104 protein-coding genes and 2 pseudogenes (1 of these 106 cut by a window edge) are annotated in these 113,959 nt (G+C 66.4%); 40 read left to right on the top strand and 66 right to left on the bottom strand.

Annotated features, from left to right (window positions below):
* The 9 genes and pseudogenes from urtD to ureG all read left to right on the top strand — a co-directional run.
* On the top strand, positions 1-26 hold the 3' end of the coding sequence (urtD, locus tag WS46_RS12915) for an urea ABC transporter ATP-binding protein UrtD (RefSeq protein WP_059530295.1). 832 nt of this gene lie to the left of the window's left edge; 26 of the gene's 858 nt are visible here — the last part of the coding sequence; the start codon falls outside the window, past its left edge; it ends in the stop codon at positions 24-26.
* Between the two features lie 4 nt (positions 27-30).
* Positions 31-723: an urea ABC transporter ATP-binding subunit UrtE gene (gene urtE / locus WS46_RS12910; RefSeq protein ID WP_059690763.1), complete on the top strand. Its 693-nt coding sequence runs from the start codon at positions 31-33 to the stop codon at positions 721-723.
* Positions 724-907: 184 nt separating this feature from the next.
* Positions 908-1,782, top strand: a pseudogene (locus WS46_RS12905) (urease accessory protein UreD).
* Between the two features lie 236 nt (positions 1,783-2,018).
* A complete protein-coding gene (gene ureA / locus WS46_RS12900; protein ID WP_006048588.1) occupies positions 2,019-2,321 on the top strand; it encodes an urease subunit gamma in 303 nt (100 codons plus the stop codon).
* A 14-nt stretch (positions 2,322-2,335) separates the two neighbouring features.
* Positions 2,336-2,641, top strand: a complete 306-nt coding sequence (locus WS46_RS12895; RefSeq protein WP_059690762.1) for an urease subunit beta — start codon at positions 2,336-2,338, stop codon at positions 2,639-2,641.
* A gap of 28 nt (positions 2,642-2,669) precedes the next feature.
* Positions 2,670-4,376 (top strand): urease subunit alpha, encoded by a 1,707-nt coding sequence (gene ureC, locus WS46_RS12890; protein WP_059690761.1) that lies wholly within the window; start codon positions 2,670-2,672, stop codon positions 4,374-4,376.
* 18 nt (positions 4,377-4,394) lie between these two features.
* Entirely contained in the window at positions 4,395-5,015 is a 621-nt protein-coding gene (gene ureE, locus WS46_RS12885; protein ID WP_059690760.1) for an urease accessory protein UreE, read from the top strand.
* A complete protein-coding gene (locus WS46_RS12880; RefSeq protein WP_059690759.1) occupies positions 5,002-5,682 on the top strand; it encodes an urease accessory protein UreF in 681 nt (226 codons plus the stop codon). Before ureE ends, WS46_RS12880 begins: the two co-directional genes overlap by 14 nt.
* A 14-nt stretch (positions 5,683-5,696) precedes the next feature.
* Positions 5,697-6,344 (top strand): urease accessory protein UreG, encoded by a 648-nt coding sequence (gene ureG, locus WS46_RS12875; protein ID WP_059690758.1) that lies wholly within the window; start codon positions 5,697-5,699, stop codon positions 6,342-6,344.
* A 60-nt stretch (positions 6,345-6,404) separates the two neighbouring features.
* Here the strand turns inward: ureG and waaA are convergent, their stop codons facing one another.
* From waaA to WS46_RS12855, 4 genes are all read right to left on the bottom strand, one after another.
* Positions 6,405-7,772 carry a lipid IV(A) 3-deoxy-D-manno-octulosonic acid transferase gene (gene waaA / locus WS46_RS12870; RefSeq protein WP_059690757.1) on the bottom strand — a complete coding sequence of 456 codons (1,368 nt, stop codon included), beginning with the start codon at positions 7,770-7,772 and terminating at the stop codon, positions 6,405-6,407.
* A gap of 37 nt (positions 7,773-7,809) precedes the next feature.
* Positions 7,810-8,694 carry a Kdo hydroxylase family protein gene (locus WS46_RS12865; protein ID WP_059530314.1) on the bottom strand — a complete coding sequence of 295 codons (885 nt, stop codon included), beginning with the start codon at positions 8,692-8,694 and terminating at the stop codon, positions 7,810-7,812.
* A 43-nt stretch (positions 8,695-8,737) separates the two neighbouring features.
* On the bottom strand, positions 8,738-9,733 hold the full coding sequence (gene waaC / locus WS46_RS12860; protein WP_059530317.1) for a lipopolysaccharide heptosyltransferase I: 996 nt from the start codon (positions 9,731-9,733) through the stop codon (positions 8,738-8,740).
* A gap of 177 nt (positions 9,734-9,910) precedes the next feature.
* Positions 9,911-11,305: a phosphomannomutase/phosphoglucomutase gene (locus WS46_RS12855; protein ID WP_059690756.1), complete on the bottom strand. Its 1,395-nt coding sequence runs from the start codon at positions 11,303-11,305 to the stop codon at positions 9,911-9,913.
* Positions 11,306-11,547: 242 nt separating this feature from the next.
* Here WS46_RS12855 and WS46_RS12850 point away from each other — a divergent pair, with 242 nt between their 5' ends.
* The 5 genes from WS46_RS12850 to WS46_RS12830 are packed head-to-tail and all read left to right on the top strand — an operon-like array spanning position 11,548 to position 16,976.
* Positions 11,548-12,804 carry a lipopolysaccharide biosynthesis protein gene (locus tag WS46_RS12850; protein WP_059690755.1) on the top strand — a complete coding sequence of 419 codons (1,257 nt, stop codon included), beginning with the start codon at positions 11,548-11,550 and terminating at the stop codon, positions 12,802-12,804.
* Positions 12,801-13,625 (top strand): glycosyltransferase, encoded by an 825-nt coding sequence (locus WS46_RS12845; protein ID WP_059690754.1) that lies wholly within the window; start codon positions 12,801-12,803, stop codon positions 13,623-13,625. Before WS46_RS12850 ends, WS46_RS12845 begins: the two co-directional genes overlap by 4 nt.
* 43 nt (positions 13,626-13,668) lie before the next feature.
* A complete protein-coding gene (locus WS46_RS12840) occupies positions 13,669-14,805 on the top strand; it encodes a glycosyltransferase family 4 protein (RefSeq protein ID WP_059690753.1) in 1,137 nt (378 codons plus the stop codon).
* Between the two features lie 14 nt (positions 14,806-14,819).
* Positions 14,820-15,842, top strand: a complete 1,023-nt coding sequence (gene galE, locus WS46_RS12835) for a UDP-glucose 4-epimerase GalE (protein ID WP_059530331.1) — start codon at positions 14,820-14,822, stop codon at positions 15,840-15,842.
* Between the two features lie 27 nt (positions 15,843-15,869).
* Positions 15,870-16,976 carry a glycosyltransferase gene (locus WS46_RS12830; protein ID WP_059530334.1) on the top strand — a complete coding sequence of 369 codons (1,107 nt, stop codon included), beginning with the start codon at positions 15,870-15,872 and terminating at the stop codon, positions 16,974-16,976.
* A 93-nt stretch (positions 16,977-17,069) separates the two neighbouring features.
* On the opposite strand, the gene WS46_RS12825 is transcribed toward WS46_RS12830, so the two are convergent.
* The 18 genes from WS46_RS12825 to rfbB all read right to left on the bottom strand — a co-directional run bounded on the left by WS46_RS12825 (position 17,070) and on the right by rfbB (position 41,749).
* The gene (locus tag WS46_RS12825) at positions 17,070-19,418 is read right to left on the bottom strand and encodes a protease pro-enzyme activation domain-containing protein (RefSeq protein ID WP_257129984.1); all 2,349 of its coding nucleotides are present in this window, start codon (positions 19,416-19,418) and stop codon (positions 17,070-17,072) included.
* Positions 19,419-19,737: 319 nt separating this feature from the next.
* Positions 19,738-21,621 carry a nucleoside-diphosphate sugar epimerase/dehydratase gene (locus WS46_RS12820; protein WP_059690752.1) on the bottom strand — a complete coding sequence of 628 codons (1,884 nt, stop codon included), beginning with the start codon at positions 21,619-21,621 and terminating at the stop codon, positions 19,738-19,740.
* Between the two features lie 12 nt (positions 21,622-21,633).
* A complete protein-coding gene (locus tag WS46_RS12815; RefSeq protein ID WP_059690751.1) occupies positions 21,634-22,650 on the bottom strand; it encodes a glycosyltransferase family 4 protein in 1,017 nt (338 codons plus the stop codon).
* Positions 22,651-22,655: 5 nt separating this feature from the next.
* On the bottom strand, positions 22,656-23,624 hold the full coding sequence (locus WS46_RS33805; protein WP_082725324.1) for an SDR family oxidoreductase: 969 nt from the start codon (positions 23,622-23,624) through the stop codon (positions 22,656-22,658).
* A 137-nt stretch (positions 23,625-23,761) separates the two neighbouring features.
* A complete protein-coding gene (locus WS46_RS12805) occupies positions 23,762-24,904 on the bottom strand; it encodes an acyltransferase (protein ID WP_059690749.1) in 1,143 nt (380 codons plus the stop codon).
* Between the two features lie 252 nt (positions 24,905-25,156).
* A complete protein-coding gene (locus tag WS46_RS12800) occupies positions 25,157-26,368 on the bottom strand; it encodes a glycosyltransferase (RefSeq protein ID WP_059690748.1) in 1,212 nt (403 codons plus the stop codon).
* Positions 26,365-27,441: a glycosyltransferase family 1 protein gene (locus WS46_RS12795; protein WP_059690747.1), complete on the bottom strand. Its 1,077-nt coding sequence runs from the start codon at positions 27,439-27,441 to the stop codon at positions 26,365-26,367. The genes WS46_RS12800 and WS46_RS12795 overlap by 4 nt, the downstream gene beginning before the upstream one ends.
* 43 nt (positions 27,442-27,484) lie before the next feature.
* Positions 27,485-28,402 (bottom strand): NAD-dependent epimerase/dehydratase family protein, encoded by a 918-nt coding sequence (locus WS46_RS12790; RefSeq protein ID WP_059690746.1) that lies wholly within the window; start codon positions 28,400-28,402, stop codon positions 27,485-27,487.
* Positions 28,380-29,420: a GDP-mannose 4,6-dehydratase gene (gene gmd, locus WS46_RS12785; protein WP_059690745.1), complete on the bottom strand. Its 1,041-nt coding sequence runs from the start codon at positions 29,418-29,420 to the stop codon at positions 28,380-28,382. Before gmd ends, WS46_RS12790 begins: the two co-directional genes overlap by 23 nt.
* A gap of 12 nt (positions 29,421-29,432) precedes the next feature.
* Positions 29,433-33,158, bottom strand: a complete 3,726-nt coding sequence (locus WS46_RS12780) for a glycosyltransferase (RefSeq protein ID WP_059690744.1) — start codon at positions 33,156-33,158, stop codon at positions 29,433-29,435.
* A complete protein-coding gene (locus WS46_RS12775) occupies positions 33,158-34,582 on the bottom strand; it encodes a methyltransferase domain-containing protein (protein ID WP_257129981.1) in 1,425 nt (474 codons plus the stop codon). Before WS46_RS12775 ends, WS46_RS12780 begins: the two co-directional genes overlap by 1 nt.
* A complete protein-coding gene (locus tag WS46_RS12770; protein ID WP_059690743.1) occupies positions 34,549-35,769 on the bottom strand; it encodes an ABC transporter ATP-binding protein in 1,221 nt (406 codons plus the stop codon). Before WS46_RS12770 ends, WS46_RS12775 begins: the two co-directional genes overlap by 34 nt.
* Positions 35,769-36,563, bottom strand: coding sequence for an ABC transporter permease (locus WS46_RS12765; protein ID WP_059690742.1), 795 nt, complete (start codon positions 36,561-36,563; stop codon positions 35,769-35,771). The genes WS46_RS12770 and WS46_RS12765 overlap by 1 nt, the downstream gene beginning before the upstream one ends.
* Positions 36,563-38,011 (bottom strand): mannose-1-phosphate guanylyltransferase/mannose-6-phosphate isomerase, encoded by a 1,449-nt coding sequence (locus tag WS46_RS12760; RefSeq protein ID WP_059690741.1) that lies wholly within the window; start codon positions 38,009-38,011, stop codon positions 36,563-36,565. The genes WS46_RS12765 and WS46_RS12760 overlap by 1 nt, the downstream gene beginning before the upstream one ends.
* A gap of 343 nt (positions 38,012-38,354) precedes the next feature.
* Positions 38,355-39,254, bottom strand: a complete 900-nt coding sequence (gene rfbD / locus WS46_RS12755) for a dTDP-4-dehydrorhamnose reductase (RefSeq protein WP_059690740.1) — start codon at positions 39,252-39,254, stop codon at positions 38,355-38,357.
* A complete protein-coding gene (gene rfbC, locus WS46_RS12750) occupies positions 39,247-39,798 on the bottom strand; it encodes a dTDP-4-dehydrorhamnose 3,5-epimerase (RefSeq protein WP_059690739.1) in 552 nt (183 codons plus the stop codon). The genes rfbD and rfbC overlap by 8 nt, the downstream gene beginning before the upstream one ends.
* Positions 39,783-40,676: a glucose-1-phosphate thymidylyltransferase RfbA gene (gene rfbA / locus WS46_RS12745; RefSeq protein ID WP_059690738.1), complete on the bottom strand. Its 894-nt coding sequence runs from the start codon at positions 40,674-40,676 to the stop codon at positions 39,783-39,785. Before rfbA ends, rfbC begins: the two co-directional genes overlap by 16 nt.
* 11 nt (positions 40,677-40,687) lie before the next feature.
* Positions 40,688-41,749, bottom strand: a complete 1,062-nt coding sequence (gene rfbB / locus WS46_RS12740) for a dTDP-glucose 4,6-dehydratase (protein WP_059690737.1) — start codon at positions 41,747-41,749, stop codon at positions 40,688-40,690.
* Between the two features lie 344 nt (positions 41,750-42,093).
* Between rfbB and WS46_RS12735 the strand changes: the two genes are divergently transcribed.
* The gene (locus tag WS46_RS12735) at positions 42,094-42,933 is read left to right on the top strand and encodes a symmetrical bis(5'-nucleosyl)-tetraphosphatase (protein WP_059690736.1); all 840 of its coding nucleotides are present in this window, start codon (positions 42,094-42,096) and stop codon (positions 42,931-42,933) included.
* Positions 42,934-42,966: 33 nt separating this feature from the next.
* On the opposite strand, the gene WS46_RS12730 is transcribed toward WS46_RS12735, so the two are convergent.
* The 8 genes from WS46_RS12730 to WS46_RS12695 all read right to left on the bottom strand — a co-directional run bounded on the left by WS46_RS12730 (position 42,967) and on the right by WS46_RS12695 (position 49,564).
* The gene (locus WS46_RS12730; RefSeq protein WP_059690735.1) at positions 42,967-43,824 is read right to left on the bottom strand and encodes a 1-acyl-sn-glycerol-3-phosphate acyltransferase; all 858 of its coding nucleotides are present in this window, start codon (positions 43,822-43,824) and stop codon (positions 42,967-42,969) included.
* A gap of 19 nt (positions 43,825-43,843) precedes the next feature.
* Positions 43,844-45,121 (bottom strand): dihydroorotase, encoded by a 1,278-nt coding sequence (locus tag WS46_RS12725; RefSeq protein WP_059690734.1) that lies wholly within the window; start codon positions 45,119-45,121, stop codon positions 43,844-43,846.
* A gap of 52 nt (positions 45,122-45,173) precedes the next feature.
* Positions 45,174-46,205 (bottom strand): aspartate carbamoyltransferase catalytic subunit, encoded by a 1,032-nt coding sequence (locus tag WS46_RS12720; RefSeq protein WP_044846292.1) that lies wholly within the window; start codon positions 46,203-46,205, stop codon positions 45,174-45,176.
* Positions 46,206-46,279: 74 nt separating this feature from the next.
* On the bottom strand, positions 46,280-46,795 hold the full coding sequence (gene pyrR / locus WS46_RS12715; protein ID WP_059690733.1) for a bifunctional pyr operon transcriptional regulator/uracil phosphoribosyltransferase PyrR: 516 nt from the start codon (positions 46,793-46,795) through the stop codon (positions 46,280-46,282).
* Positions 46,782-47,231: a Holliday junction resolvase RuvX gene (gene ruvX, locus WS46_RS12710; RefSeq protein WP_059690732.1), complete on the bottom strand. Its 450-nt coding sequence runs from the start codon at positions 47,229-47,231 to the stop codon at positions 46,782-46,784. Before ruvX ends, pyrR begins: the two co-directional genes overlap by 14 nt.
* Complete coding sequence (locus WS46_RS12705) at positions 47,228-47,806, bottom strand: YqgE/AlgH family protein (protein WP_006751106.1); 579 nt, start codon at positions 47,804-47,806, stop codon at positions 47,228-47,230. The genes ruvX and WS46_RS12705 overlap by 4 nt, the downstream gene beginning before the upstream one ends.
* A 182-nt stretch (positions 47,807-47,988) precedes the next feature.
* Entirely contained in the window at positions 47,989-49,290 is a 1,302-nt protein-coding gene (locus WS46_RS12700) for a hypothetical protein (protein ID WP_059530404.1), read from the bottom strand.
* 103 nt (positions 49,291-49,393) lie between these two features.
* Complete coding sequence (locus WS46_RS12695; protein WP_004186709.1) at positions 49,394-49,564, bottom strand: rubredoxin; 171 nt, start codon at positions 49,562-49,564, stop codon at positions 49,394-49,396.
* A gap of 255 nt (positions 49,565-49,819) precedes the next feature.
* Between WS46_RS12695 and WS46_RS12690 the strand changes: the two genes are divergently transcribed.
* The 5 genes from WS46_RS12690 (at position 49,820) to WS46_RS12670 (ending at position 55,357) form a co-directional block, all read left to right on the top strand.
* The gene (locus tag WS46_RS12690; RefSeq protein WP_059690731.1) at positions 49,820-50,686 is read left to right on the top strand and encodes a hydroxymethylpyrimidine/phosphomethylpyrimidine kinase; all 867 of its coding nucleotides are present in this window, start codon (positions 49,820-49,822) and stop codon (positions 50,684-50,686) included.
* A gap of 292 nt (positions 50,687-50,978) precedes the next feature.
* Complete coding sequence (locus tag WS46_RS12685; protein ID WP_059690730.1) at positions 50,979-51,974, top strand: glycosyltransferase family 2 protein; 996 nt, start codon at positions 50,979-50,981, stop codon at positions 51,972-51,974.
* The gene (locus WS46_RS12680) at positions 51,971-52,618 is read left to right on the top strand and encodes a bifunctional 2-polyprenyl-6-hydroxyphenol methylase/3-demethylubiquinol 3-O-methyltransferase UbiG (RefSeq protein ID WP_059690729.1); all 648 of its coding nucleotides are present in this window, start codon (positions 51,971-51,973) and stop codon (positions 52,616-52,618) included. The genes WS46_RS12685 and WS46_RS12680 overlap by 4 nt, the downstream gene beginning before the upstream one ends.
* Positions 52,552-53,493, top strand: coding sequence for a hypothetical protein (locus WS46_RS12675; protein WP_179949150.1), 942 nt, complete (start codon positions 52,552-52,554; stop codon positions 53,491-53,493). Before WS46_RS12680 ends, WS46_RS12675 begins: the two co-directional genes overlap by 67 nt.
* 7 nt (positions 53,494-53,500) lie before the next feature.
* On the top strand, positions 53,501-55,357 hold the full coding sequence (locus WS46_RS12670) for a hypothetical protein (protein ID WP_156443129.1): 1,857 nt from the start codon (positions 53,501-53,503) through the stop codon (positions 55,355-55,357).
* Between the two features lie 155 nt (positions 55,358-55,512).
* On the opposite strand, the gene groL is transcribed toward WS46_RS12670, so the two are convergent.
* The 11 genes from groL to WS46_RS12615 all read right to left on the bottom strand — a co-directional run bounded on the left by groL (position 55,513) and on the right by WS46_RS12615 (position 66,470).
* A complete protein-coding gene (groL, locus tag WS46_RS12665; protein WP_059530405.1) occupies positions 55,513-57,153 on the bottom strand; it encodes a chaperonin GroEL in 1,641 nt (546 codons plus the stop codon).
* A gap of 46 nt (positions 57,154-57,199) precedes the next feature.
* Positions 57,200-57,493, bottom strand: a complete 294-nt coding sequence (gene groES, locus WS46_RS12660) for a co-chaperone GroES (RefSeq protein ID WP_004186661.1) — start codon at positions 57,491-57,493, stop codon at positions 57,200-57,202.
* Positions 57,494-57,867: 374 nt separating this feature from the next.
* Positions 57,868-58,377, bottom strand: a complete 510-nt coding sequence (locus tag WS46_RS12655; RefSeq protein ID WP_059530407.1) for an SRPBCC family protein — start codon at positions 58,375-58,377, stop codon at positions 57,868-57,870.
* 41 nt (positions 58,378-58,418) lie between these two features.
* The gene (locus WS46_RS12650) at positions 58,419-59,051 is read right to left on the bottom strand and encodes a hypothetical protein (protein WP_059690726.1); all 633 of its coding nucleotides are present in this window, start codon (positions 59,049-59,051) and stop codon (positions 58,419-58,421) included.
* Entirely contained in the window at positions 59,048-59,464 is a 417-nt protein-coding gene (locus WS46_RS12645; protein WP_059690725.1) for a hypothetical protein, read from the bottom strand. The genes WS46_RS12650 and WS46_RS12645 overlap by 4 nt, the downstream gene beginning before the upstream one ends.
* Before the next feature lie 28 nt (positions 59,465-59,492).
* Positions 59,493-60,281, bottom strand: a complete 789-nt coding sequence (locus tag WS46_RS12640; protein WP_059690724.1) for an anti-sigma factor — start codon at positions 60,279-60,281, stop codon at positions 59,493-59,495.
* The gene (locus WS46_RS12635) at positions 60,281-60,796 is read right to left on the bottom strand and encodes a sigma-70 family RNA polymerase sigma factor (protein WP_059507036.1); all 516 of its coding nucleotides are present in this window, start codon (positions 60,794-60,796) and stop codon (positions 60,281-60,283) included. The genes WS46_RS12640 and WS46_RS12635 overlap by 1 nt, the downstream gene beginning before the upstream one ends.
* A 50-nt stretch (positions 60,797-60,846) precedes the next feature.
* On the bottom strand, positions 60,847-61,206 hold the full coding sequence (locus WS46_RS12630; RefSeq protein ID WP_059530421.1) for a hypothetical protein: 360 nt from the start codon (positions 61,204-61,206) through the stop codon (positions 60,847-60,849).
* A gap of 277 nt (positions 61,207-61,483) precedes the next feature.
* Positions 61,484-63,892, bottom strand: coding sequence for a hypothetical protein (locus WS46_RS12625; protein WP_059690723.1), 2,409 nt, complete (start codon positions 63,890-63,892; stop codon positions 61,484-61,486).
* Between the two features lie 486 nt (positions 63,893-64,378).
* A complete protein-coding gene (locus WS46_RS12620) occupies positions 64,379-65,623 on the bottom strand; it encodes an FAD-binding oxidoreductase (protein ID WP_059690722.1) in 1,245 nt (414 codons plus the stop codon).
* 67 nt (positions 65,624-65,690) lie between these two features.
* Positions 65,691-66,470: an ABC transporter substrate-binding protein gene (locus WS46_RS12615; protein WP_059530430.1), complete on the bottom strand. Its 780-nt coding sequence runs from the start codon at positions 66,468-66,470 to the stop codon at positions 65,691-65,693.
* Positions 66,471-66,802: 332 nt separating this feature from the next.
* Here WS46_RS12615 and WS46_RS12610 point away from each other — a divergent pair, with 332 nt between their 5' ends.
* From WS46_RS12610 to WS46_RS12590, 5 genes are all read left to right on the top strand, one after another.
* Positions 66,803-67,777 carry an ornithine cyclodeaminase family protein gene (locus WS46_RS12610; RefSeq protein ID WP_059690721.1) on the top strand — a complete coding sequence of 325 codons (975 nt, stop codon included), beginning with the start codon at positions 66,803-66,805 and terminating at the stop codon, positions 67,775-67,777.
* On the top strand, positions 67,774-68,568 hold the full coding sequence (locus WS46_RS12605; protein WP_059530436.1) for a transcriptional regulator: 795 nt from the start codon (positions 67,774-67,776) through the stop codon (positions 68,566-68,568). Before WS46_RS12610 ends, WS46_RS12605 begins: the two co-directional genes overlap by 4 nt.
* A 183-nt stretch (positions 68,569-68,751) precedes the next feature.
* Positions 68,752-69,486, top strand: coding sequence for a DsbA family oxidoreductase (locus WS46_RS12600; protein WP_059690720.1), 735 nt, complete (start codon positions 68,752-68,754; stop codon positions 69,484-69,486).
* 127 nt (positions 69,487-69,613) lie between these two features.
* Positions 69,614-71,053 carry a DHA2 family efflux MFS transporter permease subunit gene (locus tag WS46_RS12595; protein ID WP_059690719.1) on the top strand — a complete coding sequence of 480 codons (1,440 nt, stop codon included), beginning with the start codon at positions 69,614-69,616 and terminating at the stop codon, positions 71,051-71,053.
* A 281-nt stretch (positions 71,054-71,334) separates the two neighbouring features.
* Positions 71,335-72,123, top strand: a complete 789-nt coding sequence (locus WS46_RS12590; RefSeq protein WP_059690836.1) for a sulfite exporter TauE/SafE family protein — start codon at positions 71,335-71,337, stop codon at positions 72,121-72,123.
* 156 nt (positions 72,124-72,279) lie between these two features.
* Here the strand turns inward: WS46_RS12590 and WS46_RS12585 are convergent, their stop codons facing one another.
* The 3 genes from WS46_RS12585 to WS46_RS12575 all read right to left on the bottom strand — a co-directional run bounded on the left by WS46_RS12585 (position 72,280) and on the right by WS46_RS12575 (position 77,423).
* Positions 72,280-74,115, bottom strand: a complete 1,836-nt coding sequence (locus tag WS46_RS12585; protein WP_059690718.1) for a S10 family peptidase — start codon at positions 74,113-74,115, stop codon at positions 72,280-72,282.
* Between the two features lie 613 nt (positions 74,116-74,728).
* The gene (locus WS46_RS12580; protein WP_059690717.1) at positions 74,729-76,819 is read right to left on the bottom strand and encodes a D-(-)-3-hydroxybutyrate oligomer hydrolase; all 2,091 of its coding nucleotides are present in this window, start codon (positions 76,817-76,819) and stop codon (positions 74,729-74,731) included.
* A gap of 238 nt (positions 76,820-77,057) precedes the next feature.
* Positions 77,058-77,423 carry a BON domain-containing protein gene (locus tag WS46_RS12575; protein ID WP_059530451.1) on the bottom strand — a complete coding sequence of 122 codons (366 nt, stop codon included), beginning with the start codon at positions 77,421-77,423 and terminating at the stop codon, positions 77,058-77,060.
* 452 nt (positions 77,424-77,875) lie between these two features.
* On the opposite strand from WS46_RS12575, the gene WS46_RS12570 reads away from it, so the two are divergent.
* The 3 genes from WS46_RS12570 to WS46_RS12560 all read left to right on the top strand — a co-directional run bounded on the left by WS46_RS12570 (position 77,876) and on the right by WS46_RS12560 (position 81,084).
* Positions 77,876-79,321: a TAXI family TRAP transporter solute-binding subunit gene (locus WS46_RS12570; RefSeq protein WP_059690716.1), complete on the top strand. Its 1,446-nt coding sequence runs from the start codon at positions 77,876-77,878 to the stop codon at positions 79,319-79,321.
* A 107-nt stretch (positions 79,322-79,428) separates the two neighbouring features.
* Positions 79,429-80,067: a 2-hydroxychromene-2-carboxylate isomerase gene (locus WS46_RS12565; protein WP_059690715.1), complete on the top strand. Its 639-nt coding sequence runs from the start codon at positions 79,429-79,431 to the stop codon at positions 80,065-80,067.
* Positions 80,068-80,136: 69 nt separating this feature from the next.
* Positions 80,137-81,084 (top strand): LysR family transcriptional regulator, encoded by a 948-nt coding sequence (locus tag WS46_RS12560; RefSeq protein WP_059530460.1) that lies wholly within the window; start codon positions 80,137-80,139, stop codon positions 81,082-81,084.
* A gap of 43 nt (positions 81,085-81,127) precedes the next feature.
* Here WS46_RS12560 and WS46_RS12555 read toward each other — a convergent pair whose 3' ends face one another.
* The 4 genes from WS46_RS12555 to xdhA all read right to left on the bottom strand — a co-directional run bounded on the left by WS46_RS12555 (position 81,128) and on the right by xdhA (position 86,257).
* The gene (locus tag WS46_RS12555) at positions 81,128-81,529 is read right to left on the bottom strand and encodes a hypothetical protein (protein WP_059690714.1); all 402 of its coding nucleotides are present in this window, start codon (positions 81,527-81,529) and stop codon (positions 81,128-81,130) included.
* A 107-nt stretch (positions 81,530-81,636) separates the two neighbouring features.
* A complete protein-coding gene (gene xdhC / locus WS46_RS12550; RefSeq protein ID WP_059690835.1) occupies positions 81,637-82,314 on the bottom strand; it encodes a xanthine dehydrogenase accessory protein XdhC in 678 nt (225 codons plus the stop codon).
* Between the two features lies 1 nt (position 82,315).
* A complete protein-coding gene (xdhB, locus tag WS46_RS12545; protein WP_059690713.1) occupies positions 82,316-84,679 on the bottom strand; it encodes a xanthine dehydrogenase molybdopterin binding subunit in 2,364 nt (787 codons plus the stop codon).
* Between the two features lie 18 nt (positions 84,680-84,697).
* Entirely contained in the window at positions 84,698-86,257 is a 1,560-nt protein-coding gene (xdhA, locus tag WS46_RS12540; protein ID WP_059690712.1) for a xanthine dehydrogenase small subunit, read from the bottom strand.
* 349 nt (positions 86,258-86,606) lie between these two features.
* On the opposite strand from xdhA, the gene WS46_RS12535 reads away from it, so the two are divergent.
* Complete coding sequence (locus WS46_RS12535) at positions 86,607-87,821, top strand: MFS transporter (protein ID WP_059690711.1); 1,215 nt, start codon at positions 86,607-86,609, stop codon at positions 87,819-87,821.
* Between the two features lie 111 nt (positions 87,822-87,932).
* Here the strand turns inward: WS46_RS12535 and WS46_RS12530 are convergent, their stop codons facing one another.
* Positions 87,933-88,823 carry a DMT family transporter gene (locus WS46_RS12530; RefSeq protein WP_059690710.1) on the bottom strand — a complete coding sequence of 297 codons (891 nt, stop codon included), beginning with the start codon at positions 88,821-88,823 and terminating at the stop codon, positions 87,933-87,935.
* Positions 88,824-88,956: 133 nt separating this feature from the next.
* Here WS46_RS12530 and WS46_RS12525 point away from each other — a divergent pair, with 133 nt between their 5' ends.
* Positions 88,957-89,892 carry an AraC family transcriptional regulator gene (locus WS46_RS12525; RefSeq protein WP_059530479.1) on the top strand — a complete coding sequence of 312 codons (936 nt, stop codon included), beginning with the start codon at positions 88,957-88,959 and terminating at the stop codon, positions 89,890-89,892.
* Between the two features lie 72 nt (positions 89,893-89,964).
* Here the strand turns inward: WS46_RS12525 and WS46_RS12520 are convergent, their stop codons facing one another.
* Together WS46_RS12520 and WS46_RS35280 are read right to left on the bottom strand one after the other, a co-directional pair.
* Complete coding sequence (locus WS46_RS12520) at positions 89,965-91,176, bottom strand: alanine--glyoxylate aminotransferase family protein (protein ID WP_059530482.1); 1,212 nt, start codon at positions 91,174-91,176, stop codon at positions 89,965-89,967.
* A gap of 385 nt (positions 91,177-91,561) precedes the next feature.
* The gene (locus WS46_RS35280; protein ID WP_156443128.1) at positions 91,562-91,933 is read right to left on the bottom strand and encodes a hypothetical protein; all 372 of its coding nucleotides are present in this window, start codon (positions 91,931-91,933) and stop codon (positions 91,562-91,564) included.
* On the opposite strand from WS46_RS35280, the gene WS46_RS12515 reads away from it, so the two are divergent.
* The 5 genes from WS46_RS12515 (at position 91,932) to WS46_RS12495 (ending at position 97,568) form a co-directional block, all read left to right on the top strand.
* Positions 91,932-92,918, top strand: coding sequence for a LysR family transcriptional regulator (locus WS46_RS12515; protein WP_059690709.1), 987 nt, complete (start codon positions 91,932-91,934; stop codon positions 92,916-92,918). The two genes, WS46_RS35280 and WS46_RS12515, sit on opposite strands and share 2 nt — an antisense overlap.
* A gap of 30 nt (positions 92,919-92,948) precedes the next feature.
* Positions 92,949-93,947, top strand: a complete 999-nt coding sequence (locus WS46_RS12510) for a 2-hydroxyacid dehydrogenase (RefSeq protein WP_059690708.1) — start codon at positions 92,949-92,951, stop codon at positions 93,945-93,947.
* A gap of 119 nt (positions 93,948-94,066) precedes the next feature.
* Positions 94,067-94,828, top strand: a complete 762-nt coding sequence (bluB, locus tag WS46_RS12505) for a 5,6-dimethylbenzimidazole synthase (RefSeq protein WP_059690707.1) — start codon at positions 94,067-94,069, stop codon at positions 94,826-94,828.
* A 263-nt stretch (positions 94,829-95,091) separates the two neighbouring features.
* The gene (locus WS46_RS12500; protein WP_059530493.1) at positions 95,092-96,261 is read left to right on the top strand and encodes an MFS transporter; all 1,170 of its coding nucleotides are present in this window, start codon (positions 95,092-95,094) and stop codon (positions 96,259-96,261) included.
* A 146-nt stretch (positions 96,262-96,407) separates the two neighbouring features.
* Positions 96,408-97,568, top strand: a complete 1,161-nt coding sequence (locus tag WS46_RS12495; RefSeq protein ID WP_059690706.1) for an MFS transporter — start codon at positions 96,408-96,410, stop codon at positions 97,566-97,568.
* Positions 97,569-97,725: 157 nt separating this feature from the next.
* Here WS46_RS12495 and fahA read toward each other — a convergent pair whose 3' ends face one another.
* From fahA to WS46_RS12470, 5 genes are read right to left on the bottom strand one after another with little or no spacing between them, the layout of a single operon-like run.
* Positions 97,726-99,030: a fumarylacetoacetase gene (fahA, locus tag WS46_RS12490; protein ID WP_059690705.1), complete on the bottom strand. Its 1,305-nt coding sequence runs from the start codon at positions 99,028-99,030 to the stop codon at positions 97,726-97,728.
* A complete protein-coding gene (gene hmgA / locus WS46_RS12485) occupies positions 99,027-100,361 on the bottom strand; it encodes a homogentisate 1,2-dioxygenase (protein WP_059690704.1) in 1,335 nt (444 codons plus the stop codon). Before hmgA ends, fahA begins: the two co-directional genes overlap by 4 nt.
* A 15-nt stretch (positions 100,362-100,376) precedes the next feature.
* A complete protein-coding gene (locus tag WS46_RS12480; RefSeq protein WP_059690703.1) occupies positions 100,377-101,738 on the bottom strand; it encodes an MFS transporter in 1,362 nt (453 codons plus the stop codon).
* Complete coding sequence (locus tag WS46_RS12475; RefSeq protein ID WP_044844106.1) at positions 101,735-101,965, bottom strand: DUF2783 domain-containing protein; 231 nt, start codon at positions 101,963-101,965, stop codon at positions 101,735-101,737. The genes WS46_RS12480 and WS46_RS12475 overlap by 4 nt, the downstream gene beginning before the upstream one ends.
* Before the next feature lie 29 nt (positions 101,966-101,994).
* Positions 101,995-103,683: an FAD-dependent oxidoreductase gene (locus WS46_RS12470; protein ID WP_059690702.1), complete on the bottom strand. Its 1,689-nt coding sequence runs from the start codon at positions 103,681-103,683 to the stop codon at positions 101,995-101,997.
* Between the two features lie 379 nt (positions 103,684-104,062).
* Between WS46_RS12470 and WS46_RS12465 the strand changes: the two genes are divergently transcribed.
* Positions 104,063-104,866 (top strand): EAL domain-containing protein, encoded by an 804-nt coding sequence (locus tag WS46_RS12465; RefSeq protein ID WP_059530510.1) that lies wholly within the window; start codon positions 104,063-104,065, stop codon positions 104,864-104,866.
* 176 nt (positions 104,867-105,042) lie between these two features.
* Here WS46_RS12465 and WS46_RS12460 read toward each other — a convergent pair whose 3' ends face one another.
* On the bottom strand, positions 105,043-105,453 hold the full coding sequence (locus WS46_RS12460) for a GFA family protein (RefSeq protein WP_059690834.1): 411 nt from the start codon (positions 105,451-105,453) through the stop codon (positions 105,043-105,045).
* A gap of 94 nt (positions 105,454-105,547) precedes the next feature.
* On the bottom strand, positions 105,548-106,339 hold the full coding sequence (locus WS46_RS12455; RefSeq protein ID WP_044844103.1) for an IclR family transcriptional regulator: 792 nt from the start codon (positions 106,337-106,339) through the stop codon (positions 105,548-105,550).
* A gap of 172 nt (positions 106,340-106,511) precedes the next feature.
* Here WS46_RS12455 and WS46_RS12450 point away from each other — a divergent pair, with 172 nt between their 5' ends.
* Positions 106,512-107,699, top strand: coding sequence for an acyl-CoA dehydrogenase (locus WS46_RS12450; RefSeq protein WP_059690701.1), 1,188 nt, complete (start codon positions 106,512-106,514; stop codon positions 107,697-107,699).
* A gap of 140 nt (positions 107,700-107,839) precedes the next feature.
* Here WS46_RS12450 and WS46_RS12445 read toward each other — a convergent pair whose 3' ends face one another.
* A complete protein-coding gene (locus WS46_RS12445) occupies positions 107,840-108,478 on the bottom strand; it encodes a peroxiredoxin (protein ID WP_034182833.1) in 639 nt (212 codons plus the stop codon).
* A gap of 318 nt (positions 108,479-108,796) precedes the next feature.
* Here WS46_RS12445 and WS46_RS12440 point away from each other — a divergent pair, with 318 nt between their 5' ends.
* The 3 genes from WS46_RS12440 to WS46_RS12430 all read left to right on the top strand — a co-directional run bounded on the left by WS46_RS12440 (position 108,797) and on the right by WS46_RS12430 (position 110,100).
* Positions 108,797-109,099 (top strand): YqjD family protein, encoded by a 303-nt coding sequence (locus WS46_RS12440; RefSeq protein WP_006754606.1) that lies wholly within the window; start codon positions 108,797-108,799, stop codon positions 109,097-109,099.
* Positions 109,100-109,223: 124 nt separating this feature from the next.
* Positions 109,224-109,613 (top strand): phage holin family protein, encoded by a 390-nt coding sequence (locus WS46_RS12435; protein WP_059690700.1) that lies wholly within the window; start codon positions 109,224-109,226, stop codon positions 109,611-109,613.
* A 43-nt stretch (positions 109,614-109,656) separates the two neighbouring features.
* On the top strand, positions 109,657-110,100 hold the full coding sequence (locus tag WS46_RS12430) for a DUF3318 domain-containing protein (protein ID WP_059530521.1): 444 nt from the start codon (positions 109,657-109,659) through the stop codon (positions 110,098-110,100).
* Positions 110,101-110,163: 63 nt separating this feature from the next.
* On the opposite strand, the gene WS46_RS12425 is transcribed toward WS46_RS12430, so the two are convergent.
* The 7 genes and pseudogenes from WS46_RS12425 to glyA all read right to left on the bottom strand — a co-directional run.
* Entirely contained in the window at positions 110,164-110,616 is a 453-nt protein-coding gene (locus tag WS46_RS12425) for a type IV pilin protein (RefSeq protein ID WP_059690699.1), read from the bottom strand.
* The gene (locus WS46_RS12420) at positions 110,613-111,161 is read right to left on the bottom strand and encodes a pilus assembly protein (protein WP_082725323.1); all 549 of its coding nucleotides are present in this window, start codon (positions 111,159-111,161) and stop codon (positions 110,613-110,615) included. The genes WS46_RS12425 and WS46_RS12420 overlap by 4 nt, the downstream gene beginning before the upstream one ends.
* A gap of 113 nt (positions 111,162-111,274) precedes the next feature.
* Positions 111,275-112,114: a PilW family protein gene (locus WS46_RS12415; RefSeq protein ID WP_082725318.1), complete on the bottom strand. Its 840-nt coding sequence runs from the start codon at positions 112,112-112,114 to the stop codon at positions 111,275-111,277.
* Positions 112,098-112,520: a type II secretion system protein J gene (locus WS46_RS12410; RefSeq protein WP_059530577.1), complete on the bottom strand. Its 423-nt coding sequence runs from the start codon at positions 112,518-112,520 to the stop codon at positions 112,098-112,100. The genes WS46_RS12415 and WS46_RS12410 overlap by 17 nt, the downstream gene beginning before the upstream one ends.
* The gene (locus WS46_RS12405; protein WP_059690832.1) at positions 112,517-113,074 is read right to left on the bottom strand and encodes a GspH/FimT family pseudopilin; all 558 of its coding nucleotides are present in this window, start codon (positions 113,072-113,074) and stop codon (positions 112,517-112,519) included. The genes WS46_RS12410 and WS46_RS12405 overlap by 4 nt, the downstream gene beginning before the upstream one ends.
* Before the next feature lie 153 nt (positions 113,075-113,227).
* Complete coding sequence (gene nrdR, locus WS46_RS12400) at positions 113,228-113,707, bottom strand: transcriptional regulator NrdR (RefSeq protein ID WP_006760615.1); 480 nt, start codon at positions 113,705-113,707, stop codon at positions 113,228-113,230.
* 6 nt (positions 113,708-113,713) lie between these two features.
* A pseudogene (gene glyA, locus WS46_RS12395) lies at positions 113,714-113,959 on the bottom strand (serine hydroxymethyltransferase); the annotation flags it as partial.

The raw sequence follows: 113,959 nt of genomic DNA, 5'->3' as shown, positions 1-113,959 counted from the left end.
TGATCGAGTCCTACCTCGGACGGTAATCCAATGCTGAAGATCGATGCACTGAACCAGTATTACGGCGGCAGCCATATCCTGCGCAACGTCACGCTGGCCGCCGACGACGGCAAGCTCACCGTGCTGCTCGGCCGCAACGGCGTCGGCAAGAGCACGCTGCTGCGCTGCCTGATGGGCGTCGTCGCCGCGAAGAGCGGCAGCGTGTCGTGGCGCGGCACGGCGCTCGGCGCACTGCCGCCGTATGCGCGCGTCGCGGCCGGCCTCGCGTACGTGCCGCAGGGCCGCGACATCTTTCCGCGCCTCACCGTCGAGGAGAACCTGCTCGTCGGCGCGGCGAGCCGCAAGGCGCCGTCGAAAGTGCCCGACCGCATCTACGACCTGTTCCCGGTGCTGAAGGACATGCGCGCACGGCGCGGCGGCGACCTGTCGGGCGGCCAGCAGCAGCAGCTCGCGATCGGCCGCGCGCTGATGAGCGAGCCGCAACTGCTGATCCTCGACGAGCCGACCGAGGGCATCCAGCCGTCGATCATCCAGGACATCGGCCGCACGCTGCGCCAGCTCGTCGACGAATCGCGGATGACCGTGCTGCTCGTCGAGCAGTATTACGACTTCGCGCGCTCGATCGCGGACCATTACTGGGTGATGAGCCGCGGCGAGGTCATCGCGGGCGGCGAGGCGCGCGACATGGAAACCCACGGCGTGCGCGAGCTGATCGCGGTGTAGCGAGGAATACGGCACGCGATGACGTTGCCGCGAGGCGCCGGCGATCGACGCATGCCGGACGAACGTCGGCATCGCCGCCGCGCCGCCGCCCCTCCCCGTCGCCTCGTTCGGCATCCCGAACACCCAGGCGTATAGTGTTGCGGTAGCATCTCCGATCACCGCGCCCGTCTCCAGCTTCCCGCCGATGTCCGCCCTCGATTCCCACGCCCCGCTGTCCCGTCCCGCCGTTGCCAAGTCGTGGCGCGGCCGTCTCGAACTCGGCTTCGAGCGGCACGGCGCGCGCACGACGCTCGTCCACCGGCTGCACGACGGCCCGCTGCGCGTCCAGCGGCCGCTGTATCCGGAAGGCGACGCGATCTGCCACGCGGTCATCGTTCACCCGCGGGCGGCGTCGCGGGCGGCGACCGGCTCGACATCGACATCACGCTCGGCGATGGCACGCACGCGGTGCTGACGACACCCGGCGCGACCAAGTGGTACAAGTCGAACGGCCTCGACGCGACGCAGCGCATCGGCATCACGGTCGGCGAGCACGCGAAGCTCGACTGGCTGCCGCAGAACAACCTGTTCTTCGACGCGGCCCACGCCGCGCTCGACTTCACCGTGACGCTCGGCGCCGGCGCGAGCGCGATCGGCTGGGACGCGACGCAGCTCGGCCGTCAGGCGGCCGGCGAAACGTGGTCGGCCGGCCGCATCGCGTCGGGTTCGGCACTCGTCGACGCCGACGGACGGCCGCTCTGGACCGAGCGCGCGCTGCTCGACGCGCACGATCCGCTGCGCGGCGCGCTGCAGGGCCTTGGCGGCTTTCCCGTGTACGGCACGCTGTGGGCGGCCGGCGCCGCGTGCGATGTCGCGCTCGCCGAAGCGCTCGCCGCGCGGATGCCGTTCGACGACGCACTGCGCGCGGGCGCGACCTGCGTGACGCCGGGCGTCGTGCTGGTGCGCGCGGTATCGACGTCGATGGAAGCGCTGCAGCGTCACTTCGCCGACTGCTGGCTTTACCTGCGGCCGCTCGTGCACGGTGTCGACGCACGGCCGCTGCGCCTCTGGCAGACCTGAGCGCGCGGCCCGCCACGCACCGTTTCGGCGCAGTCGCGCCGCCCACCCTGCCCACGATTCATGCATCGCGCACCACGATCGCGCATCGAGGCGCGTTCCATCGACATGGCACGCGCCTTGCTGCTTACATAACGGCTACACGACGCACGAAAAACGGCGCGGTGCTACGATGACCCGCGCCCCGGCCGGAACCCCGCGCACCGATAAAAATTACGTTTTCCTGAACGACTGCCTTCATGAAACTGACTCCCCGAGAAAAGGACAAGCTGCTGATCTTCACGGCGGCGCTGCTGGCCGAGCGCCGCCGCGCGCGCGGGCTGAAGCTCAACTATCCGGAAGCGGTCGCGTTCATCACCGCCGCGCTGATGGAAGCCGCGCGCGACGGCAAGACCGTCGCCGAGGTGATGCACTACGGCACGACGCTGCTCACGCGCGACGACGTGATGGAAGGCGTGCCGGAGATGATTCCCGACATCCAGGTCGAGGCAACCTTCCCCGACGGCACCAAGCTCGTCACCGTCCACCACCCGATTCCGTGACCGAGGTAGCACGCATGATCCCCGGCGAAATCCTCACCGACGACGGCGAGCACGAACTGAACGCGGGCCGCGCGACGGTCTCGCTCGTCGTCGCGAACACCGGCGACCGCCCGGTGCAGGTCGGCTCGCATTACCACTTCTTCGAAGTCAACGACGCGCTGTCGTTCGACCGCGCCGCCGCGCGCGGCTTCCGGCTCAACATCGCGGCCGGCACGGCCGTGCGCTTCGAGCCGGGCCAGGCGCGCACCGTCGAGCTCGTCGAGCTGGCCGGCGAACGCGCCGTCTACGGTTTTCAGGGCAAGGTGATGGGGCCGCTGTAAGCCGCGCCCCGCTCTTCAGGAACAGCACATGACACTACGCTTGAGCCGCCGCGCATACGCGGAAATGTTCGGGCCGACGACGGGCGACCGCGTGCGGCTCGCCGATACCGAACTGCTGATCGAGATCGAACGCGACTTCACCACCTACGGCGAGGAAGTGAAATTCGGCGGCGGGAAGGTGATCCGCGACGGGATGGGCCAGTCGCAGAGGGTGGCTGCCGACGTGCCCGACACGATCATCACGAATGCCGTGATCCTCGATCACTGGGGCATCGTGAAGGCCGACATCGCGATCAAGCACGGCCGCATCGCCGCGATCGGCAAGGCGGGCAACCCGGACATCCAGCCGGGCGTGACGATCGCGATCGGCGCGGCGACCGAAGTGATCGCCGGCGAAGGGCTGATCGTGACGGCCGGCGGCATCGACACGCACATCCACTTCATCAGCCCGCAGCAGATCGACGAGGCGCTCGCATCGGGTGTCACGACGATGCTCGGCGGCGGCACGGGGCCGGCCACCGGCACCAACGCGACGACCTGCACGCCGGGCCCGTGGCACATGGAGCGGATGCTGCAGGCCGCCGACGGCTGGCCGATCAACCTCGGCTTCCTCGGCAAGGGCAACGCGAGCCTGCCGCAGCCGCTCGTCGAGCAGATCGCGGCCGGCGCGATCGGCCTGAAGCTGCACGAAGACTGGGGCACGACGCCCGCCGCGATCGACAACTGCCTGTCGGTCGCCGACGACACCGACACCCAGGTCGCGATCCACACCGACACGCTGAACGAAGGCGGCTTCGTCGAATCGACGGTCGCCGCGTTCAAGGGCCGCACGATCCACACGTACCACACCGAAGGCGCGGGCGGCGGCCACGCGCCCGACATCCTGAAGGTGTGCGGCGAGGCAAACGTGCTGCCGTCGTCGACCAACCCGACGCGCCCGTACACGATCAACACGCTCGACGAACATCTCGACATGCTGATGGTGTGCCACCACCTCGACCCGTCGATCGCCGAGGACCTCGCGTTCGCCGAATCGCGGATCCGCCGCGAGACGATCGCGGCCGAGGACATCCTGCACGATCTTGGCGCGCTGTCGATGCTGTCGTCCGACTCGCAGGCGATGGGCCGCGTCGGCGAAGTGATCATCCGCACCTGGCAGACCGCGCACAAGATGAAGGTGCAGCGCGGCACGCTGCCCGAGGACGGCGCACGCAACGACAACTTCCGCGCGAAACGCTACGTCGCGAAGTACACGATCAACCCGGCGCTCACGCACGGCATCGCGCACGAAGTCGGTTCGATCGAACCCGGCAAGTGGGCCGACCTCGTGCTGTGGGAGCCCGCGTTCTTCGGGATCAAGCCGTCGATGATCCTGAAAGGCGGGATGATCGCCATGGCGCAGATGGGCGATCCGAACGCGTCGATTCCGACGCCGCAGCCCGTTCACTACCGCGAGATGTTCGCCACGCGCGGCGGTGCGCTCGCGCGCACGTCGCTGACCTTCGTGTCGCAGATGGCCGCCGATGCGGGCATCGCCGAACGCTACGGGCTCGCGAAGCGCGTCGTGCCCGTGCGCAACTGCCGCAACGTGACGAAGGCCGACATGATCCACAACGCATGGCGCCCGTCGATCAGCGTCGATCCCGAAACCTACGACGTGATCGCCGACGGCCAGCTGCTCACCTGCGAGCCGGCGACGGTGCTGCCGATGGCCCAGCGCTATTTCCTGTTCTGATTTCCGGTTTTTCGTTCCATGCGCACCCTCGACAAACGCATTGCCCCGAACGTGAAGCTCGCCGCGTCGCTCGTCGCGCGCGCGCCGACGCTCACGCTCGCCTATGACGCCCGCTGCAAGAGCCGCCTCGCGGCGACGCTCGACACCGGCGAGGACGTTGCGGTCCTGCTGCCGCGCGGCACCGTGCTGCGCGACGGCGACGTGCTCGTCGCCGACGACGGCGCGCTCGTGCGCGTCGCCGCGGCGCCCGAGACCGTGCTGCTCGTGCGCGCGACCGATCCGCTCACGCTGATGCGCGCCGCGTATCACCTCGGCAACCGTCACACGCCGGTCGAGATCGGCGACGGCTACCTCAAGCTCGAAGCCGATCCCGTGCTCGCGGACATGCTGCGCCGGCTCGGCACGCAGGTCGAAGAAACCAGCGCACCGTTCCAGCCGGAAGCCGGCGCATACGGCGGCGGCCACAAGCATGGACACGACGCGACGTTCGCCGAGGACTACGCACTCGCGCAGCAGGTATTCGGCGAGCATCACGGCCACTCGCACGATCACGATCACGATCACGATCACGATCACGATCACGATCATCGGCATGGTCCGGGCTGCGCGCACGGCCACCACGGTCATGACCACCACTGAGCTCGTCGCGCTGCTGCATCTCGCGTCGCCCGCGCTGCCGATCGGCGCGTTCAGCTATTCGCAGGGACTCGAAGCCGCGCTCGACGCGAACCTGATCCGCGACGCCGACACCGCGCGCGACTGGATCGCGAGCGGGCTGACCGACGTGCTCGCGCACGGCGAGCTGCCGTTCCTCGCGCACCAGCTCGCGCGCTGGCACGCGCACGACGCAGATGCGCTCGCACGCGAGAACGCGTGGTTCGTCGCGAGCCGCGAATCGTCGGAGCTGCGCCGCGAAACCGAGCAGATGGGCTGGTCGCTCGCGCAACTCAGCGCGTCGCTCGAATGGGGCGATGCCGCGCGCCGCGCGACGCTCGCGTCGATCTCGCCGATCGCGCTGCCGACGGCGTTCGCCTACGCGGCCGCCGCGCACGATGCCGGCGCCGACGCGACGCTCGCCGCCTACGCATTCGGCTGGGTCGAGAACCAGACGTCGGCCGCGCTGAAAGCCGTGCCGCTCGGCCAGCTCGCCGGCCAGCGCATCATCGTCGCGCTGCGCGGCGCGATCGACGCGGCCGTGCGCCGCGCGCTCGCGACGCCGCCCGACGCCATCAACACGTTCGCGCCGCAGTTGGGCATCCTGTCCGCGCGGCACGAAACCCAGTATTCGCGGTTGTTCCGCTCCTGAATCCCACCCACGCCATGAACGCACCCGCTCCCTCCTCCGCCCGCCGCACCAAGAAACTGCCGCCGCTGCGCGTCGGCATCGGCGGCCCGGTCGGCTCCGGCAAGACCACGCTGCTCGAAATGCTGTGCAAGGCGATGCGCGAGCGCTACGACCTCGTCGCGATCACGAACGACATCTACACGAAAGAAGACCAGCGCCTGCTGACGGTCGCGGGCGCGCTGCCCGAGGAACGCATCATGGGCGTCGAGACGGGCGGCTGCCCGCATACGGCGATCCGCGAGGATGCATCGATCAACCTCGAGGCCGTCGACCGGATGCTGTCGCGCTTTCCCGACGCCGACATCGTGTTCATCGAATCGGGTGGCGACAATCTCGCGGCGACGTTCAGCCCCGAGCTGTCGGACCTGACGATCTACGTGATCGACGTCGCGGGCGGCGAGAAGATTCCGCGCAAGGGCGGCCCCGGCATCACGAAGTCCGACCTGCTCGTGATCAACAAGACGGACCTCGCGCCGCTCGTCGGCGCGAACCTCGACGTGATGGCGTCGGACACGAAGAAGATGCGCGGCGAGCGGCCTTACGTGATGACGAACCTGAAGGCGCTCGACGGCGTCGCGGACGTGATTGCGTTCATCGAGAAGAAGGGGTTGTTGACAGTGTGAGCGACGCGGCGGCAGCATGCCGCCACGTCTACCCGGGGGAAACGGCCTTGCGCCGCCCGCTTAGTCGTCGGACGCGTCGGCTGCGTCGGCTGCGCCGTGCATCGCACGCCCGCCGCGCTCGACCGGCGGCAGCAGCGCCGCGAGCACGTCGACCGAGCGCGCGGTCGCGCCGCGATGGCGCGACGCGAACGCGGCGCCCGCCGCGCCCATCGCGATGCGCCGTGCCTTGTCGGCGAACAGCGCGTCGAGCACGTGCGCGAGATCGAGCGGATCCGCGACCTGCATCGCCGCGCCGGCCGCGACCGCATCGGCGGTCGCCTGCGTGAAGTTGAACACGTGCGGCCCGATCAGCACCGGCACGCCGACCGCGCAGGCCTCGATCAGGTTCTGCCCGCCGAGCGGCAGCAGGCTGCCGCCAATGAACGCGACGTCGGCGGCCGCGTAGTACGCGCCGAGCTCACCCATCGAATCGCCTAGCAGCACCGTCACGTCGGCCGGCAACGGTTCGGACGCGGCGGGCCGACCCGCGGCAAGCGCCGCCGCGTCCGCACCCCACACCGAACGCCGCACACACTTGAACCCGTTGCGCTCGACGAGCGCCTCGACTTCGGCGAAGCGCTGCGGATGACGCGGCACAAGAATGAGGAGCGCGCCGGGCGTGTTCATCGCGGCGAACGCCTGCAGCACCAGTGCCTCCTCGTTCTCGCGCGTGCTGGCGGCGACCCACACCGGCCGCGTGCCGATCGCGTCGCGCCATGCATGGCCGCGCGCCGCCAGCTCAGGCGGCGTCGTCATGTCGAACTTCAGGTTGCCGAGCACGGTCACGTTGCGTGCGCCGAGCGACGTCAGCCGCTCGGCGTCGGCCGGGCTCTGCGCGAGCACGCGCGAGAAGCCGCCGAACACGTCGCGCGTCGCCGCGCCGAACTTCGCCGCACGTCGATGCGAGCGCGCGGACATCCGCGCGTTGGTCAGCACGAGCGGCACGTCCGCGCGGCGGCACTCGTCGATCAGCGTCGGCCACACCTCGGTTTCCATCACGAGACCCAGCGTCGGCCGCCATGCGCGCAGGAAGCGCCGCACCGCGCCCGGCATGTCGTACGGCAGATAGCAGCGCAGCACGCGATCGCCGAAGATCTGCTCGCCGGTCGCGCGACCGCTCGGCGTCATGTGCGTGAGCAGAATGCGCGCGTCGGGACGCGCATGCATCAGCGCGTCGATCAGCGGCTGCGCGGCACGCGTCTCGCCGACCGACACCGCATGCACCCAGATCAGCGGCGTGCGATCGTCCGGCGACCGGCCCGCGACGTGACCGAAGCGCTCGCCGATGTGCTCGCGATAGCCGCGCTCCTTGCGCGAACGCACATAGAGCCGGATGACCGCGATCGGCGCGACGAGCCACCACAGCGCGCGATAGATCGCCCTCAGCATGCGCGGGCTCCGAAACCGTGAAGGATGCGGTGCGCGCTCAAACCAGCGCCCTGCCCTGCAGGCGCTCGAGAATCCCGAGCGGTGCACATTCGCGACGCACCATCGCGTCGACCGGCAGGAAGAAGGTCTGCTCGAGCATGAACTGGCCGGACATCACAGCGTGCGAAGTCTGGTCCGAGAAACATATCCACACGCTGCCCGGCGGAAACGGCATCGTCTGCTGCGGGCAGGTCTTCTGGTAGTCGAGATCGGCCTTCATGCTGTCGTGCAGGTTCAGCATCAGGTGGTCGTATGCGCTGCGCGGCGACTTCGTCACGTGCAGCAGGTTCAGCAGCCACGCCGAACCCGGGAACTGCGGCCGGATCTTCGGCAGGAAACGCTTCGCGACGTCCTCGAACGGCTCGCCGACGCGCCACACGCGCGGCTGGCCGGCCGGGTTCACGTTCGTGAACACGCGCAGGATCCGCTCGCCGTAGTTCGGCCGCGACGGGAACGCGTCGACGTGCAGCCGGCTGTCGTCCTTGCGCCAGGACGTCTGGCGCGTCTCGACCTGCATCAGCCGCAGGCTCGTCGGCGCGACGCGCAGCTTGCCGCGGTATTCGGGAAAGAGGCCGTCGACGAGCGTGCCGGCCTGCTGCTGGAAGCGCGCGACCAGCGCGCGCACGGCCGACTGCGTGACGCTGTCGCCGAGCACGCCGGCGAGCGCACCGCCGTTCGGCGCGAGGCTGATGTTCTTGCGTTTCGGATCGGCGAGCGCCGGATCGAGCAGCGCTTCCTCGCCGCCTTCGATCGCGAAGCGCAGGTGCGGGAAATACAGCACCTTGCCTTCCTCGACCGCGGCGAGCAGCTGCTCGCGCGGCACCGACAGGTTGTGTCCGCTCCAGTCGGCGGACGGGACTTCGATGATCTGGGATTCGCTCATGATCGGTTCGCGTGCGTGACGGGCAGGGCAGGCATGACGGGCATCACAGCAGACCGAAGCCCGCGAGCACCGCCTTCACCTGCGAGATCGACGGCGGCTGCCCCGCCGTGCCGAGGTTGACGACGTTCGGCGACCAGTAACCGCCGGTGCGCCAGGCCGTCGCGAAATTGTACAGTTCGACCGTCGGACGCTTCAGCGCGGCCGCGATGTGAACCAGACCTGTATCAACCCCGACCGTCGCGGCCGCGCCGTCGATCAGGCCGACGACCGCCGGCAGCGACAGTTTCGGCGGCACGATCGCCGCCGCGCCGAACTCCTTCGCGAGCCGCTCGCTGGTCGCGCGCTCCGCGTCGTTGCCCCACGGCAGCACGAGCGACGCGCCGCGCCGCACGAGCGCCTGGCCGAGCTCGATCCAGGCGGCGTCCGGCCACTGCTTGTCGGCGCGCGACGTCGCATGCACGAACACCACGTACGGCACCGGCAGGTTCAGGCCGAGCGCCGCGACCGCGAGCGCCGCCGCACGCGTATCGAGGCCGAAGTCGACCGGATCGGCCGGCGTCGGCGCCGGGTCGCCCAGCGCGGCCGCGACCAGCTGGCGCGAACGCTCGACCACGTGCGTGCGCGGCGCGATCGGCACGCGCTTGCGATAGAAGAAACGCACCGGCCATTCGTAGCCCGCGCCATCGGTGCGGTTGCCGAGGCCCGCGAGCGGGCCGCGCGCCCAGCTCGCGACCCACGCCGTCTTGATGAGCCCCTGGCAGTCGATCACGAGGTCGTACTGCTCGGCCGCGAGGCGCTTGCGGAACGCGCGGATCTCGCGCCACGTCGCACCCGAGAACGGCTTCTTGCGCCAGCGGCGCAGCGAGAACGGCAGCACGTCGCGCACGCCGTCGACGAGCCGCACGAGGTCGACGAAGCTCTCCTCGACGAGCCAGTCGATCTGCGCGTCGGGGTGGCGACGCCGGATATCGGCGATCACCGGCATGTTGTGCACGACGTCGCCCAGCGACGACACGCGCACGATCAGGATCTTTTGCACGCTGAAAAAACGCCGGCGGACGGCCGGCGACAGGCATAAAGACGCGATTTTATCGCGCCCGGGGGACCACACAGGCAAAAAGCGGCCGCACGCCGTCGGCGTGCGCCGCTTTTCGGGGATGGCGCGACGATCGTTCGACCATCGTCGCGCCGGCGGCGGCCCGCAGGCCGCCAGGGTTCAGAACGGCAGCTTGACGTCCGGCTTCGCGGCCGTCAGCACGCGGCGGAAGTCGTCCTGGATGCGCTTGAGCCCTTCCTCGGTCTCGGATTCGAACCGCATCACGACGACCGGCGTCGTGTTCGACGAACGCGCGAGGCCGAAGCCGTCCGGATATTCGACGCGCAGGCCGTCGATCGTCACGACCTCGTCCGCGCCGTCGAATTTCGCCTCTTTCTGCAGCTTCTCGATCAGGCGGAAGTTCTCGCCTTCGTCGAGCCAGAGCTGCAGTTCGGGCGTGCTCATCGCGTCCGGCAGCGCGTTCAGCAGCGCGCTCGGATCGGCCGCCTTCGCGAGAATCTCGAGCAGGCGCGCGCCCGTGTAGAGACCGTCGTCGAAACCGTACCAGCGATCCTTGAAGAACACGTGGCCGCTCATCTCGCCCGCGAGCGGTGCGCCCGTCTCGCGCAGCTTCGCCTTCACGAGCGAATGGCCCGTCTTCCACATCAGCGGCTCGCCGCCCTTCGCCTTCACCCACTGCGCGAGATGGCGCGTGCACTTCACGTCGTAGATGATCTGCGCGCCCGGGTTGCGCGACAGCACTTCCTCCGCGAACAGCATCAGCTGGCGGTCCGGGAAGATGATCTGGCCGTCCTTCGTGACGACGCCCAGGCGGTCGCCGTCGCCGTCGAACGCGAAGCCGAGCTCGGCATCGGTGTCCTTCAGCGCCTGGATCACGTCCTGCAGGTTTTCCGGGTGCGCGGGATCGGGGTGGTGGTTCGGGAACGTGCCGTCGATGTCGGTGAAGCGCTCGACGAGTTCGCAGCCGAGCGCCTTGAACAGGCGCGTCGCGAGCGGGCCCGCGACGCCGTTGCCGGCGTCGACGACGAGCTTCAGCGGGCGCGCGAGCTTCACGTCGCCGACGATGCGCTCGATGTACTGGTCGGCGACGTCGAATGCCTCGTACGAGCCGCTGCCCGTCTCGTAGCGCTCGTCGACGATGCGGCGGTACAGCGCCTGGATCTGCTCGCCGTAGATCGCCGCGCCGCGCAGCACCATCTTGAAGCCGTTGTAGTCGGGCGGGTTGTGGCTGCCCGTGACGACGATGCACGAATCGACGCGACGCTCGCCGCCCTTCAGCGCAAGCGGCACGCTCGCCGCGAAATAGCCGACCGGCGTGGGCACCATGCCGACGTCGACGACGTCGACGCCCGCCGCACGCAGGCCATCGGCGAGTGCGCCGACGAGCTCGGGCCCCGACAGGCGGCCGTCGCGCGCGACGACGACCGCGTCGCCGCCCTGTGCGCGCACTTCGCTGCCGAATGCCCGGCCGATCCCGCGCGCCGTGTCGGCGTCGAGCGTCTTGCCGACCACACCGCGAATGTCATATGCCTTGAAGATGGATTGGGAGATCATCGATTCTCTCTCGGTTGCGTGCATGGAAAATAATCTGGCCGCCTTTCGCGCATGCCCGGCATCATACATGCGGGCCCGGCGCTGCAAGGAACGGGACGGCTGGAGCGGCCCCGATCCAACTTATAATCGCGGGTTTTGATGACGCGGATTCCGTCCATTTTAATGCCTAGCCGTTCCGCCGCCGCCACCCTGCCGCCTCCGGGCGCCCTGCCGGCCGCCTCGCGCGCGCGCGGCTGCCCCGCATGCTGAAGCGATTCGGCAACCCGGACGTCGCGAAGGCCGTCGCGAACCTCGTCTGGCTGGGGCTCGAACGGCTCACGCAGATCGGCGTCGCGATCGCGATCAGCGGTCTTCTGGCCCGTTATTTCGGGCCGGACGTGTTCGGCAAATGGCAGTATGCGAATACGCTTCTCCTCGTACTGGCACCGCTCACCTGGGTGTGCGGCGCCGAAATCCTGGTTCCGACCATCGTCCAGCGCCCGCCCGCGCAACTCGGCGCGGTGCTCGGCAGCGCCTTCGCGCTGCGCATCGGCGTGTCGGCCGCCGCGCTCGTCGCGACCTGGGTCGCGATCGGCGCCGGCGCGTTCGACCCGCTCGTCGGCGCGATGCTCGCGGGCCTCGCGGTCACGATGGTGTTCCGCGAGCCGTTCGTCGGCGTGATCAACGCGTGGCTGCAGAGCATGACCTACAGCAAGCCGCAGCTCGTGACCAGCATGGTCACCGCGCTGGCGAAGGCGCTGTGCGTCTGGCTGCTGGTCCGCGCGGCCGCCGGCCCCGCCCGCTTCGCATGGCTGTGGGCGCTGGAGGCCGCCGCGATCGGCTTCGCGCTGCTGCTCTACTACCGCCATCGTAACGGCGGCACGCTCGGCTGGACGTTCGACAAACCGCTGTTCGGGCACTTCGCCACCGCCGGCACCGTGTTCTGGCTCGGCCTGATCTGCATGTATCTGTTCCTGAAGCTCGACCGCCTGATGCTCGAGCGTCACGTGTCGTTCGCCGACCTCGGCCGCTATTCGGCGGCCCAGCAGCTCAACGAGAACTGGATCACGCTCGCACTGATGCTCGCGCAGACCATCGCGCCCGCGTTCGTGTACCGCGTGCAGGACGTCGCGCGGCTGCGCCGCAACATCGTCCGGCTGATCGCGATGACCGCCGGCCTGATGACGGTCGGCGCGCTGGTGCTGGATGCGGCCGCGCCGCTCATCGTCGGCAAGGTGTTCGGCCGCGGCTACGAGGCGTCGGTCGACATCTTCCGCTGGGCCGTCTGGCTGTCCGTGCCGGCCGGCATCGAGGCGATAGGCAATCTTATCGTTCTCAAATATCAAGCAAAATTCGTGTTGCTGGCGAAATGGGTGCTCGCGCTCGCGATCGCCGCGCTCGTCAACGTGTTCGCCATCCCCCGGCTCGGCCTGTACGGCGCGCTCGTCGGGCTGGCGGCCGGCTATGTTGCCGCCGCCGCCGTTAATTTTTATTACATTCGTATCAAGCTGCGCCCATGACGTCTCCCGATTGCCCGCCCCCGCTCGACGACGTGGCCGTGCTGATGCCGGCCTACAACGGCCACGACGACGTCGTGCGCACCCTCGCGTCGTTTCGTGAGGACGCGCCGGTGCACGTGCTGATCGTCGACGACGGCAGCACGCCGCCGATCGCGGCGCCCGACCTGCCCGGCCTCGCGGTCGAGGTGCTGCGCATGCCGCAAAACGGCGGCATCGAGCGCGCGCTCGAGGCCGGCATCGACGCGCTCGCGGCGCGCGGCTTCCGCTATGCGGCCCGCATCGACGCCGGCGACCTCGCCGCGCCGCAGCGCCTCGCGAAAGAGCGCGCGTATCTCGACACCCACCCGCGCGTGGCCTGCGTCGGCATGTGGACCCAGGTCGTGTCGCGCGCCGGCGAGCCGCGCTTCATGCTGACGCCGCCCGCCGATCCGCGCACGCTGCGCCGCACGCGCTTCCTGCGCTCGCCGCTCGTGCATCCATCGGTCATGTTGCGCATCGACGCGGTGCGCGAAGTCGGCAACTATCGGGCGAAGTACCGCGCGGCCGAGGATCTCGATCTTTTTTTACGGTTAATGCAACGCTACGATTGCGCGAACCTGCCCGAGCTCGGCCTCTACTACGAGCTCAACGAGGGCGGGATCAGCGCGACCAAGCGCCGCCGCCAGCTGATATCGACGCTATCGCTGCTGCTGCGACACTTCAACGTTCTGAACCCGTACGACTGGGCCGGCCTCGCCAAGAACCTGCTGCATTTCGTGACGCCGTACCGCACGTTGCAGCGGATCAAGCGGACGCTGTTCGCGGCGCGCCCGTCCGCGTAGCCCGCATCCGGCATTTTCGACGCTTTATTTTTTCTTTTTTTTCATGTCCGCTACCTCCTCGCTGCGCATCGCGCTCGTCTGCAACACGGCCTGGGCGATCTACACGTACCGCCACGGGCTGATCCGTGCGCTCGTCGCGCGCGGCGCCGAGGTCATCGTGATCGCGCCGCACGACCGCACGGTGCCCCTGCTCGAGCAAATGGGCTGCCGCTACGTCGCGCTCGCCGTCGCGTCGAAAGGCACGAGCCCGCGCGAGGATCTCGGCACGCTTGCCGCGCTCGTGCGCCATTACCGCGCGCTCAAGCCCGATCTCGTGTTCCATTACACGATCAAGCCGAACATCTACGGGTCGATCGCGGCGTGGCTCGCGCGCGTGCCGTCGATCGCGGTCACCACCGGCCTCGGCTACGTGTTCATCCAGAAAAGCCGCGCGGCCAGCGTCGCGAAGCGCCTGTACCGGTTCGCGTTCCGCTTTCCGCGTGAAGTCTGGTTCCTGAACCGCGACGATCTCGCGACCTTCACCGACGAGCGGTTGCTCGCGCATCCCGACCGAGCGCGGCTGCTGCACGGCGAAGGCGTCGATCTCGAACAGTTCGCGCCGGTGCCGCTGCCCGCCGGGCGCGGCCCGGTGTTCATCCTGATCGGCCGGCTGCTGTGGGACAAGGGCGTGCGCGAATACGTCGAGGCCGCGCGCGTCGTGCGGGCCCGCTACCCGGACGCGCGCTTCCAGCTGCTCGGGCCGCTCGGCGTCGACAATCCGAGCGCGATCGGCCGCGCGGACGTCGACGCGTGGGTCGGCGAAGGCGTCGTCGAGTATCTCGGCGAGGCGCACGACGTGCGCCCGCACATCGCGGCGGCCGACTGCGTCGTGCTGCCGTCGTACCGCGAGGGCGTGCCGCGCACGCTGATGGAAGCGTCCGCGATGGGCCGCCCGATCGTGGCGACCGACGTGCCGGGCTGCCGCGACGTCGTGGCCGACGGCGAAACCGGCTTCCTGTGCCGCGTGCGCGACAGCGCGAGCCTCGCCGAGCAGTTGATCCGCATGATCGAACTCGGGACCGCCGGGCGCGATGCGATGGGCGCGCGCGGCCGCCGCAAGGTCGCCGCTGAATTCGACGAGCAGCAGGTCGTCGAACGCTACCGGCAGACCATTCATACATTGACCGGCATCACACTCTGAAGGAGCGCATCAGCATGACCGCTAAAGGCACCATCCTCGTTACCGGCGGTGCGGGCTACATCGGCTCGCACACGGCCGTCGAGCTGCTCGACAACGGCTACGATGTCGTGATCGTCGACAACCTCGTCAACAGCAAGGCCGAGTCCGTCCGGCGCATCGAACGGATCACGGGCAGGACGCCCGCGTTCCACCAGGTCGACGTGTGCGACGAAGCCGCGCTCGCGAAAGTGTTCGACGCACATCCGATCACGGGCACGATCCATTTCGCGGCGCTCAAGGCGGTCGGCGAATCGGTCGCGAAGCCGCTCGAGTATTACCAGAACAACCTCGGCGGACTGCTCTCCGTGCTCAAGATCATGCGCGAGCGCAACGTCAAGCAATTCGTGTTCAGTTCGTCCGCCACCGTGTACGGCGTGCCGGAGCGCTCGCCGATCGACGAATCGTTCCCGCTGTCCGCGACCAACCCGTACGGCCAGTCGAAGCTGATCGCCGAGCAGATTCTGCGCGATCTCGAGGTATCGGACCCGTCGTGGCGCATCGCGACGCTGCGCTACTTCAACCCGGTCGGCGCGCATGCGAGCGGGCTGATCGGCGAGGATCCGGCCGGCATCCCGAACAACCTGATGCCGTACGTCGCGCAGGTCGCGGTCGGCAAGCTCGAGAAGCTGCGCGTATTCGGCTCCGACTACCCGACGCCGGACGGCACCGGCGTGCGCGACTACATCCACGTCGTCGATCTCGCGAAGGGGCACATCGCCGCGCTCGACGCGCTCGCGAAGCGCGATGCGAGCTTCGTCGTGAACCTCGGCACGGGCCAGGGTTACAGCGTGCTGGAAGTCGTGCGCGCGTTCGAGAAGGCGTCGGGCCGCCCGGTGCCGTACGAACTCGTCGCGCGCCGCCCGGGCGACATCGCCGAGTGCTACGCGAATCCGCAGGCCGCCGCCGACCTCATCGGCTGGCGCGCGACGCTCGGGATCGAGGAGATGTGCGCCGACCACTGGAAATGGCAGGAGGGGAACCCCCGCGGTTTTGTATAATCCGCTGTCCATTTTTCGAGCGATCCCATGCTCAGCTTCGCGTCCGGCTTCATCGTCTCCCTGCTCGTCACGCTGTTCATCGTGCGCTATGCGCATCTGCACGAGAAATTCTCGATCGACAGCGATCTGGCCGGCGTGCAGAAATTCCACGTGCGGCCCGTGCCGCGCGTCGGGGGCATCGGGATCCTCGCCGGCGTCGTCATTGCCGCGCTGCTCCTGACCCGGCGCTATCCGACGATCGCCGGCAGCATTCTCGGCATCGTGGCCTGCGGGATGCCGGCGTTCCTCTCCGGGCTCGTCGAGGACCTGACCAAGCGCGTGTCGCCGCGCGCGCGGCTGCTGTGCACGATGGGCGCGGCCGCGCTGGCGTTCTGGCTGCTGAACATCGCGGTCACGCGCATCAGCGTGCCGCCGCTCGACTTCCTGCTCCACTACGTGGCCATTTCGGCGTTCATCACGGTGCTCGCGGTCGCCGCGCTGGCCAACGCGATCAACATCATCGACGGCTTCAACGGTCTCGCGTCGATGGTCAGCTTCATGATGTTCGCGTCGCTCGCCTACGTCGCATTCCACGTCAACGACCCGGTCGTGATGTCCGCGTCGATCATCATGATGGGCGCCGTGCTCGGCTTCTTCCTGTGGAATTTCCCGGCCGGCCTGATCTTCCTCGGCGACGGCGGCGCGTACTTCATCGGCTTCATGCTCGCCGAGCTCGCGATCATGCTGGTGATGCGCAATCGCGAAGTGTCGGCGTGGTATCCGGTGCTGCTGTTCATGTATCCGATCTTCGAGACCTGCTTCTCGATCTACCGGAAGAAGTTCATTCGCGGGATGTCGCCGGGGATTCCGGATGGCGTGCACCTGCACATGCTCGTGTACAAGCGGCTGATGCGATGGGCCGTCGGGACGAAACATGCGCATGACCTCACGCGGCGGAATTCGCTGACCTCACCTTATCTTTGGCTGCTGTGCCTCGTTGCCGTGATTCCGGCGACGCTGTTCTGGCGACACACGGTGCACCTGTTCGTTTTTGTGGTGCTGTTCGCGCTGACCTATGTGTGGCTGTACATCAGCATCGTCAGGTTCAGGGCGCCGCGGTGGATGGTGGTGAGGAAGGAGAAGCGCGGGCATTGAGGGGGGGCGGGTAACCTGCGTGCCGCCGCGTCGCACGGCCCGCCGTTGCTGACGGGACCGTGACGGTGCAAGCGCGAATCGATGGGTCACACGCTAGACCCCTCCGGTATTCGTGCTCCAGCGCGGCAGTTGCGTATAGATCACGACGTTACCGTCGTCCTGCAGGTAAGTTGCGGAACCTGAATAGCCGCCGGTACCGGAATTCCAGAGCGGCACACCTGTCGGATTGTAGACGACCAGATTGCCGTCCGTTTGCATCACCGCAAAGGCGCCCGGATGATTGTAGGTACCCGAACTCCACTGCGGAACGCCTTGACGAAGCAACACCAAATTTCCGTCTCCCTGCATGACCAGCACGTTCGCGCCATTGCCTGAAGTAAAACTTTGACCGCTGCTGAGAGTGACACCCCCCTTCCAGACGGCAGGGCCGCTTGTGGAGCTCGTATAGACGCTGGTACCAGTCGCTGTGGCAAACACGGGGACGTACGATCGGTAGATCACCATATTGCCGTCGTCCTGCGCGACAAGATACTGCCCGTAGGACGTGCCGCCGGTTGCCGAATACCACAGCACATTGCCGCTCGCACCGTAGACCACGAAGTTCCCATCGTTCTGGAAGACGGCATACGCTCCGGCGTTTCCGTACGTGCGGGAATTCCACACGGCGGCACCATTGGTCGTGTTGTATAGCACGAGGTTGCCATCATCCTGCATGACGAGCTCATGGCTTTTGGAAGCCGAATATACGATTTGCCCAGGCTTGAGCATCGTGCCTTCGTTGATCACGCCGCCATAGATCGGTGTCGTCGGTGCGCATATCGACGATTGCAGCGTGGTGACGATCGGCGAGCCCCAGCCGGTCACGAAGTCCCAGCCCGAACCGGCACTGTATGCGCCGTTACTGCCGTAGGTGATGTCGCGGAAGATCGATGGCGTCGTGGCTTGTGCACTGTATATCGTCGGTGCCGCGAAGCCGGGGTTCGTCGCGCAGCTGCCGGACAGGAGACGCGCCCAGGTCGCAGCAAACAACGGCGCGGACAGGCTCGTACCGCCCAGCGTCTCGAGTTGTCCGCCCACGATGATCTGCGCGCCGCTGTTGGGATCGGCGTCGAACGCGAGATCCGGCAGGCCCCGGAACGCCCGTCCCTTGAGCTGCGGCACGTTCGACTGCCAGGTCGGAATCGGCTCGAAGCCGCTGCTGCCGCCTCCGCCGGAGTCCCAGGCCATCTCGCCGCCATAGCTGCCGTTCCCGTTCGTATAGAGGCTGGTGCCGCCGACGGCCACGACGTAGGGCGAGCTGGCCGGATATTGCACCGACGTGCCGCTGCAGCCGTACGCAACGCTACCCGAATCGCCCGTGCTGACCGAAAAGGTCTGCCCCTGTGCGACGGCCATTTCGAACAGCACGTCCATCGAGGCGGTCGGCGCCCAGTTCTCGCATCCGCCGATCGACATGTTGACGACCCGCGCGGTGTTGTCCGACACGGCGCGATTGATCGCGAGCGCCATGTCGCTCCATGCGAAGGACGGCGCAACATAGAAGTTGATTTGCTTGACGCCGCCGGACATCCCGACGATGGTCTGGCTGTCGAGCGACCATTCGACGTTCGCGCTCGTGTCGGCGCTCGGCGTGCCGGCGTTGATCACCGAAACGGGTACGGCGGGCAACCGGTTGTTGGTTTCGAACGTCGTCAGGTCGATGACGGGTTGCGTCAGGTTCCCTTCCGCGATGATGCCCACCGTGGTGTTGCCGGCCGTCGGCGCGCTGCCGACGGAATAGATGCCCGGAAACTGCGTCGGGTTGTGGCCCACCATGATTGCGTTGGTCGTCGGCGACGTGTTTGCGGTTGGCGCACGGGCGGCCACGGACGCGCGCACGAAGTGCGGATGCAGGCGCGTCGCGGTATCGAGCCCCAGAACCGCTTGAACGACGCCGCCGAGTGCGTCCGGCACCGTCTCGGGGGCGGTGTTGATATGCGCGCGGCTGCCGTCGGCCATCGCGACGGGCACCAGCGTCGTCTTGAACACGCCGGATATCACGCCGGCCGGCGCATCGGCTTCGACGATCATGTTGTTGCCGGCAACGTTGATGTTCGTGAAGCCCTTACTTCCCAAATAGGCCTTCACCGTGGCGACCTGGTCGGCGGTGGGCGCGTAGCGCGCGACGATCTGCGCGGAGGTCAGCACGGCGCCGAAGCTGGCGCTGCCGGGCGTTCGCGCGTCCTGCACGAAGCGATGCAGTGCGGCTTGGTCGTTCGGCTTGAGTATGAGCACAACATGGACCGGCGCCGTCGCACTCATCGGCGCTGCACTCACCACGTTACCGGTGGCGCGCAGCGCCGACAATTTGCCGACCTGCGCAGTGGCGGTGACGGTCGACGCCGTCGGACTCTCGTCGCCGCCACACCCCGCGAGCGCGAACACCATGAGTGCCGCGCTCATTCCCCTTGCAATATGTTCCGCTTTCATCGGATTGGTATGGACCGTTGATCTCGTATTTGGCTTTTCACCTTTGTTCTTTACGGCAATCGGACGGCTACCTTGAGGAAAACATAGGAAGGAATCGGCCGGTAGTCAAATGAATGCACCGGTGGCCGCAGGTAGACCAGGATGGGCTGGTCCGCACCCGGATGGGAACGCTGACGCCGCGCAAATGCATCGGTCGATCCCGCCCCACGGCCAGATCAGCGGAACACAAAAAAAGCGCCCCAAGGGCGCTCTTTTTCTCGGCGTGTCCGACACACGCACGCGGCACTGATGCTCACTCGTTCGACACCGCCCGCGCGTCCGGCACACTCTGCAGCACAGGCGCAGCCGTCGACTGGTATTCCGGCACCCAACGTCGCAGATCGCGCCGGACTTCATCGTCGCTCAGCACGCGATTCTGCATCAGCCACGGCAGTAATTCGTCGAGCAAGTGATCCGGAACTTCGCGCGCACGTGCGATCCGCAGCTTGGGGTGCGGCGTGCGGGTCGTCGTCTCATCGTCCGCGAGCAGTTCCTCGTACAGCTTTTCGCCAGGCCGCAACCCCGTGAACTCGATCCGGATCTGCCCCTCCGAGAAGCCGTAGAGACGAATCAGGTCGCGAGCGAGATCGACGATCTTGACCGGCTCGCCCATGTCGAGAATGAATATCTCGCCGCCGTGGCCCATGCTCGACGCCTGCAGCACGAGTTGCGACGCCTCCGGAATCGTCATGAAGAAGCGCGTGATCTCCGGGTGCGTGACCGTCACCGGCCCGCCCTTCGCGATCTGCTGCTGGAACTTCGGAATCACGCTGCCTGCACTGCCGAGAACGTTGCCGAACCGCACGGTCTCGAACTGCGTACCGCCGCTTGTCTGCTGCAGAGCCTGGCACGCCATCTCGGCAAGACGCTTGCTCGCCCCCATGACGTTGGTCGGATTGACGGCCTTGTCGGTCGAAATCAGCACGAAATGACGGACGCCGTGGCGAATCGCCGCGCGCGCGACACGATACGTGCCGAGCACGTTGTTGCGCAGCGCCTGCCACGCATTGTGTTCTTCCATCAGCGGCACGTGCTTGTATGCGGCCGCATGGAACACGATGTGCGGCGCATAACGCGACATCACCTGGTCGAGCAGCAGCGAATCCTTCGCGTCGCCGATGATCGGCAGGACGGGCTGGTCGGGGAAACGCTCCCGCAACTCCTCGGCGAGCCGGTACATCGCGTATTCGGACAAATCGAATGCGACGAGCTGTGCCGGCGCAAAACGGAGGATTTGCCGGCACAGCTCGGAGCCGATCGAACCGCCCGCGCCCGTCACCATCACGACGCGGCCACGCAGCAGCGCTTCGACGTGCGGCGTGTCGATCGTCACGGCATCTCGGCCAAGCAAGTCCTCGAGGTCGATATTGCGCACCTGGGACAGGAACCCCTGCCCCGGCATCAACGCGGTCAGCGACGGCAGCACCATCGCCTTCACGCCTGCGCGCACGCATAGCGTCGCGACGCGGCGCTGCGTTTCGACGGACGCAGACGGAATCGCGATGATCGCGTATTCGACCTTCATCGCGTCGGTCCAGTGCTTCAGGTCGTTGAACGAGCCGAGCACCTTGTAGCCGTAGATCTCGCGCCCATGCTTCGTGACGTCGTCGTCGAGCAGGCCAACGAGGCGCCATTCGCCCGAGCGCGACAATTCGCGCGCGAGGCTCGCGCCGGCCGTGCCGGCACCGAGAACCAGCACCGGCTTGCCCTGTCCGACCAGACCACCGTACAGGTAGAACTCCTTCGTCGCCCGGTAGAGCGCACGAGCGCCGCCCATCAACAGGAACAACATTAGGGGCGACACAAGCAGCACCGAACGCGGGATGATCGGCGACGGCTGGAACATCACGGCCCCGATCATTACGATCACGCCACCACCGACCACCGCCTTCGAGATCCGCATCAGGTCGGGAAGACTTGCGAACACCCACAGGCCGCGGTACAGGCCGAATACGTGGAACATCAGCGCGTAGACGGGCAGCGTCCAGACGAGCGCGGTCATCGCGCCGCTCAGAAAATCGGACGGAACGCTGCCGTTGAATCGAACGAGATAGGCGAACAACCACGACGCGACAACCGCCGTCAGGTCGAACAGGAAAGCACTCAGCGACAGCCACGATGCTTTGGATCGCAACATCGGCAGGAAACCTCAAGAGTTGTTTTCGGTGGTCGACTGAAACCGGCGCCAGCGCACGTCGATCACCCATCCGATACATGCGAGAACGCCATACCATGCGAAAAACACCAGCCATTGCTGCTGTTCAGGGCGGCCCTTTGCCCACACGGCGACGATTATGCCGCCGAGCATGATGAGGTACCAATAAAGCGCGGTCCGTCGGTGACCCACCCCCGAGCGGACCATTCTCTGATAATAATGCTCCCGGTGCGCTTGCCAGAACTTTTCGCCGCGTAACAAACGTCGCAAAAGTGTTACAGAAGCGTCAGCGATAAAGGGCGCGAACACCAGCGCGGGAAACCAGATCGGCCAGGCCTCCGCGCGCCATCCCCAGTAGCCGACCGCACCCGCCAGGAATCCGAGCGGAATCGAGCCTGCGTCGCCGAGAAACAGGCGGGCGGGATGGAAGTTGAGCAACAGGAAGCCAAACGCCGCACCGGCCACGGCCGCGCCGGCCAAGACGAGATCGGGCAACGGATTCGCAGCGGTCAGCGCCGCGATCGCGTAAGCACCGAAGCCGAATAGCGCCATGCCGCCCGCGAGGCCGTCGGCCCCGTCCATGAAGTTGTACAGGTTCGTCAGCCAGACCATCACGAAGCCGACACCGACGAGCAGCCACCATGGCGCATCGGCCGGATAGACGACGATCAGTGCAACCACTGCCGCGAGGTGAGCGGAAAACCGCACACGGGCCGGCAGCCCGCGCCGGTCATCAATTTGCGACATCGCGGCCAGCCCCGCCGCCGCGGCGGCAATCAGCCATAGCGCCGGCGCGAGCGCCAGAAGCGCAACAACGCAGACCGGGACGATACCCCATCCGCCGACGCGTGGCGTCGGCAGCGTATGCAGCGAACGATCGTTCGGAATATCGGTAGCGAGCCGCCAGGCAAGGCCGGTCGCCAGCAGCATGCGCAGGATGGCCGTCGATGCGGCAGCAGTGCCCAAAGCCACCATAACGGCGGCAGTCCATACGGGTATCGGGACTAACATGTTGATTATTGTTTTGTATTCCGCGAACGATACCATGCCACCGTCGCTTCGAGACCTTGTCGCGTTGTATAAGGTGGCTGCCAGCCAAGCAACTGCTTGATCCGGCTCGTATCGAGTTGAAGGCTTCCAGTCAAGCGATCTACGGCCGCGCTACGACCGGTCAACCGACCAGCAAGCCGGAGCGCGGCAAGCGGTACTGGGAAAAGTCGCGCTGGTCGACCGAGTATCTCGCCCACCATCCGCAGCAGCCCGGCAATCGAAGGCGGGTCGTCGTCGGCAACATGAAAGCACTCATTCGCCGCGCGCGCATCGGTAATGCAGTGCAACAATGCATCCGCGAGATTGTTAACGCAGACGACACTCCGATGTGCGGTGATTGCACCTAGCGGCAACGGAATACCACGCGATACGGCGTCCATCATCCGCAGGAAATTTGCACGCACATCCGGGCCGTATACGAGTGGCGGGCGAACAAGCACTATCTCAAGACCGGTCTCTTCGCCAAATTGCCGAAGTCGTACTTCTGCGTCATGCTTCGAACGACCGTAAGCATCTTGAGGGCGGGCCGGCGTGTCTTCGTTCAGCGGTCGACCATCATCGGCCTCAGCGATCGCCTTGATACTGCTGACATACACGATTCGACGCACACCGTGCCTGCGGGCAGCTTCGGCGACACGTAACGTACCGTCAACATTCATCGCTTGAAAGGCGGCATCCGGATCTGCAGCCGAGTCATTCATCACATGTACACGTGCAGCAAGATGCACAACGCAATCAACGACATCAGGCGCGGCCGGCCAGTGCGTGCCGAAATCCTTAAATTCCGGGCCGGAATGCACCCATTCTTCCACGCCCGTCGGTGCCGTGCCGACGCGGCGAACGATGCCTGTAACCCGATGACCGCTTTCGACCAAGGTACGGCATAGGACGCGGCCCACGAAGCCGCTCGCCCCCGTTACCATGACATGCATCAGCGATGTTTCCCGGCAAAGTGATTGAGGAAGAAGCGCAAACATACCCGCCCGGACCGGTTGTGGTGCATGTTCGATGCTTCAATACCAAGCGCCAACAAGTATACCGGCTAGCTCCGGCCCTCGTGTGTCGGACACCATCATGTGGGCTCCGCGGACGTCTGCGCGTCAGGTGTCGGCTGACGTTGCTTCCATATATTAGCAGTCGGCATCTCGACGATTCGGTGCAGGATGTAGGCTATCGATATCGAAAACAGAATCGCGAGTGTCGCTGCTTGGTAATATCTGAAGCCATGGCTCATCAAAAATCGAATAATTGCGTATCCACTTACGGCGTGTACGAGATACAGTGGATAGCTAATGTCCGCAAAGAAATCGATAATTCTTACCCGCCTGAACCGTGCTCGCAGACTGAAACAAAGCGAGAAAACGACGAGTGCATAAAAGTAGTTAAGCGGGACTGCAATAAACTGACCAGCCAGCGGCGTCTTTGGCCAAGTAGCCAGAAAAATAACGAAGATGGCAGCGACCGAGCCAATGAGCGTCGCCGGGGAAATTCTGTTGTTCAGTCGAAAATTGAACAATGTGCCGATGAACAGAAAGCTAACCATCATGATCTGGTACTTGAAGTTAGTCAGCACCAACGCTAACGATCCAAAATGAATTGGTTCATCCCATGATGCGGGCCACCAAGTGACCAGTGCCATCACAGCAAGTGCAAAATTCACCAATGCCAGAGCCGATGCCCGTTTGATAAATGGCAACATCAACAACGCAGCAAAATAGAACAACACTTCGATACACAATGTCCAGTTGACCATATCGATGCTCGCGATATTCAACTCCTGATGCATCAGGAGAAGATTCCACATCACCTGATCGGGCGTAACGTAGTATTCGCCCCCCCAGTATCGCGTCGAGAGATAGATTGCACCCAATGTAACCAACGTCGCGGCCCAGTACGTTGGAAAAATCCTGAATAGTCGGGCTACAATGAATTTCATACCGCCCAGCTTCTCGACTGAGAACGGGATGACGAAACCGCTGATCAGAAAAAAGACCGCAACACCGAAAGGTCCATAGTTGAACGTTGGAGCAAAGAAAACATACGGGAAGATGCGTGGCGCCCCCCCTTCAACTATCGGGGCACCAATAGTGTGGGCGACTACGTCGCGACCGAACCAATAAACCCCTAGATAGTGGGCGATAATGACGGACAAGACAGCCAAACCACGCAACTGGTTTGCAAATACAATTTTGCCCTTTCCCTTCATTTGAGTCATGTCGTTATGATTTGAATATGTAACTGAATGAGGCCGCCGATCTACCACTTAAGACAATTTCGCCGATGCTTGGGAACGTCGGGGGCTTTCATGGTCGGGCTAAAGTCTTCCTTCGCGCACCAAGAAGAACCCTCCTACAATTTCTCAACATAGATCTCAGATTTTGGCGTCAAATCCATCGGACCGGAATCGAGCCGCTGCTACGCAGTTATATCAACAGAAACAGGTCCAGATTCCATTTTCCGCAAACCGTCATGTCACCCCGGACTTATCGCTCGACAACAATTCGGTAATGCGCTCCACCAATACTCGCGTCATATCGTCCCAGCTATGCTCACGTTCGACGAATTGCCGAGCATGTTCGGTCATTTCCACTGCGGCCGATGGGTGTTCAACCAACCACTCGATGCGCTCGACGAATGCCTCTGGCGTATCCGCGATCAGCAGATCCCGCCCACCGATAGCACCTAGGCCCTCGTGCCCCAACGAGGTGGTGACAACAGGTAGCCCGAGCGCCATGTATTCGAGAATTTTGTTCTGCACACCTGCACCGATACGCATCGGACACACGCCGATCACTCCGCCGTACGATGCCTGTGCGATCGAGGCGACACGGCCGGTTACCTCGACACCGTCGTATGCGCGGAAATGCTCAGCCAGCGTCGGTGCGATCGAACCGACGATCCGGAAGCGGTAGTCGGCTCGCTTGCGCAGCAACGGTAGCACGGTCTCCGCGAAATAGTGGCACATGTCCTGATTTTGGACCGTACGCATGTCGCCGACGAAAATCAAGACCCGACTCGCCATGCTGGGCGGCGTGTACGGGAGGTCCGACAGGTCCACACCGTTTGAGGATACTATTACCTTCTCGCCCGACTCGCCGGGAAACAGGTAGTCGCGGTCGGTCCGCGAAACCAGCACCGACAGGTCAAAATCGTCGACAATCGCGCGCTCGTAGTCGAGCAGGCGCTTCGCCTCGATACCGAACACGCGCGACTTCAGTCCGCGCGCGTTCTTCAGCTGCTTCACCCGGCTGTAGTTGAGCGAAATCGCATCGGTCATTTCCAGGATGCGCGGCTTGTCCGACTTGCGCACATACTCGGCACAACGCACGAGATGAACGAAGGCACCGTCGTGTGACGGCAGCAATCGCGCCACCGCCGCAGCAAATGCGCGGCTCCGGTAGTACGCGACCTGCAGCGGCGTGCGCGTGGGCAACGCAAGCAGGGTGTTCAGATATGATCGCCTGCGCGACAGAAAGACCCGCTCGACCCGGTCGAATATGCCGTCGACTGGCAACTCGGCGTGCATCTCCTCTTCGGAATCGCACATGCTCAGCAGCGTCAGCGAGAATCGGCGGGACAACGCTCGGCAGAGATGGTAGATCCGCAATTTGTCGCCGCCGATCACCGGATACGGAAACCTCGGTGTCAGCACCAGCAGCTTCTTCTTGCCCCGGTTCATGATAGATGCGCCCAGAAATCCTGGATCATCGGACGCACGGCGGACTCCGAAAAGGCACGCGCGCGTTCCATACCGGCGCCGTTCGCCACGTCGAATCGCGTGCTGTCACCCCATATCCGGCGGATTTGTTCCGACATCTCCTCCACCGAATAAGGATCGAACTGCAGGCCGCAATCGCCGACGATCTCGGGCATCGACGTCGTGTTGCTGCAGGCGACGGGCGTACCGGACGCCATCGCTTCCAGCAATGGGATCCCGAACCCTTCAAACAACGACGCAAAGATGAATGCGCGGGCCTGACGGTACTGCTCGCGCAATTCCTCTCGCGACACAAAACCGAGCAGTTCGACGACGCCCGTCAATCCAAGACCGGCCGCCCTGCCGAGAAAATGCGCGTGGTGGGCGGACTTGATCCCGGCGATCCGCAGCCGCGCGTCGTCACCAAGAGCCGGCCGCGCCGCGGCAAAGGCCTGCAACAGGCGATCGACGTTCTTGCTCGGCACCTCGCCCGCCACCGTGAACAGATACGGCCGGCGCGCGTGCTGATTCACCGGGGGGGCGAACCAGTCGTCCGAAATCATGCATGGAATGACGGGAACGTCGGCTTCGCGCAAGCCGAACCGATCCATCAGTTCACGCTGCGTGAATCGTGAGACAGTGAGCACCGTGTCCGCCCGGCGCACGAGCCGCGGGACCACCTGGCGGCGGTACATGCGTCCGACGGTCTGATACAGCGATCGCGCAGGTGGCAGTACATGCCATGGCTTCAGGTAGATCAGGTCATGAACGACCGCAACCACCCGCGTGTTGCCGGTCGAGCGCAGCGGACCCGTATTGTACGGGCACAGCAGATAGTCGAGCTTCTGCTCGCGGCACAGACGCGGCAACTCAACCTGCTCCCACCACGGAAAGAAACTGCCTCCTGCGCTGACGCACGGCCATGCGTCGGCACGCACGCCGCTCGGCCCCAAGCCCACCACGGACGCGCCGACCGGCTCCACCAATTGTCGGGCGTAGTGCCCCATGCCGCGGTAATTGCCCACCATCCAGGTGACATCCACCCCCAGCTTCACGCAGTGCTCCTCGACATTTACCTGCCCATGAAGAAAGTAGCCGTCATCCGCGCACTCCGTCGAACATCCAGCGCAGCGTACTCTCCAGCGGTATATCCTCGAGCGGCCCGACCGCGGCTTGCAACCGCGCGCCGTCGCCCTGCAATCGGCGCACTTCGTTCGCGCGCACGAACGCCTGATTGACACGGATCTCGATCGAATAGCCGGCAATCTGCTCCATCGTCGCGATCACCGACTTCAGCGACACCGCCCGTCCGGAGCAGACGTTGAACACGCCACCGGCGGGCGCGAGTCGCAGCAGACGCTGATACGCATCCACCACGCGGCGCACATCCGAAAAATCGCGCTCGACATCGATATTGCCGAGCTCGATCACGCGCTCGCCGCGCTGGAAATGACCGACAATCTTTGGCAGCAGGAACTGTGGTGATTGACCAACGCCCGTGTAGTTGAAGGGACGCGCGATAATAATCGGCAACTTGTCGTGCCACAAACGCGCCATGTATTCCATTGCCAGCTTGCTTACCGCGTAATCATTCGCTGGATTCGGTTCGACCGATTCGTCGATGATCTCCACCGCTGCGTTGCCATAGATGTTCGCACTGCTGGCCAACAAAACCGCATTCGGCTGTCTCCGCTGAGCCGCAAGGGCCTCCAGCAGATTACGCGTGCCGACGACGTTCGTGCGATAGATCGCGTCGACGTCACCATGTGCAACGAACGCGATCGCGGCGAGATGCGCGACCACGTCCGGCTGCACGTCTGCAACGACTCTCGCCAATTCCGCGCGGTCGCACAAATCCACCCGATACAAGTCAGCGCCGTTCGCCTCAGCACCGTGTGCCGTGCCAAACACGCGATAGCCGGCAGCCCTCAACGAGCGCGCCAGATAGTCACCAGTAAATCCGCCGAGCCCCGTGACGAGCGCGCGCGGCGCGTCAGAACGAAAAGCCGCGTTCATTGCGTCGCAAATCCGCTTCAACCATCATCGCGCACAGCTGTTCGAGCGTCGTCTTCGGCTCCCAGCCCAGCTTCTGCTTCGCCTTCTCCGGATTACCGATCAACAGGTCGACCTCGGCCGGACGATGGAATTTCGGATTAACGCGGACCACCGTCTTTCCGGTTGCGACATCAACGGCAATCTCATTCGCGTCGCTGCCCTTGAACTCGAGATCGACACCGGTCGCCTTGAATGCCATGCGCACGAAGTCACGCACGGTTTCTGTACGATTCGTAGCCAGTACAAAGGTATCCGGCTCGTCAGCCTGCAGCATGCGCCACATGCCTTCGACATATTCTTTCGCAAAGCCCCAGTCGCGCTTCGCGTCCATGTTGCCAAGCTCGAGCACGTCAAGCTGACCGAGTTTGATCTTGGCAACGGAGTCGGTGATCTTGCGCGTGACGAATTCCCGACCGCGCAGCGGCGATTCGTGATTGAACAGAATCCCGCTACAGCCAAAGATATCGTAGCTCTCGCGGTAGTTCACCGTGATCCAATGCGCATACAGTTTCGCTACGCCATACGGGCTGCGCGGATAAAACGGCGTCGACTCGATCTGCGGAATCGCCTGCACCTTGCCAAACATCTCTGATGTACTTGCCTGGTAGAAGCGAATCTTCGGATTGACGATGCGGATCGCCTCGAGCAGATTCAGCGGACCTATGCCGGTGATCTCTGCTGTCGTGACCGGCTGATCGAAGGACACTCCGACGAAGCTCTGCGCCGCCAGGTTGTAGACTTCCGTCGCGTCGGTCGTCTGCAGCAGACGGATGCTGGCTGACAAATCAGTCAGGTCGTACTCGACCAAATGCAGATTCGGATGCTTGGCGATGCCCAACTCTTCGATACGCCAGAAATTCACCGAGCTGGTGCGACGATAGGTACCGTAGACCGTGTAACCCTTGTCGAGCAGAAGCTCAGCAAGATAGGCACCGTCTTGGCCGGTGATACCGGTAATGATCGAAATTTTCTTAGACATAGTAGACCTGCTTTAAGAATACGCTTCGTTACGCGTGAGAATTTTTGCCAAATGATGGGCACTCTGCGCCCAGGTCAGGAAAGGCATGCCACTGGACAAAGGCGCCTGCTGCGCTGCTCGGAGTTCCAACCATGCCTTGATCTCCGCTGCAAGACCGCCCCCTTCCAGTGTCGAAAAATAAAATGCATGCTCACCGGCTACTTCACGAAACACAGGCAGATCACGAGCAATGATTGCCAGTCCGTGCTGCGCGGCTTCAATCAGCGGCAAACCAAAGCCTTCACCATAGGATGCCGCGATCAGGCACGAACTCGCACCGTAGATTTTCTCAAGATAGCCGTCCGAGACGCTTTCCAGCCAGAACAGGTGGCGCCCCTGCTCCGTGTGCGCCCGCAACCTCGCGACCAAATCCTCGACCATCCACCCCTGCCGCCCCACGATCACCAGGTTAATATTCTGATTCTCGCGCCATAGCCGCTCGAATGCATCCAGAACCTGCGCATGGCCCTTGCGCGGCTCGAGCGTACCGACCATCAGAAAGGTCGGGGCACCACGCAGGTGGTGCAACACCTTATCGCCTTCGCGCGGAATCTCAGACGATGTTGCGAAATTCTCGATATCCGCGCCCAGATGGAACCAGTCGATTTCAAACGAGCGCGACCGCTGCGGGGCGTGCGTCTCGAGCCACGTGGATAGATCCGTCGCCACTGCCTTCGAAATACACAATGCGCCGTCATTTTCCGCCACGACGTCCAGCCAGCCCGTAAAACCGTCAGCGGCGCCGGGAACGAAGTACTGCGGAAGCAGCACGCACAACAGGTCGTAGACAACAAACTTGACCTGAACCCCCTGCAACCGCAGCTCTTGATAAAACTCTCGCTGCGCGGGTACGACCTGCGGCTGCAAATCCAGACCGACGAATACGTCGCCCGGGGCATAGTCGATCGACTCGTCCTGCAGCCAGCCATCCTCGAACCCCATCAGCCGCATTGTGAAATCGCGTGCATAGCGATAAGAATCGCTGGTCGTCGCATAAACCGGCTCGACCCGGAAACCGTCTGGTGGAGACTCCAGCCATTCCTTCAACAGGTTGCGTACGACACGCTGGATCCCGCTTCTCGCATCCACTCGGACAAGCTCAGAAATATCGACCAGCAATTGCCGCTTGTTGTTGCGCGGCACAAAATTTCTCGCAACTGTCAGCGCCCACGCGCGCAACTGATTGTCAGCCGCCTGACCGGCCCGACGCGCGATCGCGCGGGAGAGCATGACGGGATTCGCATCAGCGTGAACGTAGAATCGCTCGATGGCATCGCGATACTGTTGTGCGCAAACATCGGGCGCGTGATCTCTCAGAATGAGATCCCGTGCGCGTGCGCCCATCCGTTCCCGACGAGCCGTATCTGAACGCAACATCTCCAACGCATCGACCAGTTCCTCATCGGAGAACTCGTCCGGTAACATCCATACCGCCTCGCGGTTCAGGTCGGCCATGCTTCCATTCGCGTTGACGATCGTCGCCTTGCCAAAATTCATGCAGTCCAGCACCGTTCCCGATGTCTCGCCACGCGACAGCGTCCGCAGTTGAACGCCGACATCGGCCACTGCCAGATACTGACGGAACGTTTGCGCATCGGCCCAGCCGGTGATCCGGACATTCGCCTTCCCTCCCATTTGCCGGATGGTGCGCACGAGTTCCTCGCCGTACTCGGTTGGCTGATTTTCTCCGACAAAGACAAGATGGCAGGCCGAGTCACGCGCGAGCGACGACTTGCCCCATGCATGCAGCAAACGATGATTCAGCTTGGACGGCCCCAGTCCGCCGAATGCACACACGACAAAGTCGCTTGTGCCGAACCCGAGTTCATCACGAGCGTCGCCACTGCTCGACGCGATGGTCGCGTCGCGCATATGAGGAATCACGGCCCAGTCAGTCGTATCCCCACCATACCAGTGCCGCGCCAGTCGCAGCGAATTAGGAGAATGAACGATCAGGCCTAAGCCTTTCTGAATCACGTCCAAACTACATGGGTACTCCCAGATGACATCCGCGATGTCCTCCTTCAGATGGCGCGCCCGCAGACCTACATACCCATGCGCGCCATACAGCGCCCTTGACCAGCCGTCAGGACGATTCCCGTGAATGGCCATGTGCGCGAGAATCCCCGACAAAAAGAAATCGTGGAGCACAATCACGCCCGGCACGGCTTCCAGCAGCGGAAACATGTACTGGTGAAACGACGAATTCCCAAAATGATAGAGCACCCGATCGTAGGAGTCCGCATGCTGGCGCAGCCACGCCGGCGTTTTCACCGCCACGTGCGCGAGCTGCCCGGGCGGCATGCCTCCCATTTCATCAGGATCGACGATGACATCAATATCGTAAAAGCGCGCGAGTTCCGGCAGCAACTCCGCGCTGTAGTCGGCAATCCCCGTGCGGGCCGGAGGCAATGGCGATACGTAAGCCAGCTTGGGACGGCGCGACTGAACATCGAGCTCACTCAGCTCGGCCTGCTTCGCCGCCAGCAGTCGCTCCATTGCGCCCAGGGCGCAACGCCCGCTTTGATCCCATGAAAACTTCCCAGCCTGGCGCTTTCCGTGTTCGATCAGCGCCTGACGGTAGTCATCGTCCGACAAGCCGCGCTGCATATAACGTGCAATCGCTTCATCGGATTTGGGATCAAACAACGCTTCATCCCATCCGATCACTTCCGGGACGCTCGACGTATTCGCGCCGACGACCGGCGCACCGCAGCGCATTGCTTCCAGCACGGGCAAACCGAATCCTTCGTGCCACGAAGGGAATACGAACAAGCGGCACAGGTTGTAAAGCGCCAGCAGGTCCTCGTCCGGCACGAACCCCGTACAAACGACGTCATCCGCGCCCAATCCAACCTGCCGTGCGAGGCGCATCAGCGCGTCACGGCTTGCCTGCTGGATCGAGCAAACAATCGCCAATTGATGTGACTCGCGCAATGAGGGCGACAACAACGCGAACGCGCGAATCATGCCTTCGACGTTCTTCCGATGGTCGATACCGCCCGTGTACAGCACGAAAGGCTTCGATAGCCCGTACTTTTTTCGCAATTCTGCTTCCCGCTCGGACGGGATCTGTTCCGGCTTGAACCACGCGTCGACGTCGGCGGACATGTTGACGGACCACTCGGGCGAGAGACCGAGATGCTGGATACCCTCCAGACGTGACGATTCGGATATCGCCAGCCACAAATCGGCGCGTCGAAGATGTTCGATTTTCTCCAAGTACCAATCCTTGAAAACCGGATTCTCCAGATAGGGCTTGGCATAGATGTACGGAATGAGGTCGTACAGTGTGACCGCGACCGGCACGTTCGTCTGAAGTGCGTGAATGGAGGTAATCGCGTCGTCGCCGAAACCCTCGAAGTGGCTGGCGATATAAATGATGTCCGGTCGGAGGCTGAGCAAAAATGCCTCATAAGTCAGTTCACCTGATTGGCGACGCCACAGGTTCGCCTTGTCGACGTAGGCAGCCGGCCCCGCTGCATGCCAGACGTGGATGTTGCGCGGCGACACGAATACTTCGAACTGCTCACGCAGAATCCGCGCCGAGTCCGCGAACGATCCGTTGAGCGCAAGAACGATTTCATGCTCGCCTCGATTCCGGATCATCGCCTTGACGATCGACTCGGTATAGCGCCCCACTCCGCGGTTTCGCGAGTTGAGGCTCTGCGCCCCTTGCATGTCAACAACGATACGCATTATTCGGCATTCCCATTTTCTTGCGTGAGGGCAGACTTCAATGCCATGAACGCTTCGCGCGCGCGGGGCGTCAAACCATCATCATCTACCGGCTTCCTCTGCACCGGCTGAGCAGGTGCGCCAACGATGACCCGAACGAGCCGGTGCTTAACGCCCGGCATCCTGTTCAGCACTCGAAGGGCCAGTCGTCGAAGCTCCGGATTGCGATTGGCATATGCAACGCCGCGGAACAACGCCCGTCGCATGCCGGATTTGCAGGCGCCCCTCGCTTCACGGGCATGAGTCACAACGCTGCGCATCGGGGCAGTGATACGCCACGACGTGCTGTCATAGACCGCCTGCAATTTCTCGGCCGTATGTTGCGCTTCGTCGTGGACACGCTCCAGTTCACCTAGAACCATTCCCTGTTCACCATGGACTGCCCCGATCGCATTCTGAACTTGACCGAGATCGCCCCGAACCTGCCCCAGTTCGGCGCGCACACGCCCAAGCTCGTCGAGCACTTGCCCGAGTTCGCTCCGGGCACGTCGCAATTCGTCGAGAACCATCCCCAGTTCACCACGGAGCTGCCCAATTTCGCCACGAACCTGTCCGATTTCGTCGTGAGTTATCCGGATCTGCTCGGCCGATCGTTCATGGTCTCGCGCCACCCCCTGCTCAAACCGGGCGGCAAGCTTGGCCAATGCGAGGCCGTAGTCGGCATTGAAGGCTTCATCAAATGGCGCAGCCGCTTCTTCACTGCATGGTTTCTGCGCAACGATCGCATAGTCAGGGCTGACGCCGCCAAGCACATCCAGCAAATGGATCCGTGCATGCTCGTCCTGCAGCGCGGATGCTTCCTGCAACCGAAGCAGTTTGACCCTCGCGAATCCGGCATACTCACCCACGAAACTCAGCAACTCAGGAGGAATCGGCTGCTTGTGGCTCGGATCCAGATAGAAATTGCAGCCTGCGACAACGATATTTTCAGGGTTCGGCGTCTCGAGAATCAGAAGGCCGCCTGGTTTCAATACGCGTAACGCTTCGCTGACGATCCTGCGTACCTGCTCGAAGGACACATGTTCAACAACGTGAAAAGCCGACACGATCACGTGGCTGTCTGAATCAAGGGAGGCCAGATACTCGATCGCGTCGCCCTGGAATACCGGCAAGCCGCGCTCGCGGCACGCTTCCAGCATATCGGCATCGAGATCCACGCCGACCGGGGCAAAACCAGCCTCGGTCATGAGCTCCAGCCACTCGCCACGGCCGCAACCAAGGTCGAAGACCTTCCCGCCCGGGTAGAGCGTCGCGAGCGGCGTGATGAACGGCAGGTATTTCGCCAGTCGACCCTTGATCAGTTCCCTCGAACCACGATGCTGATCTTCAAACGCGCGATAAAAACTGTCCACTACGGCAAGCTCCTCACCGTCGTCGGCAACCATGCCACGCCGACGAAAGTTTCCATCTTCTTGTTGACGACGTTGAATACCAAGGCGCGATCGCGCCACTGATAGTTATTCACGACATGAGCGTCACCGGTATGCAGCGCCACCGCGACCGAATAACTTCCCACGCCGATGTTCGCAGTGAATTCGAAGTGCAACTCGACCGACTGCCCCGCGTCGAGATCCACCAACACCTGCTTCAGATGATAAGTATTCGTTCCGAAAACTGTTTGACCGAGCCGATCCTTGATCATGTATCCGACCACCAACTCGGGGATCGCTTTGACACAGCGGACCTTGACGCGCAGCGCAACCGGTTGCCCGACACCAGCAACCTCGATGGGCTGCCCGGATTCGTCCAGCAGGTCGACTGCATCGATCACCGCTTCGCCTGTTCCGGACACGGTCTGCACAGCGCCGTTCTCCAGCGTTTCCTGCCGAATTCCATGATCCTTGCGATCGGCCAGCATCGCGTTGTAGTAATCCATGACCGCCTCGGGCGGCCCTTCCATTTCGAGCCGCCCTGCATTCAGCAGGATCGCGTGATCGCAGATCGCCTGGATCGCAGCCTTGTCGTGCGCGACGATCAAAAGCGTCGTGCCTTGCCCGCGAAACTCGCGGATACGATCGAAGCTCTTGTGCTGAAAATACGCGTCGCCGACCGACAACGCCTCGTCGACGATCAGCACATCGGGCCGGCGGGCCGTCGCGACGCTGAACGCAAGACGAACCTGCATGCCGCTTGAATACACGCGTACCGGCTGGTCGATATATTCGCCGATTTCGGCGAACGCCTCGATTTCCGGCATCAGCGCCAGCAATTCGTCAACGGAATAACCGAGCAGTTGCCCAGCCATCATCACGTTCTGACGACCGGTGAAGTCGGGATGGAACCCCATCCCGAGCTCCAGCAATGCGGCGACACGACCAGTCATCGTCACGCTGCCGACTGTCGGCTGAGTAGTCCCGACGATCATCTTCAGCAACGTGCTCTTGCCAGCGCCGTTGATACCGATAATGCCGAGCGCCTCGCCGGCGCGCACCGTGAAATTCACATCCTGCAGCACCCAATGCAGCGTGTGATGTTGCTTGCGGCGCGGATCCATCCACTCGACCAGACGGGACCAGCGTGTCGGGTACTGCTTGTAGGCCTTGCCCAGATTGCTAACGGTAATGGTGCCCATCAGAGTTCATCCACCATTTCGCCCGCGTGCCTGCGGAACAGACTGAAACCGAGAAGGCACCAGCCGACGCCCAGTGCCGAGACGAACCAGAGTTTCGACCAGTCGGGCCACTGGCCCTGCATCATCACGACCTGAAATGCCTGGATCAGCGGTGCCATCGGATTGAATTGCATGCCGGCCTGGATCGTCTTGGGCAGGATTTCGATCGAATAGACGATCGGCGTCAGCCAGAACCAGAAATTCAGCACGATGTTGAAGAACTGCCCGACGTCCCGGAAAAACACGTTGAGCACGCCGAGCGTGATCCCGAGACCGATCGCGAATAGCGTCAGCAGCATCAGCAATGGAACGACGGCGAGGAATGCGATGCCGGGAAAGTTCCCTGTCAGCAGCAGGAACGCAACGAACAGCCCGAACACGATTGCGAAGTTGACCAGCGAGTTGGCGACCACGATCACCGGCAGACAGAGCCGCGGAAAACTGAGCTTCTTGATCAGATTCGCGTTTTCGATGAACGAGTTCTGCGCGCGACCGACAACTTCCACAAACATTCCCCACGGCAACATGCCCGCGCACAGGTGAATACTGTATGCGAAGCTGTTGTCGACACCAGGCAACCTCGTATGCATGACGCGCGAGAAAATCACCGTATAGACGACGATCATCGCAAGCGGATTGAGGACGGTCCATGCCGCGCCCAGCAGAGAATTCCGGTACTTCGACTGGAACTCCCGCTTGACGCTTCCCAGGATGAACCCGCGATACGCCCAAAGGGCTCTCAGCATCCCCAACATCAAGCCCGCCCGTACACGTCTTGGAAACGGACGATATCGTCCTCCCCAAGGTACTCGCCGCTCTGCACCTCGATCATCACGAGGTCCAGCACGCCCGGATTCTCGAGGCGGTGTTTGTGGCCGGCAGGAATATAGGTGGACTCGTTGGTCCGAACGAAGATTTCCTGATCGCCGTTGACGACCTTGGCCATTCCGCTCACGACGATCCAGTGCTCGCTGCGGTGGTGGTGCATCTGCAGGCTCAGGCTCCCGCCCGGCTTGACTTCAATGCGCTTGATTTTGAAGCGCGGCCCTTCTTCCAGCACCGTGTAGGTACCCCACGGGCGGCTCACGGTGCGATGAAGCTTGTAGGCGTCGTGATTGCGCTTCTTCAAGCGGGCGACAACCTGCTTCACATCCTGTGCGCGATCGGGATGCGCTACCAGCAGCGCATCCGGTGTGTCGATGATCATCAGGTCAGCCACACCGACCGATGCCACGATACGGTCCTGCGTCTGCACGTACATGTTGCGGCTGTCGACGAAAATCGCATCGCCGACCGCTCGATTGCTGTCTTCGTCCGGCGCGACCAAGTCACGCACAGCACCCCACGAACCGATGTCGCTCCACCCGAAGTTGGAGGGCACCACAGCGACGTTCGACGAACGTTCCATGACCGCGTAGTCGATCGAGATGTCGGGCATCTTCTCGAATGCTTCCGCGGGGATCTCGAGCATCTGCGTCGACGTCTTGTTGGCTTCCTGCAGCGCTGCCCAGCAGGCTTCGGCAGCCGCGGCGACGTCCGGGGCATGACGAGCCATCTCGTCGAGAATGACGCCGGCCTTGAAACAGAACATGCCCGAGTTCCACAGGTAGTTGCCTGCGGCGAGGTACTCAGTCGCCTTCGCCACATCCGGCTTCTCGACGAAGCGCAGCGCCACGCGGCCGGCCCCGACCGGCTCACCTGCCTCGATATAGCCGAAACCGGTATCCGGGCTCGTCGGCACGATGCCGAATGTGACGAGTCGGTCCTGCTTCGCCAACTCGACCGCGCTTGCGACGGTAGCCACGAAACCTTTCTGGTCCTGCACCAGGTGATCGGCAGCCAGTACCAGCATCAATGCGTCGCGCCCGTACTTTTCCGCGACGTGGTGCGCCGCCATCGCCACAGCCGGCGCGGTGTTACGGCCTGCCGGCTCGAGCATGAATACGCCGGGGCGCTGCTCGCCGAACCCGGCGCTCACGAACTCGTCCTTGCTCATGAAGTAATAGTCGCGGTTCGTGACCGTGAGCAACTCTCCGTTCGGCGATTCGTTACCATCCCCGACAACCGCGGCTGCACGACGATAAGTTTTCAGCAACAGACTCTCGCCATCGGCGAGCTTCATGAACGGCTTGGGATGCCCTTCTCGGGAGACGGGCCAAAGTCGCGTACCGGCACCACCGGACAGGATGACGGGGATCAACATCACATTCACTCCACTTTTAATATTCGCTGGCGAAATCAACGCCTTCGCCGCTTGCATCAATACACCAGCCGGCTTGGTTGCCAGCCGGTCATGCCACACCTGACCGGATCAGAATTATATCCGGCGGACTACACTCGTCGAAAACGCCCGGTACCAGGGACCACCTCAGACGGGCCTGCACTGCTTGCATGACAGCCACCCTCGCTCATTCGGGACTCCAACTACCACCTCGCAGTCAGGCGAACGGAGCTGTCAAAAAAATTGTCACGCCCTCACCGAACGACCATCGCCATCATCCAGCGTTTGCCTGCTCTTCAGCCGTTGCGTACCGCGCTCGGTCGCGTCATTCCGCCAGACACAGCTCCAGTGCATCGCGCCAGTCGGGCATCCGCAAACCAAACGTCTCGGTCAACTTGTCGAGTGCCAGTCTCGAGTTCACCGGTCGCCTCGCCGGTGTTGGGTAGTCCGTCGACGCGATCGGCACAACGTTCGGCGCAGATGACTCGAGAGTGCCTGCAAAGATTGCTTCGGCGAAACCGCACCACGACGTCGCGCCTGCCGACGTGAGGTGGTACACACCGGTGCGCTGCCTCAACCAGTCGATGTCAGTCGACACAATGCTCTGCGCAACGATATGCGCCGTCGCCGCAGCGATGGTTTTCGCCCACGTCGGCGCCCCGACCTGGTCCGCGACGACACGCAATTCCGGCCGCTCACGGCCGAGTTTCAGCATCGTCAGCAGGAAGTTCTTGCCGCGCCGCCCATACACCCAACTCGTACGGAGAATCAAATGCGCACAATCCGTTGCCGCGATCGCCTGCTCGCCTTCAAGCTTCGTCGCGCCGTAAGCGTTTACGGGATTCGTCACGTCGGTTTCCGTATACGCGCCCGGCTTCGTGCCATCGAACACGTAGTCGGTCGAATAATGAATCAACGCGCCGCCGGTACGCGCCATCTCCTCGGCGAAGACGCGCGGCACGTCTGCATTCAATCGCCGCGCGGCGTCAACGTCGGTCTCGGCCTTGTCCACCGCCGTATAGGCGGCCGGGTTCACGATCAGCGATGGTTTCACCTCTCGGACAAACGCACGCACACGATCCAGATCGGTCAGGTCCAGCATTGATCTGTCGCACGGAACCACACACCCGAGCCCCTGCAGCGCCCGCAGCAATTCAAATCCGACCTGGCCGTTCACGCCGGTCACGAGGATCGTCGATTCAGGATGCACGCCGCCCTCACGCATAGACTTCGGCCTCGCTCAGACGCTTGCCGGCCGCATCCTTCGGTGCCAGTATCGGTGCCGCATCGATCGGCCACTCGATCCCGATTTCCGGGTCGTCCCAAACGATGCATCGCTCATGCTCGGGGAACCAGTAGTCGGTCGTCTTGTACAGAAACTGCGCGGCATCGGACAGGACGACGAAACCATGCGCAAAGCCGGGAGGAATCCACAGCTGCCGGTGGTTTTCGGCCGACAGCACGAGGCCGACCCATTTGCCGAAATTCGGCGAGTGCTTGCGGATGTCGACCGCAACATCGAACACCTCGCCTTCCACCACGCGCACAAGCTTGCCCTGTGCATGCCGGACCTGATAGTGCATTCCGCGCAGCACGCCCTTCGACGAACGCGAGTGATTGTCCTGCACGAACACAATGCCCGGCTCCACCTGCTCGGCAAACTCGCGCGCATTGAAACTCTCGTAGAAATAACCGCGCGCGTCGCCGAATACCTTCGGTTCGATGACCTTGACTTCGGGTAGCGCCGTTGCCGTTACTTGGATAGCCATGCGACCTGATTCGTGAGAAGGTTCCGGAGGTACTGCCCGTAGGCGTTCTTCGACAGCGGCTGTGCCAGCTTCAGCACCTGCTCCGCGTCGATCCAGTGCCTGCGGTACGCAATCTCTTCTGGGCACGCCACGACCAGGCCCTGCCGCTTCTGGAGCGTCGCGATGAAGCTCGCCGCTTCGATCAGCGAATCGTGGGTACCCGTATCGAGCCATGCATAGCCGCGTCCCATGATCTCGACATTCAGCGCACCATCCGCGAGATATCGCGAATTGATGTCGGTGATTTCCAGTTCGCCTCGCGCCGACGGCTTGATGTCGGCTGCGATGTCGCACACGCGGTTGTCGTAGAAATACAGCCCCGTGACCGCATAGTTCGAACGCGGCTTCACAGGCTTCTCCTCGATCGACAATGCACGGAACGACGCATCGAATTCGACGACGCCATAACGCTCGGGATCGTGCACGTGATAGGCAAACACCGTAGCCCCTGCCTCTGCCGCATATGCGCGCTCGAGTTGCTTCGCGAGATCGTGCCCGTAAAAGATGTTATCGCCGAGGATAAGCGTCGACGGATCGTTGCCGACGAAATCCCGACCGATGATGAACGCCTGCGCAAGACCGTCCGGCGATGGCTGTACCGCATACTCGATGTTCATGCCCCACTGACTGCCGTCGCCGAGCATCGACTCGAAGCGCGGGGTGTCCTGCGGCGTCGAAATGATCAGGACGTCGCGAATCCCCGCGACCATCAGCGTCGATAGCGGGTAATAGATCATCGGCTTGTCATACACGGGCAGGAGCTGCTTCGATACGACGTGCGTGATCGGATACAGACGTGTGCCGGAACCGCCAGCGAGAATGATGCCCTTACGTGCCATCGATCGACTCCTCAAGCGCGTTCTGCGTAGTTGGTTTCAACCCACTTGAGGTATTCGCCCGAGGCCACCTCATCGACCCACACCTGGTTGTCGAGATACCAGCGCACCGTTTTCGCGAGACCGGTTTCGAACGTCTCGGCGGGCTTCCAGCCGAGTTCGCGCTCGAGCTTGCGCGCATCGATCGCATAACGGCGATCGTGGCCGGGACGGTCCGTCACATAGGTGATCTGATCGCGATACGAACCGGTCGCCTTCGGGCGCGCCTGGTCGAGCAAATCGCACAATGTATGCACGACCTCGAGGTTCTTCTTCTCGTTCCACCCGCCGACGTTGTACGTCTCGCCGGGCACGCCGCGCGCGAGCACTTCACGAATCGCGCTGCAGTGGTCGCCGACGTACAACCAGTCGCGCACGTTCTGGCCGTCGCCGTACACGGGCAACGGCTTGCCGGCGAGCGCGTTGGCGATCATCAGCGGAATGAGTTTCTCGGGGAACTGGTACGGGCCGTAGTTGTTCGAGCAGTTTGTGGTGAGCGTGGGCAGGCCGTACGTATGATGATAGGCGCGCACGAGATGATCGGAGCCGGCCTTCGTTGCCGAATACGGGCTGTTCGGTGCATACGGCGTGGTTTCCGAGAACTGCGGATCGGTCGCCGACAACGAGCCGAACACTTCATCCGTCGACACGTGCAGAAAACGAAAGGCCGATTTCTCTGCTTCGCCCAAGCCGCTCCAGTATGTCCGGGCGGCTTCAAGCAGCGTGAACGTGCCGACCACATTTGTCTGAACAAAATCCGCCGGCCCGTGAATCGAGCGATCGACGTGGCTTTCCGCAGCGAAATGCACGACTGCGCGAGGCTCGTGTTGCGCGAACAGCGCATCCAGCGCAGCGCGATCGCAAATGTCGGCGCGTACGAACACGTGTTTCGGGTTCCCGTCCAGCGACTGCAGCGTGCGACGGTTGCCGGCGTAGGTCAACTTGTCGACGTTAAGCACGGCCTCGTCGGATTGACGCAGCCAGTCGAGTACAAAATTGGCACCGATAAAACCCGCGCCACCCGTCACCAGGATCATGAGGCTCCCTCTAGTCATACGCGGCAGGCCTCAAGCACGAGCCGCCATCATTTCGAACAGCGACGGCATCAACATACGCGTCGCTCAAGGCGGGAATTCTAACTTCTCACCGTGACCGTCAAAGTCATGAAATGCTAATTTTGTCGAGGAAGCGGCAATTATAGGAAGCAAGCCTCCGCAAAAGCCATGCTGCTAACAACTTGAAACAGTGATCCGCACTCGGCAGCACGAATGAAATAATGTTTTAAATCAATACGTTAAACTGGCACAATGTTGTGCATATGCGCGCTTCCGCCGTCGTGCCTTTTTCCATTCGGTATCAAAACCTGTAACAACTGCCTCTCATGCCGCCTACCCCCATCGCCATCGGCGACATCCAAGGCTGTCATTCAGCTTTCCAGTCGCTCTCCGAAAAGCTTTCAGCCCCCGCCGACACCCCGCTCTGGATCGCCGGCGACGTCGTCAACCGCGGCCCGAGCTCCCTCGCCGCATTGCGCGCGGTCGTCGACCTCGGCCCGCGCGCGACCGTCGTGCTCGGCAACCACGACCTCCATCTGCTCGCGGTGTCAGCCGGCATCCGCACCGAACGCCCGGGCGACACGATTGGCGAAATCCTCGACGCGCCCGACGCCGACGCACTGCTCGACTGGGTGCGCCACCGTCCGTTCGCTCATTTCGAAAACGACATGCTGCTCGTCCACGCAGGCGTGTTGCCGCAATGGGACGCCACGCTCGCACTGGAACTCGCGGACGAGCTGCAACGCGCGCTGAGCGCGCCCGATTGGCGCGACACCCTGCAAGGCCTGTACGGCAACGAGCCGAACCAATGGAGTCCGAACCTTAAAAAACGCGACCGGATGCGCGTCGCATTCAACGCGTTCACGCGCCTGCGGTTCTGCACGCCCGACGGCGCGATGGAGTTCAAGGCGAACGGCGGCCCGGACACCGCCCCGCCCGGCTACCTGCCGTGGTTCGACGTACCGGCCCGCCGCACGGAAAACGTGACGGTCGTGTTCGGCCACTGGGCCGCGCTCGGCCTGATGCTGCGCGACAACGTCGTCGCGCTCGATTCGGGGTGCGTATGGGGAAATCAATTGTCGGCCGTACGACTGACGGCCGACCCGGCGCAGCGCACGGTCACGCAGGTGCAGTGCGAAGCGTGCCGCACGCCGGGCGGCGAGTAGCCCGCACGCGAGACGCGCGGGCGGAATGAAGCATCAACCCTCGCGCCCCGGCACCGGCTCCTCGGCAGCCGCATCGCCTGCCGCACCGCCGCCGACTTCGATTGCCGGATACGCGTGCCGCTCGAGCTCGGCCAGCGACTCGGGCGACGGCTTGCCGACCTTCGCCTGCATCGCTTCGAGCGCAGCCGCGATCGCGTCGCGCGCCGCCGCCGAAGTCGTGCGGCGGTCACCGCCCGGTGCGATCGGCTCGCACACGTACAGGTGCGCAACCAGCGGGCCGCCGCGCAACACCATGTCGAGCGACGTCCCGAGCGACAGTTCGCCCGTGTAGGCCGGCGCGACCGACTGCCGCCGCTGCGCGTCCTCGTACATCAGGCAGATCGGCTGCACCGAGCAGCCGGCCGATACCGACGCCTGGAACAGGTTCGCATGGAACGGCAGCAGCGACTGCCCGTCCGACGTCGTGCCTTCCGGAAACACGCACATCAGCCCGCCGTTGCGCAGGCGCTCGGCCATCTCGTGCATGATCCGCATCGCCTCGGTACGCTTCTCGCGCTGCAGGAACACGGTGTCGAGCTTCTCGGCGAGCCAGCCGACGACCGGCCACTGCCGCACCTCGGCCTTCGACACGAACGGCGTCGGCCGCCACGCGTTGATCGCGTAGATGTCGAGCCACGACACGTGATTGCCGACCACGAGCGCGCTCGCGTCGAGCCGCGCGCCGTCGTTGTGGACGACGAGGCGCATCCCGCAGATCCGCAGCATCTTGAGCGACCAGCGGCGCGTCATCTCGGCGCGACGCGCGGGCGTGACATGCGAAAAGCGCAGCGCGACGATCGCCATGCCGCGCAACAGGTGAAAGACGAGACGCAGCTTGCGAAGAGCGGTCATGGCGAGGATCCGGCGTGGTTCAGTGGCGCTCGAACGCGACCTGCCCCGCCACGAGCGTCGTGCGCACGCAGGCCGGCAGTTCGTAGCCGAGGAACGGCGAGTTGTGACCCTGACTCTTCAGCGCGCGGGGCTCGACGCGCCAGTGCGCGCGCGGGTCGAACACGCACAGGTCGGCCGCACTGCCTTCGGCCAGACGGCCTGCCGGCAACTGCAGCACGTCGGCCGGCGCCGCCGTGATGCGACGCAGCGCCTGCGCGAGCGGCGTGTTCGTTTCATCGGCCCACTTCACCGTGAGCGACAGCAGCAGTTCGAGCCCCGTCGCGCCCGGCGTCGCTTCGGCGAACGGCAGCAGCTTCTCGTCGTCGTCGACCGGCGTGTGATCGGAACAGATCGCGTCGATCGTACCGTCGGCGAGCGCCGCGCGGATCGCTTCGCGATCGCGCTCGCCGCGCAGCGGCGGGTCGAGCCGGAATTGCGAATCGAAGTAGCCGATGTCGACGTCGATCAGGTGCAGGTGGTTCACGCCGACGTCGCACGTCACGGGCAGCCCCTCGGCCTTCGCCGCACGCACGAGCGCGAGGCCGGCCGCCGACGACAGGCGCGCGAGGTGCACGCGCGCGCCCGTCACGCGCATCAGTTCGAAGATCGTGTGCAGCGCGATCGTCTCGGCCGCGACCGGCACGCCGGACAGCCCGAGCCGCGACGCGAGCGCGCCGCTCGCGGCGACACCGCCACGGCCGATGAACGCGTCGAGCGGACGCAGCCACGTCGTGTAGCCGTAGGTGCTCGCGTACTGCAGCGCACGCAGCAGCACCTGCGTGTCGCGCACCGGCACGTTCGCGTGCGTGAAGCCGACGCAGCCCGACTCGGTCAGCGCGACCATCTCGGTGATCACTTCGCCCTTGAGGCCGACGGTGAGCGCGCCGAGCGGATGGACGTTCGCCTGGTGGAGGTTGCGGGCGCGGAACTTGAGCATCTCGACGAGGCCCGGCTCGTCGAGCACAGGGTCGGTGTCCGGCGGGCATACGAGGGTCGTGACGCCGCCGGCCACGGCCGCGGCCATCTCGGACGCGAGCGTCGCCTTGTGCTCGTAGCCCGGCTCGCGCAGCCGCGCGCACAGGTCGACGAGACCGGGGGCGACGATCAGGCCCGTCGCGTCGATCGTCTTCTCCGCGTTGAAACCGGCCGGCGCCGTGCCGAGCGCGGCGATCTTGCCGTCCGCGACGAATACGTCGGCCTGCCGTTCGGTGCCGGCGACCGGGTCGATCAGCGTGCCGCCTTGGATATGAATCTTCATGCGCTGTCTGTGAATGCGTTGATTGCGTGAATAAGGATGCGCGAAGGCGGGCTCAGTCGCTGTTGCCGGCGACGATGCCCATCACCGCCATCCGCACGGCGATGCCGAACGTGACCTGGTTGAGGATCACCGACTGCGGACCGTCGGCGACCTGCGAGTCGATCTCGACGCCGCGGTTCATCGGGCCCGGGTGCATCACGATCGCGTCGGGCGCGGCGAGCGCGAGGCGCTCGGGCGTCAGGCCCCAGGTCTTGAAGTATTCCTGTGCGGACGGCAGCAGCGCGCCGCTCATCCGCTCGTTCTGCAGGCGCAGCATGATGATCACGTCGACGCCCTTCAGCCCTTCGTCGAGGTTGTGGAACACCTTCACGCCCATCTGCTCGAGGCCACCCGGCAGCAGCGTGCGCGGGCCGATCGCGCGCACCTCCGGCACGCCGAGCGTGGTGAGCGCGTGGATGTCCGAGCGCGCGACGCGCGAATGCAGGATGTCACCGACGATCGCCACGCGCAGCTTCGTGAAGTCGCGCTTGTAGTGACGGATCGTGTACATGTCGAGCAGGCCCTGCGTCGGGTGCGCATGCCGGCCGTCGCCGGCGTTGATCACGTGCACGTGCGGCGCGCAGTGCTCGGCGATCAGGTACGGCGCGCCGCTCGACGCGTGGCGCACGACGAACAGGTCGGCATGCATCGCCGACAGGTTGTTGATCGTGTCGAGCAGCGACTCGCCCTTGCTCGTCGACGACGCGTTGATGTTCAGGTTCAGCACGTCGGCCGACAGGCGCGTCGCGGCGATCTCGAAGGTCGTGCGCGTGCGCGTCGAGTTCTCGAAGAACAGGTTGAACACCGACTTGCCGCGCAGGAGCGGCACCTTCTTCACCTCGCGGTCCGTCACGCTGACGAACTGCTCGGCCGTATCGAGAATGTGATTGACGATCGAGCGCGGCAGCCCCTCGATCGACAGCAGGTGTTTCAGCTCGCCGTTTTTCGTGAGCTGCGGATTGCCCTTCAGGAAACCGTAGCGGAACCGCTCGGGGCTCGCGGCCGCAGCGGGATTGCCGGTGCGGCCAGTGGTGTCGGTGGTCATGGTGTGCGTGATTCCAACTATGCAAACGGGCCGCGGCACGAACCGACGGCCCGGGATTCGGTTTCGCGGTTCGGTCAGGCGCCGTGCGCCTCGATGCGCAGCGTCAGCTGCGCGGCCTCGTCGCGCGCGAGCACGAGCGTCGCATCGGCCGGCACGTCGAGCGTGCCGCCCGCGAAGCGCGCGGCGACCGGCAGCTCGCGGCCGCCGCGATCGGCGAGCACCGCGAGCTCGACCGCGGCCGGACGGCCGTAGTCGAACAGTTCGTTGAGCGCGGCGCGCACGGTGCGGCCGGTGTACAGCACGTCGTCGACGAGTACGATGCGCGCGCCGTCGACATCGAACGGCAGCGACGTCGGGCTCGCCTGGCTGTGCAGCCCCTTCTTCGCGTAGTCGTCGCGATGCAGCGCGACGTTCACGACGCCGAACCCCGGCGCGCCGAGATCGCGCGCGAGGCGCTCGGCGAGCCAGGCGCCGCCGCTGTGAATGCCGGCGAGCCGCGGGCCGCCCGGCTCGGCGAAGGCCGTGCCGTATGCGTCGCGGATCTGGTCGAGCAGGACGCGGTAGAGCGCGTCGGCGTCAATGGTGCTCATGGTCGGACAATTGATCGAGATACTGTTGAAGGATCACGCGCGCGGCCTCGGCGTCGAGCATCTCGGCACGTGCGCGCCCGCGCACGTTGCGCTCGCGCAGCCCGGCCTCGGCCTCGACCGACGAATAGCGTTCGTCGACCCACGTGACGGGCAGCCCGAAGCGGCCGTTCAGCTGGTTGCCGAAGCGCTTCGCCTGCTGCGTCATCTCGTGCGGCGTGCCGTCCGGATGCATCGGCAGGCCGACGACGAGCGCGTCCGGCCGCCACTCGGCCAGCAGTTCGCCGACCGCCTTGAAGCGGTGCTCGCGGTTCAGGTTGGGGATCACGACGAGGGCGCGGGCCGAGCGCGTCAGCCCATTGCCGATCGCGACGCCGATCCGCTTCTCGCCATAGTCGAACGCCAGGAGCGTCGCATCGCGCGCGCTCGCGCCACTCATGCGTGCCCTGCTTCGCCGGACAGCATCGACGAGCTGACGCCGAGCAGGCCAAGCGCGGCTTCGAAGCGCTCCTCGGCCGGCGTGTCGAACACGATGCGGGGATCGGCGGCCACGGTCAGCCAGCCGTTGCGGGAAATTTCTTCCTCGAGCTGACCGGCGCCCCAGCCTGCATGGCCGAGCGTCAGCAGGAAGCGTTTCGGGCCGGTGCCCGTCGCGACCGCCTCGAGCACATCCTTCGACGTCGTCATCTCGAGCCCGCCCTCGACCGACATGGACGAGTTGTAGTTCGCGCCCTCGACCGGCTCGTGCAGCACGAAGCCGCGCTCGGTCTGGACCGGGCCGCCGAAGTACACGGGGATGTGCAGCAGCGGCTCGATGTCGAGCTTCAGGTCGATGCGGTTGAACAGCGATTCGAGGTCGATGTCGGTGGGACGATTGATGACGAGGCCGAGCGCGCCGCGCTCGCTGTGATCGCAAAGATAGACCACCGTTCCCGAAAACGTCGGATCCGCCATGTTCGGCATGGCGATCAGGAACTGGTTGGTGAGATTGATGCGATCGGAAGGCTTTGACATGGTTTGAATTTTAGCAAAGACGCCGCGACCTGACCGGGCCGCGATCAACAAGCAACGCCGCGCGACGCTGGCAACGACGCGCGCGGATCACACGGCACTCTAACACGCGCGCGGGTGCTGTCGGCAGCGTGTTGCCGGCCCGTGCGACAAGGGCTGCCGCCACGGTCGCGCCCCGTTGCGCATCAGGTCCGGCCGAGCGCCGCGCCGAGCGCCCCGGACGCGGCGGTCAGGTCCGGCGGCGCCACCCCCGCGGCGATCTTCAGCAGCGCGGCGCGCAGCATGTCGGACGCGCGGGCGTGTGCGTCGAGCCCGCCTTCGGCGAGCGGCATGCCGTGCGCGGCACGGCGCCATGCCAGCCCGAGCGTGTCGGCCAGCAGCGCCGCATGACCGAGCCCGAGCGCGCATGCGGCCGTACCGACCCGATAGGCGGCCGCGGATGCGCGCCATGCGGCCCCCGCATCGGCCGCGGCCGGATCGACGGCCAGATCGGCCATCGATGCGTCGGCCGTCTGCAGGAAATCCTCATACGCATGGGCGTTGACGGTCACGACGCCGAGCATGCGGGTGGGCGCCGCCGCGACCGCATCACGCTCGGCGCGCGCGGCGTCGGCCTCCCACAGCGCCTCGGACGCGGGCGTGCCGGCGACGTGCCAGTCCACCGTCAGCCCATAGTCGTGCAGCACGTCGACGAGCGCGACGTCTTCCGCGGCTGCGCCGAACAGCGCGAAATCGCGCCACAGCAGCGCAACCGTTTCGCGCACGAGCGCCGGCGGCGCACTGCGCCTGCCCTGCGCGTGCTCGCCGAGCAGCAGGTTGGTGCGTGCGAGGAAACGCTTCAGTTCGGGCGCGGCGCTGGCGCGCAGCGCGCGCAGGCACGCGGCGGCGAGCCGCCAGAAATCGTACGGCGCGCCGTCGGCCAGCGCGGTCAGGATCGTGTCGAGTTCGTCGAGCGCCGCGTCCGGCGTGCCGTGCGGCGCGCGCAGCACGCCGAGCAGCGCCTGCTCGTATCGGGCCCGCGCCCGGCTCGCGAATGCGTCGGGCAGCGCGCGCAGCGTCGCCGGCGGTGTCGCGCGCCCGACGAGCGCCAGCACGTCGAGCGGCACGCTCGCGTGCAGGTCGGCCGCGCTTTGCGCACGCAGCGCCCGGAAATGTTCGAACAGGATGGGTGAGCAGGCCAGCTCGCGCAGATTGTGGCGCTCGACCGCCGCGCGGAAATCGCTCAGCGCGAGACGCCAGGCGGCGGAAGCCGGTTCGGCGGCGACCAGCGGCACCGCCGCGGCCAGTTGCCCGGCGAAACGGGCGGCCGGCAGCCAGCCGGCCTCCGCCAGCACGGCCGCGGCGGCCGACAGCGGCGCGGCCGCGTCGTCCCGCTGCTCGAATGCATCGGCGGCCGCCGCGAGCCACGCGTCGGCCGCGCGCACGGCCCCGCCGCGCGGGTTGGGCAGTGCGTCAGGGTGGGAAACGTTCGCCGGATCGGACGTCATGGACACGCGCGCCTGTCATCGTCAAGTCGCTCGCGTCGGCCGCGGCGCGCGAGCGCCGGGCAACCGCGAGGCCGAAGCGGTGTGTCCGTGGGCCAAGGTCCGGTCAGATCTGGACCATCTCGAAGTCTTCCTTGCGAGCGCCGCATTCGGGGCACGTCCAGTTGATCGGGACGTCTTCCCAGCGCGTGCCCGGGGCGATGCCCTCTTCGGGCAGCCCGGCTTCTTCGTCATAAATCCAGCCACAAATCAGGCACATCCAACTCTTGTATTCCATCTTAAGCCGCGTCGGGGAAAAGTCGGTAAATTCGGGAGCCATGATGGTACCGTGTCGGGGCCGGACTGCCTAGCAATCGCACTGGAGTCCGACGACTACGTTGCGCTGCGCTAAAAATTCCGTCGTGCGGGCCGGATTCCGCCGCATAATGGCTGAAAAGTGCGGCCTGCCGGGCAACACGGGGCCCAAACGCCCGATTCGCCTCGCCGTCCGCAGATCTGTCGCTTCCCCGTTTTTTTCTTGCCCCATTTTTACATGTCCAGCAACGCCCCTCCGATCGTCCTCACCTTCGGCCTGTCCGATCCCACCGGCGGCTCCGGCCTCCAAGCCGATCTGATGACCCTGGCGAGCATGGGCTGTCACGGCGTGTCCGTCCTGACGGGCTATACCGTGCGCGACTCCGCCGCCTGCGACGAAGTGACCGGTCTCGATCCCGATGTCGTCGCCGCCCAGGCGCGCATGCTCCTCGAGGACATGCCGGTCGCCGCGTTCAAGATCGGCGCCGCGACGCGCGCGGAAGTCGTGAGCGCGATCGCGGAAGTGGTCGCCGACTACGACGGCGTGCCGCTCGTGCTCGCACCGGACTTCACGCTCGACGACGAGCACGTGCTCGCCGCCGACGACCTGCGCGAATCGATCGCCGACCTGCTCGCGCCGCAGACGACGCTGCTGGTCGCCGACCACGCGACGCTGATCGCGCTCGCGCAGCCGGACGGCGATGCCGAGGCGCCGAATCTCGACGCGGCCGTGTCGCACCTGCTGTCACAGGGCTGCGAGTACATCCTGTCGTCGGAAACGGGCTCGCACCGGCTCGTCAACACGCTGTACGGCGAGGAAGGCCAGCTTCGCGAAGACATGTGGGATCGCTCGCCGCACCGGCTGATGGGCATCACCGACACGCTCGGCGCGGCGATCGCGGCACTGCTCGCGAACGGCCAGGAGCCGCCCGAAGCGGTGCGCGAGGCGCAGGAATACCTGTACCAGGCCGTCCGCGACGCGTTCCGGCCCGGCATGGGCGCGTACCTGCCCGACCGGTTCTTCTGGGCGCGCAGCAACGACGAGGAAGGCGGGCGCCCGGTGACGGAAAGCAGCAAAAACTCGCCGCGAATCGCCCGGCATTGACGCCCGCGCGGCGGCCGCGTGCTCGCGTAAGCGAGGCTGAGGTCACACGCAGTCGCGCACGTGACAGTCATTCACAATGCTGGTAATCGCGCCCCGCACCCTGATATCGCTCGTTGCCGTCCGGCGCAAGCGGCACTCGTCATCTCAACCCGCTTTTGCAACCGAAATGTAACTTCTCGTAATTTTTCCGCATTTCAATCCGGTCTATATTCCGGTGATGTTCGCCGGCTTTCCGTATTGCTTTTGATATTTGAACGCCAACGGCCATAGGCGAATTTCTCTCTGGCAGGCAATGAAATTAATTATTCAAGTTCCGTGCTTCAACGAAGCCGCCACATTGCCGATTGCATTGGCGGCGCTGCCTCGCCGAATCCCCGGATTCGACAGGGTCGAATGGCTGATCGTCGACGACGGCAGCAGCGACGGAACCATCGAAGCCGCGCGAGCCGCCGGCGTCGATCACATCATCCGGCATCCGCGCAACCGCGGTCTGGCGCGCGCGTTCATGACCGGCCTAGAAGCGTGCTTGCAACGCGGCGCAGATGTCATCGTCAATACCGATGCCGACAATCAATACAATGCCGCGGATATCCCCGCGCTCGTGCGCCCGATTTATGCCGGTGACGCCGATATCGTCGTGGGTGCGCGGCCAATCAATGAAATCGCGCATTTTTCACCGCTCAAGAAAGCGCTGCAGAAAATCGGCAGTTGGGCGGTCCGTGCGGTCAGCCGCACCGATATTCCCGACACCACGAGCGGCTTTCGCGCCTATAGCCGCCACGCCGCACAGCGACTGACGGTCTTCAGCAATTACACGTACACCCTCGAGACGATCATCCAGGCTGGTAATCGAGAGATGTCGATCGTGTCGGTGCCGATCCGGGTCAATGGGTTCCTGCGGCCGTCGCGACTGGTGAAGAGCATCGGTTCGTACGTGATGCGCTCCGCCCATACGATCCTTCGGATTTTCGTGATCTACCGGCCCGCCGCTTTTTTCGGTACGCTCGGCGCGATCCTGCTCGGCGCGGGCGTGGCGACCGGGCTGCGTTTCGTCTATTTCTGGGCGACTGGTCACGGCACCGGGCACGTCCAGTCCCTGATTCTCGCGTCGATCCTGGTGGGCGCCGGATTCCAGACACTGTTGATCGCCGTCGTCGCGGACCTGTTGTCCACCAACCGCAAACTGCTCGAGGACGTGCGTTTCATGGTCAAGCAGATGCAGACCGACCGTGCGGTTCCGTCACAGCCCGACAAGGACGCGGCACGCGCGTTCGAGGTCGTCCGATGAAGATGGCACAGGGCATGGCCGAGGACGGGGTCGTCGTCGGCAACCATTACGACAAGTATGGCTCGCGCAACCCGATCGTCCGACGCCTCATGCGAGGTTTCGACGAAGCCCTGACCGACATCGTGTCCCGGGCGGCACCTTCGTCCATCCACGAAATCGGCTGCGGCGAAGGATATTGGGTTCTGCGGTGGCGGCAACAAGGCCTTCAGGCCACCGGCAGCGATTTCTCGAGCCGCGTGATCGAGATCGCGCAGGAAAACGCAATGGCGCGGGGAATCGATCCCGCGTATTTCTCCCGGCGCGACGTTTACAGCCTGCAGCCGCAGGATGTGCACGCCGATCTCGTCGTCTGCTGCGAAGTGCTGGAGCATCTCGAGCAGCCGGACGTCGCGTTGCGCAACATTCAGGCGCTCGGTGCGCGCCACGTGATTTTCAGCGTGCCACGCGAACCGATCTGGAGCGCGATGAACCTCGCGCGCGGAAAATATCTGTCCGCGCTCGGGAATACGCCTGGCCACGTTCAGCGCTGGTCGACCCGAGCGTTTCTCTCCTTCATCTCCACGCGCTTCGAGATCATATGCGTGCGCACGCCGTTGCCGTGGACGATGCTGCTCTGTCGCCCTCGCAGCGCTGCACACGAGTGAAGTTCGGCACACGGGAACGGCGCTGGGTACATCTCGTCGGTAGCGCGCTGGGCGCGCTCGGGACGATCTTCGTCGGCATGAAGCTCGTCGAGTACAGCCACCAGCTTTCGCTCGACACGTTCTCCGCGACGATGTGGAGCGCGGTCGTGTTGCTGAGCGCGGGCTACGGCGCGTGCGGCGTGCTGCTGGCGCTCGCTTGGCGGCACTTGCTCGCCCACCACGGCGTCGAACCGTCACTTGCATGGACCATCCGGACGTATGGCGTGTCGCAGCTTGCCAAATATACGCCGGGAAACATCTTCCATCTCGCCGGCCGCCACGCGATCAGCATCGCCGCGGGCCTGCCTGCGTGGCCCGTTGCGAAGTCGATTGGATGGGAACTCGCCGTCATTGCATCCACCGCGCTGCCCTTCGCGTTGCTCGCGGCTCCGCTGAAATGGCCCGCAATCGGCACGTCGGTAGCCGCCGCGGCATTCGCAGGACTGCTCGTCATCGCCGTGTGGGCAATCAGGACGGTCTGGTCCCGCCAGGTCGCGCGCGCCGTGTCGCTACACGCGGTGTTTTTGCTTGCCGCAGGGCTAATCTTCTGTGCACTCCTCGCCATCGCGTCCAACCACGCGACCGTCGACGCGCTTCGCGCAGGTTTCTGGCTACCCGTCTGCGGCGCCTACGTCTTGGCTTGGCTCGCCGGGCTTGCCACTCCTGGCGCACCGGCGGGTGTCGGCGTCCGCGAAGCCGTCCTGTACTGGCTGATGCACGGGATTGTCGGGCACGCGGATCTCATCACCGCGATCGTCCTCGGCCGCATGGTGACCGTGATAGGCGACCTGATTTTCTTTGTCGGTGCGACTCTCGTCACCAAACACCCGCACTGATTCAGACATGCGCGACACCCAACGAAACCCTCTTCCGTTCGCACCCATTTTGCGTAAGTCGTTGCCATTCGTGGTAGCGCTGGCGGCAGTGGCGGTTGTCTACGGAGCCGTGCCCTTCGTCGCCCTTCCAACGCTCGGCCAGGCGTTGTGGGTTTCGTCATTCGCACAGTCCTTCGCCAACAACGGCTGGCCATCGATCTTCGCTCACAATTTCGGTCTTCCTGCACCCGCACCAATCGCGTTCGGCCTGTCCGGCGCGCTTGTCGAAAGCACACTGCTAACCATCACACCGCTGAACCCCGCGGACGCGTACAGCACGACCATGCTGCTATTTCTAGCGCTCGCGCTGTGGGGCGCAAAATGCTACGCATCGGCACTGGGCGCTCCGACACGATATGCGCTGACGCTTGCCGTGGTTTGGGCAACCATGCCGGTGGTATGGGCCCACTCCGGATATTCAATGCTGTCCGCCGGGATCGCACTGTTGCCGCTTTACCTGTTGACGACCCATCGCCTGTGCGATGTGATCGCTACGCGCGGCTCGCAGACAATCGCGGTAGCGTGGATGACATTCGCCATCGTCGCATGTCTGGCAGCCTTCACCGACGGCTATACGTTCGTGATGTTTGCTGTGGGCGCAATCATCCAGTATGGGGGCCGGATCATGCAGCCGGGCGAACGCAAGATATGTCGGCTTGCCGCCGGCGTGCCGCTTTTCGCCGTCGGCTTTGGGATTGCATTCGCGCTTTACCGACAATACGTCGGCACGCAAGGCTTTACTGCCGATCCATTATCCGTATTTCGCGGCTACGGTGTGGATGTGACCATGCTCGTGCGACCGACGCAGGGACTCCTGTGGATATGGGATGCACTGCGCATCAGCACCCCAAGAAGCGACGTAGCCTACTTTGGCGACGCATCCGTGTGGTTCACCACGTTCATCGCGCCTGTCGCCATTGCCGGCATGGCCGGCTTCGCCCTTACGAGAGAGCGTGCCCGCGGCGTCCCGCTGCTGGTGCTTGGCGTGGTAGCAACATACCTCGCACTCGGCCCATCATTAAAAGTCGATTCCGTGCGCCCCGATTCCGATCGGGCTGTTGGCAATTTCCAGGCTACGATGCCGCCCGAATACGCGATTGCGCCCACCGGATCGGCCTATCTGTCGACTCACGTCCCAGGCTTCAAAAACATGCGCGCGTCATACCGATGGAGCGCATTGACTGTCTTCGCGTTCTGGGCTCTGTTTGTCCTGCTGATCGCCGAGCTATCACGCCGCGACAAGCATAATGTTGCGTGGGCACTTCTCGGTCTGATACTGACATCGAACCTACCACATCCGGATTCCGGTCTCACGTATTCCGAAGTGCTCCATTACGTGCGCCAGGTGCGGCTGCATGCACCGCTGCACTTCCGTGATCAGTTCGAGATGCTCGATCGATCGATCGTCGCGGACTTCAGGCAGGACGCCCCGAAGGAAGGCATCACCGCATTCGTTCCACAGGGCAACGACTTTCTCGCCGCCTATCTGGCAGCAGCGTCGAATACGCGCACTTACAACATCGGCGGCGACAAAAATGTCGCGCTCACGCAAGCGCACTGGCCGCCCTCCGTGTCGACGCTGTTTTCATCCGATACGGCGACGCTTGCCGTCAACATCGAGCGCACGCTGACGGACCACAGTGCGCGTGCCGTGGTAATCAGCTATGTCGATCTTCTATGGAATGCCCATCTTTGGCCGCCGTCGTCGACAGAACTGGACCGCGCACGCTCACGCTACGCTGCAGTGGTGAATGTGCTCTCGACCAATCCCCGCTTCGTCGTGAAAACGCGGCCCTATTACGCATTGATCATGCTGCGCGAATAACGCGCACCGTCCATTCATCGACGATCGCCCCACCGCCGTTCACGCGGCTTGGCCGTCCGCGCGCGCATAAAAAAAAGACCCGCATCGCTGCGGGTCTTTTTCTTTGGCTGGAACGCGCATCGCTGCGCGCTCCGGACACCATCGACCGAAGTCGATTACATGTCCATGCCCATGCCGCCCATGCCGCCCGGCATGCCGCCCGGCATCGGTGCGTCTTCCTTCGGCAGTTCTGCGACAGCTGCGTCCGTCGTCAGCAGCAGGCCTGCAACCGAAGCTGCGTTCTGCAGTGCGGTGCGCGTGACCTTGGTCGGGTCGACGACGCCGGCTTCAACCATGTCGACGTACTCGCCCGTTGCTGCGTTGTAGCCGTAGTTGCCCGTGCCTGCAGCAACTGCCGCCACCACGACGCTGGCTTCTTCGCCACCGTTCGTGACGATCTGACGCAGCGGCTCTTCCATTGCGCGCAGCACGATCTTGATGCCGGCGTTCTGGTCGGCGTTCGCGCCGGTCAGGCCTGCGATCGCGGTGCGAGCGCGGATCAGCGCAACGCCGCCGCCTGCCACGATGCCTTCTTCCACAGCTGCGCGCGTTGCGTGCAGTGCGTCTTCGACACGTGCCTTCTTTTCCTTCATTTCGACTTCGGTCGCAGCACCGACCTTGATCACTGCCACGCCGCCGGCCAGCTTGGCCACGCGCTCTTGCAGCTTTTCACGGTCGTAGTCCGACGTCGCTTCTTCGATTTGCGTGCGAACTTGCTTGACACGCGCTTCGATGTTCACGGCTTCGCCTGCGCCGTCGATGATCGTCGTGTTTTCCTTGCCCACTTCGATGCGCTTCGCCTGGCCCAGTTCTGCCAGCGTTGCCTTTTCGAGCGTCAGGCCGGTTTCTTCCGCGACGACTTGACCGCCGGTCAGGATCGCGATGTCTTCCAGCATGGCCTTGCGGCGATCGCCAAAGCCCGGCGCCTTGACCGCAACGGTCTTCAGGATGCCGCGGATGTTGTTGACGACCAGCGTTGCGAGCGCTTCGCCTTCGACGTCTTCAGCGATGATCAGCAGCGGACGGCCAGCCTTCGCGACTTGCTCGAGCACCGGCAGCAGATCACGGATGTTCGACACCTTCTTGTCGTGCAGCAGCACGAACGGGTTGTCGAGGACGGCGACTTGCTTGTCCGGGTTGTTGATGAAGTACGGCGACAGGTAGCCGCGGTCGAACTGCATGCCTTCGACGACGTCGAGTTCGTCGGCGAGCGACTTGCCGTCTTCGACGGTGATCACGCCTTCCTTGCCGACCTTGTCCATCGCTTCAGCGATGCGATCGCCGATCGACGTGTCGCTGTTCGCCGAGATCGAGCCGACCTGTGCGATTTCCTTGTTCGTCGTGCACGGCTTGCTGATCTTCTTCAGCTCGTCGACAGCCGCTGCGACTGCCTTGTCGATGCCGCGCTTCAGGTCCATCGGGTTCATGCCCGATGCGACGTACTTCATGCCTTCGCGGACGATCGATTGCGCGAGGACGGTAGCCGTCGTCGTGCCGTCGCCTGCGTTGTCGCTGGTCTTGGAAGCCACTTCCTTGACCATTTGCGCGCCCATGTTCTGGAGCTTGTCCTTCAGCTCGATTTCCTTCGCGACCGACACACCGTCCTTGGTGACCGTCGGGCCGCCGAAGCTGCGCTCGAGCACGACGTTGCGGCCCTTCGGACCCAGCGTGACCTTGACTGCGTTGGCGAGAATGTTCACGCCTTCGACCATCTTCGAACGGGCGGAATCGCCGAATACGACGTCTTTAGCTGCCATCTTCTAACTCCTTGAATTCTTGAGAATATGTGCCGTCAGTGGACGCTTACTTGGCGTTGACCACGGCCATGATGTCTTCTTCACGCATGACCAGCAGTTCCTGGCCATCGACCTTGACGGTCTGGCCAGCGTACTTGCCGAACAGCACGCGATCGCCGACCTTCACGTCGAGCGCGATCGGCGCGCCCTTGTCGTCGCGCTTGCCCGGGCCGATGGCCAGGACTTCGCCTTGATCCGGCTTCTCAGCTGCTGCGTCGGGGATCACGATGCCCGAGGCGGTCTTGGTTTCCTGATCCAGGCGCTTGACGATCACGCGATCGTGCAAAGGACGAAGGTTCATATTCACTCCTCTCTTGACTGAGATTGAAGAACGCTTAGGGAATCTGCCCGGCGGGTCGCCCGGCAGAGAATTGTTAGCACTCTCGTGCAGCGAGTGCTAATTATATGGACGGGTTTTGACAAATTCAAGAAGGGGAGCCGGAGGTTTTTTCGTGCGGGGCGGAACGATGGGAAAACGGGGATTGATTGAAAAATTTCATTAAAAACAATCACATAAACATCGATTCCGCACACCGGGCGCGGACGAGATACGGGATATCCCGACCCATGCCCCAATTGGACACGGGGCGAGCACCGAGTTCCCGCGGTCGTCCGGCATTGCTTGAACAAGGCTGCGCGGACGTGCCAAGGGCGCAAACCGCGGCCACGGGATCGTCACATGTCCGGACAGCCCGCGACCGGCTGAAACGTCCGGCCGTCGGTCTCGACCGTCGCGCCGAGCAGCCGCGCGAGGCCTTTCGCGCCTTCGCGCATCACGACGTCGTGATTCCACGCGAACAGCGGGCGCGCGATCGGCTCCAGCCAGTTCATCCAGCGCTCGCGCGTGCGGATGTGCCAGTCGTAGCGCACGACGGTGCGCGCGCCGTCGCCGGCGAACGACCAGCGGCCGTCGCCTTCGATCGCGCCGCTTGCGCGGCCTTCGAGCACATGCGGCCGCTCGACGCGCAGCACGCGCATGTCGAAGGTCAGCCGGTACGGCAACGCGCCTTTCCACGTGTATCGCTGCAGCGCGCCGACGCCGCCCGCGTCGCCGTGCTCGATCTCGACGGTCCGCACGGCGCTCTTCCACCAGTCCGGCCAGCGATCGACCTGGTAGATCGCGTCCCAGACAGCCGCGAGCGGCGCGTCCACGCGCCACGTCGTCGAAAACCGGTATTCCGCCATGCTGCCTCCGGCGCGAATCAGAATCGGGGTCAAAAGCGCGGTCAGGGCGAGAAAAAGCGGGCGGGAAACGCGACGTCGATCTCGACGTCGTCGAGCGTCACCGTTTCGAGCGGCGCGCCGTCGTCGTCCGCGAAGCTGACGACCTTCAGCGGAAAGCCGTCCTCGGTGTCCAGCCACAGACGATAGCGATGCACGCCGTCGACCACGTGCGCGGGCGCGCCCGTCACCGATACGCGCAGCGTGGCGCGGCCGCCGAGGTTTTCCTTGCCTTCCGTCACGGTCGCACCGCCCTGCTGCAGCGCATGCACGTTGTGCAGCAGCACGCCGACGTCCGAACGGTCGACGCGATGGCCGCTGCGGTCGCGCAGCAGCGGATTGGACGGCGACAGCGTGAGCGCGGGCAGCGCATGCTCGCCGAACGGACGCAGCCGCACCTTGCCGTTGCCCGGGTCGTACGCGAGCACCGCGCCGTGATGCGGCGACACGAAGTCCATCCGGACGAAACCGGGTTTGAGGTAGGCATAGTGGAATTCGGCATGCTCGCCGCTGCGCGCCGACGAGCGGATCGTCGCGCGGTACGAATGGACCTGGTCGAAATGCGTCTGCGCGATGGTCACGGGATCGGCTGTCATGCTCGCTCCTATCAGGCTCGCGGCCAGCAACGCGGCGATCACGGCGCCGCCTCGACGTCGAGCACGCCTTCCATTCCGCGCTCGCGATGGCTGCGCAGGAACAGCAGCCGATGCGTGCAATAGTAGGCGAAGCGGCCGGGCGCCGTCGGCGTGAAGCGCAACGTGCGCGGCGTCGTGCCCAGCTCGGTATGCACCGCGATGCCGGCCTGCGGCGCGTCGATCTTGAAACTGTGCGGCACGACGCCCGGCTCGGCCGAGACGGTAAGTTCGACCGGCACGTGCGCGCGGACGATCACGTGGCTCGGACGAAAGAAATAGCTGCCGCCGACGATCGCCACCCGCTGCACGCCGTCGGCGTCGACCGGCGCGCGCACCGGCGCATCGCCGTCCGCCCGCGCGAGCCCGGCGCCCGCCACGAGCGCCACCGCCACCATCACCGCCTTCTTCGTGTTCATCGTCGGCTCCCTGCCGATGTCGCGCGCGTCAGCCCTTCCACGCGTCGGTCGGTCCGCCGAGCGCGCCGCATGCTTCGATCGCGAGCTCGCGCAGCCGTCGTTCGTCGGCGTGTCCGGAGAGCGCATAACCCATGCCGCGATCGGACCAGAAGTACGTATCGCGGCCACCGGCGGACATCGCCCGGGGCGCGAAGCGCCGCGCATCGTAGGCCGTCATGTAGAGCGTCACGCGCTTACCGTCCGCGCGCTGATACATCAGTTGCGCTGCCGGCCCCGCGTCGCCCGGCAGCAGCCGGCCGCCCAGCAACGCATAGCCGTATTCGTCGAGCGACGGCGCACGCACGGGCCGCCCGAGACGCGCGGACAGCCACGCGGCAAGGCGCGCCGGATCGCGTGCGTCGACCTCGACCGGATGCTCGCGATCGGCCGCGTACACGGCATACGCGACGTCCGCGCGCGCGGCGAAGGCCGGCTCGGCGCCGAAGGTCGTCCAGCCCGCGTGCAGCGCGACGCCGATCACCAGCCCGGCCGCCAGCCCCGCGAATGCGTACGCGACGCCGCGCCAACGCGGCACGCGCCGCTGCACGAACAGCGCGGGTGCGGCGGCCGGCAGCGGGAACAGCGCTTGCAGCGCATCGCGCTGCGCGCCGTAATGCGCGAACCGGTCGGCTTCGCGCGGATCGGACGCCAGCCGTTCGAGCACCTCGCGGCGCTCCTGCCCGGACAGCTCGCCGTCGAGCAGCGCCGACAGCAGTTGCGCCGACGCGTCGGCTCCACCGTCCCGATCGTTCGAAGGTTTGCGCGGATCGTCGTCCATCATGTCTTCCCGATCACCCGTAACGCGGCCGCGCCGCGCGCCGGCGGCTCGCCGGACAGCAGCGCACGCATCTGTTCACGCGCCCGCGACAGCCGCGACATCACCGTCCCCACCGGCACGCCGAGCACCTGCGCGGCGTCGCGGTAACTCAATTCCTCGAGCGCGACCAGCAGCAGCACCTCGCGCTGCTCGACGGGCAGCCGGTACAGCGCGCGCTGCACGTCGCGCAACAGTAGGCCGCCGATCTCGTCGGTCGGCGCGGCCATCGTCTGCCATGGCGCGGTCGCATCGTCGACCGCGATCTCGTGCCGCGCGCGCAACTGGTCGATGAAGCGGTGGCGCAGCAGCGTCAGCAGCCACGCACGCAGGTTGCCGCCGTCGCGCGGCGGCCGGTTCAACGCGCGCTCGAGCGTGTCCTGCACGAGATCGTCCGCCCAGGCCCGGTCGCCCGTCAGCGCGCGCGCATATCGCGTGAGATGCGGCAACCACACCAGCAGGTCCGATTCGTAACTCATCCGGATGCCTCGCGCGTCGCTGCGCCGTCAGTCCGTCGGTCGGTCGGTGTTCAGGGACGCGCGACGTGCCACATGCCGCCGATTCCGTCGCCGCCCGCGTCGCCGGCCTTGCGGTCCATCTTCCAGCGATACAGCGGACGGCCGTGGTAAGCCCATTGCTTCTTGCCATCGTCGCGCGTGACGAGGCTCAGTGCACCCGACGCCTTGTCGTATCCGTCGGCGAGCGCCGGCGGCCAGTTGGCCGCGCAGGTGCCGGTGCAGGTGCTCTTGCCCGGCGCGTCGTGATCGAACACGTACAGCGTCATGTGATCTTCGTCGACCAGTTTCCCGTCGCCGGCCTGCGGCGGCTCGGCGGCCGCGGGCCGCGCGATCGCGGCCGTCAGCGCGATGGCGAACAGCATCGTCTTCATTCCCGTTCTCCTTGGCATGGCGTCGCGGCACGATGCCGCCGGACGGGAAGTCGACTTCGTGATGACCATTATCCCGCTGTCCGGCCGCGCCGAGACTCGGTATGTAAACGGACGAATCCGGCCAGTTATTCCATGCCGCCCCACGAAGCGGCGCCATTCCTCGCACGAAACACCTCGGGATCCCAAAGAAAAACGCGGCATGACATTGCTGTCATGCCGCGTCGTACGACCCGTTGCACGCGGCAGGCGATGGACCGCCGCCGCGCGTTCCAGCCGGTTATTTCGGCAATGCGCCAGTCACCGCCTGCAGCAGCGTCGACACCGGTGCGAGCGGGTTGTTCGCGGAGCCGTTGCCGGAGTGCGGCGTGACCGACAGGCCCGGCGTGGAACCCAGTGCCGTACCCAGCGTCGTGCCGACGGCGTTGACGACCGTTGCCGTCGCGTTGCCGGTCGTCGACACCAGCGAACCGGTCGCGCCCGCCGTGCTGCCGGCCGCGCTCGCGCCGGAGCCGAGCAGGCTGCCGCCCGCCGCAGCCGTCGAACCGGCGGCGCCCGACAGCGCGCCGGCCGCCTGCCCGAGGGCTGCCGGACCGTTCGCAAGGGCGCCCGTCACCGAACCGAGCGCACCGGTCAGTGCGCCGGCCGGGTTGCTGCCGCCGGTCAGACCGCCGACGAGGTTCGTGATCGGCGCGATCGGGCTGCCGCCTGCGCCCGACAGCGTGCCGACGACCTGGTTCACGACGCCCTGCACCGGCGCCAGCGGATTCGTGCCACCGAGGTTGCCGAGTGCGCCCGTCACCGAACTGACTGCGTTGCTCAGTGCGGCTGCCGGGTTGCCGCTGCCGAGCGTGCCGACCACCTGGTTCACGACGCCTTGAACCGGGGCCAGCGGGTTCGTGCCGCCGAGGTTGCCGAGTGCGCCCGTTACCGAACTGACTGCGTTGCTCAGTGCGGCTGCCGGGCTGCCGCTGCCGAGCGTGCCGACCACCTGGTTCACGACGCCTTGCACCGGGGCCAGCGGGTTCGTGCCGCCGAGATTGCCGAGCGTGCTCGTGACCGAACCGATCGCACCGGTCAGCGCGCCGGCCGCATTGCCACCCGTCGGCAGTGCGTTCTGGAGGCCGCTGACGAGGTTCGTGATCGGCGCGATCGGGCTGCCGCCGCCGGCGCCCGACAACGTGCCGACGACCTGGTTCACGACGCCCTGCACCGGCGCCAACGGATTCGTGCCACCGAGGTTGCCGAGTGCGCCCGTCATCGAGTTCACGGCGTCCGTCAGTGCACTGGCCGGGTTGCCGTTGCCAAGCGTGCCGGCGAGTTGCGTGACGGCGCCTTGCACCGGTGCCAGCGGGCTCGACGCGCCACCGATGTTGCCGAGCGTCCCCGTGATCGTATTGACCGCATTGCTCAGCGCACCGGCAGGATTGCCGCTGCCCACCGTGCCCGTGACCTGGTCGACGACGTTCTGGATCGGTGTCAGCGGGTTCGTGCCGCCGACGTTGCCCAGTGCGCCCGTGACCGTGCCCAGCGCGCCGGTCAACGCACCTGCCGGGTTGCCGCCGCCGAGCGCGCCCGGCACTTGATTCACCACGCCCTGCACCGGCGCCAGCGGATTCGCGCCGCCGCCAACGTTACCCAGCGCGCCCGTCACTTGATTCACCACGCCTTGAACCGGCGCCAGCGGATTCGCGCCGCCGCCAACGTTACCCAGTGCACCCGTCACCGTGCCCAACGCACCGGTCAACGCGCCCGCCGGATTGCCACCGCCGAGCGCGCCCGTCACTTGATTGACCACGCCTTGAACCGGAGCCAGCGGATTTGCACCGCCGCCGACGTTACCCAGCGCACCCGTGACCGTGCCCAACGCGCCGGTCAACGCACTCGCCGGATTGCCACCGCCGAGCGCGCCCGTCACTTGATTGACGACGCCTTGAACCGGTGCCAGCGGGTTTGCACCACCGCCCACGTTACCCAGTGCACCCGTCACCGTGCCCAACGCGCCGGTCAAGGCACCCGCCGGATTGCCACCGCCAAGCGCGCCCGTCACTTGATTGACCACGCCTTGAACCGGCGCCAGCGGGTTTGCACCGCCGCCGACGTTACCCAGCGCACCCGTGACCGTGCCCAACGCGCCGGTCAACGCACCAGCCGGATTGCCGCCGCCGAGCGCCCCCGTTACTTGATTGACGACACCTTGAACCGGCGCCAGCGGATTCGCCCCACCGCCGACGTTACCCAGCGCGCCCGTCACCGTACCAACCGCATTGCTCAACGTCCCCGTCGCCGTCCCCAGCGCGCCAGTCAACGCACCCGCCGGATTGCCGCCACCAAGCGCCCCCGTCACCTGGTTCACCACGCCTTGCACCGGCGCGAGCGGCGTCACCGTGCCGCCAGCGCCGCCGAGCGCGCCTTGCAGCGCGTTCACCGCGCCCGACAAGGCTTGCGCCGGATTGCCGAGCGACGTCTGGATCGCGCCCGATCCGCCCGCCGCCACGGTGACCGAACCCAGCGGCGACGTGCCGGTCGCGGCCAGCCCGATCGAGACGCTGTTCGTCGGCGGATTCACGATTACCTGCGGAAGCGGCAGCGCATCGAGCGTCCCCGCGATAGCCGAACCGGAAGCCAGTACCCCGAACACCGTCGCGACCGACAGCGCCACACCCGTCAATTTAAGCTTTTGTCCCATCTTTACCCCATCTCGGTTGGCACTACGTTGATAAAGCATGGGGACGGATTGCACGAAGCGTGCCACCCGGTTAAAGCGAATTGATTCGTCGGCCCATTGCAAGCCAATAACGGTTTTATATGGATTTCAGGGCAAATAAGCGGATCGCACAGCCATAATCATCTGATGAATCAGGCGTCCGGCGCGCGGATGTAACGTAACGTTTGCGAGGCCCGAAGTAACGTGTTCCGGTACATTCCGTGCCACATCGGAACGTCCGGCACGAAAGCGCCGCCGGATTGCCCGGCCGAATCGCCTGTTTCGCATTTCATTTTCATGAAAATGCATTAATAAATCGCTTGTTTACCGATTTTCTTATTTAGCGATTTCTTTCCGATCAATTACGCAGACAATTTCCATTCGCGCGACCGCGGATAATGCAGCGCGGATTACCAAATGAAAAAATGTGACGGCCGCAACCGCGGCGGCCGTCATATCGAAACGCGCTCAGCCGAAGCGCGCGGGTCGGTATGGATGGGGATCGATGTAGGTCGGCTCGCCCGTCATCATCTCGGCGAGCAGACGCCCGGTCGCGGGCCCGAGCGTGAGCCCGTGGTGGCAATGGCCGAACGCGAACCACAGATGACGATGGCGCGGCGCAGGCCCGATCACCGGACGCATGTCGGGCGTGCACGGTCGCATGCCGAGCCACGGCGCCGGATCGAGCCGCTCGCCGATGCCGAACGCGTCGCGCGCCAGCGGCTCGGCGCGCGCGAGCTGCACGCCGGTCGGCGGTGCGCCGCGCAACGCGATCTCGACACCGGTCGTGAGCCGCAGGCGACCGCCCTCCATCGGCGCGACGACGAAACCCGCCTCGGTATCGCACACGGGCACGTTCAGCGGCGCGCGGGTCGGCCGGTAATGCATGTGATAGCCGCGCTTCGCGCGCAGCGGAATCCGGTAGCCGAGCGGCGCGAACACGTGATCGGACCACGGCCCGAGCGCGACCACGGCCGAGCGGGCCGCGATCGGCCCATGCTCGGTTTTGACCCGCCAGCCGTCGCTCACCTGCGCGAGCGTCGTCGCGTCGCCGTGCACGAACGTGCCGCCGTCGCGCTCGAACAGCCGCGCGTACGCCTTCGTGAGGCCCCCGGGGCTCGACACGGTCTTCGGGTCCTGCCAGTGGAATGCGCCGCAGAATGCGTCGCCGATGCCGGGCTCGCGTTCGCGCAACGCGCGCGCGTCGAGGACGCGCATCCGCAACCCGTGCGCGTCGGCCACCCGCTGCTGCGCGCGCGTTTCCGCGTCGAACAGCGCCGGCGAACGGAACGCCTCGATCCACCCGCCGTCATGCACGAGCGGCTGCGCGTCGGTGCGCGCGAGCAGCGCGTCGTGCTCGACGACGCTCGCCGCGACGAGCGGCAGCATATCGCGCGCGGCGGCCGCGAGCCGCTGCGGCGACGATTCGCGCCAGAAGCGCGCGAGCCAGCCCGCATACGCGGGCAATGCCTTGTAATCCCAGTAGAGATCGACCGAGCGGTTGCGCGCGTAGCGCAGCAGCGTGCCGAGACGGCGCGGGAACGCGTACGGCACGACCGACGAGCGCTCGATCAGCCCGGCATTGCCGTGGCTCGTCTCCTCGCCGGGCGCGCGCCGGTCGACGAGCGCGACGCGCAGCCCGCGATCCTGCAGATGCAGCGCCGACGACACGCCGACGATGCCGGCCCCCAGAACGATGACGTCGAAATCCATGCTTCCCCGTACTGCGTCGAGATTCGGTGCGACGCGCGCCGGCACCGCGGCCGGCGCGCGGCCAGGCTTACTTCGCGACGATGTCGCGCTTGAAGTACTTCTGCGACAGCGCGCTCAGCGTGCCGTCCTTCTTCAGCGCGTCCAGCGCGCCGACGATCTTCGCCTGCAGCGCCTTGTCGCCCTTGCGCATCCCGAAGCCGGTGCCTTCGCCGAGCGTCGCGGGATCCTTCAGCGCGTCGCCGACGATTTGATAGTCGCGGCCGGCCGGCTTGTCGAGGAAACCGTCCTGCGCGGTCTGCGCCTCCTGCACGGCCGCGTCGAGACGCCCGGCGACGAGATCGGCATAAATCTGGTCCTGATCCTGGTACGACACGACGGCCACGCCCGCATTCGCCCAGTGCGCCTTCAGGAAATCCTCCTGCGACGAGCCCTGCAGCACGCCGACGTGCTTGCCGCGCAGGCTCGCGGCATCGGGCCGCAGCGGCGAGCCGCGGTGCGCGACCATCACGATCGGCACCACGTAGATCGCCGGCGTGAAATCGATGCTCTGCTTGCGCTTCGCGGTGATGTTCATCGCCGAATTGATCGCGTCGAACTTGCGCGCCTGCAGCGCCGGGATCAGCCCGTCGAACGCATTCTCGACCCACACGCATTTCATGTTCAGCTTCGCGCACACCGCGTTGCCGATGTCGACGTCGAAACCCTGCAGCTGGCCGGCCGGCGTCTTGCTCTCGAACGGCGGATACGCGGCTTCGATCCCGAAGCGCAGCGTGGTCTGTTCCGCGTGGGCCGTGACGGCCGCGCACGCAAGCGCCGCGACGGCGCAGAGGGAAAGCTTCCAGTTCATGACGGATGTCCTTCGATTCCGGATTGAGGCGATGAAGACCGGTCATCGTGCGACGGCACGCCGGTCTGCACGCGAAAATATAGACTCTTAGTCTACTATAGACTATAGGGGATACGATAATCCGACGCTCATGCAGTCCCTTGAGACGCAGTCGACATTGCTCATCACCGTTGATTTATCGATGTTTTTTCCGAGGAAATCGAATCCCCTCGTTCCTCAAAAGAAAAATCCACCCAACTTACTTTGTCTATATTAGACTTTTAGTCCACCACGAACACCGCCGGACGCGCTATGTCGAGACTGTCCTGTCCGGCCCCGACCGGAGAAGTCCCATGACGCAACCCGCCCCGACCCTGCCGCTGACCGTCGACGAAGCCGCGGTGCGCGCGGCGCTGCCGTCGCTCGACGTGCTCGGCACGCTGCGCCGCATGTTCGCGTCGCTCGCGTCGGCCCGCGCGGTGCAGCCGCCGCAGACGCTCACGCTGTTCCCGGAGCAGGCCGGCGATTTCATCACGTATCTCGGCGCGCTCGCCGACGAGCAGGTGTTCGGCGCGAAGCTGTCGCCGTACGTCGCGACCGGCGGCAAACCCGACGGGAGACCGATCGTCACCGCATGGACCGCGCTGATGTCGATGCGCACCGGCCAGCCGCTGATGTGGTGCGACGCGGGGCTGCTGACGGTCGAGCGCACGGCCGGCACGACGGCGCTCGCGGTCGACTGCCTCGCGCCGCGCGACGCGCGCCGCCTCGCCGTGATCGGCACGGGCGCGGTCGGCCTCGCGCATCTGCGCCACACCGCGGCATTGCGCGACTGGGCATCGATCAGCGTTCATTCGCCCGCGCTCGCCGGCGACCCGGCGCTGCAGGCGACGCTCGCGCGGATCGATCCGCGGGCCCGTGCGGCCGCCAGCGTCGAGGCGTGCGTGCGCGACGCGGACGTCGTGATGCTGTGCACGTCGTCGGGCACGCCGGTGCTCGCCGACGGCATGCTCACGCGCCCCGCGCTCGTCACGTCGATCAGCACCAACGTCGCGCGCGCGCACGAAATCCCGCCCGCGTGGCTGCCCGACATGGACGTGTATTGCGACTACCGGCACACGACGCCCGCGAGCGCGGGCGAGATGCAGATCGCGGCGGCCGGGCACGGCTGGACGCCCGAGCGGATCGTCGGCGACCTGCCCGCGCTCGTCGCCGGCACCTGCGCGGCGCCGTCGCGCACGCGTCATGCATTCTTCCGCTCGATCGGCCTCGGGCTCGAGGACATCGCGATCGCCCATGCGCTGTACACGCATCTGACGCGCGCATGAGCGGCGCGCGCACGCGGGGCCGATACAATGGCGCAACCGCCGCGGCGGCAGCGCGCGGGCGCACGGAGCAGCCGGTCGACGGCACGCCGGCGCGCCGCGCCGATGCACCGCCCGGCCCCCGCTCACCCGAGATGGCGATTCCGATGCGCAAGAAGCAATCCCCCGTCAAAGACCTGCTGCTCACCCGCTATGCGCCGATCGCCGACGGCATCGCGGCGCTGTTCTTCCCGTATGCGGAAGTCGTGATCCACGACCTGCACGACCAGACCGTGCTGTATCTCGCGAACAACCTGTCGAAGCGCGAGGTCGGCGACGACTCCGCACTCGAGGAAATCGATCATTCGGCGCGCGAGCGCGTGATCGGTCCGTACGAAAAGCTGAACTGGGACGGCCGGCGGATGCGTTGCGTGAGCAACGTGCTGTTCGACGACGAAGGCCGCCCGGCCGGGATGATGTGCATCAACTTCAACATCGCGGTGTTCGACGACGTCCGCGCGACACTCGACGTGTTCATCAAGGGCGCGGGCATCGTCGCGCAACCGGACGAGCTGTTCCGCGACGACTGGCAGGAACGCATCAACACGTTCCTGCACGGCTGGCTGCGCGAGCGGCAGGTCGGCTTGAACGGGCTCACGCGCGAGCACCGGCGCGAGCTCGTCGAGGCGCTGTACGCGGAAGGCGCGTTCCGCGGCAAGAGCGCCGCGAACTACGTCGCCAACGTGCTCGGGATGGGGCGCGCGACCGTCTACAAGCACCTGAAGCATCTGAAGGAAACGCAGGGCGACGTGTAAGCGGCGCGGGCGGCGGGCGGCGCCCCGACTGGGATCGACAATCGCTACCGGTACACCCGGTCCGTGACTATGCTTCGTGAAGCATCCGGGTCGCCCCGTTCGGCCCGGGCGAGACCCCGACGAAGCATCGAAGCATAAAGTGATATAGTCCCGGTTACATTTATTTGCCGCCCCGGACCGCTCATGACGACCACCCCTGCCCCGACTGCCCGCCCGATCCTGACCGTCGAAATCTGGTCCGACCTGATCTGCCCATGGTGCTGGATCGGCAAGCGCCGCTTCGACGAGGCGCTCGCCGCGTTCGCGCACGCCGAGCACGTCGACGTCGCGCTGCGCGCGTACCGGCTGATGCCGGGCCAGCCGGTCGAACCGGTCGAGGCGATGCTCGCGGGCAAGTACCGGATGTCGCCCGCGCAGGTCGACCAGATGCTGCGCCAGGTGACCGATGCGGCCGCGAGCGTCGGGCTGAGCTACGACCTGCCCCGCACGTTCGTCGGCGACACGCTCGACGGTCACCGGCTCGTGAAGCTCGCGGAGGCGACCGGCCGTGCGCATGCGCTGACCGAGCGGCTGTACCGCGCGTATTTCTGCGAGCACGGCTCGCTGTTCGACCACGCGTCGCTGATCGACTTCGCGGTCGAAGCGGGGCTCGAGCGCTCGGCCGTCGAAGCCGTGCTGCGCAGCGACGCGTACCGTGACGAAGTCGAGGCCGACATCGCGCGCGCGGCGCAGATCGGCGGGCGCGGCGTGCCGCTGTTCGTGTTCGGCGGCCGCTACGCGGTATCGGGCGCCCAGCCGGCCGACGTGTTCGCGCAGGCGCTCGAGCAGGCGTGGCGCGACGGCGCCATCGTCGAATTCGCCGGCGACGACGCCGCCGCGTGCGGCCCCGACGGCTGCGAACTGCCGCCGCGCGGATAACATCCGACGCCGCGCGACGCGCGCCGCCGCTACGCGTCGCTCCTGCCATAAACCGGCAGGAAGCGCGCGCGAATGACGTCTACAATGCAGCCTTTCAAATAACTATCAGAGAGAAGGCGGCCAGCCCATGACCCACGGGATCCACGGCGAGAAGCGCTGGTACGCGCTGATCGTCCTCTGCCTCGGCGTGCTGATGATCGTGCTCGACAGCACGATCGTGAACGTTGCGCTACCGTCGATCAGCACCGACCTCCATTTCACCGAGACGGCCCTCGTGTGGGTCGTCAACGCATATCTTTTGACGTTCGGCGGCTGCCTGCTGCTCGGCGGCCGGCTCGGCGACCTGTACGGCCAGCGGCGCATGTTCCTCGCCGGCCTCGTCGTGTTCACGCTCGCATCGCTCGCCTGCGGCCTCGCGCAATCGCAGACGATGCTGATCGCCGCGCGCGCGGTGCAGGGTTTCGGCGGCGCGATCGTGTCGGCGGTGTCGCTGTCGCTGATCATGAATCTCTTCACCGAACCGGGCGAACGGGCGCGCGCGATGGGCGTCTACGGCTTCGTCTGCGCGGGCGGCGGCAGCATCGGCGTGCTGCTCGGCGGGCTCTTGACGAGCACGCTGTCGTGGCACTGGATCTTCCTCGTCAACCTGCCGATCGGCATCGCGGTCTATGCGATGTGCGTCGCGCTGCTGCCGCGCATGCGCGCGCCGGCCGCCGCCGCGCGGCTCGACGTCGCAGGTGCGATCACCGTGACCGCGTCGCTGATGCTCGCCGTCTACGGGATCGTCGGCGGCAACGAGGCCGGCTGGCTGTCGACGCAGACCGTCGCGCTGATCGGCGCGGCCGTCGTGCTGCTCGCGCTGTTCATCGCGATCGAGGCGCGCGTCGCGCATCCGCTGATGCCGCTCACGCTGTTCGCCGCGCGCAACGTCGCGCTCGCGAACGTGATCGGCGTGCTGTGGGCGGCGGCCATGTTCGCGTGGTTCTTCCTGTCCGCGCTCTACATGCAGCGCGTGCTCGGCTACGGGCCGCTGCAGGTCGGGCTCGCGTTCCTGCCGGCGAACCTGATCATGGCCGCGTTCTCGCTCGGGCTGTCGGCGCGGATCGTGATGCGCTTCGGCATCCGCGGCCCGATCGCGGCCGGCCTGCTGATCGCGGCGTGCGGCCTTGCGCTGTTCTCCCGCGCGCCGGCGGACGGCAGCTTCCTCTGGCACGTGCTGCCGGGCATGATGCTGCTCGGCATCGGCGCCGGCGTCGCGTTCAATCCGGTGCTGCTCGCCGCGATGAGCGACGTCGATCCGGCCGATTCGGGGCTCGCGTCGGGCATCGTCAACACCGCGTTCATGATGGGCGGCGCACTCGGCCTCGCCGTGCTCGCGAGCCTCGCGGCCGCGCGCACCGATGCGCTCGCGGCGGCGCACGCCACGCCGCTCGACGCGCTGAACGGCGGCTACCACGCCGCGTTCGCGGTCGGCGCGGCTTTTGCGGCCGCGGCCGGGCTGCTCGGCCTCGCGCTGCGCATCCGCCGCCAGGACGCCGTTGCCGGCGTCGGTCCCGCGATGCATTGACGGGCCGTCCGTACCTGAACCGGGGGCGCGCGTCGCCCCCGTCATGCCCGATGGCAAACCATCGGCGAAACACACGCCGACGCCGGCGCACGGCCGCGTCAGGCCCGGCCCCCATTCAAACGACCGTTTCACCGGCCACCCACGGCCCGTCCAGCGGGCCTTCCGCGCCGATTTTTAACGTAGTCGTACACCGACGCACCACTTTTGCGACAATGGCGGACTTTGATGCGCGCGCCGCGGCCGCGCGCCGCCGCCGAACGCCGCATAACCGCCTGCTTCCGATGTCGCTTCCCCATATCGATCTGCTGTACTCCCTGTCCGGCCTGTTCGTCGGCGTTCTCGTCGGCCTGACGGGCGTCGGCGGCGGTTCGCTGATGACGCCGATCCTCGTGCTGCTGTTCGGCATCCACCCCGCGACGGCGGTCGGCACCGACCTGCTGTACGCGGCCGCGACCAAGGCCACCGGCACGCTCGTCCACGGGCTGAAGGGGTCGATCGACTGGCGCATCACCGGCCGGCTCGCGGCCGGCAGCGTCCCGGCCGCGGCCGTCACGCTGTGGGTGCTGCACACGCACGGGATGAACTCGCCCGGCACCGCGCGGCTGATCCAGCTGGTGCTCGGCGTCGCGCTGCTGCTCACGTCGCTCGCGCTGATCTTCCGTCCGCAATTGACCGCGCTCGCCGCGCGCAACCCGCTCGCGCCGAGCCCCATGCGCACGCTGGGGTCGACCGTGCTGACGGGCGCCGTGCTCGGCGCGCTCGTGTCGATGACCTCGGTCGGCGCCGGCGCGATCGGCGTCACCGTGCTGCTGCTCCTGTACCCGATGCTCGCGACCACGCGCATCGTCGGCTCCGACATCGCGCACGCGGTGCCGCTCACGCTCGTCGCGGGCATGGGCCACTGGCTGCTCGGCTCGGTCGACTGGTCGATGCTGCTGTCGCTGTTGCTCGGCTCGCTGCCCGGCATCGTGCTCGGCAGCCTGCTGTCGGCGCGCGCGCCCGAACGGCTGCTGCGCAACCTGCTCGCCGCGACGCTCGTCGCGGTCGGCGTGCGGCTCGTGCTCGCGTAGGTCGCGCCGCCGGGCGCCGCCTCGGCCGCCGGCACCGCCATCCTCCGAAAAAAACAGCCCGACCGGCCTGCGCCGATCGGGCTGTCGTCCATCCGGGGCCTCGCGAACCCGCACCGCCCGGCGCAAGGCCGGACCGTGCGGGCCGCAACGCGATGCTTACTGCCCCTGCTGCTTCAACTGTTGCTGCTTGAGCTGCTGCGTGCGCGCCTGCAGCTTCAGCACGCGCTGCAGCGCGGTACGGTTCGCGAGGATCCCGTCGTAGAAGTTGGCGAGGTCGCCCTTCAGCGCGGTCCGCGACGCGTCGTTCAGGTAGATCATGTGGCCCGACGGGTAGTTCTTGATCGTCAGGTTCTGCGCCTTGAGCGTCGGATCGAGCGCCATCTGCGCGAGCGTCAGCTCGGTCTGGTGGAACGGCGTGACCGCATCGAAATACCCGTTCGCCGACAGCACCTTCAGGTCCGGGTTCACGCTCATCGTCGCCGCCAGGTCGCCGGCCGTGTACAGCGTATTGCCGCCACCCTTGTTCGCGCCGGTCGGGTCCGTGTGGCTGAAGTCCCAGTTGTTGAAGACCTGGTCGTTCAGGTCCACGAACGACGACGTCGACGTGTACTTGAGGTCGGTGTTGATGTAGCTGTTCCACAGCACCGTGTACGCGCCGCCGACGTTCGTGATCGACGGATCGTTGCTGCCCGAGTTCGGCAGGATGTACGGCGCGATGCCCTTGCCCGTGAAGTTCGCGCGACCGTCGTACTGGCCGATCTGCGTGCCCGGCACGAGCGTCAGGAAGAACGTGTACGGCGGGTTGTCGTCCGACGACGGCACGTTGCCGAGCGCGGCCGGGTTGCCGAACGTCTGGATCAGCGACGTCGGATCCGTGCCGATGTACGAGCCCATCTGCTGCGCGGTCTGCAGGTTCAGGTTCAGCCGCACGTTCACGAAGCCGCCGTCCTGCGGATTCGGCTTCTGCGCGAGCGGCGCGAGCGTGTTGTCCGCGTAGTTGCGGGCCTGCACCATGTACGCGTCGAGATCGGTCGGCGTCGGGTTGAGCGTCGTCTTCTTCCAGTAGAACGCGTCGGCCGCGAGCGTCGGGAAGGTGCCCGGCGCGGACAGCGCGTTCGCATAGTCGAGAATCGACGACTGCAGCGTGATCCCGTTCAGGTCGATGCCGTCCTCGTGCAGCACCCACGACACGACCGCGCTACGCGCCGTGCCGTACGACTCGCCATACAGGAACTTCGGCGAGTTCCAGCGCGAGTACTTGGTCAGGTAGCGCTGGATGAAACGGTCGATCGAGTGCGCGTCCTGGTCGGTGCCCCAGAAGTCCTTGTTCTTCGCCGGGGCGATCGCCGCCGAGTAGCCGGTGCCGACCGGATTGATGAACACGAGGTCGGTGCGGTCGAGCAGGCTGTCCGGGTTGTCGAGCAGCTTGTACGGGGCCGGCGGCGTGAAGTTCGGGAACGACGACTGCAGGCGCTTCGGCCCGTACGAGCCGAGCAGCAGGTAGACCGACGACGACCCGGGGCCGCCGTTGTAGAAGAACGTGACCGGGCGCGGCTTCGACGGGTCCGGGTTGTCCTGCGTGTACGCGACGTAGAACATCTTCGCGTTCGGCGCCGACGTGATCGGATCGATGGTGGTCAGGTGGCCCGTGGTGGCCGTGTACTGGACGGTCTTGCCGCCGATCGTGACCTGGCGGTGCACGACCGCGGCCCCTTCGGTCGAATCCGTGACCGCGTCGTTCGGCCCGGTGCCGTACACGTCGTTGTCGACGTACGGCTGGTCGGCGGGGACGGTGGCCGTGGCATTGGTGGTGACCGCCGTGCTGCCGTTCGACGTCGTCGCGGCCGCCGCGGTGGCGGCGGTCGGGCCGGACCCGTCGTCGCCGCCGCACCCCGTGACGAGCAGCGCCGCGGCCGCGGCTGCGGCGAGCGGCAGGCGCAGTGTCGTTCCAAATAGCGCGAAACCGTCTTTCAAGGACTTCAGTGTCGTCATTATTGCCTCTCGAACAGAACGATAAATACCGCCGGTCGCAAAGGATCATTTGCGCCGGCGCTCCGCACCGGGAGCGCATTCGTTTTGCGATGCACTCCGAGTTTTTTACCGGATCGGCGAATACCGATCGGCACGATTTACCCCACCCATATTCTTCGACCGCGCAATGGAATCAATTCCATTGCAAACGACGATTCAATAATGCACGGCAATGCGAATTCAGTCCCACTATCTGCACGCGCGAGAAACAGCAAGCAAAAGCATTCCCCGCAAAGCCCGCCAGGCAAGGCGCCTTCGCTTCCAACGGACGAACAATCCCCCTCGGCGAAATGCCGATCAATCACCAAACGGCGACCAATCGCAGTTCGAGCCGATTTAATAAAATCGAAAGGATCGATTAACTATATGGAAAGGAATATTATCTTTACGGGAATTTATTAAATTAAGTGAAAATATCGGCGCATAATAGATTCCGGGTTTTCCGCCGTAAAGTAATAATTTGTTACAGCGCGCGCCATTCCGATAAAGGCCAGTGCGGGGACGGATTCCAGGCGCTGAAAAGAAAAAAGCCGGACGACTGTCCGGCTTCCGTATCGCGGCGCGGCGGGCGCCGTCAGAGCGGCACGTCGATCGCGCCGGCGCCGGTCGTGATCGTGTTCGCGCCGGGGGACGCCGAGATCGGCGGCAGGTTCGCGCTCGTCAACGCCGGCGCGGCGCCCGGCGTGCCGCCGCGCGGCACCGTGCGGATCACCTGCGACGGCGGCAGCGCGGCACCGCTCTTCAGGTGCCGCCACATCAGGTTCAGCGCCTGAAGGTTGTAGTAGTGGACCGGCACGAAGCGCGTGTCGAAGCCCGCGACGGGCAGGAACGCATCGAAGTGCTGGCCGTTCGTCACCTCGTAGAACACGAGCTGGCTGCGGCCGCCTTCGCTGATGCCGTTCTGCGCGACGTATGCGCGCGACGCGTGATTGACGGGCACGAGCGCGTCGCTGCGGCCCTGCACGATGATCGCGGGCTTGCCCTGCAGGTTCGCGTTCACGCGCACCGCGTCCACGTTCGCCGGCATGTCGAGCATTCCGTTGGTCCACAGCTGCCGCAGGCACAGCGCGCCCGCGAAACTCGCATCGGGCGTCGCGAGCCGGTGGTCGACACCCGCGCCGGTGTTGAACACGAGACTGACGCCGGCGGTCGGCGGGACGCCGTTGCCGAGACCGAACACGGCCGGCATTGGCGACGTGGCGGGCGGCGCGACCGTGCCCGTCGCCGCGCTGGTGGTCGCGAAGCTGAAATTGCACAGATTGTCGGTCACGCGCGAGCGCGTATACGCATTCGCATAGGTGACCGCGATCGCCGGGATCGCCTGCGAATCCCACATCGGCGCCTGCAGCAGGTCGGAATCGGCGAGATAGCCGGCCGCATGCAGTTGCGCGAGCGCGTCGGCGGCCTGGCTTTGCGTATCGGCGCCCGACACGAGCCCCGCCGCGGCGAGCGTCGCGCAGCGCTGCGTGCGGATCGACTGCGTGGTGGCGGCCGGCAGCGCGCTCAGGTACGGCGCGCCCGCGAGCGACGCCGATGCGGCCGCGCACGGCTCCAGCAGGTTCGCGAGCGTCGCGTAGTCGGCCAGCGGCCGGCCGAACGACGGCACCGGCTGGCCGCCCTCGCGCACGACCGCGTTCGGCGCCATCCGCACGTTGACCTGCGGCTCGCCGACCACGACCGCGGTGATCCAGCGACGCGTGTCCTGCTCGGCCGCCGCGAGCGCCGCGCCACCGCCGTTGCTGACGGACGCGGCGATCGTCGTGATGTCGCCCGGGCGGTACCGCACGCCGTGATGCGAGCCGTCGAGCAGCGGCCCGAACTGCTCGTTGAGCGCCCAGTATGCGAATTCGACCGACTGCAGCGTCACATGCCCCCAGTCCTGCTCGGGGTTCTGCTGCGAATGGGCATGCTTGAACGCGTAGCGGTTCGGGAAGCGGCTGTTGAACGCGGCCAGGTCGCCGCTCGTCACGTTGGCGGTAAAGAGACTGGCGTTGCCGGCGAGCACGGCGTCGGCGAGTGTGCCGTCGATCAACGTGATCGTGTCGGTGCCGAGTTCGTGCGCGCCGTTGCCGCCGCCCTTGTCGTTGTATGCGACCGCGCAGCCGCGTTTGAGGCCCCACTCGCCGGCCGCCGAAATCGCGCCGTACACGCCGCGCGACCCGGACGACGTCGCGGTGACGATGCATGGCTGAGCGGGATCGAAGCTCGCGGGCACCTGCACGAGCAGCGTCACGTTCTTGCGGCCGCTGCCGTCGTCGGAATACGCGAGATATTCGGTGCCGGGGATCTTGCCCTCGCCGAGCGTGTCGTTGCCGTCGAGGTCGACGTTCGGCCCCCAGAAACGGCCGTAGCCGCCATTGGCGCTCATGTCGACGAGCGCGCGGTAGTTCGACCAGATCGCGACCCGGCGCAGCTCGGCGCTCGTCGGCCGGGACGGATTCGCGAACGCGGGCGCGGTGGCCGTGGCGAGCCCGGTCTTGCCGAGGCCGGCCGTCAGCAGATCGTCGCTCGAGCCGTCGTAAGCGGTCGTGCGCACGCTGCCGGACACGAAACCGGGCAGCCGGTTGCGCTCGCCCGATTCGTCGCCGTTGCAGGCGCCGAGCATCGCGACCGCGACCAGCGCCGCGCCCAAGAGAATCCGACTGCCCCACCCGTGCGTCGTCATTGCCGACCTCTCGATATCGTTATCGGTCCGCCGCTGCGTCGTGCGCGGCTCACGGCCTCGGAAGAAACGCCGGGCCGTCCAGCACTTTCCGTCCCGAAGGAAGACCCTTGGGGATACCCGTTCGGGGGGGGCCTGGCGCAAAGCGGCAGGCCCGAGGCATTCTAAAGCGCAAACGGGCCCCGGTACATCGGGGCCCGCCGCAAGCGGGCGCGCGGCGCTGGCGCGCCGCCGCCCGGCATCACTGCTGCTGGACCGTCAGCTTGTTCGTGACCGACGTCACGCCCTTCACGCTCTTCGCTGCCTCTTCCGCCTTGTCGATCTGTGCCTGGTCGGGCACCGTGCCCTCGAGCAAGATCGCGCCGCCCTTCGAGCGCACAACGAGGTTCGCCACGTCGATGCCGCCAGCCTTCGTAATTGCCTTGCGCACCGCGTAGCCGAGCTGGCGGTTCGCCTTCTTCGCGGTCTTGGCCGCGGCCTTCGGCGAGCTCGCTGCCGCAGCCGGCGCCTCGGTTGCCGCCGCGTCGCTCGACTGCGCATATACGCTGCCCGACAGACAGGCCGCCACGGCCGCAACACCCAACGCTCTCAACACGATCGACTTCATGCTATCTCCTTATGACTTCGGAACGGCCGTGCACAGTACGGCCGGATACCCCCAAAGGCGGCCGGCCCGCGCGCGAACGGGCGGGATGGCCGATGATTTCCACGGCGATGCGAGAGAGGCGACACGGGCCGGCGACCGGCGCACGCGAATGCGGGCCGGTCGGGCCGGACAGCCGCCGGCCGGACGCGCCCGGTCTATTGCGTGCCGGGTCGCGCGCGAATCGGTCGCGGCTGCGACGCACAATGTAATCCAGCGCCCGCCGAAGCGCAAAGCTTTTGACGCGCGTGCGCCCGGCGGCGGCCGGCCCGCGCGCCCGCGTCCCGCGCCGCGCCGCCGCGCCGAACTCGCGCATGCCGGGCGAAACCGGGTACCATCGCCGCCAGAACCTGCATCGCGTACATCGTCCGTGACGCCCGTCATCGACGCGTCACGCCCGTGTCATCCGCCACGTCATGAAGCCAGCCCGCCCTCGCCCGCCCCGCCGCATCCTCGCCCGCTTCGTCGCGGTGTCGTGGCGCGACCTCGCGCTGTCGATCGGCCCCACCGTGCTGCTCGCGGTCGCGGCGGTCTGGCTCGCGGTCAAGCTGATCCAGCCGGCGCCGCCGTCCACGCTCGTGATTTCGTCCGGCCCGCCGGGCAGCACCTACTGGAACGCCGCGCAGAAATACAAGACGATCCTCGCGAAGAACGGCGTCACGCTCGACGTCCAGTCATCCGAAGGATCCGCGCAGAACCTCGCTCGGCTGTCGAACCCGGACGCGCCGGTCGACGTCGGCTTCGTGCAGAGCGGCATCGGCCCGAAGGAGCGCGACGAGCACCTGGTATCGCTCGGCAGCATCGGCTACGTGCCGCTCGCGATCATGTACCGCGGCCCGGTGGTCGCGCGCCTGTCGGACTTCAAGGGCAAGCGGCTCGCGCTCGGCGCGGAAGGCAGCGGCGCGCGCGAATTGAGCCTGGCGCTGCTGAAGATGAACGGCATCGTGCCGGGCGGCTCGACCGAGCTGCTGCCGACGGCCGGCGAGGACGCCGCGACCGCGCTGCTCGACGGCACGATCGACGCCGCCTTCCTGTCCGGCGACTCGACGCAGATCCCGGTGATGGCGAAGCTGTTCCGCGCGCCCGGCGTGCACGTGTACTCGTTCACGCAGGCCGAGGCGTACGCGCGGCGCTTTCCGTACCTGACCGCGATCACGCTGCCGATGGGCGTCTACGATCTCGGCCGCAACCTGCCGCCCGCCGACATCCACACGGTCGCGCCCACGATCGAGCTGGTCGCGCGCGATTCGCTGCACCCCGCGTTGTCCGACCTGCTGATCGAGGCCGCGCGCGAAGTACACGGCCACGCGACGATCCTGCAGCACGCGGGCGAATTCCCGTCGGCCGTCACGCGCGGCTTCCCGCTGTCCGACGACGCCGCGCGCTATTACAAGTCGGGCAAGACCTTCCTGTACCGGCGGCTGCCGTTCTGGGTCGCGAGTCTCGTCGACCGGCTGCTGGTCGTCGTGGTGCCGCTGATCGTCGTGCTGATCCCCGGGCTGCGGCTGGTGCCGTCGCTGTACGGCTGGCGCGTGCGTTCGCGCATCTACCGCTGGTACGGCGCGCTGATCGCGCTCGAGCGCCGCGCGCTCGGCGAGCATACGGCCGAGGAGCGCGTCCGTCTGCTCGACGAACTCGACGACATCGAGGAAGCCGTGAACCGGATGAAGATGCCGCTCGCGTATGCGGGGCAGTTCTACGTGCTGCGCGAGCACATCGGCTTCGTGCGCGAGCGCCTCACCGCGCAGGACCACGACACCGCGTCGGGCACCCCCGGCGCCGGCGGACCCGCGGCGGCGCGCGGCGGCGCGGCGGCGCCGCCTGCCGGCGAGCCCCCTCGGGCGACTCCCGGTTCCGCATGAGCGGCCGATCCGCGATCATTGCTGCATCCGCGCGGCTGCGTCCGCGCGCCGCCACGTAACATGAAGGCCGCCGCGAGGCGCACACGCCCCACTCTCTGGAGATCGCCATGACAACCGGCCTCGACACCACCCAGCCTGCCTGGTTCTTCGACTTCGTGTCGCCGTTCTCCTACCTGCTGCTCGAACAGCACGACAAGTGGCCGGACGTGCCGTTCGACCCCATCGCCGTGTCGCTGCCCGACCTGCAGCGCCACTGGGGACAGCGTCCGAGCGCCGACGTGCCGGCCAAGCGCATGTTCACGTACCGCCATGCGCTGTTTCGCGCCGAACAGCTCGGCATCCGCTTCAAGATGCCGCCCGCGCATCCGTTCGACTCCGACAAGGTGCTGCGCCTCGCGATCGCGCTGCGCGCCGACATCGCGACCGTGCTGGAAATGTTCCGCTTCATCTGGCACGACGGCAACGATCCGTCGACGCCGAACGGGTTCGCCGCGCTGTGCGAGCGCGTCGGCGTCGGGCACGGCGACGAGCTGATCGAATTCGAGGAAACGAGCGCGCAGTTGCGCCGCAACACCGACGACGCGATCGCGCTCGGCGTGTTCGGCGTACCGACGTTCTGGATGAACCAGCAGCTGTTCTGGGGCGAGGACGCGCTGCCGATGGTGCTGTACTGCGCGCGCACGCCGAACTGGCTCGAGTCGCGCGAGGTCAAGCGGATCAGCACGCTGCCGAAGGGGCGCGTGTGATGGCCGGTATCACGCACCGCGACGCGTGGCTGCGGTAAGGTTACGCTTCTGCCGAATCACCGCGCACCGATGGAAGACGACGACCGTACCGCCTCGCTCGATATCTGGCTCGTGCGCGTATTGCGCACGCTGCTGCTCGAGCGCAGCGTCACGCAGGCCGCGCTGCGGCTGAACCAGACCCAGCCCGCGATCAGCACCGCGCTGCGCAAGCTGCGCGAGACGCTGAACGACCCGATTCTCGTGCGCGGCAAGTCCGGGATGGTGCCGACCGAGTATGGCGCGTCGCTGCTCGGGGCGGCGTCGCGCGCGCTGCGCGAGGTCGACTTCATCGCGACGCCGCACGGCGACTTCGACCCGTCGTCGGCGCGGCGCACGTTCCGCGTCGCCGCGCCCGACTACCTGAACGATTTCTTCATGCCGACGCTGATCGAGCGCTTTCGCGACGCGGCGCCGCATGCACATCTGGAAATCGACTCGCTGAACCCCGCGCTCGATCACGCGGAGGCGCTCGAATCGGGCGCGCTCGATCTCGTGATCGGCAACTGGCCGAAGCCCGACCCGCAGTTCGCGCGCCAGGACCTGTTCTCCGACACGATCGTGTGCCTGATGCGCGACGCGCATCCGCTCGCGCGCGAGCCGCTCACGCGCGAAGCCTACGCGGCGGCCGCGCACGTCGCGCCGACGCCGTACACCGGCGACAAGCGCAACGCGATCGAGATCGGCCTCGCGCGCGCCCGCCTCACGCGGCGGATCGTGACGACGCTGCCGTATTTCGGGATCGTGCCGCAGGTGCTGCTGCAGTCGGACCTGATCTTCACGACGACGCGCCGCTTCGCGACGCACTATGCGCAGCTGCTGCCGCTCGTGGTCGTCACGCCGCCCGTGCCGTTTCCGCGCATCAAGAGCTACCTGCTCACGCACCCGCACCCCGACCGCCCGACCGACATCGCGTGGCTGTGCGCGCTGATGCAGAGCGTGTCCGACGAGCTGACCGCCGCACGCGGCCGCAAGCGCTGACGCCGCGCGGCATTGCCTGCGCGCGACGACGCAGCGCCGGCGCTCAGGCCGTGCAGAAAGTTTCCTGCAGATGGGTCCAGCGCACGATGCCTGCCGCGTCGCGCGCGAACACGGCGGTCGCGCGACGCGCGGGCAGTTCGCCCGATGCCGTCTGCTGCGCTTCGACATAGGTGAGCACCGCGTGCGATGCGTCGGCCATCAGCACGCGGATGTCCGACAGCGCGATGCGCAGCCCCGGCTTCGCGCCGCCGAGCGTCGCGAACAGCGCGCGCGTGCCGTCGCGGTCGAGCGCGCGACCGTCGGTCATGATCATCGTGAAATCGGCGGAAAAAGCTGCGATCAGCGCATCGAGCGCCGCGGGTGACGTATCGGTGCCGGACAGCCAGCGCTCGATGTCGACGAGGCTTGCATCGAGTGCGTCGAGATAGACCTGGGGATCGGACATGGTGCCTGCACGAAATGACGCGCGGCCCGATGCCGCGCGATCCGTGCAGTGTAGGCAAAAACGCGCGGACGTGCGTCGGGCGTGCCGACCTGCGTCGTTACCCGTCCTTACCGCGCGCAGCTCGCGTCGTCGCGCACGCGCCCCGCCGCGGCCGCCTTCGTGTCGGCCACCGCCATGCCCGAGCGGGCCTGCAGCAGTTCCGCGCAGACGGCCACCGCGATCGCGCCGGGCGCCTTGTCGACGATGCCCGCGATGCCGATCGGGCACACCATCTCCGCGAGCCGCGCCGGATCGACGCCGCGCGCCGCGAGCCGGCGTTCGAACTTCACGCGCTTGGTGCGCGAACCGATCATCCCGAAGTACGCGAAGTCGCGCCGCCGCATGATCTGCGCGGCGAGCGAGAAATCGAGCGCGTGGTTGTGCGTCATCACGAGGAAGTACGCGCCGGGCGGCGCCGCGTCGACGACGGCCTCCGGCGTGTCGGTCGGCTCCGGCTGCACGTTCGGCGGACATTCGTCCGGGAACAGTTCGTCGCGCGTGTCGACCCACTGCACGACGCACGGCAGTGCGCCGAGCAGCGTGACGAGCGCATGACCGACGTGCCCCGCGCCGAACAGCACGATGTGCATCGGCGGCGGCGCGGCGCTCGCGCGGGGGCGCCGGCCGGTGCCCGGCGCGAACGTCCGTATCGGCGACGCCGCGTTGCCGCACGCGCCGTCGCAACCGGCGGCGGGCGCATGCGACGCGGCATGCGGCGAGTGCAGTGAGCCGGCGGGCCGTTTCATGTCAGCCTGCCCGCGCGGCGCTCGCCGCGCGCACCGCATTCACCGCACGCAGGATCGACTCGCCGGTGGCCGGCGCGTCGAGCGGCGGATTCATCCGGTAGTCGCCGACCGCGGCAATCGCGTCGCGCACCGCGAAGAACACCGAGAACGGCAGCAACAACGGCGGTTCGCCGACGGCCTTCGACCGGTGGATGCTGTCCTCGACGTTGCGGTTCTGGAACAGCCGCACGTTGAACTCGGGCGGCGTGTCGTTGACGGTCGGAATCTTGTACGTGGACGGCGCGTGCGTCATCAGCTTGCCGCCCGCGTTCCACCACAGCTCCTCGGTCGTGAGCCAGCCCATCCCCTGGATGAACGCGCCTTCGACCTGGCCGATGTCGAGCGCCGGGTTCAGCGAAGCGCCCACGTCGTGCAGCGCGGCGACGCGCAGCGTGCGCATCTCGCCCGTCAGCGTGTCGATCACGACTTCCGACACGGCCGCGCCGTACGAGTAGTAGTAGAACGGCCGCCCCTGCAGCTTCGACTGATCCCAGTACAGCTTCGGCGTCGCGTAGAACCCGTCGGACCACAGCTGCACGCGCGCGAGATATGCCTTCGCGATCACCTCGCCGAACGGCACGCTCGCGCCGCCGATCCAGACGAAGTCGTTGCCGAACTTCACGTCGGCCGCGTCGACCTTGCCGTCGCCGAACTGCTTCGCCGCGAACGCCGCGAGGCGCTCGCGCAGCTGGCGCGCCGCATCTTGCGCGGCCTTGCCGTTCAGGTCGGAGCCCGTCGACGCGGCCGTCGCGGACGTGTTCGCGACCTTGCTCGTGTCGGTCGCCGTCACGCGGATCCGGCCGAAGCGGATGCCGAGCTCGTGCGCGACCACCTGCGCGACCTTCGTGTTGAGCCCCTGCCCCATCTCCGTGCCGCCGTGGTTCACGAGCACCGAGCCGTCGGTATAGATGTGCACCAGCGCGCCGGCCTGGTTGAAGTGCGTGACGTTGAACGCGATGCCGAACTTCACCGGCGTGAGCGCGATGCCCTTCTTCAGCACCGCGTTGCGTGCGTTGAATTCGCGCACGCCCGCGCGCCGTGCGCGGTAGTCGCTCGTCGTCTCGAGTTCGCCGAGCAGTTCGTGCAGCACGTTGTCCTCGACCGTCTGCCCGTAAGGCGTCACGTTGCGTTCGGTCTTGCCGTACAGGTTCGCGTAGCGCACGTCGAGCGGATCGCGGCCGAGCGAGCGCGCGATGTCGTCGAGGATGTACTCGATCGCGAACGCGCCCTGCGGGCCGCCGAAACCGCGGAACGCGGTGTTCGACTGCGTGTTGGTCTTGCCGCAGTAGCCGGCGATGGCGACGTCGCCGAGCCAGTACGCGTTGTCGAAATGGCATACCGCACGCGTCATCACCGGGCCCGACAGGTCCGCCGAGAAGCCGCAGCGCGACGTCATGTCGAGGGCGACGCCGTCGAGGCGGCCGTCGTCGTCGTAGCCGACGTCGAAGCGGTAGTGGAAGTCGTGCCGCTTGCCGGTGATCATCATGTCGTCGTCGCGGTCGGGGCGCAGCTTCACCGGGCACAGCAGCTTCCACGCGGCGAGCGCCGCGCAGCACGCGAACAGGCCCGACTGCGATTCCTTGCCGCCGAACCCGCCGCCCATCCGGCGGCATTCGACCAGCACGTTGTGCGACGCGACGCCGAGCACGTGCGCGACGAGGTGCTGCATCTCGCTCGGGTGCTGCGTCGAGCAGTACACGTGCATCCCGTCGTCGTCCTTCGGCACCGCGTAGGCGATCTGCCCTTCCAGGTAGAACTGCTCCTGGCCGCCGAGCAGCATCTCGCCCGACTCGCGATGCGGCGCGGCGGCCAGGCGCGCGGCCGCGTCGCCGCGCGCGAGCTTCAGCGGCGGGATCACGTAGGTTTCGGCCTTGCGCGCATCCTGCGCGGTCAGGATCGCGGGCAGCTCCTCGTAGTCGACCTGCGCGCGGCGCGCGGCGAGCCGGGCGATTTCGTGCGACGTCGCGACGACGATGAACATCGGCTGGCCGACGAACTGCACGATGCCCTTCGCGAGCACCGGGTCGTCGTGGATGATCGGGCCGCAGTCGTTCACGCCGGGGATGTCGTCGGCCGTGAACACGGCGACCACGCCGGGCGTCGCGCGCACCGCGTCGAAGTTCATCGACAGGATCCTCGCGTGCGGCTTCGCGGACAACCCGAGCGCCGCGTGCAGCGTGCCCGCGACGAGCGGGATGTCGTCGGTGTAGGTCGCGCGCCCGCTCACGTGCAGGTGCGCGGATTCGTGCGCGCGCGAGACGTGCACCTGCGCCGCGTCGGCCTGCGGGTCGAGGGTGTTCAGGAACGGTTCTGCTTGCTGGTTCATGTTCGGTGTTCTCCCTCGTCAGACGCGCGCCGCGTCGTTGGCAACTTCGGCGGCCACTTCACGCACGTTCAGCGCCTGCGGCGGCAGCGGGTCGTGCGGGCGCGTCTCCAGCCAGAATCGGTACATCAGGTTCTTCGCGGTATCGAGGCGATACGCGCTCGTCGCACGCATGTCGGTGAGCGGCTGGTAGTCGCGCTCGAGCGCCTGCATCGCGGCCTGCGCGGTGGCTTCGTGCCATGGCGCGCCGTCGAGCAGGCTTTCCGTGTGCGTCGCGCGCTTCGGCGTCGCGGCCATCCCGCCGAACGCGATGCGCGGCTCGCGGATCAGTTCGCCGTCCGCGATGAACGCGAACGCCGCGCACACCGCCGAAATGTCGGAGTCGAACCGCTTCGACAGCTTGTACGTCCGAAACTGCAGCTTCGCGCGCGCGCCGGTGCGGGTCGGCACCTTCAGGCCGACGACGAATTCGTGCGGCGCCATGTCCTTTTGCTGATAGCCGGTGTAGAGCGCCTCGAGCGGCAGCTCGCGCACCGTGTCGCCGCCGCGCAGCACGACCCGCGCGCCGAGCGCGATCAGGCCCGGCATCGAGTCGCCGATCGGCGAACCGTTCGCGACGTTGCCGCCGATCGTCCCCGCGTTGCGGATCGGCAGCGACGCGAAGCGCTTCCACATTTCGGTCAGTTCGGGATACGTGCCGGCAAGCGCCGCATACCCGTTCTCGACCGTCACGCCCGCGCCAATCTCGATCCAGTCGTCGCCGTGCACGACGTTCTGCAATTCGGCGATCTGGCCGACGTAGATCAGGTCGTCCAGACGGCGCATCTGCTTGGTGACCCACAGGCCGATGTCGGTGCTGCCGGCGAGGATCCGCGCGGCGGGACGCTCGGCCTTGAGCGCGGCCAGCGCGTCGAGCGTGCGCGGCGCCGCGAAGCGCGCGCCGTCGGGCGTCGTGTAGTCGAACGTGCCGTCGCGCTCGAGCGACGCGAGCGTACGAGCGAGCGTGGCCGTGTCGACCGGCGCGGTGGACGCCGGCGCACCTTCGCCGGTCGCGTCGAACATCTGCACGGCCGCGTCGACGATCGGACGGTAGCCGGTGCAGCGGCACAGGTTGCCGGTCAGCGCATCGGCGATCTCGGTGCGCGTCGGCACGTCCTTCGCCTTTGCGCACGCGCTGCCGCAGCCTTCGTGGCCATGCTTCTCGTACAGCGCCCACATCGACATCACGAAACCGGGTGTGCAGAACCCGCATTGCGACCCGTGGCAATCGACCATCGCCTGCTGCACCGGATGCAGCGAACCGTCCGGCTGGCGCAGGTCTTCCACCGTCAGCAGCGCCTTGCCGTCGAGCGTCGGCAGGAACTGGATGCAGGCGTTGACGGCCTTGAACGCGACGGTGCCCGCGTCGGTCAGCTCGCCGACGACGACCGTGCACGCACCGCAGTCGCCTTCCGCGCAGCCTTCCTTGGTGCCGGTGCAGTGCGCGTCCTCGCGCAGATACTGCAGCACGGTGCGGGTGACGTCCGCGCCGCTGACTTCGCGGACCGCGTGACGATGGTAGAAGCGGATCGGCTCACTCATGTCTCGTTCGTTCTTCAAGTGGGGGCAAGGCGGCCTGCGCGGGGCGCTCGACCGACGTTTCTCTGACAGTTTGCACGCTATCACCATCAAATTCCGCAACCCATAGCCCATCACGCATGGGGCCCATATAACTGTCGCGATATGGGCGTCGAGGCCGCCCGACGGGCGGCGCGCGCCTTGCTCCATCTGGATTCCGGGCTTGCCGGCGCCGCGCCGTCAGCGATTCTTCGGCAACGGAAACGGGGCGCGATTAACTAAATGGTCCCTGCGGGAAAACCGGTTCCATGGGAAAATCCCGATTCCGTTTTTCGCCGTCTTCCGTTCCGTTTCGCCCATTCGATCCGACCCCATGTCCACCGATTCCGCCACATCGCCGCGCAGCGGGTTTGCCGTCACGCTGCAAATCGTGTCCGTCGTCTGCTTCACGTTCATCTGCTACCTGACCATCGGCCTGCCGCTCGCCGTGCTGCCGGGCTTCGTCCACGACGACCTCGGCTTTTCCGCGATCGTCGCGGGCGGCGCGATCAGCGTCCAGTATTTCGCGACGCTCGCGTCGCGCCCGCTCGCCGGGCGCTTCGCCGACACGCTCGGGCCGAAGCAGACGGTGCTGCGCGGGCTGATCGGCTGCGGCGTGTCGGGCGTGCTGCTGCTCGTCGCGCTGCTGCTGGCCCACTGGCCGGTCGCGAGCCTCGTGCTGCTGGTCGCGAGCCGGCTCGTGCTCGGCGTCGGCGAGAGCCTGTGCGGCACCGGCGCGATCCTGTGGGGCATCGGGCGGGTCGGCGTCGCGCACAACGCCAAAGTGATCTCGTGGAACGGCATCGCGACCTACGGCGCGCTCGCGCTCGGCGCGCCGGTCGGCGTCGCGATCGCGCATACGCTGAATCCGGCGCTGATCGGCGTGATCGTGATCGCGCTCGCCGCGACCGGCTTTTATCTCGCACGCCTGATCGATTCCGTGCCGCTCGTGCACGGCGAACGGATGTCGTATGCGAGCGTGTTCACGCGCGTGCTGCCGCACGGTCTCGGTCTCGCGCTCGGCTCCGCCGGCTTCGGCTCGATCGCGACCTTCGTCACGCTGTACTACGCGGCGCGCCACTGGCCGAACGCCGCGCTGTCGCTGACCGTGTTCGGCACGCTGTTCATCGGCGCGCGCCTGCTGTTCGCGAACACGATCAAGACTTACGGCGGCTTCCGCGTCGCGATCGTGTCGTTCGCGTTCGAATGCTCGGGCCTCGTGCTGCTGTGGCTCGCGCCCGTGCCGCACGTCGCGCTCGTCGGCGCCGCGCTGACCGGCTTCGGCTTCGCGCTGATCTTCCCGGCGCTCGGCGTCGAGGCGGTCGCGCTGGTGCCGCCGGCAAGCCGCGGCGCGGCGCTGTCCGCGTATTCGGTGTTCCTCGACCTGTCGCTCGGCATCACGGGCCCGCTCGCGGGCTATGTGGCCGGTGAATTCGGCTATCCGCAGGTGTTCCTGTTCGCGGCGGTGGCCGCGGCGGCGGGCGTCGCGCTGTCGATGATGCTGTACCAGCGGCAGGCGCGGGTCGCGGGGAGCGGCGCGGCGGCTTGAGCGAACCGCTCGCCGGCCGGCCAGGCGGCCGCTGCCCTGGCGGCCCAAAGGAAAACGCCCGCATCGCGCGGGCGTTTTTGTTTCCGGCGGCGATCGCGGCGGCCGCCCCGGTCAGGCCGTGCGCAGGAACAACCGGCGCGTCAGGTCGAACGCGACGAGATTGCCGGCCAGCACGAGCAGCAGCCCGAGCACCGCGAGCGGCGACCACTGGTAGCCCTCGAAGACCGTCGACACGGCCAGCGCGACGATCGGGAACAGCACCGTGCAGTACGCGGCGCGCTCGGGCCCGATCCGTCCGACGAGCGTCAGGTAGGCCGTGAACCCGATCACCGAGCCCGGCACGGCCAGATAGAGAAGCGCGCCGAGATAACGCGGGTTCGGGTCGATCATGAACGGCAGCCCGGCCACCGCACTGCCGATCGTCAGGATCGCCGCGCCGATCAGCATCGCCCAGCCGTTGGTCGCGAGCGGGTGCAGGCCCATCGACTGCATCCGGCTCGACAACAGGTTGCCGGCCGAGAAGCACATCGTGCCCGCGAACGCGATCGCGAGGCCCGTCCAGGTCGCGTGATCGTCGAGGTGACCGGCCATCTGCTGCCAGAACAGGCATGCGATGCCGGTCAGCCCGAGCAGCGCGCCGGCGATCGCGGACGGCCGCAGCGGGCGGCCCATGAACAGCCGGCCGTTGATCGAGTTCAGCAGCGGCGCGGTCGAGAAGATCACGGCGACGAGGCCGCTCGGCACGACCTGCTCCGAATAGTAGAAGCACAGGAAATTCAGGCAGAACAGCGCGAAGCCCTGGGCGACGAGGTAGCGCCACGCCTCGCGCGGCGGGCGCACGGGCCGGCGCATCACGCGCAGCAGCGCGAACAGCACGGCGGCCGCGAGCCAGAAGCGCCACGCGATCGACACGGGCGGCGGCACGGCGCCGAGCTGCCATTTGATCGCGATCCAGGTGGTGCCCCAGATCAGCACGGTGACGAAATAAAGCGACAGGTTCATGGCGGCAACGAAGCGGAACGAGTGAAACGGACTCCGACTGTGCCGCCACCCTGCCGGAGCGGATTGTCCGGAATTGCGGTCTTTTTCGGGCGTCCGCACGGCGCGCTTCGCGCGCGCTTATACTCGCCCCATCATGAGTTCGCCCCTGTACGCCCCGCCCGCCGACCACGCGGCCGCCCTTGCCGGCGGTGCGATGCCGTTCGGCCTGCAGTCGGTGTGCCGCACGCTCGCCGAGGCGAACGCGACGCTCGAACGCTTCGCGTGGCTCGGCGACCATCTCGCGATCGCCGAATGGACGCGCATCACCGACGAAAGCGAGACGATCTACGAACAGCCCGGCCACCATACGCTGTCGTGCTATCTCGACGGCGGCTACCGGACGGAGCGCGAACGCGTGCCGCGCTACGGCGCGCCGAGCCTGCTGTGCGCGCTGCCCGGCGACCATGAATCGCGCTGGTGGGTGCGCGGCGAGATGCACTTCATCCACCTGTACTTCCTGCCCGAGCACTTCACGCAGCGCGCGATCCGCGAGCTCGATCGCGAGCCGCGCGAGCTGAAGCTGGCCGACCGCACCTATTTCGAGGATGCGCGCGTCGCGGCGCAGTTCCGTTCGCTCGCGCTCGAACGCTGGGACGATGCCGACGGACGGCTGCGCGTGAACGAAGCCGCGCACGACGTGCTGAGCCTGCTGCTGCGCGGCCAGAGCACGACGCGCACCGATGTGCCGTTCCGCGGCGGGCTCGCGCCGGCCGTGCGCCGCCGCGTGCGCGACTATATCGACAGCTACCTGTCGCAGCCGCTGACGCTCGGCGAACTGGCGAACGTCGCCGCGCTGTCCGAATACCATTTCTCGCGGATGTTCAGGCTGTCGTTCGGCCGCGCGCCGCACGCGTGGGTGGCCGAGCAGCGGCTCGCGCGGGCGCGGCTGCTGCTGCGCACGACGACGCTACCGCTCGCGCAGGTCGCGGCCGAATGCGGCTACGCGAACGCCGGCCACTTCAGCCATCGCTTTCGCGACGCGCACGGCACGACGCCGAACGCGTACCGGCGCGCGATGCAGGGCGGCTGAACGCCACGCACCCCGGCCGTCGACGAGGCGGCTTCGTGCAGCGCACCCGCCTCGCCACTCTCCGCTCTCCGCTTACGTACCGCGCCGCGACAGTTCCTGCTCGAGCGCGGCCACGCCGGCCGGCAGGTCGACCGGCACCTTCAGGTCGTCCATCGTGCGGCCGAACGCGTGCAGCGTGCGGAACAGGTTGTGTTCGCGGCACTGTTCGCCCATCTGCCCGATCCGCACGATCGGCAGCCCGAACGAGCCCGAAATCTCGACCTGGTACTGCTTCGAGATATGGCCGCACACCATCCCCGGCGTGAGCCCTTCGGGCGTCTCGATCCCGACCACCGAGTTGAGCCGGCAGTCCTTCGGCGCATAGAGCGTGAGCCCCATCGCCTCGACGCCCGCCTGCAGCGCGAGCGAGCAGCGCAGATGGCGCGCGAAGCGGCTTTCGAGCGTCTCCGCGCAGACGAGCCGCAGCGCCTCGTGCAGCGCGAGCACGCCCGACACCGGCGCCGTGTAGTGGTAGCCCGCGTTGTGCCAGAAGTTCTCCGCGAGCGCCATGTCGAGGCACCAGTGCGCGTTCGGTTCCGGACGCTGCTTCATGCGCTCCCACGCGGCGTCGGAGAATGCGATCAGCGACACACCGGGGATCGACGACAGCCCCTTCTGGCCGCCCGTGATCACCGCGTCGATGCCCCATGCGTCCATCTCGAGCGGCATCGTCGACAGCGTGCACACCGCGTCGACCACGACCAGCGCGCCGGCCGCCTTCGCGAGCGCGGCGATGTCGCGCAGATCGCGGTTCCACACGGTGTTCGACGTCTCGCCCTGCACGATCGTGACGATTTCGGGCCGCTCGCGCGCGATCGCGTCCGCGATCTCGTCGAGGCTCGCGACCGCGCGGTCGGCCACCTCGAGCGTGGCGACGTCGGCGCCGACGCGCGTGGCCATCTCGGCCATCCGCGCGCTGAAGAAGCCGTTGCGGATCGACAGCACGCGCGTGCCGCGCCACGCGAGGTTCGAAATCGCCATCTCCATCGCGGCGGAGCCGGGGCCGGCCACGCCGAGCACCCACTTCGAGCGGGTCTGGAATACGTAGCGCGCCATCTCCTTCACCTGCTCGATGATCTTCGCCATCGTCGCGCCGAGGTGGTTGATCACGATCGTGTTCGCCTTCGCGACGGCGGCCGGGATCGGGACCGGGCCGGCCCCCATCATCAGCAGCGGTTCTTCGGGCAGGATCGCGTCGAGCGGCACGACGACGGGACAGGGAATCGGCGAGTAATCGATGGACATGGCAGGTCAAGGAGGAAGGAAGAAAACGCTCGGACATCGTTCGCCGCACGGCATGGCGAACTGATCGATCATTCCGCGTTCCGCGCCCGCGCGCAAGAGGCACGCGCCGCCGGACAGCGCGACGCTGGCCCGGTCGACGGACCGGGCCAGCCTTCCGCGCCTGCGCCGCATGAGCGGATTTCGCCATGCCGCGGCATTGCCGTGCGGATGCGTAACGGTTCCATCCGCAGTTCGATGTCCGCGATTTTCTCGCGCAGTATGGCGACGCGCTCCGGATGCCCGCGTTCTGCACGATACATGCATCGGCCGGAATACCGGCCATCACGATAAAAATCGCGCGGGATGGAATCGGTCCACGAAAACCGGGCCCGGTAAAAAACATCCATTATCGCGGCATCAATTGGTGAGCGATTTCACCCATTACCGCGCCTGGCCACACACGATCACGCGTAATGCATTGATTTAAATTGACAATATTCAAACCGCCGGCAGTTTCACTCAATTCAATTCCGGCTATCCACGGCATACACACGCGACACTGCCCCGCTAAATCGATACCCGCGATTTCGATTTTACGCAACCCGCCCTTTTTCTCAGGTTGACGGATATCGGTTCTGTAATGAACAATCGTCTGCAGAATCGAAAACCGATTTTTCGATACGGGCCGGAACCCCGGTGTCACGCGACGGTTTTCCAGGTCGCGCAACGAAAAATCACAACCAAAATCAATCAACCGGGCCAGAAATCCGCGAGCCATGAACCAGATTCAGACCATGCGTGTGTTTGTCTGCGTCGCCGAACAGCAGAGCTTCCGGCGCGCGGCGCACCATCTAGGCGTGTCCAATGCGCTCGTCACGCGCTCGATCGCGATGCTCGAGTCTCACCTGAACACGCGGTTGATCCACCGCACCACGCGCAACCTGTCGCTGACCGAGGCCGGCCTGCGCTACCTCGACGGCTGCCGTGCGCTGCTCGAGGAATTCGACCACCTCGAGGCGTCCGTCGCACACGCCGTGCGCGAGCCCGCCGGCACGCTGCGGGTCGTCGCGTCGGGGCTGCTGTCGCCGCTCGCGCTCACGCCGCTCGTCAACAGCTTCCGGCACCGCTACCCCGAACTGCGCGTGCAGCTCACCGTCGCCGAAGGGCCGCTCGACGTGCTCGATTCCGGCTACGACGTCGGCATCGCGACGGGCGACCGGCTCGACGGCAACCCGACGCTGATCGGCCACGCACTCGCGCCGAACCCGTTCGTCGCGTGCGCGGCGCCCGCGTATCTCGAACGGCGCGGCGAGCCGCGCGCCCCCGAGGACCTGCCGGGCCACGACTGGGTCGCACTCGCGCCGCACCAGCATGCGCCCGCGTGGCGGCTGGTCGGCCACGACGGCGCCACGCATTCGATCACGGTGCGCCCGACCTGCACGGTCAACCAGCTGGCGCTCGTGCAGGCGGCGGCCGTCGCCGGGTCCGGCATCGCGGTGCTGCCCGAGCCGAGCATCGCCGACGCGCTCGCCGCCGGCACGCTCGTGCGGCTGCTGCCCGCCTACCGGATCGACGACCCGGACGCGCAACTGTCGCTCGTCTACCCGAACCGCCAGTACGTGCCGGCCCGCACGCGCAGCTTCGTCGAGCATGCGCTCGAGCACTTCGGCGCGCAGGGGGCCCGCGAGCGGACCGGTTACGGCTTCCTGCGCACGCCCGATCGCGCCGACATCGTCACCGGCCGGCAGACGGGCCTGCAGTAAACTGCACGCGACAGCCATCGGAGGTGCAGCGTGCGTGTGATCCTGTTCAGCAGCCGGCAGTACGACGACGAATCGTTTACCGCCGCCAATCGGCAATTCGGCTATCGGCTGCACTTCCAGCCGTCGCACCTCGACGCGGAAACCGCGATCCTCGCGCACGGCTACGAGGTCGTGTGTCCGTTCGTCAACGACACCGTCGACGCGGCCGTGCTCGAACGGCTCGCCGACGGCGGCACGCGCCTGATCGCGCTGCGCTCGGCGGGTTTCAACCACGTCGATCTGGCGGCCGCCGAGCGGCTCGGCATCGCCGTCGTGCGCGTGCCGGCGTACTCGCCGCATGCCGTTGCCGAACACGCGGTCGCGCTGATCCTCGCACTCAACCGCCGGCTGCCGCGCGCGGTCGCACGCACGCGCGAAGGCGACTTCTCGCTGAACGGCCTGCTCGGCTTCGACCTGCACGGCAAGACCGTCGGCGTGATCGGCACCGGCCTGATCGGCAGCGTGTTCGCGAAAATCATGATGGGCTTCGGGATGCACGTGCTCGCGCACTCGATGCCGCCGTACGACGACGAATTGATCGCGTTCGGCGCGCGCTACGTCGAGCTCGACGAGCTGCTGCACCAATCGGACATCGTCAGCCTGCACTGCCCGCTGCTGCCGTCGACGCACCATCTGATCAACGCGCAGACGCTCGCGCGGATGAAGCACGGCGCGATGCTGATCAATACCGGCCGCGGCGGCCTCGTCGACGCGCAGGCACTGGTCGACGCGCTCAAGAGCGGGCAGCTCGGCCATCTCGGGCTCGACGTGTACGAAGAGGAAAGCGGTCTGTTCTTCGAGGATCACTCCGACCTGCCGCTGCAGGACGACGTCCTCGCGCGCCTGCTCACGTTCCCGAACGTGATCGTCACGTCGCACCAGGCGTTCTTCACGCGCGAGGCGCTCGCCGAGATCGCGCATACGACACTGCTGAACATCGAGGCGTGGCACGCCGGCACGCCGACCAATGTCGTCACGACGGGGCGCTGATCCACGGCGCGCGGCGCACGCGATCCGTCAACGATTCGTCATTTTGTTTTGACTGATGTAACGCCGCGCGGCCGGCGTCTGCTATCGTTGCGCCGACTTCCCCCTTGCTTCTGCCGCTCATGCGTTTCGACGACTCCGCCATTGCCGCGGTCTACCGCGCCATCTTCGAACGGCGCGACATGCGCCACTTCACGCGGGCGCCCGTCGATCCGGCCACGCTCGCGCGGCTCCTGCGCGCCGCGCACCACGCGCCGAGCGTCGGTTTCATGCAGCCGTGGCGCTTCATCCGCATCACCGATCCCGCGCTGCGCACCGCGATCCACGCGCTGGTCGAGGCCGAACGCCGCGCGACCGCCGACGCGCTCGGCGAGCGGCAGGACGAATTCATGCGGCTGAAGGTCGAAGGCGTGCGCGAATGCGGCGAGTTGCTGGTCGTCGCGCTGACCGACGATCGCGAGCGCCACGTGTTCGGCCGCCGCACGCTGCCGGAGATGGACCTCGCGTCCGCCGCCTGCGCGATCCAGAACATGTGGCTCGCCGCGCGCGCCGAAGGGCTCGGGATGGGCTGGGTGTCGCTGTTCGACGTCGACGCGCTGCGCACGCTGCTCGGCATGCCGGCCGGCGCGAAGCCGATCGCCGTGCTGTGCGTCGGGCACGTCGATGCGTTCTATGCGAAACCGATGCTCGAACAGGAGCGCTGGGCCGCGCGCATGCCGATCGAGGCCTGCCTGTTCGAAAACGGCTGGGACGCGCCGGCGACGCAGGCCGCCGATTGCACGGCACACGCCGGCACGACAGGCGGATCGTCGCCGTCGCCCGAGGCAGCCGTACCGGGCGACCGCTCCGACTCGACGCCAGCCGGCGCCCTGCCCGAGCGCTAATCGAGCCGGCGGCGCGCGAAAAGCGCCGCGCCTCCGGCGTCGCTCCGACCCGAATTTTGTCGCGTTAACCGACGTCGGACATCGTCCAATCCCACACTGTGACGCGCTGCGGCTGCTACCGCGTCGCACGCCGGCAACATCCGTTTTGGCCCCGAGCATAGGGGTTTTCACTGAAGTAGAATCGCGGCTGATGTCCCCCCGCCCCGCCCGCCGCGCGCATCCCGCGCCGGCCTCGGGCCGCGGCCTTTCCGTAGCCCACCGCGATGCCATTACCTCTTTTCGCCCTTGCCGTCGCCGCATTTGGAATCGGTACCACCGAGTTCGTGATCATGGGGCTGCTGCCCAACGTCGCCCGCGACCTCGGCGTGTCGATCCCGGCCGCCGGGATGCTCGTGTCGGGCTACGCGCTCGGCGTGACGATCGGCGCGCCGATCCTCGCGATCGTCACCGCGAGAATGCCGCGCAAGCGCGCGCTGATGGGCCTGATCGGGCTGTTCATCGCGGGCAACCTGTTCTGCGCGATCGCGCCCGGCTACGCGGTGCTGATGGCCGCGCGCGTCGTCACCGCGTTCTGCCACGGGGCGTTCTTCGGGATCGGTTCGGTGGTCGCGAGCAACCTCGTCGCGCCGAACCGGCGCGCGCAGGCGATCGCGCTGATGTTCACCGGCCTCACGCTCGCGAACGTGCTCGGCGTGCCGCTCGGCACCGCGCTCGGCCAGGCCTGGGGCTGGCGCGCGACGTTCTGGGCGGTCACCGGCATCGGCATCGCCGCGGCCGCCGCGCTCGCGGTGTGCCTGCCAAGGAACCTCGCGATGCCCGACACCAGCATCACGCGGGAATTCAGCGTGCTGAAGCATCCGCAGGTGCTGATGGTGCTCGGCATCAGCGTGCTGGCGTCCGCGAGCCTGTTCAGCGTGTTCACGTACATCACGCCGATCCTCGAGGACGTGACGGGCTTCTCGCCGCGCCAGGTCACCTATGTGCTGCTGTTGTTCGGTCTCGGCCTGACCGTCGGCGGCACGCTCGGCGGCAAGCTCGCCGACTGGCGCCGGATGCCGTCGCTGATCGCGACGCTCGCGCTGATCGGCATCGTCCTCGCGCTGTTCGCGGGCACGATGCACCTGCCGTTCGCGGCGCTCGCGACGATCTTCGTGTGGGGCATCCTCGCGTTCGCGATCGTGCCGCCGCTGCAGATCCTGATCGTCGATCGCGCGAGCGACGCGCCGAACCTCGCGTCGACGCTGAACCAGGGCGCGTTCAACCTCGGCAACGCGACGGGCGCCTGGCTCGGCGGGATGGCGATCGGCTCCGGCGTGTCGCTCGTGAACCTGCCGTGGGTCGGTGCCGCGATGGCGGTCGCCGCGCTCGCGCTCACGCTGTGGTCGGCGTCGCTCGAGCGCCGTCCGGTGAGCGGGCCGACCGGATACGTGTGACGCGCGCGCAGCGGCGATGCGTGGCGGCGATGCGTGGCGGTGCGGCGGCCGGGCCGCGTGCCGCCGCGTTCGTTGCGCGCGCAACGCCATGCGAACCTGATGGCCTTCATGGACCTTTCAGGGGCCGCGGTGTAGCATCGCGGCCGATGAAAGCCATTCTCAATCGTGATTTCCTCGCGCTGATCCTGAGCGTCGCGGTCGTCGGTCTCGGCACCGGCGCGACGATGCCGCTCACCGCGCTCGCCCTGACCGAAGCCGGACACGGCACCAACGTCGTCGGCATGCTGACGGCCGCGCAGGCCCTGGGTGGCCTCGCGATCGTCCCGTTCGTCACCGCACTCGCGCGGCGCATCGGCTCGCGCCGCGCGATCGTCGTGTCGGTCGTGCTGCTCGCGGCGGCCACGGCGCTGATGCAGTTCACGTCGAACCTGATCGTATGGGGCGTGCTGCGCGTGCTGTGCGGCGCGGCGCTGATGCTGCTGTTCACGATCGGCGAGGCATGGGTCAACCAGCTCGCCGACGATTCGACGCGCGGCCGCGTGGTCGCGATCTACGCGACCAACTTCACGCTGTTCCAGATGGCGGGCCCCGTGCTCGTCAGCCAGATCGCCGGCGCGACGAGCATCCGCTTCGCGCTGTGCGGCGCATTGTTCCTGCTCGCGCTGCCGACGCTCGCGACGATCCGCCGCGCGCCGCTCGCCGGCGACGACGCGCATCACGCAGCGCACGACAGCTGGCTCGCCGTGCTGCCGCGCATGCCCGCGCTGATCATCGGCACCGGGTTCTTCGCGCTGTTCGATACGCTCGCGCTGTCGCTGCTGCCGCTCTATGCGATGGATCACGGCGTCGCGAGCGCGACCGCCGTGCTGCTCGCGTCGATCATGCTGTTCGGCGACACCGCGATGCAATTTCCGATCGGCTGGCTCGCGGACAAGCTCGGCCGCGAACGCGTGCACCTCGGCGCCGGATGGATCGTGCTCGCGGGCCTGCCGCTGCTGCCGTTCGTGATCGCGAACCCGTGGCTGTGCTGGCCGTTGCTGTTCGTGCTGGGCGCGGCGGCAGGCAGCATCTACACGCTGTCGCTCGTCGCATGCGGCGAACGCTTTCGCGGCGCGGCGCTCGTCACCGCGAGCTCGCTCGTGTCGGCATCGTGGAGCGCCGCGAGCTTCGGCGGCCCGCTGGTCGCCGGCGCGTTGATGGAGCAACTGGGCAGCAACGCGCTGATCGGCGTGCTAGTCGTCTGCGTCGCCGCGTTCGTCGCGGCCGCGCTGTGGGAACGACGCGCCACGTTGCAGCGCGCGGTCTGATGCCGACGCAAATTTTAGCGCCGACGCTCGTGCGCGGCGTCACGCACCGGCGCTTGCGTACCGCCGCCCGCCACCCGCCGCCGAAATGAAAACGGCCCGCGCAATGCGGGCCGCCCTCTGCTTCCGGACTACGCGTAACGAGTCGCGGTGCAGTCCGTCATACGCTGCGCGCCGGCAGGATCTTGCCGGCACATGCGCCGAAACCGATGCGATAGCCGTCGCCCTGGCACCAGCCCGCGAGCGTGAGCTCGTCGCCGTCCTCGATGAACGCGCGGCTGCCGCCACCGTTCAGCGCGAGCGGCTCCTTGCCGTTCCACGTCAGTTCGAGCAGGCTGCCGAACGAGTCCTTCGTCGGCCCGCTGATCGTGCCCGATCCCATCAGGTCGCCGACGCGCGTGTTGCAGCCCGCGACCGTGTGATGCGCGAGCTGCTGCGCCATCGTCCAGTACATGTGCTTGAAGTTGGTGCGGCAGATCGACGTCGCTTCGGCGGCGCCTTCCGCGCGCAGCGTCACTTCGAGCGCGATGTCGAACGCATGCTTGCCCGCGTGCCGCAGATACGCGAGCGGCTGCGGCGACTGTTCGGGCTGCTCGACGCGAAACGGTTCGAGCGCGTCGAGCGTGACGATCCACGGCGAGATCGTCGTCGCGAAGGTCTTCGCATTGAACGGGCCGAGCGGCACGTATTCCCACTGCTGGATGTCGCGCGCGCTCCAGTCGTTCAGCAGCACCATCCCGAAGATATGCGCTTCGGCATCCTCGCAGGCGATCGGCTCGCCGAGCGCGTTGCCGCGGCCGACGATGAAGCCCGTCTCCAGCTCGATGTCGAGCTTGCGGCATGCGCCGAACACGGGACGTTCCTGGTCGGGCAGCTTCAATTGGCCGTTCGGGCGCCGCACCGGCGTGCCGCTCACGACCACCGACGACGCGCGGCCGTTGTAGCCGATCGGCATCTCCGACCAGTTCGGCAGCAGTGCATTCTTCGGATCGCGAAACATCGATCCGACGTTGGTCGCATGCTCTTTCGACGAATAGAAATCGGTATAGCCGGGAATGTCGACCGGCAGGTGCAGCGACGCGTCGCGCTGCGCGACGAGCACGCGCGCGCGCAGCGCGGCGTCATCGCGCAGCCGCGCGTCGTCGCGCGAGAACAGGTTCGACAGCTGCACGCGCACGCTGCGCCATGCGTCGCGGCCGAGCGCGATGAACGGGTTGAGCGTCGGCGCGGCGAACACGTCGGCGCCGGCCGGCAGCGTCACGAGGCCCGCACGCGCGAGCGCGGCGAGGTCGACGATCTGGTCGCCGAGCGCGACGCCCGCGCGGCGCGCCGGTTGCTTCGCATCGCTGAAGATCCCGAACGGCAGGTTCTGGATCGGGAAATCGCAGGCGGGATCGTTCGCCGTCTCGATCCAGCTCTTGCGGGCCGGGTCGAGCGTCGCGCGCCAGTCTTGGGTATCGCTCATCGTTGCTCCGGATTGAAGTGTTTCTTGATGCCTTGCCAGCATTCGAAGTAATCGGCCTGCAGTTGCGCGGTGTCGAGCGCATAGCGCGTCGGCCGGATCAGCGTGCGGGTCTCGAACATGAACGCCATCGTCGCGTCGACCTTGTGCGGCTTCGTCGTGTCGCTCGCCGACGCCTTCTCGAACGTGTCCGCATCCGGCCCGTGGCCCGACATGCAGTTGTGCAGGCTCGCGCCGCCCGGCACGAAGCCTTCGGCCTTCGCGTCGTACGCGCCGTGCACGAGCCCCATGAACTCGCTCGCGACGTTGCGGTGGAACCACGGCGGACGGAACGTATCCTCGGCCGCGAGCCAGCGCGGCGGGAAGATCACGAAGTCGATCGAGTCGACGCCCGGCGTGTCGCTCGGCGACTGCAGCACGAGGAAGATCGACGGATCGGGATGGTCGAAGCTGATCGAGCCGATCGTGTTGAACAGGCGCAGGTCGTATTTGTACGGCGCGTAGTTGCCGTGCCACGCGACGACGTCGAACGGCGAATGTCCGATGTCCGCGCGCCACAGGCGCCCGTTCAGCTTCGCGACCAGTTCGAACGCGCCCTCGCGATCCTCGTACGCGGCCTGCGGCGTGAGGAAATCGCGCGGGTTCGCGAGCCCGTTCGAGCCGATGGGGCCGAGGTCCGGCAGGCGCAGCAGCGCGCCGAAGTTCTCGCAGATGTAACCGCGCGCATCGCCGTCCGGCAGCGCGACGGAAAAACGCACGCCGCGCGGGATCACCGCGATCTCGAACGGCTCGACGTCGAGCCGGCCGAATTCAGTCGCGATGAAGAGCCGCCCCTGTTGCGGCACGATCAACAGTTCGCCGTCGGCGCTGTAGAAGAAGCGGTCCTGCATCGAGCGGTTCGCGGCGTACAGGTGGATCGCGCAGCCGTTCATCGCGGCCGCCGAGCCGTTGCCGGCCATCGTCACGAGCCCTTCGACGAAATCGGTCGGCTCGACCGGCATCGGCAGCGGATCCCAGCGCAACTGGTTCGGCGGCGTCGGCGGCACGTCGGCCGAGTCGCCGAATTCCGACACGAGCCGCTGCGTGCCCGCGAACGGCTCGAACGGCCGGTGCACGGCCGCCGGCCGGATCCGGTACAGCCACGAGCGGCGGTTGTGGCTGCGCGGCGCGGTAAACGCGGTGCCCGACAACTGCTCCGCATACAAGCCGTACGGCGCGCGCTGCGGCGAGTTGCGGCCGTGCGGCAGCGCGCCGGGCAGCGCCTCGGTCGCGAATTCGTTCGCGAAACCGCTCAGGTAGCCGGCTCGCGCCGGTTTCGACAGGTCAAGCGTCATCGTTTCCCTTCTCCATCAATTCATGGCGGCGTTCGGCGCCTGCGCGCCGCTGCGCCGCGTTACGCCGGCCAGTCCCAGCACGAACAGCGCCGAGCACAGCACGGGCACCGCGGCCGCGTGGAACAGCGCGCCGTTGGTCCAGTTCAGCGCAATCAGTTGTCCGCCGACGAGCGGCCCGAGCACCGAGCCGATCCGGCCGATGCCGAGGCTCCAGCCGATGCCGGTCGAGCGCAGCGACGTCGGGTAGTACTGGCCCGCGAGCGCATTCACGGCCGGCTGCCCGCCGACCACGCAGAATCCGCCCGCGAACACGACGATCAGCAGCCACGGCAGCGCATGCGCGACCGAGCCGATCAGCCCGACCGAGACGGCCGCGCACGCGAAACACGCGAACAGCACGCGCACGAAGCCGTAGCGTTCGATGAACCAGCCGAGCGACAGCGTGCCGATCACGCCGCCCGTCTGCAGCACCGTGCCGACGATCACCGCCGTGCCCGGCGAATAGCCCGCGTCGCGCATCACGGTCGGCAGCCAGTTCGACAGGAAGTACAGGTCGATCAGGTTCATGAAGCTGATGGCCCACAGCAGCAGCGTGACCGGCAGGCGGCCATGGCGGAACAGCTCCGCGACCGGCGCGCCGCTCGCCGCGCGCTCGCGCACGACGAGGCGCGTGCTCGCGTCGATGCCGGCCTGCGGCGCGAAGCGCGCGAGCCAGGCGCGTGCCTGCGCGTCGCGCCCTCTCAGCACCAGGAACTGCAGCGACTCGGGCAGCCGCGCGAACATCGCGAGCGTCAGCACGAGCGGCACCGCGCCGCCGACGAAGAACACCGAGCGCCAGCCGAGCGCCGGAATCAGCGCGGCGCTGATGAAGCCGCCGATCGCGGCGCCGAGCGTGAAGCCGCACGACACGATCATCATCCGCTTCACGCGATGCGCGGCCGGGCTGAATTCGCCGACCAGCGCCATCGCGTTCGGCATGATGCAGCCGAGGCCGAGGCCCGTGACGAAGCGCAGCGCCATCAGCACCGGGATCGAACCCGCGAACGGCGTCGCGAGCATCGTCGCCGCGAAGAACAGCGTCGAGCCGATCAGCACCGGGCGCCGCCCGATCCGGTCGGCCAGCACCGACAGCCCGAGCGCGCCGAGCAGCATCCCGAACAGGCTCGCGCTGAACACCGGTCCGAGCGCCTGCTTCGGCACGCCCCATTCGGCGATCACGCTGGGCGCGACATACCCCATCGCCTGCGCATCGAAACCGTCGATCACGAGACACAGCCCGCACAACGCGAGCAGCATCCAGTGAAAGCCCGGGCGATGGGTCTCGTCGATCACGCGCTCGACTTCGAGCACGCGCGCGTCGGCCGGCGCCGCGCTCATTGCGCCGCCTCGGCGGCCGGATGCACGGGCGGCGTCACGCCCTGACGCGCGAGCGCCATCGCTTCGCGCAGCACGTCGGCATCGCCGATCTGGTTCGCGAGCAGCAGGATCAGCTTCGCGTTGACGAGCTGGCTGTCGGCGTCGGACAGATCGCGATGCATGTCGATCAGCGCTTCGTAGAACGCGTCCGGATCGGCCAGGCGCGGGCGGGTGTCGAGTCGGGGCATGACGGGTGTCTCCGGTATCGTTGTCGTGTTCAATGCGATGTTCCGCGCGCGCAGGTCGCGCGCGCCAGCGCGTCGGCGATCGCCTGGCGCTCGAGCGTGCGCATCCGCGCGCAGACGTGCTGGTCGGGGCGCAGCAGATAGAACGTGCCGGGCTTCGCGTCGTAGCGTTGCGCGGCGAGACCGTCGACGTCCTCCACGACGTCGACGCCGGCCACCGGTTGCGCGTGCCCGGCCGGCACGACCAGCACCGGCCGCACCGGCAGCGCCAGGCCGTCGAGCGCCTGCGCCAGCGCGGCGGCGTCGCCCGGCAGCCCGAACAGCACGCCCGCGAAACCGTCGCCCAGATGCCGCAGCAGCCAGCCCGACGTGCCGCGCGCGCGCACCGGCGCATCGGCCGCCGCCGCGCCCGGCCGCATCGCGCACGCGAACGTGTCGCCGGTGCGGTCCGGCGTGTTCAGCGGCGAATCGGCCAGCACGGCCGGCACCGACAGGCGGCCGCTGTTCACGAGCTTGCGCGCGAACTCGCAGTCGCGCGCGAGCTTCAGCGTCGCGTCGCGGAACACGCGCGATACCGCGCTCTTCGGCGTGATGAAGTCGGTCGAGCGCGTCGAGTTGCGAATGTTCTCGTCGGCCGCGAACTCGCGCTCGCTCGCGTAGGTGTCGAGCAGGCGGTCGTCCGCGCGGCCGTCGAGCACGAGCTTCAGCTTCCACGCGAGGTTGTCCGCGTCCTGCACGCCGCTGTTCGCGCCGCGCGCGCCGAACGGCGACACGCCGTGCGCGGAATCGCCCGCGAACAGCACGCGGCCATGACGGAACGTATCCATCCGCTGGCAGCGGAACGTATAGACGCTCACCCATTCCAGCTCGAACTCGACGTCCGGCCCGAGCAGCGCGCGCACGCGCGGGATCACGCGCTCCGGCTGCTTCTCGGCGACCGGATCGGCGTCCCAGCCGAGCTGGAAGTCGATGCGCCACACGTTGTCGGGCTGGCGATGCAGCAGCACCGACTGGTTGCGGTGGAACGGCGGATCGAACCAGAACCAGCGTTCGGTCGGGAATTCCGCCTTCATCTTCACGTCGGCAATCAGGAAGCGGTCCTTGAACGTGCGGCCGCGGCTCTCGAGGCCCATTGCCGCGCGCATCGGGCTGCGCGAGCCGTCGGCCGCGATCACGTACTGCGCGCGCAGCGTCTCGATGCCTTCGGGCGTCTCGATGGTGAGCGTGGCGTGTTCCGCCGATTGCGCGACGCCCGTCACCTTGTGCTTCCAGCGGATGTCGATGTTCGGCAGCGCGAACGCGCGCTCGGCCAGATAGCCTTCGACGTAGTACTGCTGCAGGTTGATGAATGCGGGACGCGCATGACCTTCCTCCGGCAGCAGGTCGAACGCATACAGCTGCTCGTCCTGCAGGAACACCTTGCCGACGTGCCAGCTCACGCCCTTGTCGACGAAACGCTCGCCGCAGCCGAGCCGGTCGAAGATCTCGAGCGTGCGCTTCGCGAAGCAGATCGCGCGCGAGCCCGTCGACAGCGTGTCGTCGTCGTCGAGCAGCACGACCGGCACGCCCTGCTGCGCGAGGTCGATCGCAGCCGACAGGCCCACCGGGCCCGCGCCGACCACCACCACCGGGTGGATGGCGGCGTCATCGCCGGCGGCCCGCGTCGCGCGCGGCCGGTAGTCGAACTTCAGCGTCTGGTAATCGATGCTCATGGTCGCCATCCGCTCCTCAGCCCTGCCGTCCGCGCGCCGACGCGCGCCGCGTCGTCCCGCTCATGCCCGTTGCCCGCCACTGCCGCGGCCCGCCCTGCCTCGCCCACTTGCTGTCAACCGCCACGTCTCGCTCCTTGCTTCCTGTTGATTCGATTCGGGAATCGGCGCCGCTCCGGGCGCCAGAACGCCGCTTTTCTTGATCGGCGACAAATCTTTGGATTTACGAATAGTAAAACCAATTACGAATAGTGAAATCAACGTAAACCCTAGCCATCCGCGCGAGAACGGGATAACCATATGAGCGAAACGCCAAGCCGAGCCGGACGGGCGCTGCTAATATCAAGGCATGAGGCGGCCGTTTCGGCCGCCATTTTTCCTTCCTACGCCGATGATTCCGCCCAACATTCCCGAGCTGGTCGTCCGTGCCGGGCAATTGCCGTATCTGCGGGAACACCTCGCGCTTGCAGCGGGCGGCACCGCGTGCGCGAACCTGCCGGAGCGCACGCTCGCGAGCGCCTATGAACCGATCTACGACGTGACGATGCCCGGCGCGCCGCAGTCGACGTCGTTCGCCGACGCGATCGAGCGCTATGGCGACGAACTCGGCTTCCAGGCCGTCACGCTGGTCACCGGCGCGCCGCACGATCCGGTCGACTCGGCCGTCGACGATCAGACGCTCGTCGCGATCGACCGGCTGTCTCGCGCGCTGCACGCGATCAACTTCTTCGGCGCGCAACGCCACGGGCTGCTGTTCCTGCGCGTGCACGAACGGCTGCTGAAAAGCGTGAAGTACGACCACGGCAAGCATTTCTCGTCGGTGCTGCAGCGCTTCGGGCTGCCGACCGAGCGGATCGTGATCGAGCTGCCGGCGGTCGCGGTCGCGCACAAGACCTTCCTCGGCTACCTGACGCGCAGCTACCAGCATCACGGTTTCAAGGTCGCCGACAAGCTGCCCGACCCGGGCCGGATCCTCGCGGTCGAATCGGAGATGGCGCGGCCCGACTACATCAAGATGGATGCGGGCATCGCGCTGCGCGACGGGATGGTGAAGGCGCTGGTCGCGTATGCGCAGCGCGTGCGGATTCCGCTGATTTTCGACGGCGTCGTCGACGAGACGCAGTGCGAGCTGCTGCGCCAGCACGACGTGCGGTTCATGCAGGGGCCGGTGTTCTCGAAGGTCGTCCCGGCCTGAGCGGGTGGATAGCCGGCCCGCGCGGGGCGCGGCACGGCGGATGGCGGAATGCGCTGTCGGTATTGCGTCGGGAATCGGGGGCGGCGTGCATCGTCGCCCGATAATGGCCGGTTCCTGTTCCGTTCATGCGTGAAAAGTCGAACGCGCGTGTGCGCGGATTCGACGCCGGCACGTCGCTAGGCCCTTCCGCCATCGTCGAATTTCGGCAGATCGTCGTCGATCTCGATGCCCGGGAAGCGATCCCCGTACCAGACGTGCCACGCGGGACGCAGCCGCGCCGGCTCGTCGAGCGTTGCATAGTTGATTTCCACGGTCGTCGGCGCATCGGCCAGCCGATACTCCAACTGCGCGCCGCAGCGGCCGCAAAAGCGCCGCTCGCCCCACGCGCTCGACGCATAGACCGTCGGCTCGCCCTGCAGGTATTCGAACGCGTCGAGCGGCACCGATGCCGACGCGACGACCGCCGCCCCCGTCGTGCGCTGACAGAGCCGGCAATGGCAGAAGCCTGCGTCGGCCGGAATGCCGGCGATCCGGTAGCGGATCGCCCCGCATGCGCAACCGCCTTCCATGGTTTCCGGGTGGGACATCGCGAACCTCGTCATCGTCGGGGAACCGGTGGATGATGATGAGCGCGCCTCGCGCGCGGCGCAACCGGCAGCGGCGGTCACGCTGGCGCCCGTTTCAGACCGTCTGCCCGAGCCGCTGCGCAAGCGCCTTCAGCTTCGGCCCGACCTGCGTGCGGAACACGTCCTCGTCCATCGACGACGCGGGCCCGCTGCAGCTCAGGATCAGCCAGCGCCCCTCGCGCGGTTCGCGAAACGGCACGGCCGCCGCGTTCACGTCCATGTGCCACGCTCGGAACGAATAACAGCACCCGCCCGCGGAGAACTCGGCCACCGCGTCCTGCGCGGCCGCGACGAGCGCATCCGCGTCGGCCGCGCCGCCGGCCGCCCGGTGCAGATCCGCATAGAGCGCGCGGCGCACGTCCTCCGGCTGCACGGCCAGATACGCGCGGCCCATCGAACTCGTCAGCATCGACAGCCGCGAGCCGGGCGCAAGCCCGAGCGTCAGCGCGGTTTCGCTGCGGATCGTCTCCAGATAGATCATGTCGAGCCCGTCGCGGCAGCCGAGCGACACGGCCGCGCCGATCTCGCGCGCGAGCGCCTGCATGTGCGGCCGGGCGAGATCGAGCGTCCCCGAGCCGGACAGCAGCGCGTAGCCGAGCGACAGCACGCCGGCGTCGAGCGCATACTTTCCGAGCGTCTCGTCGTAGCGCAGATAGCCGAGCACGGTCAGCGTATAGGCGAGCCGGTTCACCGTCGCCTTGGGCAGCCCGGTGCGCTCCGCGAAGTCGCGATTGCCGAGCATCGTCTCGCCGGGCCGGAATGCGCGCAGCAGGTCGAGCCCGCGCGCGAGCGCAACGACGAACTTGCGTTCGTCGATCGTGGTTTCGTCGATGGTTGAAAGCGTCATGTGATGCTACACTGGGTTCGTTTTGCAAAACATTGTTCCGCACAGCGGAACTACAGTCAAGCGAACTTTAGACATCGGGACAGGCCGCGAAGCGCCAGCCCGGGACCGACCGCCAAGCATGGGATCAGGGCAAGCGCCGAAGCGCCCACCCTGGCCAACAGGAGATGACACGATGAGCGCTGCAACTTTTCATTGGGACGATCCGCTGTTGCTCGACCAGCAACTGACCGAGGAAGAGCGGATGGTGCGCGATGCCGCGCACGCGTATGCGCGGGACAAGCTCGCGCCGCGCGTCACCGAGGCGTTTCGCCACGAACGCACCGACGCCGCGATCTTCCGCGAGATGGGCGAGATCGGCCTGCTCGGCCCGACGATTCCGGAAGAATATGGCGGCCCCGGCCTCAATTACGTGAGTTACGGGCTGATCGCGCGCGAAGTCGAGCGCGTCGACTCCGGCTACCGCTCGATGATGTCCGTGCAGTCGTCGCTCGTGATGGTGCCGATCCACGAATTCGGCTCGGACGCGCAGAAGCAGAAATACCTGCCGAAGCTCGCGAGCGGCGAATGGATCGGCTGCTTCGGCCTGACCGAGCCGAACCACGGCTCCGACCCGGGCAGCATGGTCACGCGCGCGACAAAGGTGCCCGGCGGCTATTCGCTGTCCGGCTCAAAGATGTGGATCACCAACTCGCCCATCGCCGACGTGTTCGTCGTGTGGGCGAAACTGGAAGAAAACGGCAAGGACGCGATCCGCGGCTTCATCCTCGAGAAGGGCTGGAAGGGCCTGTCGGCGCCCGCGATCCACGGCAAGGTCGGGCTGCGCGCGTCGATCACCGGCGAGATCGTCCTCGACGAAGTGTTCGTGCCCGAGGAGAACCTGATGCCGAACGTGAGCGGCCTGCGCGGCCCGTTCACGTGTCTGAACTCGGCGCGCTACGGGATCGCCTGGGGCGCGCTCGGCGCGGCCGAGTCGTGCTGGCACACCGCGCGCCAGTACGTGCTCGATCGCAAGCAGTTCGGCCGGCCGCTCGCCGCGAACCAGTTGATCCAGAAGAAGCTCGCCGACATGCAGACCGAAATCACGCTCGGCCTGCAGGGCGTGCTGCGTCTCGGCCGGATGAAGGACGAAGGCACGGCGGCCGTCGAGATCACGTCGATCATGAAACGCAACTCGTGCGGCAAGGCGCTCGACATCGCGCGGCTCGCGCGCGACATGCTCGGCGGCAACGGCATCTCGGACGAATTCGGCGTCGCGCGCCACCTCGTGAACCTCGAAGTGGTGAACACGTACGAAGGTACGCACGACATCCACGCGCTGATCCTCGGCCGCGCGCAGACGGGCATCCAGGCATTCTTCTGACCATTCGCGTGCGATCCGCGGCGCCCTGCGCGTCATATCTTCGCCGCTGAAACGACACGGCCCGCCCGGCATCGCTGCCGGGCGGGCCGTTTTCATCGGCGCACGCGTTCGTCACGCGCCGCCGACGTGGCAGCCGCTGCTTACTTGTTCGGCTGCGGCGTGAGGCGCAGGTACGGACGCACGGCGTTGAAGCCCTTCGGGAAGCGCTTCTTCAGCTCTTCCGGATCCTGCAGCGACGGCACGATCACGACGTCGTCGCCGTCCTTCCAGTTGCCGGGCGTCGCGACCTTGTAGTTGTCGGTCAGCTGCAGCGAGTCGATCACGCGCAGCACTTCGTCGAAGTTGCGGCCGGTGCTGGCCGGATAGGTGATGGTGAGCCGCACCTTCTTGTTCGGGTCGATCACGAACAGCGAACGCACCGTCAGCGTTTCGTTCGCGTTCGGGTGGATCATGTCGTACAGCTGCGACACCTTGCGGTCCGCGTCGGCGATGATCGGGAAACCGACGACCGTCGACTGCGTTTCGTTGATGTCGTTGATCCAGCCCTTGTGCGATTCGACGCCGTCGACCGACAGCGCGATCACCTTTACGTTGCGTTTCTCGAATTCGCCCTTCAGCTTCGAGGTCAGCCCGAGTTCAGTCGTGCACACCGGCGTGTAGTCGGCCGGGTGCGAGAACAGGACGCCCCAGCTGTCGCCCAGCCACTCGTGAAACTTGATGGGGCCCAGGCTCGATTCCTGCTCGAAATCCGGTGCGATGTCACCAAGACGCAGACTCATGATGTTCCCTCCTCGAACGATGCTGGTTGAAACCGCGCGCTGGACGGCGCGGGACAGTCCATCAGCTTACGGGAAGCAATGGGCGGTGCGAACGATTATTCTGTTTGATATTCATACTTTTTTGTCATTTTTACCCGGTATCGGGGCAGGACGGACGGCCACAAGGGAAACTTTTCGCAGCATTTGCGGCTCTGTCAATACTTACGGGTCGTTTACCATGTGGTCTTGCACCGCCGCCGCGTGTCTTCCCGGCTCGCCAGCCGGCAGGGGTTTCGCTACGATGTGAACCTGCAGCATGACAGCATGAAGGGAGTTGCAATGTCGGAAATCAACAAGGAGAAACTGATGTCGGATATCAAAACCGTTCTCGCGGACGCCGAGGATCTGCTCAAGCAGGCAGCGAGCAGCACGGGCGACCGGGCGGCCGAGTTGCGCGAAAAAGCCATGTCGCGCCTGAAGCAGGCCAAGGAAAAGGCAACCGACGTCCAGGTCGTGGTGGTCGAGAAAGGCAAGAAGGCCGCGCGCGCGACCGACGACTACGTGCACGAGCATCCGTGGACGTCGATCGGCGTCGCCGCCGGCGTCGGCGTGCTGATCGGCCTGCTGATCAACCGCAAGTAACGCGCTCAGCGCCGTTCCGCCCCATGTGCCGCCCGGTGCGGCGCATGGGTGCCGAAGCCAGCCGGCGGTTCGCCGCCGGCCGGCTTTGCCCTAGCCGCTTATTGCGCGCACAAGCGCCTCATCCATGACGACAGACACTCACCCGCAGCCGTCCGGCCAGGGACCGCTGCGCCGCCTCGTCGGCTCCGCGATCGGCCTCCTGCAAACGCGCCTCGAACTGGTCGGCATCGAACTCGCCGAGGAGAAGGAACGCCTGATGGGCGTACTGTTCCTCGGGCTCGCGGCCATGATGCTCGCGACGATGGCACTCATCAGCCTGACCGTGCTCGTCACGATCGCGTTCTGGGATACCTATCGCTGGCAGTCGCTCGCAGCCATCACCGCGTTGTACGCGATCGCGGGCATCGTATGTGCACTGAAAGCGCGTTCGGGCCTGCGCGACGCGCCGACCGTGTTCGAAGCGACGCTCGCCGAGCTCGAGAAAGACCGCGAAATTTTCCGCGGCAAGCCGTGAACGCAGTCGCGTTCCCCTCTCTCACCTACTTCGCCGACGCGCCATGAGCCAGAACGTCACGGGCCATTCGACCCGCCCCCATTCGTCGCGATCGAACTGGAACGCGTCGCAGCATCGCGCGCTCCGCAAGGAATTGCTGATCCTGCGATCCGAGGTTGAGCGGCTCGAGCTTGCCGAAGCCGCCGCCGAAATGCGCCACGCCGTCACGCGCTTCAGCTGGCTCAAGGTATTCGTCCCGGGACTGTCGGGCACGAAGTTCAGCCAGTCTGCCAAGAACCTGAACGCGAGCCTCGGCCAACTCGTCAACCAGTACCCGATGTTGAGTTCGCTCGCGTCGCTCGTGCTGGCGAAACCCATCCGCTCGCTGCTGCGCGCGAGCGCGGGCCCCGCGCTGAAGTGGGGCTCCGTCGGCTTCGCTGCATGGGAGATCTACCGGATCTGGAAACAGTCGCGCGACGAGCGCGAACCTGCCGCGAACGACGACTGACACCCAACGACGGGCGCGCACGCACCCGGCGCCGTTGTGTGTTTTCCGTGCGCGATCGCATGATCAACGCACGCCCCAGCATATCCGCTCCCGCGAGTCCGCCTCTGCGTCGTTCGATCCCGCGTTGCCTTTGGTCCCGTCCGCGCGCAGCGTGAACGCACCGCATGCGTCGTCGCGCATCGGGCCTGCATCGAGCGGGCGCGCAACGAGTTCGTAGGCCACCGGCACATCGTCGCCCGCTGTTCGCCGCAGCGCCACTTCGTAGACCGCCTGCCCGTCCGGGGGCGCCTGCGAATATGCATCTGGCAGCGTTCGTGGCGGCGCGCCGTCGAGTGTTTCGAGATACTGAGCTGCGCGATAAAGCGCAGCGACCGCGGATGCGCGATGCACGCGCGCGACATGCTCGCGATATGACGGAATACCCCACCCGGCCAGCGCGGCAACGATCGCGAGCACGATCATCAGTTCGAGCAACGTGAACGCCACCGATCGGTGCAGCAATCGAGGCTGTTTCATCGATGAACCGCCGCGACGCGCCGCCAGCGCTGTGTAACGATGCGTCCGTCTCGCAGCGCGACCTGGCTCTGCAGCCAGACCACGCTCGACGCATGGCCGCCGACACCACGCGCGGTGACGAGGTAAGCGCGACTCTCGTGCGGACCGACACCTCGCCAGGCTTCGATCAGGCATCGCGGCGGCTGGGCCGCCATCGGCCAGGAAGCGAATGGGGCAAACGCTTCGGCGACGCCCAGCGCGGGCGCACGCCGCCATGCGTCCGGCTCGACAGGTGACGCCGGTTCGTCGATGTATGGCGCCCCGCCTCGGAGCAATCGCGCTGTGCAGGCTGCCAGCGCTGCATCGGCTGCGTGAAATGCGATCAGACGGTCCGACAATGCACGCGTGCGGCGCGATTCCGTCAACGCGGATTCGAACCATGTGCCGGTCAGCGCGGCGACCGCCGCGCCGACCGCGATCACGGCCGGCAGTGCAAGGCCCGCGTCGCGACGCCAGCCGCGACTGGTGGACGAAAAGCGTGTGCGTGATGTTGTTCCGCTCAGCATGGGGCCCTCACCGCGCGCCGCATGTCGCCTGTCGCGGCACGCCACCGCGCGCTGCGTTGCGCGACCTGCTGCGATTCGCATCGCGAGCTCGTCGACGAATCGGTTTGCGTAGATCATCGCAACACCCCATGATCCTGCGCCGCATCACCCACGGGATCGGCGGATGCGACCGCGGCATTGCGCAACGCGACGATTCGATGCAGCACCAGATGCGCGCGACCATTCGGCGAAACGGCCGTGCGGCCGTCGCAATCGACATGACGCGCAGGCCCGTGCATCGGTTCGCCACGTGCGCGCACGCACACATGCACGGCAACGACATCGCGCCAGTCGCCGCTACCCATCGCCCCTGCGTCGACGAACTGCGCGGCTTCGCGCCGAAGGTAACGCACGCGCAGTTGGTCGATGCCGGACACGACGGGTTGCGGCGTACCCGGGCGCCCGCTTCCCTCGCAGTACAACTCGGGCTCGCCCGTCGACGGGCTGACATGCGCGTCGAAACGGTTTTCCACGAGCGGCCGCGCACCAGGAGCGCCAACGCCCTGCCCGAGACAATCCGACACCTGTGCCCCAATCGTCGGCCACGTCGACACGGCATCGCCGACATACCGAACCAGCAATGCGTCCGACGCTGCGCGCACGGTTTCGCAGCGCACCTGCGCTCCATTGCCTCGCACGCGCCCCGCGGAACAGCCGAACACCGGCGGTAACGATGGCGCCCCTTCGACATCGAGCGGGCGAAACCCGGCCATCTGGATCTGCTCGCCGATCAGCATCAGTGCGGTCGCGGCCGCATCGCGCATCCGGAAGCCGTCTTCCGCTCGCCGCTGCGCGACGCGTTGGGCGTGGTACAGCGCACCGGCAGCAGCAAGCACCAGCAGACCGACCGTCATCGCGATCAGCACTTCGAGCAGCGTATGCGCGCGGCTGCGGCGCTCACCGTTCATCGACATCGACCTCGGCCTCCCGAAACGGCATCCGCACGCACGATGGCGGCCCGACCGCTGCCCGCGCACTTTCGCAGCGCGCCGATGTCGGCGCGGAGGCCTGAGCGTCACGCCAGCCGACCGTCACGTAGCGGACACCCGCCGGCCCATCGTCGAGCGCCGTCGTGCCGCCGGGCAACGACGCGGACGCGAGCGCTGCGATGCCGTCGTCGGCACCCGCCACTGCGCGCCGGCTCTCAATGCGGGCATCGGCCAGCCATAGCGCGCGCTCACGCCAGATCGTCGCCCGCTGCGCGCGCGTCATCGCAAGCTGGCTGCCGGCCACCGCCAGCATCACCGTTGCAAGCAGCGCGACGGCCAGCACCGCTTCGAGCAGCGACGTACCGTGCATGGACTTGCGCGCGCGCTTCATGCCGCTTCGCATCGACCGGCAACGACGCGCGCCCGGCCGCCTGCCGCGATCCGAATGCAGCGCGACACGCGTGTGTCGTCACCGGACAGCGTGCGCCGCGGACGCACCTCGAAACGCCTGATCCCGCCAAGCACCTGGCCCGCCGGCGGAGCAAATGCCAGATCGTGCGCCGCCCCCGCGACGGCAATGTCGGCATCGCGCGGATAGCGCCGCAGCACGCGCGACCGTCCGTCGAACTGCCCGCGGACGATCCAGCCGCATGACCATCCCGCCAGGTCACACCGCTCGCCGGAATGCGCGCAATCGCCGTTGCGCCCGGCCCTGCACAGCGTGACGCGCACGCCGAGACGTGTCGCCTCGGTGCGCGCGAACGACAGCGCGCCGAGCAACGCACGCGAGCGTGCATCCACACGTTCACGCATGTGCCACTGATCGAATGCAGGTGCTGCGTATAGTCCGATCGCGGCTGCCAGCGCGATTGCGACCATCAGCTCGACGAGCGTAAAGCCGCCGCATCGCATGCGTTGTTTAACGCCTTGTCGGTGCAGTCCCATCGCCATCGCCCTCCGTCAACGTGATGCGACGACTGTAGCGACGCAAGCACACACGCGCCATTAGCCGAACGGCCGACTGGCGACATGCGATCGCGGCCGACACAATCGGCGCGAACTGAACCCACGGAGAAGACGATGAACGGACGCAGCGCGTCAGCGCTTACGCGGAGGTTTGGAGGGGGACGCGCGACGGAACTCTTCGATCACGTCGGCAAATTCGGAAACATCCTCGAACCGGCGGTATACCGATGCGAAACGGACATAGGCGATCGTATCGAGGCCGCGCAACTCGTTCATCACGAGTTCGCCAAGCTTCTCGCTACGCACTTCGCGCTCGCCGGTTGCGAGCAGTTGATATTCGATGCGGGCGACCGCCGCGTCGATCGCGTCAGCCGCAACCGGCCGCTTGCGCAGCGCGAGTTGCATGCTGGCGACGATCTTGCGACGGTCGAATTCCGTGCGGCTGCCGTCCTTCTTCACGACGGCCGGCAAGTTCAGCTCGACCCGCTCGTACGTCGTGAAGCGCTTGTCGCAAGCCGAACAACGACGGCGCCGACGAATCGCGGCGCCATCTTCGGACACACGCGAGTCGACGACCTGCGTGTCCTCATGCCGGCAGAACGGGCAGCGCATGCCGGATCAGCGATAAACCGGGAAACGCTTGGTCAGCTCGGCTACTTGCGCGCGCACACGCTCGATCGTCGCCGCGTCTTCCGGGTTCTCGAGCACGTCGGCGATCAAGTTGCCGACCGTCTCTGCTTCCGCCGCGCCGAAGCCGCGCGTCGTCATCGCCGGCGAGCCCAGACGGATCCCGCTCGTCACGAACGGCTTTTCCGGATCGTTCGGGATCGCGTTCTTGTTCACCGTGATGTGTGCCGCGCCCAG

It is taken from the genome of Burkholderia sp. RF4-BP95 (assembly GCF_001521985.1).
GTDB lineage: Bacteria > Pseudomonadota > Gammaproteobacteria > Burkholderiales > Burkholderiaceae > Burkholderia > Burkholderia diffusa.
Note: the sequence above shows the minus strand (reverse complement) of the source record. Positions and strands in the feature narration are given on the sequence as shown.

Bases quoted from the DNA above. Each gene is read 5' to 3' on its own strand.
- groL (WP_059530405.1), bottom strand. From the start codon at position 57,153: ATGGCAGCTAAAGACGTCGTATTCGGCGATTCCGCCCGTTCGAAGATG.
- WS46_RS12770 (WP_059690743.1), bottom strand. From the start codon at position 35,769: ATGGGCACCATTACCGTTAGCAATCTGGGCAAGGCCTACAAGCAGTAC.
- WS46_RS12480 (WP_059690703.1), bottom strand. From the start codon at position 101,738: ATGAGCGCGGCGCCGGCCGACGCGCGCGTGCTCGAAGTCGAGCGCGTG.
- rfbC (WP_059690739.1), bottom strand. From the start codon at position 39,798: ATGGCTATCCAAGTAACGGCAACGGCGCTACCCGAAGTCAAGGTCATC.
- WS46_RS12730 (WP_059690735.1), bottom strand. From the start codon at position 43,824: ATGACCGCTCTTCGCAAGCTGCGTCTCGTCTTTCACCTGTTGCGCGGC.
- WS46_RS12410 (WP_059530577.1), bottom strand. From the start codon at position 112,520: ATGAAGCGCGCGCGCAAGTCCATGCACGGTACGTCGCTGCTCGAAGCG.
- WS46_RS12700 (WP_059530404.1), bottom strand. From the start codon at position 49,290: ATGACGTCCGATCCGGCGAACGTTTCCCACCCTGACGCACTGCCCAAC.
- WS46_RS12725 (WP_059690734.1), bottom strand. From the start codon at position 45,121: ATGAAGATTCATATCCAAGGCGGCACGCTGATCGACCCGGTCGCCGGC.
- ureE (WP_059690760.1), top strand. From the start codon at position 4,395: ATGCGCACCCTCGACAAACGCATTGCCCCGAACGTGAAGCTCGCCGCG.
- WS46_RS12855 (WP_059690756.1), bottom strand. From the start codon at position 11,305: ATGATCTCCCAATCCATCTTCAAGGCATATGACATTCGCGGTGTGGTC.
- pyrR (WP_059690733.1), bottom strand. From the start codon at position 46,795: ATGAGCACCATTGACGCCGACGCGCTCTACCGCGTCCTGCTCGACCAG.
- WS46_RS12845 (WP_059690754.1), top strand. From the start codon at position 12,801: ATGACGTCTCCCGATTGCCCGCCCCCGCTCGACGACGTGGCCGTGCTG.
- WS46_RS12535 (WP_059690711.1), top strand. From the start codon at position 86,607: ATGTCCACCGATTCCGCCACATCGCCGCGCAGCGGGTTTGCCGTCACG.
- WS46_RS12415 (WP_082725318.1), bottom strand. From the start codon at position 112,114: ATGTCGATGAACGGTGAGCGCCGCAGCCGCGCGCATACGCTGCTCGAA.
- WS46_RS12570 (WP_059690716.1), top strand. From the start codon at position 77,876: ATGAAGCCAGCCCGCCCTCGCCCGCCCCGCCGCATCCTCGCCCGCTTC.
- groES (WP_004186661.1), bottom strand. From the start codon at position 57,493: ATGAACCTTCGTCCTTTGCACGATCGCGTGATCGTCAAGCGCCTGGAT.
- WS46_RS12555 (WP_059690714.1), bottom strand. From the start codon at position 81,529: ATGTCCGATCCCCAGGTCTATCTCGACGCACTCGATGCAAGCCTCGTC.
- WS46_RS12565 (WP_059690715.1), top strand. From the start codon at position 79,429: ATGACAACCGGCCTCGACACCACCCAGCCTGCCTGGTTCTTCGACTTC.
- urtE (WP_059690763.1), top strand. From the start codon at position 31: ATGCTGAAGATCGATGCACTGAACCAGTATTACGGCGGCAGCCATATC.
- WS46_RS12775 (WP_257129981.1), bottom strand. From the start codon at position 34,582: ATGGTTGCCGACGACGGTGAGGAGCTTGCCGTAGTGGACAGTTTTTAT.
- rfbA (WP_059690738.1), bottom strand. From the start codon at position 40,676: ATGGCACGTAAGGGCATCATTCTCGCTGGCGGTTCCGGCACACGTCTG.
- WS46_RS12615 (WP_059530430.1), bottom strand. From the start codon at position 66,470: ATGAACTGGAAGCTTTCCCTCTGCGCCGTCGCGGCGCTTGCGTGCGCG.
- WS46_RS12580 (WP_059690717.1), bottom strand. From the start codon at position 76,819: ATGACGACGCACGGGTGGGGCAGTCGGATTCTCTTGGGCGCGGCGCTG.
- WS46_RS12560 (WP_059530460.1), top strand. From the start codon at position 80,137: ATGGAAGACGACGACCGTACCGCCTCGCTCGATATCTGGCTCGTGCGC.
- WS46_RS12420 (WP_082725323.1), bottom strand. From the start codon at position 111,161: ATGCTGAGCGGAACAACATCACGCACACGCTTTTCGTCCACCAGTCGC.
- WS46_RS12670 (WP_156443129.1), top strand. From the start codon at position 53,501: ATGCGCGACACCCAACGAAACCCTCTTCCGTTCGCACCCATTTTGCGT.
- WS46_RS12830 (WP_059530334.1), top strand. From the start codon at position 15,870: ATGCTCAGCTTCGCGTCCGGCTTCATCGTCTCCCTGCTCGTCACGCTG.
- WS46_RS12530 (WP_059690710.1), bottom strand. From the start codon at position 88,823: ATGAACCTGTCGCTTTATTTCGTCACCGTGCTGATCTGGGGCACCACC.
- galE (WP_059530331.1), top strand. From the start codon at position 14,820: ATGACCGCTAAAGGCACCATCCTCGTTACCGGCGGTGCGGGCTACATC.
- WS46_RS12655 (WP_059530407.1), bottom strand. From the start codon at position 58,377: ATGGCGGAATACCGGTTTTCGACGACGTGGCGCGTGGACGCGCCGCTC.
- WS46_RS12880 (WP_059690759.1), top strand. From the start codon at position 5,002: ATGACCACCACTGAGCTCGTCGCGCTGCTGCATCTCGCGTCGCCCGCG.
- WS46_RS12840 (WP_059690753.1), top strand. From the start codon at position 13,669: ATGTCCGCTACCTCCTCGCTGCGCATCGCGCTCGTCTGCAACACGGCC.
- WS46_RS12455 (WP_044844103.1), bottom strand. From the start codon at position 106,339: ATGACGCTTTCAACCATCGACGAAACCACGATCGACGAACGCAAGTTC.
- WS46_RS12790 (WP_059690746.1), bottom strand. From the start codon at position 28,402: ATGAACGCGGCTTTTCGTTCTGACGCGCCGCGCGCGCTCGTCACGGGG.
- WS46_RS12850 (WP_059690755.1), top strand. From the start codon at position 11,548: ATGCTGAAGCGATTCGGCAACCCGGACGTCGCGAAGGCCGTCGCGAAC.
- WS46_RS12800 (WP_059690748.1), bottom strand. From the start codon at position 26,368: ATGAACCGGGGCAAGAAGAAGCTGCTGGTGCTGACACCGAGGTTTCCG.
- WS46_RS12620 (WP_059690722.1), bottom strand. From the start codon at position 65,623: ATGGATTTCGACGTCATCGTTCTGGGGGCCGGCATCGTCGGCGTGTCG.
- WS46_RS12500 (WP_059530493.1), top strand. From the start codon at position 95,092: ATGCCATTACCTCTTTTCGCCCTTGCCGTCGCCGCATTTGGAATCGGT.
- WS46_RS12680 (WP_059690729.1), top strand. From the start codon at position 51,971: ATGAAGATGGCACAGGGCATGGCCGAGGACGGGGTCGTCGTCGGCAAC.
- xdhA (WP_059690712.1), bottom strand. From the start codon at position 86,257: ATGAGTGAGCCGATCCGCTTCTACCATCGTCACGCGGTCCGCGAAGTC.
- hmgA (WP_059690704.1), bottom strand. From the start codon at position 100,361: ATGACGCTTGACCTGTCGAAACCGGCGCGAGCCGGCTACCTGAGCGGT.
- WS46_RS12600 (WP_059690720.1), top strand. From the start codon at position 68,752: ATGACGACCACCCCTGCCCCGACTGCCCGCCCGATCCTGACCGTCGAA.
- WS46_RS12675 (WP_179949150.1), top strand. From the start codon at position 52,552: ATGCGTGCGCACGCCGTTGCCGTGGACGATGCTGCTCTGTCGCCCTCG.
- WS46_RS12865 (WP_059530314.1), bottom strand. From the start codon at position 8,694: ATGAGCGAATCCCAGATCATCGAAGTCCCGTCCGCCGACTGGAGCGGA.
- gmd (WP_059690745.1), bottom strand. From the start codon at position 29,420: ATGTCTAAGAAAATTTCGATCATTACCGGTATCACCGGCCAAGACGGT.
- WS46_RS12825 (WP_257129984.1), bottom strand. From the start codon at position 19,418: ATGAGCGCGGCACTCATGGTGTTCGCGCTCGCGGGGTGTGGCGGCGAC.
- WS46_RS12575 (WP_059530451.1), bottom strand. From the start codon at position 77,423: ATGAAGTCGATCGTGTTGAGAGCGTTGGGTGTTGCGGCCGTGGCGGCC.
- WS46_RS12520 (WP_059530482.1), bottom strand. From the start codon at position 91,176: ATGTCCATCGATTACTCGCCGATTCCCTGTCCCGTCGTCGTGCCGCTC.
- WS46_RS12595 (WP_059690719.1), top strand. From the start codon at position 69,614: ATGACCCACGGGATCCACGGCGAGAAGCGCTGGTACGCGCTGATCGTC.
- WS46_RS12450 (WP_059690701.1), top strand. From the start codon at position 106,512: ATGAGCGCTGCAACTTTTCATTGGGACGATCCGCTGTTGCTCGACCAG.
- bluB (WP_059690707.1), top strand. From the start codon at position 94,067: ATGCGTTTCGACGACTCCGCCATTGCCGCGGTCTACCGCGCCATCTTC.
- xdhC (WP_059690835.1), bottom strand. From the start codon at position 82,314: ATGAAACGGCCCGCCGGCTCACTGCACTCGCCGCATGCCGCGTCGCAT.
- WS46_RS12470 (WP_059690702.1), bottom strand. From the start codon at position 103,683: ATGGCGACCATGAGCATCGATTACCAGACGCTGAAGTTCGACTACCGG.
- WS46_RS12440 (WP_006754606.1), top strand. From the start codon at position 108,797: ATGTCGGAAATCAACAAGGAGAAACTGATGTCGGATATCAAAACCGTT.
- WS46_RS12405 (WP_059690832.1), bottom strand. From the start codon at position 113,074: ATGGGACTGCACCGACAAGGCGTTAAACAACGCATGCGATGCGGCGGC.
- ureC (WP_059690761.1), top strand. From the start codon at position 2,670: ATGACACTACGCTTGAGCCGCCGCGCATACGCGGAAATGTTCGGGCCG.
- ureA (WP_006048588.1), top strand. From the start codon at position 2,019: ATGAAACTGACTCCCCGAGAAAAGGACAAGCTGCTGATCTTCACGGCG.
- WS46_RS12495 (WP_059690706.1), top strand. From the start codon at position 96,408: ATGAAAGCCATTCTCAATCGTGATTTCCTCGCGCTGATCCTGAGCGTC.
- WS46_RS12805 (WP_059690749.1), bottom strand. From the start codon at position 24,904: ATGACTCAAATGAAGGGAAAGGGCAAAATTGTATTTGCAAACCAGTTG.
- WS46_RS12780 (WP_059690744.1), bottom strand. From the start codon at position 33,158: ATGCGTATCGTTGTTGACATGCAAGGGGCGCAGAGCCTCAACTCGCGA.
- WS46_RS12610 (WP_059690721.1), top strand. From the start codon at position 66,803: ATGACGCAACCCGCCCCGACCCTGCCGCTGACCGTCGACGAAGCCGCG.
- WS46_RS12760 (WP_059690741.1), bottom strand. From the start codon at position 38,011: ATGTTGATCCCCGTCATCCTGTCCGGTGGTGCCGGTACGCGACTTTGG.
- WS46_RS12705 (WP_006751106.1), bottom strand. From the start codon at position 47,806: ATGTCAAAGCCTTCCGATCGCATCAATCTCACCAACCAGTTCCTGATC.
- WS46_RS12720 (WP_044846292.1), bottom strand. From the start codon at position 46,205: ATGACCACCGACACCACTGGCCGCACCGGCAATCCCGCTGCGGCCGCG.
- WS46_RS12425 (WP_059690699.1), bottom strand. From the start codon at position 110,616: ATGAAACAGCCTCGATTGCTGCACCGATCGGTGGCGTTCACGTTGCTC.
- WS46_RS12590 (WP_059690836.1), top strand. From the start codon at position 71,335: ATGTCGCTTCCCCATATCGATCTGCTGTACTCCCTGTCCGGCCTGTTC.
- WS46_RS12625 (WP_059690723.1), bottom strand. From the start codon at position 63,892: ATGGGACAAAAGCTTAAATTGACGGGTGTGGCGCTGTCGGTCGCGACG.
- WS46_RS12460 (WP_059690834.1), bottom strand. From the start codon at position 105,453: ATGTCCCACCCGGAAACCATGGAAGGCGGTTGCGCATGCGGGGCGATC.
- WS46_RS12630 (WP_059530421.1), bottom strand. From the start codon at position 61,206: ATGAAGACGATGCTGTTCGCCATCGCGCTGACGGCCGCGATCGCGCGG.
- ureG (WP_059690758.1), top strand. From the start codon at position 5,697: ATGAACGCACCCGCTCCCTCCTCCGCCCGCCGCACCAAGAAACTGCCG.
- rfbD (WP_059690740.1), bottom strand. From the start codon at position 39,254: ATGCGTGAGGGCGGCGTGCATCCTGAATCGACGATCCTCGTGACCGGC.
- fahA (WP_059690705.1), bottom strand. From the start codon at position 99,030: ATGAGCGATACCCAAGACTGGCGCGCGACGCTCGACCCGGCCCGCAAG.
- WS46_RS12635 (WP_059507036.1), bottom strand. From the start codon at position 60,796: ATGAGTTACGAATCGGACCTGCTGGTGTGGTTGCCGCATCTCACGCGA.
- WS46_RS12765 (WP_059690742.1), bottom strand. From the start codon at position 36,563: ATGTTGGGGATGCTGAGAGCCCTTTGGGCGTATCGCGGGTTCATCCTG.
- WS46_RS12585 (WP_059690718.1), bottom strand. From the start codon at position 74,115: ATGACGACACTGAAGTCCTTGAAAGACGGTTTCGCGCTATTTGGAACG.
- xdhB (WP_059690713.1), bottom strand. From the start codon at position 84,679: ATGAACCAGCAAGCAGAACCGTTCCTGAACACCCTCGACCCGCAGGCC.
- WS46_RS12445 (WP_034182833.1), bottom strand. From the start codon at position 108,478: ATGAGTCTGCGTCTTGGTGACATCGCACCGGATTTCGAGCAGGAATCG.
- WS46_RS12820 (WP_059690752.1), bottom strand. From the start codon at position 21,621: ATGTTGCGATCCAAAGCATCGTGGCTGTCGCTGAGTGCTTTCCTGTTC.
- WS46_RS12515 (WP_059690709.1), top strand. From the start codon at position 91,932: ATGAACCAGATTCAGACCATGCGTGTGTTTGTCTGCGTCGCCGAACAG.
- WS46_RS12640 (WP_059690724.1), bottom strand. From the start codon at position 60,281: ATGGACGACGATCCGCGCAAACCTTCGAACGATCGGGACGGTGGAGCC.
- WS46_RS12895 (WP_059690762.1), top strand. From the start codon at position 2,336: ATGATCCCCGGCGAAATCCTCACCGACGACGGCGAGCACGAACTGAAC.
- WS46_RS12605 (WP_059530436.1), top strand. From the start codon at position 67,774: ATGAGCGGCGCGCGCACGCGGGGCCGATACAATGGCGCAACCGCCGCG.
- WS46_RS12435 (WP_059690700.1), top strand. From the start codon at position 109,224: ATGACGACAGACACTCACCCGCAGCCGTCCGGCCAGGGACCGCTGCGC.
- ruvX (WP_059690732.1), bottom strand. From the start codon at position 47,231: ATGAGTGGCGCGAGCGCGCGCGATGCGACGCTCCTGGCGTTCGACTAT.
- WS46_RS12815 (WP_059690751.1), bottom strand. From the start codon at position 22,650: ATGTTAGTCCCGATACCCGTATGGACTGCCGCCGTTATGGTGGCTTTG.
- WS46_RS12430 (WP_059530521.1), top strand. From the start codon at position 109,657: ATGAGCCAGAACGTCACGGGCCATTCGACCCGCCCCCATTCGTCGCGA.
- WS46_RS12735 (WP_059690736.1), top strand. From the start codon at position 42,094: ATGCCGCCTACCCCCATCGCCATCGGCGACATCCAAGGCTGTCATTCA.
- WS46_RS12695 (WP_004186709.1), bottom strand. From the start codon at position 49,564: ATGGAATACAAGAGTTGGATGTGCCTGATTTGTGGCTGGATTTATGAC.
- WS46_RS12525 (WP_059530479.1), top strand. From the start codon at position 88,957: ATGAGTTCGCCCCTGTACGCCCCGCCCGCCGACCACGCGGCCGCCCTT.
- WS46_RS12475 (WP_044844106.1), bottom strand. From the start codon at position 101,965: ATGCCCCGACTCGACACCCGCCCGCGCCTGGCCGATCCGGACGCGTTC.
- WS46_RS12690 (WP_059690731.1), top strand. From the start codon at position 49,820: ATGTCCAGCAACGCCCCTCCGATCGTCCTCACCTTCGGCCTGTCCGAT.
- waaA (WP_059690757.1), bottom strand. From the start codon at position 7,772: ATGCTGAGGGCGATCTATCGCGCGCTGTGGTGGCTCGTCGCGCCGATC.
- WS46_RS35280 (WP_156443128.1), bottom strand. From the start codon at position 91,933: ATGGCTCGCGGATTTCTGGCCCGGTTGATTGATTTTGGTTGTGATTTT.
- WS46_RS12685 (WP_059690730.1), top strand. From the start codon at position 50,979: ATGAAATTAATTATTCAAGTTCCGTGCTTCAACGAAGCCGCCACATTG.
- WS46_RS12465 (WP_059530510.1), top strand. From the start codon at position 104,063: ATGATTCCGCCCAACATTCCCGAGCTGGTCGTCCGTGCCGGGCAATTG.
- rfbB (WP_059690737.1), bottom strand. From the start codon at position 41,749: ATGATCCTGGTGACGGGTGGCGCGGGTTTTATCGGTGCCAATTTTGTA.
- WS46_RS12645 (WP_059690725.1), bottom strand. From the start codon at position 59,464: ATGAACACGAAGAAGGCGGTGATGGTGGCGGTGGCGCTCGTGGCGGGC.
- nrdR (WP_006760615.1), bottom strand. From the start codon at position 113,707: ATGCGCTGCCCGTTCTGCCGGCATGAGGACACGCAGGTCGTCGACTCG.